Raw genomic sequence first — 97,675 nt, 5'->3', positions numbered from 1 at the left:
TGGTACTGCAGGGGGGACCCTGTGGGAGAGTAGGACACCGCCGAACAATTTTTGGGGAAACCCCCGCACCTTCGGGTGCGGGGGTTTTCTGCGTTATGGACGGGGTGCGGATATCTTGAGCCCATGACCCTCGTGAGCGGCAACGACTACGTCATACGCGCCATCCGTCCCGACGACTGGGAGCGGGTGAAGCAGCTGCGGCTGGACGCGCTGCGGGACCCGATCGCGCACCTCGCCTTTCTGGAGACGTACGAGGACGCCGCGAGGAAACCGGACTCCTTCTGGCAGGACCGGGCCGTCGGATCCGGTGAGGGGTCCACGACGGCCCGGCAGTTCATAGCGGAGGCCGCCGACGGCACCTGGGCCGGTTCGCTCACCGTGCTCCTGGAGGAACCCGGCACCGAGGACTGGGCCGGGAACCCGGTCGAGCGGCGGCAAGGACACGCGGCCGGCGTCTTCGTACGGCCGGAGCACCGGGGCAACGGACTCGTCGAGGCGCTCTTCGCGGCCGGCCTGGACTGGGCGTGGCAGCAGAAGGCCGAGCGGGTACGGCTGTTCGTCCACGAGGGCAACACCCGGGCCCGGACCGCCTACCGGAGGCTCGGGTTCGCGCCCAGCGGTGTCGTCGTGGCCTTCTCCAAGGACGAGACCACGAACGAGCTGGAGTTCGTCCTGGAGCGGCCGTCCTAGACGGGCAGCTCCCGGTGCGGCCAGCGGGTGCGGGCCTGCTCCCGGGACCGGAGCAGGGCGAGCGTCGGCAGGCCCTGGTCGGCGCCGGTGGCCAGCAGGTCCGGCAGCTCGGGAAGCGGGGCCACGGCCGCGACGTCGTCCAGGACCAGGGTGAATGGTGGGTCGAGCCGACCGGAGGATGACCGTTCGGCCATGCGCCGGCCGCGCTCGACCACGCTGGAGACGAGGGCCGTCAGGAGCGGCATCGCGCCCGGATCGCTCCGCGGGTCCTCGATGGATTCACCGACCACATACAGCGTGCCCCCTTCGTGGACGAAGGAATCCAGGGCGAGGGCATCGCCTCGGTTGGGGGTGCACGCCTCCCGGATGTTCACCGTGAACAGCGCCGACAGGGCCCGGCTGGTCAACTCCTGCGCGACGTCCCGGCGTTCCGGGTGCGCTGTGAGCGCCGCCTCCAGCTCGCCGGCGGCGCCGGGCGCGGCCTTCGGGTGGGTGCGCAGGGTGCGGACCGCGTCCTGGACCTGGGTGCCCTGCGCCCAGCGGTGCACGTGCCGGATGGTGCGATTCTCCAGCGCGGCGGCGTGCAGATAGCTGCGCAGCAGGATGGTCGCCGTGTCGGCCACCGCCTGGTCGATGCGCGCGGTGGGCCGTACGGGGGCGAGCAGTGCCGCCGCCCGGTGCAGGGCCGTCTGTCTGTCCTCGCAGCCCGTCGTGGGCGGCCAGTGCAGGCGGGCCGGGGTGTCGCACCGGTGCGTGGGGTCGTAGAGCAGGGTGGGGCCCAGCTTGGCCCGGGTGTCCTTGGTCTCCGCCCACAGGGCCGGGTTGGAGGTGACGAGGAGGACGGGGCCCTCCGCGTCGCGTACGGCCCGGGCCGCGGCCGGCTGCCGGTCCTCCCGCGGCGCGATGAAGACCGTCTCCCGGCCCCCGCCGCCCCCTCCGGCCGGCGGATTGGCCGGAGGCGCCGCTGCGGCCGTCTCCCCGGCCGGCGTCACGGGCAGCGGCTCAGCGGCCGGCACGGGCGGTGGCTCGGTGCGCGGCACCGGGACCTCGTGGCGCGGCTCCGGGACGGCCTGGTGCCGTTCCCGTGCCTCGTACCGGGGCTCGGCGGGCACCGGCACCGGCGGTGGGGCGGCGAGGGCGGCACCGGCCGCCGTGGCGCGTCGTAGCCGGCCCGCGCGCCAGCGGGCCACCGCGCCGATCGTGAACAGGGTGAGCACGAAGAGGATCATCAGCTGGCCGAGGAACAGGCCCCAGAACAGGCCCCACCCGGAGAGCTGGCCCGGCGGGGTGTCCGGCCAGGCACCGGGCAGGTCGTGCGGCCGGCCGACGAGGTGGCGCATGGCCGACGGAGTGCGGGTGAAGGTGACGCCGTCCGGCCAGGCGCCCTGGGCGAACCGGGCCGCGAGGCCGGTGGCCGCCCACACCAGGACGGTCATCCCGATGAGGAACGCGAGGACGCCGATCAGCAGTCCGTCGGGGATGCCGCCCTGGCGGTCCCGGCGGGGGTCATGGCGATCGTCCGGTCTCACGCTGCACTCCCTCTAGGCCACCGTCGACTCGGAGTCGCCGAGGTGCTGTTCCACGAAGGCCGCCGCCCGCTGCTCGGCCTCCAGCTCGGCCGCGCGCAGGGCGTCGTCGGCCGCCAGGTCGCTGGACGACTCGGTCATCGCGCGGTCGGTGAAGACCAGCGGCCGTTCCGTCTCCGTGACCAGGTGCTTGACCACCTGGACATTGCCGTTGACGTCCCAGACCGCGATACCCGGGGTGAGCGTGGGGATGATCTCCACGGCCCATCGGGGCAGGCCGAGGACCCGGCCGGTGGCCCGTGCCTCGTCCGCCTTCTGGGCGTAGATCGTCCTGGTCGAGGCCATCTTCAGGATGGCCGCGGCCTCCTTCGCCGCCGCGCCGTCGACCACGTCGGACAGGTGGTGGACGACCGCGACGAAGGACAGGCCGAGCCGGCGCCCGAACTTCAGCAGCCGCTGGAACAGCTGGGCCACGAACGGGCTGTTGATGATGTGCCAGGCCTCCTCGACCAGGAAGATGCGCTTCTTCCGGTCGGGGCGGATCCAGGTGTGCTCCAGCCACACGCCGACGATCGCCATGAGGATCGGCATGGCGATGGAGTTGCGGTCGATGTGGGACAGGTCGAACACGATCAGGGGCGCGTCGAGATCGATGCCGACCGTGGTCGGGCCGTCGAACATGCCCCTCAGGTCACCGTCGACGAGCCGGTCCAGGACCAGGGCGACGTCCAGGCCCCAGGCCCGTACGTCGTCTATGGCGACGTTCATCGCCTCCGCCGACTCCGGCTCGGGGTGGCGCAGCTGCTCCACGATGTCGGTGAGGACCGGCTGGCGGTCGACGATCGTCTCGTTGACGTAGGAGTGCGCGACCTTCAGGGCGAAGCCGGCGCGCTCGTCCAGTCCGTGGCCCATGGCGACCTCGATGATGGTCCGCAACAGGGCGAGCTGGCCGGTCGTGGTGATCGCCGGGTCCAGCGGGTTGAGCCGGATGCCGTGGTTGAGGGCGGCCGTCGGGTCGAGCCGGATGGGGGTTATCCCCAGCTCCTCGGCGATCAGGTTCCACTCGCCGACGCCGTCCTCGCCCTGCGCGTCCAGGACGACGACCTGGCGGTCCTTGAAGCGGAGCTGGCGCAGGACGTACGTCTTCTCCAGCGCCGACTTGCCGTTGCCGGACTCGCCGAGGACCAGCCAGTGCGGGGCCGGCAGCTGCTGGCCGTACAGCTGGAAGGGGTCGTAGATGTAGCCCTTCCCGGAGTACACCTCGCGGCCGATGATGACGCCGGAGTCGCCGAGGCCGGGCGCGGCCGTGGGCAGGTAGACCGCCTGGGCCTGGCCCGTGGAGGTGCGCACCGGCGGCCGGGTCGTCTCCACCTTCCCGAACAGGAAGGAGGTGAAGGCCTCGGTGAGGACGGACAGCGGATCCCGCATCGGAGAATCAGCCCCTACCTTCGGATGCCGGTGGCGAACGGGAGTGTGTTCACGAAGGCGCGGTGGTGCTCCCGGTCACACCACTCCAGCTTGAGGTACGACTTGCCGGCGGAGGCCCTTATCGTGCGCTTGTCGCGGTTGAGGGCTTCCGGGGAGCGGGCGGAGACGGTGATGTAGCCGACGAGGTTGACGCCCGCGGCGCCGCTGGCGAGGTCCTCGCCGCGCTGGTCGAGCCGGTTGTGCGCGGCGACGTCCCGGGGGTCGACGGTCCGGTTCATCTTGGCGGCGCGGGACGCCTCGGCCTCGTCGTTCGTCTTCTCGGTCAGCATCCGCTCGATGGCGACCTCGGTGGGTTCCAGGTCCATGGTCACGGCGACCGTGCGGATGACGTCCGGGGTGTGGACGAGGAGCGGGGCAAGGAAGTTGACGCCGACGGGGGTCAGCGGCCACTCCTTCACCCAGGCGGTGGCGTGGCACCAGGGGGCGCGGGTGCTGGACTCGCGGGTCTTGGCCTGGAGGTAGGTGGGCTCCACGGCGTCCAGCTCGGCCGGCCAGGCGTTGCGCTGGGTCATGGCCTGGATGTGGTCGATGGGGTGGTCGGGGTCGTACATGGAGTGGATCAGGGAGGCCAGCCGGCCCTGGCCGAGCGGCTGCCGGACCCGGATGTCGGCCTCCTGGAGCCGGGAGCAGATGTCGGTCAGCTCGCGGGCCATGACGACGGCGAGCCCGGCGTCCCGGTCGACCCGGTTGCCGCGGGTGCGGGCGGCGCGGGCCATGGCGTGCGCCTCGGCGGCCAGTTCCCGGCTGTAGTGCATGCAGGCGACGAGGTAGGCGCGGTGCTGCTCGCTGCTGGTGGAGACCATGGACTGGAGCTGGTCGTAGGAGCTCTGGAGCCAGTGGGGGGCGCGGTCGTCGCCGCGTACGGCGACGTCCTTGGCGTGCGCGTCCGGGTCGGCGGGCAGGGTGCGGGCCAGCATCTGCAGCCGGGTGACGAAGCCGTCTCCGTTGGCGACGTGCTTGAGCAGGGTGCCGAAGCGGTCGACCAGGGCCTCCTGGTCCTCGGAGTCGCGCAGGCCGACGCCGGGGCCCTCGATCTCGATGGCCGCGGTGACCGTCTTGCGGTCGGCGTGCAGCAGTACGGCGATCTCGTCGGGGCCGAAGGGGGCGGCGAGCCAGGTGATGCGACCGATGCCGGGCGGCGGACCGACCTCGATCTCGCGGCCGTCGATCCGGGTGCCGGCCTCCATGGCGGTGGACCGGTAGGCGGCGCCGCGCTTGACGGTCCGCTTGAACGAGCGGTTGATCTCGAACCACTTGTAGAAGGTGCGGCGCTTGTACGGGACGTAGACCGCGGCGAGCGCGAGCAGCGGGAAGCCCGTCAGCAGGGCGATCCGCAGGGGCAGGACGGGGACGAGGAGGCCGCACATCATGCCGAGGAACGCGCCGGCGATGATCAGGGCGATCTCGCCGGTCTCGCGGTTCCGGCCGATGATCGCGTTCGGCCGGGCGCGGCCGATGAGATACGTACGGCGGGGCGTGACCGGATGGGACAGGTGGGACTCGGTCGTCAACGCCCTTCACCTCCTGAGCGGTTGTTGCGGGTGTTGCCGGCGTGCGGGCTGTTGACCGGGCTGGGCGCGCGGGGCGCGGGCGCGGCTGAGGGGACGGTTCCGCCGCCGCTTCCGCCCGGGGTGCGGCTGCTGTGGGCGGCGACGCCGCCGGAGGCGGGGTTGGCCTGGCGGGGGGCGCTGCTCGACTGGCCGGCCGCCGCGTTGCTGTCGGCGCGGGTGCTGTGGGTCTTGATGCCCTGGGCGACGAGGGTGGCGGGGGAGCTGATGACGGCGGCGGCCTTGCCTTCGGCGCCCTGCATGATGCGGTTGTTGCGGCCGCTGGCGATCTCGTCGCCGAAGCCGGGGACGAAGCGGTAGATCATCGCGCTGGCGAAGATGGCGAGCAGGATGATGGCGAGGCCGGAGACGACGGCGGAGAAGGCGTCGGGGCCGTTGTCGCCGGCCAGGGCGCCGGCCAGGCCGAGGACGATCACGATGACGGGTTTGACGAGGATGACGGCGATCATGATGCCGGCCCAGCGGCGGACGTGGCCCCACAGGTTCTTGTCCACGAGGCCCGCGTAGACGACGGTGCCGAGGAGGGCGCCGACGTAGAGGAGGGCGGCGCGGATGACCAGTTCCAGCCAGAGGACGCCGGCGGCGAGGATGCTGACCAGGGAGACGACGATCAGCATGATGGGGCCGCCGCCGATGTCGTTGCCCTTCTTCAGGGCGCCGGAGAAGGTGCCGAAGAACGTGTCGGCCTGGTCGCCGGTGGCCTTGGCGAGGACGTCGGTGACGCTGTCCGTGGCCGAGACGACGGTGTACAGGATCAGCGGGGTGAAGGCGGAGGCCAGCACGGTGAGCCAGAGGAAGCCGACGGCTTCCGAGATGGCGGTGGTCAGCGGTACGCCGCGGACCGCTCGCTTGGCCACGGCGAGGAGCCACAGCAGGAGCGTGAGGATGGTGGAGGCGGCGAAGACGACGGCGTACTGCTTCAGGAACGCCTGATTCGTGAAGTCGACACCGGCGGTCTCCTTCACGGCCTTGCTGAGCTTGTCGACGGTCCAGGAAGCGGCGTCGGCGCAGCCTTTGGCCAGCGAGGAGAGGGGGTCGAGGGTGTCGGTGAGGGGGTTGCCGGGGGTGGAGGAGCCGCCGGAGGAGCCGTGGTCCTTCTCGCACCGGTCCCGGGCGGCACCGTGGATCAGGTCGCAGACGTCGGAGCTCTTCGTGGCCGTCGGAGTCGGCGACGGCGAGGTCGGCGAGGACGGGGCCGTCGGTGTCGGGGTGGGAGCGGCGAAGGCGCGCGTGGCCATGAGGATCGCGGTCGTCTGGCAGGTCGCGATCACGCCGGCCAGCGTGAGTACGCGGCGGTTAGCGGGCATACGTGAACCCTCCGTACTCATCGACGGCCTTCGACATCTCATCGGAGCTGGAGGCCCTGTCGTCGCCGGGGACGGGCGCCGGGCCCTCCTTCTGGGAATGCGTGACGATCTTCCAGTCGCCCGCGGCCCATCGGAGCTTCATCGTGATGGTGAACCAGCTGTTGGTGACCGGGTTCGTGGAATTCTCGCCCGCGAGACCCAGCAGGCCGCTGCACCACACCTCGACCGTGGCCGTGTCGCCGGCGGTCTCGGTGACCTTCGTTCCGATGGGGCTCGTGCGTGAGACGAAGGTGTAGCCCTTCGGGGCGGTGCCGTCGTCGTTCAGGCCGAGCGTCCTGGCGAAGGCGGGGGTGTACGCCTTGTCGAACGCCGCCTCGGAACCGGCCGCTCGGGACGGGACCATGACGGCCTGCAGCACGGCGTCCCGGCGGGACTTGGTGAACATGTCGGCCGATCCCAGCGCGACCGCGTAGTTCGCCGCTGCGCTTTCGGCGCCCTGGGGGGTGTGGGCGAAGCCGGAGGGGATGGTGCCGGGGGGTGAGGTGACCGGCTTGGTTCCGGTGGGGGCCGTGGCGGCGGACTCGGGCCGGTCGGCCTTCGTGGTCGCCTCCTCCTCACCCCCCCCACCCCCCCGGTTCGCGAAGGCGATGGCGGCGATGAGGAGGATGACGACGCCGACCACCGTGATCAGGCTTCTGGAGGAGGAGCGCTGGGGGCGGCGGGGGGCGCCGCCGTAGGGGTCGGGGTCGGGGAGGCGGGTCCGGGTCTGGCCGGGCTCCGGGTGGTCGCCGTAGCCCTGGTATTCGCGGTAGCCCTGCTCGTCTCCGGGACTCATGCCGCGTACGCCCCCTCCGCCTCGTAGACATACGACGGTAGCCGTGCTGGTTCCCGCGCGGGCGGGGTGTGGTGACTCGACATCAGGGAAACGCAACCTCAGCCGGTGGGCACGACGGACGGGTGGGGTGGAGGGGACAGCCGTGGCCGGGCGTGCCCGGTACGGGTGGGGCTATACCGCCATGCCGTACACGATGGTGAACAGGGTGCCGAGGGAACCGATGATGAAGACCCCGGTGAGGCCGGCGATGATCAGGCCCTTGCCCTGCTCGGCGCTGAAGGTGTCCCGCAGGGCCGTGGCGCCGATCCGTTGCTTGGCCGCGCCCCATACCGCGATGCCGAGGCAGAGCAGGATGGCGACGGCCATGACCACCTCGATCATCACCTTGGCTTCGTTGCCCAGGCTGCCGAAGGGGCCCCAGTCCGGAGCGATCCCGCCGATGATGGTGTTGATGTCTCCCTTGTCGGCCGCAAAGAGCATGTAAGTCACCGCCCCTGGTGGGTAGTTCCGCGAGCCCCTGCGGGCGCAGAGGTCAGGCCTCATTGTCGCCGACAACGTCGCCAACGTATGTCGACTTGGCGTCATTCACTGACGGGTTTCGTATGTGTGGCAGCTACCGTCACTCTGTGTATCACGGCAGGTCACCCCGGGCAATGAGGTCAGACCGGAACCTGTCCTGTGGTTCTGTCGTTGACCCCCTTTACGACCCGCGCCGTTTCTGACGGCCGGTCGGGTGGGAGGCCGCGTCGATGGTCTCACGGCGCCGCCCGCTGATTCACAGGGAGAATTCAGGGAAGCCGGGCTCCGTTGCTCACCTTTGACGGTCGGAGTGGGGCTTGATGAAGCGCATCTCACGCGGCCCGGTCACCTCGCGGCCCGCGCTGCTCGGCACGGTGGTGCTGCTCGCGCTGACCTCGGCCTCCGTGGCCGCCGTCGACGACGGGTGGGGGCCGTTCGGGGTCACCGCGGACGCCGTGGCGACCCCGCGCAGCGCGCGGGTGGGCGCGCTGTTCGCCGCGGACGGGGCGGGCCGGCCGGCCGGTGGTCACTTCTGCACCGCGGCGGTGGCGCACAGCCCGCGCGGCGATCTGATCGTCACCGCCGCGCACTGCCTGGACGGCGACGGCGACGGCCTGGTGTTCGTGCCGGGCTACCGCGACGGGCGGGCGCCGTACGGGGTGTGGAAGGTGACGCGGCGGTACCTGCCCGGGGCGTGGACCCGGGACCGGGACGAGGACGGCGATGTCGCCTTCGCCACCGTCGCCGAACGGGACGGCGAGCGGCTGGAGGACGTGACCGGGGCCGACCGGTTCACGACCGGGGCGGCCACCGGCGCGACCGGGGTCACCGTCACCGGTTACCCGGCCTCCCGCGAGGTCCCCGTCGTCTGCGCGAACAAGCCGGTCCCGTACGGCCGTACCCAGCAGCGCGTCCACTGCCCCGGCTTCACCGGAGGCACCAGCGGCAGCCCCTGGGTCAACGGCGACCACCGGATCGTCGGCGTCCTCGGCGGCCACGAGGAGGGCGGCAGCACGGCCGACACCTCGTACAGCGTGGTGCTGGGGCGGGCGGCGGCCGGACTGTACGAGCGGGCGGCGGGCGTCTCCTGACCCGGGCTCAGGACGGGAACGGACGCCTGATCCTCGTGTCGGTGTCCGTGGCCGTGGACGTGCTCGAGCCACCGCGATCGTCACGCCCGGCGACAATCGCGGCGTCATCCGCTGGGGACTCACCGTGAAATGACGCCACTTCACGCGAATGGGGTCTTGGAACGGCCTCGTATGGGGGAAGGTTGAACCGTGCGGAAGTCATGGGTGATCGGTGGGGCGGCCGTCGCGCTCGGCGTGAGCTTTGTGATGCTGCTGGTCGTCGGCGTGTACATCGTGGCCGGAAACCTGGTCAACGGAGTGACCACGGGGGGCCGGGGGCTGGCGAAGGGGGCCGTGCCGGCCGCTTACAAGGCGCTGGTGCAGAAATGGGGCAATCTGTGCCCCGCGCTCACGCCCGCGCTGCTCGCCGCGCAGCTCTACCAGGAAAGTGGCTGGAATCCGACGGTGGTCAGCCCGGCCGACGCGCGCGGCATCGCGCAGTTCATCCCCAGCACCTGGGCCACGCACGGCATCGACGGCGACGGTGACGGCAAGCGGGACATCTGGGACCCGGACGACGCCATTCCGTCGGCGGCCTCGTACGACTGCGAACTGGCGAAGTACGTCAAGGACGTGCCCGGTGACGTCTCCGACAACATGCTCGCCGCCTACAACGCGGGCGCGTACCGGGTGATCCGGGCGGGCGGGGTGCCGGCCATCAGCGAGACGCGGAACTACGTCCAGCGGATCCGCAGCCTGGAGAAGAGCTTCGCCGCGCCGGTCAGCCGGCTCGACCCCTCCCACCAGGCCGCCGGTGCCATCGCCTTCGCCCAGAGCCGGCTCGGCACGCCGTACCTGTGGGGCGGCGAGGGCACCGCGGCGCAGGGCGGGCGCTTCGACTGCTCGGGCCTGACCAAGGCCTCCTACGAGAAGGTCGGGATCAGGCTGCCCCGGGTGGCCAACGACCAGTACAACGCCGGTCCGCACCCCTCGCGGGACCAGCTGCTCCCCGGCGACCTGGTGTTCTTCTCCGACGACCTCACCGACTCGCGGGCCATCCGGCACGTGGGGATCTACGTCGGCGGCGGGTACATGATCGACGCCCCGCGCACCGGCGCGGTGATCCGTTTCGACCCGATCGACACCCCGGATTACTTCGGCGCCACGCGGGTAACAGAGGATGGCGCGAAAGCACTTCCCACACACGTATGAACCGTGCGTAAAGCTGCGCCCTGAACTGCGGAGACGAGTCTCTCTTCGATAACGTCTGCGTGATCATTCAGTGGAGAGTGGAACGTATTCATGGTGGCCGTGCGTTCCTGTTGACGTAGCCGAGCGGACGTAAGTGCGGCAGTGCAGCGGAAGCGGATCTACGAACCACGGGGGGCTGGAGCGACGCACACCCGGTGCGTCCGGACGAACGACGAAGGGGCCGCAGCACCATGGCTGTACTCGCCGAATCCGGATCGAACCCCGACGTCGACCTGCTGTACGACATCAACGGCCTGGCCAAGGACGCGCCGCACTGGTTCGACCGGGTCATGGAGTTCGTCGGCGAGTACGGACTGCTGCTCGCCATGGTGCTGCTGGTCCTGTGGTGCTGGTGGTCGGTGCGCCGCCGGGGCGGTGAGGACGCGGCGCCGTCGGTGGCCGCGCTGGTGTGGGCGCCGCTCGCGGCCGGCCTCGCGGTCCTCGTGAACGTCCCGATACGGGGCTTCGTGGAACGCCCCCGCCCCTTCCGGGACCATCAGGGCCTGGACGTCCTGGTCTCCGGCAAGGACGACTTCTCCTTCGTCAGCGACCACGCGACGCTGACCATGGCGCTCGGCGTGGGCCTGTTCGTCGCCAACCGCCGCTTCGGCCTCGCCGGCATCGGCCTGGCCCTGCTGGAGGGCTTCTGCCGGGTCTACATGGGCGTGCACTACCCGACGGACGTCGTGGGCGGTTTCGCGCTCGGCACGGCTGTCGTGCTGCTGCTGTCCCCGCCGGCCATGGCGCTGCTCACCCCGCTGATGCGGGCCGTGGAGCGCTCGCCGCGGGCGGGCCGGCTCATCCGGCGGCGGACGGCCCCGGACGTGCCGGTGCTGCCCGGCGCACGCCGGACGGCGCAGTCCGAGGAACGGGACCTGGCCGCGTAGCCGGACAGCGGCCGGCCCCCGGTGACCGGGGGCCGGTGCCGCACCGTCCCTACAGCCCCTGCGCGTACGAGAAGAACCGCTGGGGGTCGTACTCCTTCTTCACCTTGTCCAGCCGCGCCGCCGCGTCCCCGTAGTACGCCTTCTTCCAGTTCTTCAGCGTGGGGTCCGTGTAGTTCTGGTAGGCCGCGCCGGAGGCGTACGGCGCCATCGCCTTGTGCGCCGACGTGAGCCAGGACTGCGCCGTGGTGCCGGAACCGCCCGCGCCCCAGGAGGCGATGTACTGGGCGAGCATCCGGGAGCGGCGGTGGACGAACGCGGTCGCGGTCGGTGAGACCCGGTTGACCGCGCCGCCGAGCGCCGTGAACGCGATGCTGCCGCCCCCGCCGCGCACGGCGGCGATCTGCCTCAGCACGGTCTGGATGCCGGCCGCGGACAGCGAGCGGTCGAAGAAGTCGGAGCGGGCCGCGTACGTCTCCCGGCCGAGCCTGCCCTGCGGGGAGCGGCCCGGGGTGGGGCCCGGCAGGTGGCACTGGGCGTCGGTGGCGAAGGAGGAGCAGCCGGCGTAGACCTCCATGGCCTCCTCGTAGCCGCGGCGGCGCAGGGAGACCGAGCGGGCGCTCGCGCCGGCCAGGTGGGCGAGGCGGTCCACGGCGTTCTGCAGCTCGCGGTAGGTGCCGAGGGAGAAGCAGGAGACGGAGACGGTCGGGGTGCGGCCCGGCGAGCAGGCCAGGTGCAGGGAGGACCAGATCTCGTCGGGCTGGGACGGGCCCCACTCCTGCCAGGCCTTGAGCACCTTGGCGGCCTTGGACCAGGGCCAGGTCAGGTGGGCGGTGACGGCCTGGGGCGCGGTGTGGGTCCGGAAGTGCAGCTCGGTGACGACGCCGAAGTTGCCGTTGCCCGCGCCGCGCAGGGCCCAGAACAGGTCGGCGTGCCTGCGGGCGTCGGCGGTGACCTGAGTGCCGTCGGCGGTGATCAGGGTGGCCTGGATGAGGCTGTCGCAGGTCAGGCCGTAGGCGCGGGAGGCGACGCCGTGGCCGCCGCCGAGGACCAGCCCGGAGACGCCGACGCTGGGGCAGGAGCCGGCGGGTATGGTCACGCCCTTCGCGGCGAGCGCGCGGTAGACGTCGATCAGCTTGGCGCCGGCGCCGACGACGGCCTGGCCCCCGCCGGCCCGTACGCGGTTCAGCCGGGACACGTCGACGATCAGCCGCTGGTCGCCGGAGGAGTAGCCGGCGTAGGAGTGGCCGCCGTTGCGGATGGCGACCTTGACGCCGTGCGCGTGGGCGTAGGCCAGGGTGGTGCGGATGTCGGCGGTGTGCGCTACGTAGGCGACGGCGGCCGGTTTCAGGCCGTCGAAGCGGGTGTTGTAGAGCTGGTGGGCGGTCTTCCAGGAGGCGTCGCCGGGCCGCACCAGGGTGCCGTCCAGGTCCCGGGCGAGGGCCGTCCAGTTCGCGGCGGCCCTGGCCGAGGCGCCGGCCCGGGCCGAGGCGGTGGTCCGCAGGGCGGTGACGGAGGCCGGGCCCGCGAGCGACGCCGTGGGGGCGGAGGATCCCCCGCCCGCCCCGCACGCGGCCAGCGCGGTCGTCGCCAGGGCGGCCGTGCCGCCCGAGATGAACGTACGCCGTTCCATGTCCGTCGCCCTTTCCTCGGCTGTCGTGGAACGAGACGACGCCCCGCACCGCGGGGTTCCCCCGGACGGGTGAGGAACCCCGCACGGGCGTTCGTGCGGGGCGCCCGCCGGGACCTCCGTGTGGCCTCCCCGTGAGCATTCCGTGACCTAACCGGGCCGACGGCAGGGGTTCACTCTCCGTTCATTTCTGGCCATCGGCGGCTTCACCTGTTCTGCCTAATTTCGGCCGTACACGGTGCGGAGTGCGGCCAACGACGCGTTCGCACCCCCGCATCTCTCACTTCGCGCGCCGCCGATCGCGGCGGCTCCTGGAAGGAACTCCCGAAAGTGAAGCTTCAGCGCAAGAACCGGCTGCGCGCCCTCTCTCTCGGTGCTGTCGCCGTCTCCAGCGCCCTGGCCCTGACGGCGTGCGGCTCCGACGACAACGGCGACGGGGGCAAGGCCTCGGGCGGTTCGTCCAGCGCCGCGAGCACCGGCTCCATCAAGTGTGACGACGCCAAGGGCCAGCTGCTCGCGGACGGCTCCTCGGCGCAGAAGAACGCGATCGACGCCTGGACCAAGGCGTTCTCCCCGGCCTGCAACGTGCAGATCAACTACAAGGGCGCCGGCTCCGGTGCCGGTGTCACCTCCTTCACCCAGGGCCAGATCGCGTTCGCCGGTTCCGACTCCGCGCTGAAGCCCGAAGAGGTCGCCGCCTCCAAGAAGGTCTGCGACGGCGGCCAGGGCATCGACCTGCCGATGGTCGGCGGCCCGATCGCCCTCGGCTACAACGTCCCCGGTGTGGACAACCTCGTCCTGGACGCCCCGACGATCGCCAAGATCTTCGACAGCAAGATCAAGAACTGGAACGACGAGGCGATCAAGAAGCTGAACCCCGGCGCGAAGCTTCCCGACCTGAAGATCCAGGCTTTCCACCGCTCCGAGGACTCCGGCACCACGGACAACTTCACCAAGTACCTGCTCGCCACCACGCCCGACAACTGGAAGCACTCCGGTGGCAAGGCATGGCAGGCGCAGGGCGGCCAGGCCGCCTCCGGCTCCGCCGGTGTGGCCCAGGGCGTCAAGCAGAACTCCGGCGCGATCGGCTACTTCGAGCTGTCCTACGCCAAGGGCATCGACACCGTCGCCATCGACACCGGCGCCAAGGCCCCGGTGAAGCCGTCCACCGAGTCCGCCACCGCGGACATCGCCGCGGCCAAGGTCATCGGCACCGGCAAGGACCTGGCGCTCCAGCTCGACTACAAGACCAAGGCCGAGGGCGCCTACCCGATCACCCTGGTCACCTACGAGATCGTCTGCGACAAGGGCAACAAGGCCGACTCCCTGCCCGCCACCAAGGCGTTCCTGCGCTACATCGCCAGCGAGGACGGCCAGAAGGTGCTGGCGCAGAACGACTACGCCCCCATCCCCGCCGAGATCATCGCCAAGGTCCGCACCACCATCGAGGGCCTGAGCTGACCTGATCCGTGAGTGCGGCCCGCGCCCCGACGGGCCGGGCCGCCGTCCGGTGCACCGCCGCCATGAGCCGCGCCCACGGGAGCGCGGCTTAGCAGACCGGAGAACCCGATGGACATATCGACGACAACCGACGCTCCTCCCTCCGCCTCCCAGCCCCCGCTCGCCGAACGCAAGCGCGCGGCCCGCGGGGCCACCCGCCCCGGCGACCGGATCTTCCTGGGCCTGTCGCGCGGCTCCGGCATCCTGCTGCTGGTGATCATGGCCGCGATCGCGGTCTTCCTCACCTACCGCGCCTCCCTCGCGATCAGCAAGGACCACGGGAACTTCCTGACCACCTTCGAGTGGAACACCAACCTCACCCCGCCGGTCTTCGGCATCGCGGTGCTGGTCTTCGGCACGATCGTCTCCTCGGTGATCGCGATGGTCATCGCGGTCCCGATCGCCGTCGCGATCGCGCTGTTCCTCACCCACTACTCCCCGCGCCGGCTGAGCGGCCCGATCGCCTACGTGATCGACCTGCTCGCCGCCGTGCCGTCCATCGTCTACGGCCTGTGGGGCGCCCTCGTCCTCGTCCCGCACCTGCGCGGCCTGTACGGCTGGCTGGACACCTACCTCGGCTGGACCGGGATCTTCGCCTGGGAGGACGGCGCCCCGCGCACCATGCTCGCCGTCGGCATCCTGCTGGCGATCATGATCCTGCCGATCATCACCAACGTCAGCCGCGAGGTGTTCCGGCAGGTCCCGCGGATGCACGAGGAGGCCGCCCTGGCCCTCGGCGCCACCCGCTGGGAGGTCGTGCGGATGTCCGTGCTGCCCTTCGGCCGCTCCGGTGTGATCTCCGCGTCCATGCTCGGCCTCGGCCGCGCCCTCGGCGAGACGATGGCCGTGGCCACCGTGCTCTCCCCGGACTACGACATCCACGCCAGCCTGCTGAACCCCGGCGGCGGCACCTTCGCCCAGAACATCGCCAGCAAGTTCGGCGAGGCCACCGTGCAGGGCCGGGACGCGCTGATCGCCTCCGGTCTGGTCCTCTTCGTCATCACCCTGCTGGTCAACGGCGCGGCCCGCGCGATCATCGCCCGCCGCAAGGAGTACTCGGGGGCCAACGCATGAGCACCGCAGCCGTCACCGACAAGCGCCCCGGCTCGCTGCGCGGCGCCAGCCTGCCCCGGTGGTCCCCCTGGGCCATCGCCGCCGGGTCCGTCGCCGTCGCGGTGGGCATCGGCCTGGGCGCCGGCCTCGACAGCAAGATCCAGTGGGGCCTGATCGCCGCGATCCTGTTCGTCCTCGGCACCTACGGCATCGCCGCCCGCGTGGAGGGCCGCCGGCAGGCCAAGGACCGGGTCGCCACCTCGCTGGTCTGGGTCGCCTTCCTGCTCGCCGTCGTCCCGCTGGTCTCCCTGGTGTGGACGACCGTCTCGCGCGGCGTGCAGGTGCTCGACGTCCACTTCCTCACCCACTCCATGGGGATCGTCGGTGACGCGGAGCCCGGCGGCGGCATCTACCACGCCATCGTCGGCAGCCTGGAGCAGGTCGGCCTCGCGACCCTGATCGGCGCCCCGATCGGCGTGCTCACCGCCGTCTACCTGGTGGAGTACGGGCGCGGCCGGCTCGCGCAGGCGGTCACGTTCTTCGTCGACGTCATGACGGGCATCCCGTCGATCGTCGCGGGCCTGTTCATCCTCAGCCTGATGCTCATCCTGGAGCTGGACCCGTTCGGCTTCGCCGGTTCGCTGGCCCTGGCCATCCTGATGATGCCGGTCGTCGTCCGCTCCACCGAGGAGATGCTCAAGCTCGTCCCGAACGAGCTGCGCGAGGCGTCCCTGGCGCTCGGCGTGCCCAAGTGGCGGACCATCCTGAAGGTCGTCCTGCCGACGTCCATCGGCGGCATCACCACCGGCATCATGCTCGCCATCGCCCGGATCGCGGGCGAGACCGCGCCGGTGCTGCTGCTGGTGTGGGGCAACCCCTTCATCAACACCAACCCGTTCGACGGGGCGCAGGCGTCGCTGCCGCTGTACATCTACCAGCAGTACGCGGCGGGCAACGACGCGGCGTTCGACCGCGCCTGGGCGGCATCCCTCACGCTGATCGCCTTCGTGATGATCCTCAACCTGCTGTCCCGCGGCATCGCCCGCTGGAAGGCGCCCCAGACCGGTCGCTGACGCGGCCACACAGCGACCGAGCCCGAAGACCTGGAAGTGAAGCAGACATGGCCAAGCGAATCGACGTGAGCGGGCTCACCGCCTACTACGGCTCCCACAAGGCGATCGAGGACATCTCGATGACGGTCGAGCCGCGTTCGGTGACGGCGTTCATCGGCCCCTCCGGCTGCGGCAAGTCGACGTTCCTGCGCACCCTGAACCGGATGCACGAGGTGACCCCCGGCGGCCGCGTCGAGGGCAAGGTGATGCTCGACGACGAGGACCTGTACGGCACCGGGGTCGACCCGGTGTCGGTGCGCCGCGAGGTGGGCATGGTCTTCCAGCGCCCGAACCCGTTCCCCACGATGTCGATCTTCGACAACGTGGCGGCGGGCCTGCGGCTGAACGGCACCTACAAGAAGAGCGAGCTGAACGACGTCGTCGAGCGCTCGCTCAAGGGCGCGAACCTCTGGAACGAGGTCAAGGACCGCCTGAACAAGCCGGGCTCCGGGCTCTCCGGCGGCCAGCAGCAGCGGCTGTGCATCGCGCGGGCGATCGCGGTCGAGCCGAAGGTGCTGCTCATGGACGAGCCGTGCTCGGCGCTGGACCCGATCTCCACGCTCGCCATCGAGGACCTGATCGGCGAGCTGAAGGACCGGTTCACGATCGTCATCGTGACCCACAACATGCAGCAGGCGGCGCGGGTCTCGGACCGTACGGCGTTCTTCAACCTCTCCGCGGTGGGCCAGCCGGGCCGGCTCGTCGAGATCGACGACACCGAGCGGATCTTCTCCAACCCGTCGGTCCAGGCCACGGAGGACTACATCTCCGGCCGCTTCGGCTGACCGGCACCCCGCCCCGGCCCGGCCGGGGCGGCGATCGGACCCCTCGCGGTGCTGCATGGCGGTGCCACCGCGAGGACGCAGAAGGGCCCGCCCCTGGCTCCCGGGGGCGGGCCCGTCGCGTCCGGCCGTCTCGCGGTCCTACAGGGCCACCAGCTTCACGATGCCGAAGGCCAGGGCCGCGACCAGGGCGGCGGCCGGCATCGTGATGAACCAGCCGAGGACGATGTTCTTGGCCACGCCCCAGCGGACCGCGTTGACCCGCTTGGTCGCGCCGACGCCCATGATCGCCGAGGTGATGACGTGGGTGGTGGAGATCGGCGCCTTGAAGATGAACGCGGTCGTGAACATGATCGAGGCGCCGGTGGCCTCCGCCGCGAAGCCCTGCGGCGGGTCCAGCTCGATGATCTTGCGGCCGAGCGTGCGCATGATCCGCCAGCCGCCGGCGTACGTGCCCAGGGACAGCATCACCGCGCAGACGATCTTCACCCAGACCGGGATCGGGTCGCCGAACGTCTCGTGGCCGGAGATGACCAGGGCCAGCACCACGACACCCATCGTCTTCTGGGCGTCCTGGAGGCCGTGGCCGAGGGCCATGCCGGCGGCCGAGACGGTCTGGGCGATGCGGAAGCCGCGCTTGGCCTTGTGCGGGTTGGACCGCCGGAACAGCCACATGATCGCCGTCATGACCAGGTAACCGACGATCAGGCCGACGAACGGGGAGATGAACATCGGGATGACGACCTTCTCCAGCACCCCGCTCCAGAGCACGTCCGTGCCGCCCGCCAGGGCCGCCCCCACCATGCCGCCGAACAGGGCGTGCGAGGAGGACGACGGCAGGCCGAAGTACCAGGTGACCAGGTTCCAGACGATCGCGCCGACCAGGGCCGAGAAGAGGATGCCCATCCCCGTCGAGCCCTGTGGTGTCTCGATCAGGCCCTCGCTGACCGTCTTGGCGACGCCGGAGCCGAGGAAGGCGCCGGCGAGGTTCATCACGGCCGCCATGGCGAGGGCCGCCCGCGGGGTCAGCGCACGCGTCGACACCGAGGTGGCGATGGCGTTCGCGGAGTCGTGGAAGCCGTTCGTGTACGTGAAGAAGAGCGCGACCGCGACGGTCACGATCAGGGCGAAGGTGTCCATCGACGCCTCAGGACTCCTTGACGGCGATGGTCTCCACCGTGTTCGCCACGTGCTCGAAAGCGTCCGCCGCCTCTTCCAGGACGTCCACGATCTGCTTGAGCTTCAGCACCTCGATGGCGTCGTACTTGCCGTTGAAGAGGTGGGCGAGCAGCTTGCGGTGGATCTGGTCGGCCTGGTTCTCCAGCCGGTTGACCTCGATCCAGTACTCGGTGAGGTTGGCCATGGTGCGGAGGTTCGGCATGGCCTCGGCCGTCAGCTCCGCCGCGCGGGCCAGGACCTCGATCTGCTGCTCGACGCCCTTGGGCAGTTCCTCGACGTTGTAGAGGACGACCAGGTCGACGGCTTCCTCCATGAAGTCCATGATGTCGTCCAGGGAACCGGCGAGGGTGTAGATGTCCTCCCGGTCGAACGGCGTGATGAACGAGGAGTTCAGCTGGTGGAAGATCGCGTGCGTGGCGTCGTCACCTGCGTGTTCCGCGGCCCGCATACGCTCTGCGATCTCGGCCCGGGCGGAGGAGTCCGCCCCGAGCAGTTCCATCAGGAGTTTGGAGCCCGTGACGATGTTGTCCGCGGACGCGGCGAACATGTCGTAGAAGCTCGTCTCCCTGGGGGTCAGACGAAAGCGCACGTGGGGTCCTCGGGGTGCTTCGGTTTCGGTCAGGCTGATGCTAGGCGCATCATCCGGCCACGGCTAACGGGCCGCATCCCAGTGTCGCCCATCGGGCACTGTGATGAGCACGGGGGCGTACGAAGGCCCCCTTACCCCGCAAAGTTCGTTACCATATACCCAGTAGGGGTATCTGTCCCTTTTGTCCGAAGCTCGTCCCGAGACGGAGGCCCGCGATGACGACGACGACCGAGGCCGGCGCCACGCACGGCTACCACAAGCAGAAGGACGAGCACCTCAAGCGGCTGCGCCGCATCGAGGGGCAGATCCGCGGGTTGCAGCGGATGGTGGACGAGGACACCTACTGCATCGACATACTCACCCAGGTCTCCGCCTCCACCAAGGCCCTGCAGTCCTTCGCGCTCCAGCTGCTGGAGGAACACCTGCGGCACTGCGTGGCGGACGCGGCGCTCAAGGGCGGCGACGAGATCGACGCGAAGGTGGACGAGGCGACGAAGGCGATCGGCCGCCTGCTGCGCACCTGAGCGGTGCGGCGGCGCGGGCCGCGCTCAGCCGCGGTCGCGTTCCTCGGCGACGCGCAGGACCGCGTCGATGCGCTCCAGGCTGAGCCGGTCCTCGGCGGCCGAGGCCGCGATGATCAGCTCTCCGCAGAGTTCGATCTCGGCGAGGGCCACGTGGTCCTGAACCGCCGTGCCGCCGACCGGAGCCACCCGCCTCACCTCTTCCCTGCCGTCACCGCTTCCTAGGGTAGGCAGCGGTCCGCACGCCGCGCATGGCACGGACGGGCTACTTACAAAAGGGCCGTCTGGGACTAGTGACTGGCCGGAATCAACCGCTCTTCCCGGGCTCGTCCCCGGCGACCTTGCCCGTGTAGATGTCCGCCGGGGCCGGCAGCCGGATGTCCACGGGCACGCCGAAGCCGTACAGCAGCAGCGTGGAGGCGACCGCGACGGTGGCCTCGGTGTGGCCGTTGACGAAGCTGAAGCGCTGCCGGAGCTTGCGGACGCGGCCCTGGTCGTCCAGATAGGCGTCGAACGGCACGCGGGCCGTGGCGAACCCTTTCGCCGCCGCGGCCAGCGCCGCCCGGTTCCCGGCCGAGGCGTACCGGGCGGCGCTGGCCAGGTCGGCGGTGCCCCGGTAGTGGCGTACGGCCGTCCCGGCCACCTCGGTGCGGTCCACGAAGGCCGCCTCGCGGGTGCCGCGCAGCAGCTCGGCCGCCGCGTACGGGTCGGTGGCGCCGCCGGTCACCAGGTTGCCGTCGGACAGCGTGGCGGTGTCCAGCCGCACCCACTTGCCGGCGGGCACGCCCGCGCCCCGGTTCTTCATGTACAGCGCGCCCGGGGTGAGGAGTTCGGTGATGGGCCGGTGCCCGGAGGCGCCGGTGGGGCCGGCGGGGAGCATCACGGTGAGCCGGCCGTGGCGGCGGCGGTAGTCGTAGACCCCCCGGCCGCGGATGGTGACCCGGGTGCCGCCAGTGGCCATCTCCATGGCGGTGCCGGCCTTGGAGCTGCCCGCGGCCCGCAGCGCCTCGGCGGCCCGGTGCAGCGCGCTCACGGGGTCGGCCGCGCCCTTGACGTCCTCGGCGGCGGCCCCGCTGCCGGAACAGCCGGCGCCGCCGGCCCCGAGGAGGATGCCCAGCGCGGCGAGCGTGCCGCCCGCCCGCCTGTGCTGCCGCCGATCCATCGCCTGCCTACCCCCAGCCGGTGTGTCCGTCACGGGCCTCCCGTCGTCCGGATAACGACGGCCGGGGAGCACCGTCACGCGCCGCCGGGCACGCTCGGTACGGTGGTCGGCGTGGCACTCACCCCGGCGCGGCAGGACGGGCGGGAACACCGCACCTCGACGACCGAACAGGGCCGCTTCTGCGTGGCCCGCTGCACCTGCGGCTGGCGCGGCCCGGCCCGCCGTGCCCGCAGCCAGGCCCGCACGGACGCGGAGACCCACGCGCCGTCCGGCTGAACGGCCCCGCCCCGCACCCCTGCGGGCCGGCCCCCAGGGGGCGGGACAGGGCGCCGGGAGGCAGCGGGCTCAGGCCCGTCGGTCCCGGTGTCCGGTGGGCCGGTCCAGGGCGTCCACCAGGTCCCGGTCGCGGGGCTGGGTCAGGCGGGCCCGGGCGGCGGACGGGGCGAGCCAGAGGATGCGGTCCACCTCGGGGTTCGGGGTGAAGTGGCCGGAAACCGCCTCGGCGGTCCAGTACCGCACCCGCTTGAGGCGGCCGTCGGCCGCGTAGCAGACGGCGGGCAGCTCCTCGCCGGGCTCGGCGGTGTACCCGGTCTCCTCCGCGACCTCGCGCAGCGCCCCGGCGAGCGGGTCCTCGCCCCGCTTCAGCTTGCCCTTGGGGTGCGACCAGTCGTCGTACTTGGGCCGGTGCACCAGGCAGATCTCCAGGGCGCCGGTGAGCGGTGAGCGGCGCCACAGGACGCAGCCCGCCGCCTGGACCACGGTGTCGGTCACGCCGTCTCCTCCGGTTCAGGGCGCGTGGACGGCCTGCTTCTGCCAGGCCTGCTGGAACGTGAACCGGGCCGCCTCCACCTCGTGCCGCTGGTCGGCGTGGAGCACACCGAGGGCGTAGGCGGTGGCCGGGGTGATCCGGGGCGTACGGGCCGCCTGCGCCGCCGCCGCTGCCGCCTCCGAGGCGTCCCGGTGCCGGTTCAGCGCCTGCCCGGCCGTCAGCAGCCGCACGTCCAGCGGGGCGGTGCCGCCGTGCAGCACCTCGCGGGCGTACCGGTACAGCCGCAGCAGCAGCCGTACCTGGTGCCAGGGGCCGTCCTGGGGGTGCGGGGACGGCTCCGGGGACAGGCCGTGGACCAGCGCCTCCGCGTTGTAGGGGTGACCGGCGGTGACCAGGGGGAGCGCGGCGACGGCGTCCGTGAGGCGTTCCTCGGCGGCACCGGCCAGCGCGCCCAGCCCGGTGCCGGGCGCGGCCGGGGTGAGGGGGACCTCGCTGGCCAGGACGGCGACCTTGTCGGCCACCGCGTGGAAGCGGGACGAGCCGAGGGCCTGGAGCGCCGTGGAGTGGGCCCGGGTCCGGGCCAGGGTGAGCTGGCGTTCCAGCAGGGCCCCCGCCTTGGCCGCGCCGACGGTGAGGGTGCCGCGCTCCGGCGGTGCCGTGGCGTACGCCGGACCGCCGGGGTTCGCCGCCTTCCCGGTGAGGGACCGGCCGCCCACCGCCAGGGCGTCGACCGCCGGCACGGGCAGCGCCGTCACCCCGGACAGCCGGTGCAGCGCCAGCAACAGCCGCTCCAGCCGGGCCTGGTAGGCGTGCTCCAGGCCCAGCGTGCCGGACAGCCAGGCCAGTTCGGGCCGGATCTCCTCGGACCAGCCGGGGTCGAGGAGCGGGCGGAAGGTGTGCAGGCTGCCGCTGATGCGGCGGGCCGAGCGGCGCAGGGCGCGCGCCGCGTCCACGGACTCCTCCGCGCCGTCGCCCGCCACGCCCGTACCCGCGCGCAGGGGAGCGCTCCCGCCGTTGCCGCCGGTCTCCCGGTGCAGACGCAGGGCGCGGAGGAACTCCGTGGCCTGGGCGCGCAGGTAGCCCGCGAGGGCGTCCCCCGTCGCCTCCTCGGCCGTGGGGTCCGTCTGGTCAAGGTGTCGCTGTGCCACGCCGGCGCCTCCGGGCGTCTATGAGCATCTCCTGGACGTTGCGCAGGGGCCCGCCGTCCCCGTCGGTCGCGTGCCGTGTCCACTCGCCGTCCGGGCCGAGGTGCCAGGAGGCGGTGGTGTCGGACATGCCGGTGTCCAGCAGCCGGTTGAGGGCTGCGCGGTGACCGGGGTCGGCGACCCGGACCAGGGCCTCGATCCGGCGGTCGAGGTTGCGGTGCATCATGTCGGCGCTGCCGAACCACACCTCGGGTTCGCCGCCGTTGCCGAAGGCGAACACCCGGGAGTGTTCCAGGAAGCGGCCGAGGATGGAGCGGACCCGGATGTTCTCCGACAGGCCGGTGACGCCGGGGCGTATCGCGCAGATGCCGCGCACCCACACGTCCACCGGCACGCCCGCCTGGGACGCGCGGTACAGGGCGTCGATGACCACCTCGTCCACGAACGAGTTGACCTTGATCCGGACGAATGCGGGCCGGCCCGCGCGGTGGTGCTGGATCTCCTTGTGGATGCGGGAGACCAGGCCGTCGCGCAGCGACTTGGGCGCCACCAGCAGACGGCGGTAGGTCTCCCGGCGGGAGTAGCCGGACAGCCGGTTGAACAGGTCGGAGAGGTCCGCGCCGACCTGCGGGTCGGCGGTGAGCAGGCCGAGGTCCTCGTACAGGCGGGCCGTCTTCGGGTGGTAGTTGCCGGTGCCGACGTGGCTGTAGCGGCGCAGGGTCTCGCCCTCCTGGCGGACCACCAGGGACAGCTTGCAGTGGGTCTTCAGCCCGACCAGGCCGTAGACGACGTGACAGCCGGCCTCCTCCAGCTTGCGCGCCCACTTGATGTTGGCGTGCTCGTCGAAGCGGGCCTTGATCTCGACCAGGACGAGGACCTGCTTGCCGGACTCGGCGGCGTCTATCAACGCGTCCACGATGGGGGAGTCGCCGGAGGTCCGGTACAGGGTCTGCTTGATCGCGAGGACGTCCGGGTCGGCGGCCGCCTGCTCCAGGAAGGCCTGCACGGAGGTGGAGAAGCTGTCGTAGGGGTGGTGCAGGAGCACGTCCCGGGCGCGCAGGGCGGCGAAGACGTCGGGCGGGGACGCCGACTCGACCTCGGCGAGGTCGCGGTGGGTGCCGGCGACGAACTTCCGGTACTTCAGCTCCGGCCGGTCCAGCGAGTGGATGCGGAACAGCCCGGTGAGGTCCAGCGGGCCGGGCAGCGGGTACACCTCGGCCTCGGAGATCTTCAGCTCGCGCACCAGCAGGTCCAGCACCTCGCGGTCGATGGACTCCTCGACCTCCAGGCGCACCGGCGGGCCGAAGCGGCGCCGCAGGAGTTCCTTCTCCAGGGCCTGGAGCAGGTTCTCGGTGTCGTCCTCCTCGACCTCCAGGTCCTCGTTGCGGGTGATCCGGAAGGCGTGGTGCTCCAGGATCTCCATGCCCGGGAACAGCTCTTCGAGGTGGTTGGGGGCGGCGATGACGTCCTCGATGGGGACGTAGCGGCCCGGGGAGGCCTCCAGGAAGCGGGAGAGCAGCGGGGGCACCTTCACCCGGGCGAAGTGCTTGTGGCCGCTGACCGGGTTGCGCACGACGACGGCCAGGTTCAGCGAGAGGCCGGAGATGTACGGGAAGGGGTGCGCGGGGTCGACGGCCAGCGGGGTGAGGACGGGAAAGATCTGGTGCCGGAACAGGGTGAACAGGCGGGCCTGTTCCTTCTCGGTCAGTTCCGTCCAGCGGACCAGGTGGATGCCCTCCTCGGCGAGCGCGGGGGCGACGTCCTCGTGGTAGCAGGCGGCGTGCCGGGCCATCAGCTCGCGGGAGCGGGCCCAGATCATCTCCAGCACCTCGCGCGGCTGGAGGCCGGAGGCGGAGCGGGTGGCGACGCCGGTGGCGATGCGGCGCTTGAGGCCGGCCACCCGGACCATGAAGAACTCGTCCAGGTTGCTGGCGAAGATGGCGAGGAAGTTCGCGCGCTCCAGCAGGGGGGTGTCCGGGTCCTCGGCCAGCTCCAGGACCCGCTCGTTGAAGGCGAGCCAGCTGCGCTCGCGGTCGAGGAAGCGGCCCTGGGGCAGGGGGGCGCCGTCGGCCGGGGCCTCCTCGTACGCGTCGGGGTCCGCGTCGAGGTCGGGTGCCAGACCGGAGACAGCGGGGGACACGGCGCGCTGCCGGTGCGCGGCGATGGAGCCCACGGGGGGCTGCGGCGTGTGCTGGGCCTCGGCCTGGGCGTCTTGCTGACTCATGAACCCATTCTTCCCCGCTGCTGCTGACACGGGCGCGTCGGAACGCGCGGGCGGGAGCCGCACGGTTCCGCTCCCCGCGGCGGGCCCCTCGGGGGGCGGCGAAGGCTCTGGCACGACGGGTGTCATTGGCCGAGCGTCGCAAGCCCGGCTGAATCAATGGTTACGGCGACATGACGTGTGGGATAGCGGGGGGCGGCCCGAAGGGGTCCCGGCCGAGGTCGGAGGGCTGCCGTCGGGGCGGCGGCCGGGGAGGGGCCGCGGGGGCGGGGCGGTGATCCGGGAGGCGGCCGGGTGCGTGGCGAGGGGGCGGGCACGGTCCGGGTGGCGGTGGCGCGGCGGGTGCGGACGGGTGTAGGCGGTCCGGCGGCGGGTGCGGGTGTGAGCGTGGGCGGGTTCCGACGGACTCGCCGCAACCCACGGTTGCGAGGGGCGCGTACACCGTCCGGTGCCGCGGGCCGGCCCCCGCTCCTCGGCGCGGTCGGTGCCGCCGCGCGGGGGCGGGCGGTACGGGCCTTGGGGCCTGGCGTCCCCGCGGGCACGGTCCGGGTGGCGGTGGTGCGGCGGGTGCGGACGGGCGTAGGCGGTCCGGCGGCAGGTGCGGGTGCGAGTGTGGGCGGGTTCCGACGGACTCGCCGCAGCCCACGGTTGCGAGGGGCGCGTACACCGTCCGGTGCTGCGGGCCGGCCCCCGCTCCTCGGCGCGGTCGGTGCCGCCGTGCCCCGGCGGGCGCGGGCCGGGGTCCGTCTGCTCTGCTGGGAGGTCCGCGCGGGGCGGGAGGGGAGGCGGGGAGCCGGTCGCGACCGGCGTGAACCGTTCGGCGGGTCCCGTCCGATGAGGAGACGTGAGCGAGACGAGAAGCGACGCGGAGCTGCTGCGGGCCATCGCGGCGGACCGCGACCGGCACGCCTTCGAGGAGCTGTTCCGGCGGTACGCGCCCTGGCTGACCGCACGGCTGCGCGGGCGCTGCGCCGACGCCGGGGTCGTGGACGACGTCGTCCAGGAGACCTTCCTCGCGATCTGGCGGGGCAAGGCGCGCTACCGCGAGGAGGGCGAGGTGGCCGGCTGGCTGTGGCGCGTCGGCTCCCGTCGGCTCGTGGACGTCCGGCGCGGCGACGGGGCGCGCGGACGGCTGCGGCAGGCGCTGGCCCGGCTGCGCCACCGGGACGAGGCGTCCGCCGAGGACCGGGTGCTGGCGGGCGTGGAGCACGGGGACCTGGCGGGCGCGCTCGTCCGGCTCTCCCCGGAGCTGCGGGCGGTGCTCCAGGCCACGGTCGTCGACGGGCTGACCACCCGGGAGGCGGCCGTCCTGCTCGGGATTCCGCCCGGCACGGTCAAGACGCGGGCGATGCGGGCCCGCAAGCAACTGCGGGAGGCACTGGCATGACGGAACGAGGACCGGCGGGGGTGCCGGCATGAGCTGGCACGTCGCCGAGCAAGACCTGCGGGCCTACGCCCGCGGGGAGCTGGAACCGCCGCTGCTGTGGTCCGCCGACACGCACCTGGCCGGGTGTGCCGGGTGCCGGGCGGCGCTGGCCGCGGCCTGGGACGGCGGGGCGCTGGACGCGGCCTGGGCGCGGCTGGACGCCGAGCTGGACGCGCCCCGGCCCCGCCCGTTCGAGCGGCTGCTGCTGCGGCTCGGCGTGGCCGGCCACACCGCCCGGCTGCTGGCCGCGACCCCGGTGCTGCGCCGCTCGTGGCTGGCGGCCGTGACGCTGGTGCTGGCGATGTCCGTGCTGACCGCCCGGGCCGGCCACTCGGCCACCCTGTTCCTGGCGCTCGCCCCGCTGCTGCCGCTCGCCGGGGTCGCCCTGTCGTACGGGCCCGTGGCCGACCCGACGTACGAGATGACGGTCGTCTCCCCGCTGCACGGCTTCCGGCTGCTGATGATCCGCACGGTCGCGGTACTGACCGCCGCCCTCGCCCTGACCGGTCTGGCGGGCCTCGCCCTGCCGGGGTTCGGGCCGGGCGCGTTCGCCTGGCTGCTGCCCGCGCTCGCGCTCACCGCGACCGGGCTGGCGCTGACCCCCCGGCTCGGGCCGGTCGCCGCCCCCGCCCTGGCCGGCGGCGGCTGGATCGTGCTGCTGCTCCTCGCCGAGGCGGCCCGCGGCGGCGGCGACCGGATGCTCGCCCCGTTCACCGCCGCCGGGCAGGGCGTGGCCGCCGGGGTCGCCGCCCTCGCCGCCGGCCTGCTCTTCCTCACCCGGGACCGCTTCGACCAGTCCACCGGGGGCGTCCGATGAGCCTCCTGTCCACCCCCTCCCACAGGAGTCCCGCATGACCGTCACCGTCTCCGCCTCCGGGCTCGCCCTCCGCTACGGCGGCACCCGTGCCCTGGACGACGTGTCGCTGCGCCTCGCCCGGGGCGTGACCGGACTCCTCGGCCCGAACGGCGCCGGGAAGACCACGCTGCTGCGGGTGCTGGCCACCGCCGTGCCCGCCGACCACGGGGCCTTCACGGTGCTCGGACACGACCCGGCGACCGCGCGGGGCCGCCAGGAGCTGCGCCGGAACCTGGGCTATCTGCCGCAGACCCCCGGCTTCCACCCCGACTTCACGCCCTTCGAGTTCGTGGACTACGTCGCGATCCTCAAGGAGCTGACCGACCGCGCCGCCCGGCACCGGGAGGTGCGCCGCGTCCTCGCCGAGGCCGACCTCGACGACGTCCGCGGCAAGCGCGTCAAGAAGCTGTCCGGCGGCATGCGGCAACGCGTCGCGCTGGCCGCCGCCCTCGTCGGCGACCCCGGCTTCCTGGTGCTGGACGAGCCGACCGTCGGACTCGACCCCGAACAGCGCATGCGCTTCCGCGAGGTGATCGCCCGCGCCGGGGAGGACCGCACGGTGCTGCTGTCCACCCACCAGACCGAGGACGTGGCGATGCTCTGCAACCGCGTCCTGGTGATGGCGGGCGGCCGGATCCGGTTCGCCGGCACCCCCGCCGAGCTGACCGCGCGGGCCGCCGGCCGGGTGTGGAGCAGCGGCGGACGCGATCCCGGGGCGAAGGCGGGCTGGCGCACCGGTACGGGCACCTTCCGCAACGTGGGCGACCCGCCCCCCGGCGCCGAACTGCTCGAACCCACCCTGGAGGACGGCTACCTGCTCACCCTCGACGGCGAGCCGGCGGAGGTGACGGCATGACCGCGCCCGTACGGGAGAAGGGGGCGCGGACCGCCCCGGCCGCCCCCGGCGGCTCCTCGGCGGCCGTGCTCGCGCTCGCCCTCTTCGAGGCCCGCAGGCTGCTGCTGCGCCTGCCCGTCCTGCTCGCCCTCGCCGGTTACACGGCCTGGCTGGTGTGGCACAACCTCCAGCCCTGGGACGAGTTCCCGGTGCTCCAGGACGCCGACCGCGCCACCCAGGGCGGCCCGCTGTTCGTCGCTCTCGCCGCGCTGCTGTGCGCCAACCACGCCGTGCTGCGCTCCCGCCGCCGGGACACCGAGCGCCACTTCGAGGTGCTGGCGCTGTGCCGGGGGCGGCGCACGGCCGCGCACGCGCTGTCCGTCGTACCGCTCGCGCTGCTCGTCGCCGTCGGGGTGACCGCCCAGTTCACCTGGGAGGCGGTCAAGTCCGGCGCCGTCGGGCACGGTTCGCCGGCCGAGCTGCTGGCCGGGCCGCTGACGGTGCTGCTGTTCGGGGCGCTCGGCGTGCTGCTGGCCCGGCTGCTGCCGTCGGCCGTCGCGGCGCCGCTGCTGGTCGTGGTGTTCTTCCTGATGTTCGTGGGCGCCGCGTTCCCCTTCGGCGGCGAGAGCGGGGCCGCCTGGTTCGCGCCGGTGGTCGGCACGGCCAACAGCAACCCCTTCCCGTCCGGCCTGCTGGGCCGCCCCGCCGCCTGGCACGCCCTCTACCTCGCCGGGCTCGCCCTGACGGCCGCGCTGCTCGCCGTCCTGCTCTCCGGCTCCCGCGGCCGGAACGTCCGGGCGGCCGTCGCCGCCGCGCTGGCCGTGACCGTGCTGGGCGGCTTCGCGCAGACCCGTGACGTCCCGGAGGCGACGGTGGCGGCCCGGCAGCGGGCCTCGCTCACCCCGGAGAAGGAGCAGACGTGCCTGCGGCGGGACACCGCGGAGTACTGCGCGTTCCCCGAGTGGGCGCCGCGGACCGCCGACTGGGAGCGGGTCGTGCGCGAGGTGCGGGCGCTCGCGGGCGGCTCCGCGCAGGGGCGGCGGCTGCTCGTCCGGCAGCGGCTGGAGGCCCGCTACGGCCTCTTCGAGGACTCGGCGCTCCCGCCGGCCACCGCCCCGGGCCAGGTCACCGTGGGCACCGCCTGGGGCGGCAACCGGATCCCGGAGTTCTCCACGGCCGTGGCCGCCGTGCTGGTCGCGGGCGACGAGAAGGCGGCGGCCAGGCTGTGCGACGGCCGGATGGTGACCGTCATGTGGCTGTCCCTCGCCTGGCAGGACGACCCCGAGTCGCAGCTCCGGCACGTCCGCCTCGACGACAGCCTCAGCGGCGAGGCGGTCGTCCTCTCCCCGACCGACCCGCTCACCATGACGGCCGGCCAGACCGAGGTCGTCCGCGCCCTGCTGCACCGGCCGCTGCCCTCGGTCGTCGGCCGGGTCAAGGCGCACTGGGCCGAGCTGACCGCACCGAAGGTCACCACCGCCCGCGTGGCCGAGGTGCTGGGCGTGCGCGCCGACGTGGGTCCGGACCGGTGCGGGGCGTGATCCGGGCGCTGGCCGTCCCGGTCTGGCGCACGCTGCCGTGGCGCACCCTGGGCGCGGCCGGCGGGGTCGGGCTGCTGATCCCCGGACTGCCCCGGCTGTGCGGCGCCGAGCCGGCCGACTGGGTGACCCTCTTACTGCTGCGCGCCGCCGCCCTCGTCCTCGCGCTGGGCCTGGCCTTCCTGCTGGACGACCCCGCCCGGCACGGCACCGCCCCGGTGCCGACCGGGCGGGCGGTTCGGACCGCGCTGCGGGTGGCGCTGGTGGCGCCGGTCGCCGCGCTGTGGTGGACGGCGGTGCTGTTGCTGGTCCCCGGCGCGCACCGGCCGCCGGCCGGGGACGTCACCCTGGAGGCCGGGGCCGCCTGCGCGCTGGCCCTGGCCCTGGCCGCGCTCGCCGTGCGCCACTCGGACGACCCGCGGCCGGGGTGGCCGGCGGCCACCACCCTGCTGGGCGCCGCCCTGCTCGCTCCGCTGCTGCTGCCGGACGACTGGCCCCTGTTCGCGGCACCCCGGGACCCGCACTGGGACACGGCCCACGACCACTGGGCCTGGCTGCTGGCGGCGGCGGGGACGGTGTGGCTGGGGGCCCTCCACGAGCCGCTGCGTCGCCCTTTCAGGCGCCGGTCACCGGGGCCCGCGCACTCCGCCCGGAGCGCGCGGGCGCCCCGGCACCGGGGCTGAACCGTCCCTCACGTCTCCGTGCGGTACATCAGGTCCGTCTCGTGGACCGTGAAGCCCAGCCGCTCGTACACCGCCACCGCCGCCGTGTTGTCGGCGTCGACGTAGAGCATCGCGGTCGGCAGCTGCTGGGCGGCCAGGTGGCGCAGCCCGATCGTGGTGAGCGCCTTGCCGAGGCCGCCGCCCTGCTCGCCGGGCCGCACCCCGAGGACGTAGACCTCGCCGAGGCCCTCCTCCGCGTGCGTCTTGGTCCAGTGGAAGCCGATCAGCTCGCCGCGCCGCTCGGCGAGGAAGAACCCGGCCGGGTCGAACCACGGCTCGGCCTTGCGGTCGTCCAGGTCCCGCTGGGTCAGCGCGCCCTGTTCCGGGTGGTGGGCGAAGGCGGCGGCGTTCACCGCGAGCCAGGCCGCGTCGTCCTTGCCCGGCACGAACGCGCGCACGCTCACGCCCTGAGGCAGCACCGGCTCGGGCAGCTCCAGGTCGGTCAACGGCCGCCGCATCTGGCGCAGTTCCCGGAACAGGTTCAGGCCCAGCACCTGGGCCAGGTGCCGGGCGGCGGGGTGTCCGCCGTGCGCCCACACCCGCAGCCGCTTGCCGGAGGCGGCGAGCAGGGCCGAACCGAGTGCCCGCCCGTGCCCGTGCCCCCGGTGCCCGGGGTGCACGACCAGTTCGGCGGCCGGGGGCTCCACCGGGTCGGTGTCCTCCAGCTGGGCGTAGCCGACGAGTTCGCCGTCGACCGTCAGCAGCAGGTGCGAGACGCCCTCGCGGGAACCGCCGCGCAGGTGCAGCCGGCCCTGCTCGGACACCGGCTGCTGCCCGTCGGCCCCGGCGGCCTCGCCGAGCAGGCGCAGCACGGCCTCGCCCTGGTCCGGGGTGAGCGCGGAAAGGGTCTCGATGGAGCGGGCGGGAAAGCCCCGTACGGTGTCGTCGCTGCTCATGCGTACGAGAGTACGGGGCGCCCGGGGTGAAGTCCCGGCATACCGGCGGCAACGGCGCCGGGCGGGAGCGGCGGCGAAGGGAAACCAGGATGTGACCTGAACCCCCTGTCGCGCTACGCGCGTTGACTTTAGGCTGCGCCGAGCACCACAGCCGACCCACAGGGGGGTTCCCCATGCCATCCGTACCCCGGCGCACCAGACGCCGTACCTCCGCCTTCCTCGCCGCCACGGCCGGTCTCGCCACGGCGGCGGCGCTGGCCACCGCGCTCCCGGCGAACGCGCACGAGGACCACCACCCCCACCGTCCGGGCCGCTACCAGGACGTCCAGCTGCTGTCCTTCAACGACCTGCACGGCAACCTGGAGCCGCCGTCCGGCTCCTCCGGGCGGGTCGGCGAGCTCCAGCCGGACGGCACGACGAAGACGATCGACGCGGGCGGGGTCGAGTACCTCGCGACCCATCTCCGCGACGCCCGCAAGGGCCACCCGTACTCGGTGACGGCGGCCGGCGGCGACCTGGTCGGCGCCTCCCCGCTGCTGTCGGGTCTGTTCCACGACGAGCCCACCGTCGAGGCGCTGAACAAGCTGGACCTGGACGTCACCTCGGTCGGCAACCACGAGTTCGACGAGGGCGCGCGGGAACTGGCCCGCCTCCAGAACGGCGGCTGCCACCCGAAGGACGGCTGCTACACGGACCGAGAGTTCGAGGGCGCGGACTTCCCGTACCTGGCCGCGAACGTCCAGGACGACAAGATCGGCAAGCCGATCCTGAACCCCTACTGGGTGTGGAAGAAGGACGGCGTCAAGATCGGCTTCATCGGGGTGACGCTGGAAGGCACCCCGGGCATCGTCTCCGCCGACGGCGTCAATGGCCTCACCTTCAAGGACGAGACCGAGACCATCAACAAGTACGCCAAGGTGCTCCAGCGCCAGGGCGTGCAGTCCATCGTGGCCCTGATCCACGAGGGCGGGTTCCCGGCCTCTGGCTCCTACAACTACGACTGCGACTCCCCGGGCGCGGGCGACGGCATCTCCGGTCCCATCGTGGACATCGCCAAGAACGTGACCCCGGCGGTCGACGCGCTGGTCACCGGCCACACCCACCAGGCGTACGTGTGCACGGTCCCGGACCCGTCGGGCCGCCCCCGCATGGTCACCTCGGCGTCCTCCTTCGGCCGCCTGTACACCGACACCACGCTCACGTACGACCGCCGGACGGGCGACATCGTGCGGACGGCCGTGCGGTTCGCCAACCACGTGGTCACCCGGGACGTCCCCAAGGCGGCGGACATCACCGGTCTGATCGGCAGGTGGAACGCCCTGGCCGCCCCCATCGGCAACCGCCCCATCGGCTACATCTCGGCCGACATCGGCAACACCGGCACCGAGTCCCCGATGGGCGACCTGGTCGCCGACGCGCAGCTCGCCCACGGCCGTGAGCTGGACCCGAAGACCAGCGTGGCGCTGATGAACCCCGGCGGCGTCCGGGCCGGCCTCACCTACGCGGCCAAGGGCGCGGAGGGCGACGGCGTGGTCACCTACGCCGAGGGCTTCACGGTCCAGCCGTTCGCCAACACGGTCAATCTCGTGGACCTCACCGGCGCCCAGCTGATCCAGGCGCTCAAGGAGCAGGTCAGCGGCGTCAACGAGGCCGCCCCGAAGATCCTCCAGCCCTCGGCCGGCCTCACCTACACCCTGGACCTCACCAAGTCCGGCGCGGACCGCGTGGTCACGTCCTCCATCCGCCTGAACGGCACGCCCGTCGACCCGGCGGCCACCTACCGCGTCGCCATGAACGCCTTCCTCGCGGGCGGCGGCGACGGCTTCCCGAGCCTGGGCCAGGGCAGGAACCCCGTGGTCGGCTCGGACGACCTGGCGGCCCTGCGGAACTACCTGTCGGCGAACTCGACGCCGGCTTCCCCGCTCACGCCCCCGGCGGCGAACCGCATCACGATCATCAAGTAGGCCGTGTCGTTCCTCCTCCGACCTTGTCCACAGCTGTGGACAAGGTCGGAGGGCCGCGCCCGCTCCTCTACGCCGGGATGCGGGCGCCCCTGCTGTGGGCGATGCGGAGGACTTCCTCCAGGGACTCGCCGGCCCGCGTCAGCGCGAAGCGTACGGCGCGTTCGCCCGCGGCCCCGTCCGCGAGCACGGCCCGCGCCCCGGCCAGCACCTGTTCCCCCGACCGCAGCTGCGCCGCCTCCACGTCGTCAGCCAGGCGGGACAGACGGCTGTCGTCGTGGTCCGCGCTGAGGTAGCAGGGCTTGCCCTCGGGGCTCGTCCAGGGCAGCAGGCGCAACTCGGCCATGAGAAGTCTCCGTTGGTGGGTGGCGACGATTACGGTTCGTGCCCCGATCGTCACGGACGGCGAGTACGCTGCGGAAGAGCTGCTGTGTTGTCCGTGAGCAGGGACAACAGGGAGGGGTTACGTGGGCGAGAACGTTGACCCGGGGCCGGTGTCCGGACGGGCCATCCTCGGGCAGACCCTCAAGGTGCTGCGCGAGAAGGCCGGCAAGTCCCTGGGCCAGCTGGCCGAGGACACCGGCTACGACAAGAGCTACCTGAGCCGCCTGGAGTCCGGCGAGAGCCTGTTCAAGGTGACAATCATGGAGGACCTGGACAGCTACTACGGCACGGGTTCCCTGCTAGTCGGCCACTGGAGGGCGGCTCGACTGGATGCCTTCATGGACGAGTTCAAGCGGTTCATGGAGCTTGAGGCAACGGCGCGGATCATGTGGAAGTTCGCTCTGGGTGTGCCTGGGCTTCTACAGACCGAAGACTTCGCCAGGGAGGTGTTGTCCGGGCTTCAGACAACACCCGACACCGACTGGGTAGAGGAACAGGTCGCGGCTCGAATCGGACGTCAGTACTTGCTACAACACAAGCCGGAACCCAACGTGCGCATCGTCATGGACGAGTTCGCGTTCCGGCGCCCTGCTGCCTTGTCGAAGACTTGGGAGGAGCAACTGCTCCGGATAGAGACCGTTGCCCTGTGGCCCAACGTAACGCTCCAAGTGCTGCCCTTCAGTGTGGGAGTGCACCACCACATGCAGGGTTCACTGACGCTGCTGTGGCAGAAGGACGGCAGCGGCGTTGCCTACACGGAGGGCACTACGCGAGGTGAGTTGATCGAGGATCCAGACGGCGTTCTGCTGCATCGGTTGTCCTACGATCGGCTGCGGGATTTGGCGCTTTCCCCGTCAGACTCGCTTGCGTTCATCAGGGACCTACTGAAGGAGCACAGATCATGACGCACACCCCGGATCTCAGCGTGGCCATGTGGCGCAAGTCGAGCTACAGCGCGGGGGGAGACAACAACTGCGTCGAGGTTGCCGACGGCTACCCCGAGGTCGTCCCGGTCCGCGACAGCAAGGTCCCCGCAGGCACCGCCCTGATCTTCGGCACCGCGTCTTGGTCCGCGTTCGTAGCCGGTGTGAAGGAGTCCCTGTGACCCCCGACCTGTCCACCGCCACGTGGCGCAAGTCGAGTTACAGCGAGGGCGGGGACAACGACTGCGTAGAAGTCGCGGACGGTTACCCCCACCTCGTCCCTGTCCGCGACAGCAAAACCCCCGCCTCCCGACCCTTGGTCCTCTCGGCCGCTTCCTGGGCCGGATTCGTGGACGGGATCAAGCGTGGGAGCGGCGCGCACACGTTCGGGTGACGAGGGGCGGAAGCCCTGCGTGTCGGGTCGTGCGTCCCCGCATGGTTGGTCTCCCGGTCGAATGGACGGCCGGGCACGAACGACTCTTGCGGAAGATGCGAGGCGGCTATGGTCGTAGTCACGGCATGTAGAAGGAGGACAGCGAGCATGAGTGCCCACGCTGCGGAGCCTGGTTATGTCGTCCCCCCTATGCCCGAGCGGACGTCGAAGGCGCTGCGCCAGGCCATCGTCGAGCACGCCCCCAAGCTGCTTCCCGACTTTGACGCGCATTGGAAGCGGGCCATCGCCGACACGTTTGACCTCGGCCCTGCCCCGGCCTTCATGGCCTTCTGGTGGGGCGAGTACGCCCTGGCCCGGGATCCCGAGCTGGACGCACACGTGCAGGATCTCGAGCTGCGGGCCTCAGAGGCCACCGACAACGCCGAGGCGAAGGCGCTCCTCGAAGAGGCGGCGAGGATTCGTCACCGGGTGCAGCAGCTGGAGCCCGGCGAGTGACCGACGGTTTCATGGGGCCGCCGTGGCAGATGGACTGGCGGCTCGATGCTCTCGCTGTGCTCGAAGCGCTACCCGCGTATGCACGGGACACGGTCTACGCCGCGCGCGCCGAACTGGTCACGGCGAAGGATCCGTATTTCCGAGGTGTCGAGGCGGATGCCGATCTACCCGACGGCGTGTGGGCCCTGCCGGTCCGGTCCAGTGAGCCGCACGGCGCCCGCGCTCTCTTCTTCGATGACGGCCGTGGCTGGTTGAAGTACACCTTCGTCCCACGCTCCGAAGATCCTCAGATCACCGTGGAACAGCTCTTCTGGCAGGGATTCGAGCAGGACGAGGCGCCACCGGCAGAGGAGTAAGAGCCCCGTCAGCCGCCCCGTGTGACCGAGGCGGCTGACGGAGTCCCCCGCCTCAGGACGCCGAAGGAGTCCAGTCGCCCAGCCAGTCGCCGATCTCCTGGCCCGCGGCCTGCGCGTCGGTCAGCTGGGGGCGGTCCGTGCTTGCCGTTCCCGCTCCCGCGCCGGTGTTCTTGTATTCCGCGAAGCGGTCGTCCTTCCAGGAGAAGCCGCTCATGTCGGTCCAGGGAGCTGTCCTGATCGCCGCGCTCAGCGACGTGTTGCGGACCGTGGTCTGCGGGTCCAGCGTGGCGTCGCCGCCGGCGTGCCAGGGGCGGCCCAGGTAGAAGCTGCGGTCGGATACGTCACCGGACACCGTGGAGTTGGCGATCAGGATGCCCTTGCGGTTCGCGGCCGTGGACGGAGCTGTGACGTAGCCCGCCGACGTGCCGTTCCAGCGCTTCCTCAGGGTGATGACCGACTTGTCGATCACCGCCGTCGCCCGGCCGAAGATGAAGTCGACGTTGCCGATCACGTACGAGTTGGTCATGTAGACCCGGCCGAGGCGGTCCTTCGACGCCGTGTCCAGGAGCAGGGTGTCCTGGTCGCCGGTCACGATCACCCCGTCCAGGAACACCTTGTCGGACGCCGTGCGCAGGGCCACCGCCTGCTGGGCGATGTCCTGGTGGGCGGCCTCGTCGAAGTCGTTCGTGATGCTGAGGTTGCGCGCCTGGAAGTCGTCCGCCTCCACGGCCACGGTCGCGCTGCCGCCGGTGCCGTACGTGCCCGACCCGTCCGGCTTCGGCGTGCCGGACGCGTTGTTGTAGACGATCACCGTGTCCTTGCGGCTGGCACCCGTGCCCTGGAGGGTGACGTGCGGCTTGTTCGACGGCACCTTGACCGTCTCCCGGTACGTGCCGGGCTTGACCGCGATGACCACCCGGGAGGCGTTGTTCGCCGGGACCGCGTTCACGGCCGCCTGGACGGACGTGTACTGGCCCGAGCCGTCCTTGGCGACCGTGAGGGTGGTGGCCGCCGCCTTGACGGTCGTCGTGCTCGTGCCCAGGGAACTCCTCGGGCCCGCGCCCGACTTCACCACCGACGGCACGTCCGCCGCCTTGTCGGGCGTGTAGGCGTAGTAGCTCTTCGGGTCCCACGCCGGGCCCGTGCCGCCGCTCTCGTTGCGGCCGCTCGTGCCCGAGAAGACGTTGCCGCGCTGGACGAGGGTCGCGGTCGCGTCCTTGATCACCGGGTTGGCGACGCCCTGGAAGTAGGAGTTCTCCAGCAGCATGCTGGTGTTGCCGCGCGCGTAGTTGCCGTAGGACGACGTGATCGCGGTGCCCGGCTCGTCCACCAGGTAGTTGTTGTACAGGTGGGCGTGGGCCACGTTGTCCGTGGACGGGTTGCGCTGCTCGGTCTCGCGGATCCAGTTGTGGTGGATCGTGATGTCCGCCGTGGTGTTCTCGGTCCAGCCGATGCCGAACGCCTTGTTCTCCTGGCCGAGCCGGTTCCAGGACACGGTCAGGTACGTGGTGTCCTTGCGGCTGTCGATCAGCCCGTCCGCCATGTGCCGGATGTCGTTGTGGTCGATCCAGACGTGGTGGGCGCCGTCCATCTGGATGCCGTCGTAGTCGTGCTCCTTGTCGTTCCAGACGCCCTGGTACGCGTCCCGGATGGTCAGGTTCCGGATGATCACGTTGTGGACGCCCTGGCCGAGGAAGAAGCCGCCGCCGACGATCTGGCCCGAGGTGCCGGAGCCGATGATGGTCTTGTCGGACCGGACCTTGATCTCCTTGCCGACCGGGTCCATCGTGATCGCGGCGGCCACGACGATGATGTACGGCTGGTCGGCGGTGGCGTACTTCTCCAGGTCCGCGAGGGTCTTCACGGTGACGATCTCGCCGCCGCGCCCGCCGTACGTGCCGTTCTGCCCGAGCGCGTTCACCGAGGCGAAGCCGTCGGCGGCCTGCGTGGCCCACGCCGGTACGGCGGTCGCGGCCGAGGCGTGCGACGAGGCGCCGGGGCCGAGCAGGCCGTAGCCGAGTCCGCCCGCCGCCGCGAGCGCGAGCGGCAGCCCGGCCGCGAACGCGGCGCGGCTCCTGCGGTGACGGGGAGTGCGAGTGCTCATGAGCGACTCCAGGTGTGGTCCGTGTGGGGTGCTGCCCTGGAGTCGCCACCAAGCGGAAGAAGGTTGCCGGGTGCGGTCAGCCGGCCGCGTGGAGGCCGAAGCCCGTGCGGCCCGGCAGCTCCAGGCCCTCGCGCAGCCGCATCGACGGCATCTCGTAGTCGCCGTAGTTCTGGCGGCGGTACGGGACCGGGTCGGTGTCCTCCAGGGTCAGCAGCCGCTTCCTCCACTGCTCGGCCGCGTCCGCGAACACCTCGGGAGCCATCCGTACCGTCCGGTACAGGACGAACGGCGGCAGCACCTCCATGCCGGGGTGGAAGAGGATGCCGTGCTGGATCGGGAAGAGGACGTCCTCGATGGGGCCGTTGATGCCGCGGTCGGAGTACTGGGACTCCGGGCCGCCGACCGTCACCGACAGCATGGCCCGCCTGCCCTTGAGGGTGCCGTCGCCGAAGCGGTCGCCGTACCGCGTCTCGTTGTGCTCGCCGACGCCGTACCCGAAGCCGTAGGTGAACACCCGGTCCACCCAGCCCTTGAGGATCGCCGGCATCGAGTACCACCACAGCGGGAACTGGAGGATCACGGTGTCCGCCCACAGCAGCTTCTCCTGCTCGGCGCGGATGTCGGCGGACAGCGCGCCGGACTCGTAGGCCCGCCCGGAGTCGTGGACCACGTCCAGCGGGCCGGAGGCGGCGTCACCGAAGTCGTCCGCGTCCACCGCGGACTTCCAGCCCATCGCGTACAGATCGCTGACCCGCACCTCGTGCCCCGCCCCGGTCAGCGTCTCCACCGCGATGTCGGTGAGCGCGCCGTTCAGCGACCGCCGCTCGGGGTGGGCGTGCACGATGAAGACCTTCATGTCTGCTCCTGCTCCTTGAGTCGAGGTGCCTTCGATCCTGGCGGGGCCGGGGCCCGCGATTCAGGGGCGCCTCCTCCGTCGGACCGGACTTCCTGGTACTGGCGGGGCCACCCAGCCGGGCGGTCCGGCGCGGATACTGGAGCGATGGACGATCTGGCCGACTTCCTCCGCACACGGCGAGCCCGGGTCCGCCCCGAGAGCGCCGGCATCCGGCCCGACTCCCGCCGCCGCGTGACCGGGCTGCGGCGCGAGGAGGTCGCGCACCTGTCGGGGGTGAGCGTCGACTACTACGTCCGGCTGGAGCAGGGCCGGGCGCGGCAGCCCTCGGTGCAGGTGCTCGACGCGCTCGCCCGCGTCCTCGGCCTGGACGACGTGGAGCGCGAGCACCTGCACCGGCTCGCCCGCCGGGTGGTGGGCGAGCCGCGGCGGGCCACCTCGGCAGGGCCGCGTCCCGGGCTGCTGCGGGTCCTGGAACTGATCACCGACGCCCCCGCGTTCCTCATCGACCACCGGCTGACCGTGCTGGCCGCGAACCGCCTCGGCGACATGATCTACAGCCGGCCGGCCAAGGGCCTGAACATCGCCCGGCACCTCTTCCTGAGCGAGGAGGGGCGGGAGCTGTTCGCCGACTGGGAGAACTGCACCCTCGACGTCGTCGGCCATCTGCGGCTGGCGGCCGGCCGCTGCCCCGGCGACCGGGAGCTGGCCTCCCTCATCGGCGAACTCGCCATGCACAGCGAACGCTTCCGGCAGCTGTGGGCGCGCGCCGACGTCCGCACCCGCACCCACGGTCCCAAGGCGTACCACCACCCGGCGGTCGGCTACCTGGAACTGCACCAGGAGAACTTCGCCCTCCCGGACGTCACCGGAGCGGAGCTGATCATCCAGTCGGCCGCCCCCGGCACCGCCGCCCACGACAACCTGCGCCTCCTCGCCAGCCTCGGCGCGACCGCCCAGGAGACCCGGGGTGCCCCGGCCGTCGAGCGGCCGGAACAGGCGGCGGACGGCGCCTGACTCAGCCGGCCGCCCTCTCCGGGGTCTCCGGCGGCGGGGTCGGGGCGCCCGGCAGGCGGACCGTGGCGACCGTGCCGGTGCCCTCGGCGCGGGCCAGGGTGACCTCGCCGCCCGCCTGCCGGACCGTACGGGCCACGATGGACAGGCCGAGACCGGAGCCGGGCAGCGCGCGGGCGCCGGGGGAGCGCCAGAAGCGGTCGAAGACGTGCGGGAGTTCCTGCTCGGGGATGCCGGGGCCGTGGTCGCGGACCGTCAGCACTCCCTCGTGCAGGCCCACCTCGACCGTGCCGCCCTCGGGGCTGAACTTCACCGCGTTGTCCAGGATGTTGACCACGGCCCGCTCCAGCGCGGACGGCTCCGCCCGGACGTACCAGGGCTCCAGGTCGGCGGTGATCGACAGCTCCGGGCCGCGCAGCCGGGCCCGGCGCAGGGCGGCTTCCACGGTGTCCCGGAACGAGACCACCTGGACCCGCTCCCCGCGCTGCCCCTCCGAGCGGGACAGCTCCTGGAGGTCGCCGATCAGCGCGGCCAGCTCGGTCATCTGCGCCTTCACCGAGGCGAGCAGCGCCTTGCGGTCCTCGGGAGGCAGCGGCCGGCCCGTCTCCTCGCTGCGGGTCAGCAGCTCGATGTTGGTCCGCAGCGACGTCAGGGGCGTCCGCAGTTCATGGCCGGCGTCGGCGATCAGCTGCTGCTGGAGGTCCCGGGAGCTGGCCAGCGAGGCGGTCATCGAGTTGAACGACCGGGACAGCCGGGCCACCTCGTCCTCGCTGTCCTCCTCCACCGGGATGCGCACGCTCAGGTCCTCGGTCCGCGCGACGTGCTCCACGGCCTCGGTGAGCCGGTCCACCGGGCGCAGCCCGACCCGCGCCACCGCGAGCCCGGCCGCGCCGGCGCCGAGGACCCCGATGGCCGACACCAGCAGCAGGATCAGGGCGAGGTCGCTGAGGTTCTGCTGCGTGCTCTTGAGCGGGATGGCGACGAGCACCCCGACATTGGGCCCGCGCTCACCGGTCGTGGACGCGGTCGCGAGCAGCGGCCTCGTGAGCACCCGTACGTCGTTGCCCTCGCTGTCGGTGCCGTTGCGGAAGTAGAGCGTGTTGACGTCCAGGTGCCGGATCTCCGACTTGTCCGCCTCGGTGACGTTGATCTTCGCCGAGGCGCCCCCGAACAGGCAGACCTTGCCGTCCTCCGTCACCACCTGGGAGTACCGGTCCCGGAAGGGGTTGTCGGAGGGCGCGGTGTCCGTGCAGCGGGTGAGGGCCAGCAGCACCTGGTCGGACTGCGTCGTGTTCTTCAGCGACTTGCGCAGATCCTCGTCCACCTGGTCGTACAGCTTGCGTTCCACGATGAACCAGCAGGTCATCGACACCGCCGCCACCGCGAACGCCACCGCCGCCGCGACCAGCATCGCCAGCCGCGCCCGGATCGGCAGCGCCCGGTACCGGCGCACCAGACGCCTCACTCGGCGCCGCCCTGCCTCAGGACGTAGCCCACGCCCCGCACGGTGTGCACCAGGCGCGGCTCGCCGCCCGCCTCGGTCTTGCGGCGCAGGTACATCACGTACACGTCCAGCGAGTTGGAGGACGGCTCGAAGTCGAAGCCCCACACCGCCTTCAGGATCTGCTCCCGGGTGAGCACCTGGCGCGGGTGGGCCATGAACATCTCCAGCAGGGTGAACTCGGTGCGGGTCAGCTCCACCGGCCGGCCGCCCCGGGTCACCTCCCGGGTGGCCAGGTTCATGCGCAGGTCGGCGAAGGTCAGCGCCTCGTCCTGCCGGGCCTCGGCGGACACCGCCGCCGCGTAGGAGCTGCGGCGCAGCAGGGCGCGGATCCGGGCGAACAGCTCGTCCAGCTCGAACGGCTTGACCAGGTAGTCGTCGGCGCCCGCGTCCAGGCCGGTGACCCGGTCGCCGACCGTGTCGCGGGCGGTGAGCATCAGGATGGGGGTGGTGTCCCCGGTGCCCCGGATGCGGCGGGCCGCCGTCAGGCCGTCCATGCGGGGCATCTGGATGTCCAGCACCAGCAGGTCCGGCCGGCAGGCACCCGCCTTCTCCAGGGCGTCCGCCCCGTCGACGGCGACCTCGGTGTCGTACCCCTCGAAGGCCAGGCTGCGCTGCAGGGCCTCGCGCACGGCCGGCTCGTCGTCGACGATCAGGATGCGCTGGGGGTCACGGTCGCCATCGGCGGGGCTCATCGCTCGCGATTCCTCGGGGTGCGGTGGGGCGGGTGCGGACGTCTCTCAGCGTGCCACGTCCCGCGGGCCGCCGGGGGACGCGCGGGCCGGTCAGGTCCGGACCGTGCTCAGCCGGTGCAGCGGGACCTTGCGGCGGTGCCGGCGGACGGCGGAGGTGCGCAGGCCCATCAGCTGCGGGACCGGGGTCACGGCCGGGGGCGCCACCTCCGGGGCGCGGGGCGCCGGGACGGGCACGTGCAGCTCGGACACGATGGACAGGGCGAGGGTGAGGCCGGCGGGGCCGCGTTCGGCCATGCGGTGGGGAACGTGCTTGATCATGACCTGCTCCTTGCTGACTCGTGCGCCGGCTGGGCGCTTGAGTGGTCTAGCTGGTGCCGCCCGCCCGCAGTGCGGCCAGGTCGGACTTGACGGTGTTGACCGGGATGGCGAAGCCGAGACCGATGCTGCCCGCGTCCGAGGACGAGGACGCCTGCGAACCCGACGAGTACATCGCGGAGTTGATGCCGATGACCCGGCCGTTCGCGTCGAACAGCGCGCCGCCGGAGTTGCCCGGGTTCAGGGACGCGTCGGTCTGTATCGCCTTGTAGGTGGTCGTGGACGAGCCGGTGTCGCCGTTGAACTCACGGCCGCCGAACTGGAACGGCCACTGGCCGTCGCCGCCCTGTCCCTGTTGCTGGCCCTTGTTCTCGTCGGTGGAGACGGTGACGTCCCGGTCCAGGGCGGACACGATGCCGCTGGTCACGGTGCCGGTCAGGCCCTCGGGGGAGCCGATGGCGACGACCGGGTCACCGACCCGCACGGCGTCGGAGTCGCCGAGCGCCGCCGCCTTCAGGCCCTTGGCCCCCCGCACCTTGATCAGCGCGAGGTCCTTGGAGGCGTCGGTGCCGAGCACCTCGGCGGTGTGGCTCTCGCCGTCGCTGGTGCGCACCTTCACCGAGGTGGCGCCGGAGACGACGTGGTTGTTGGTGACGATCTCGCCGTCCGAGCCGATGATCACGCCGGAACCGGTGGAGGAGCCGCCCGCGAGGGTCGCGTTGATCTCGACCACGCTCGGGCCGGCCGCGGCGGCGATCGCGGCGACGTCGCCGCGCTTGGCGGTCGGCACCGCGGGGGCGCCGACGGCGGCGGTCGTGTCCTTGCCGGTCAGCTCCTGGACCGTGTAGGCCGTGGCGCCGCCGACCGCCGCCGCCACCAGCGCGACGGCCGAGAGCAGGGCCACCGGTCCGCGGGTCCGCTTCTTCCCCGGCCGGGGCTCCGGCGCCGGCGGGTGCGGCGGCGGGGGCGGCCATTCGGGGTTCACGGAGTAGGCGGGGGAAGAGTACGGCTGCTCGTAAGTGCCCTGGCTCTCGGTCATGTCACAAGAGTCCCCCGTGACCATGAGAGCTTCCTGAGTGCACGCTGAGAAGCCCGGCAGAACCGCGTTTGCCCGATATGAAGACGGGGAGGGAGGCGTGTCCCTCAGCCCTCGCACCCGCAGCTCTGGCGTACCACCAGGCGGGACGGGAACGTCTTCAGCCGCTCCCGGCGGGAGCCCGCCACGCGCAGACCGTCGTCCAGCACCAGGTCGACCGCCGCCCGGGCCATCGCCGACCGGTCGGAGGCCACCGTGGTCAGCGGCGGATCGGCGAGCGCGGCCTCCTTGATGTCGTCGAACCCGGCCACCCCCAGCTCGCCCGGCACGTCGATGCGCAGCTCGCGCGCGGCCCGCAGCAGACCGATGGCCTGGTCGTCAGTGGAGCAGAAGACCGCCGGCGGGCGCCGGGGCCCGGCGAGGATGTCCAGGGCGACGCGATAGGCGTCGTAGCGGTTGTACGGCGCCTCGAACAGCCGGCCCTCGATGGGCAGCCCCGCCTCCGCCATGGCCCGCTTCCAGCCCTCGACGTGGTCGGAGACCGGGTCGCCGACGGCCGGGGTCTGCGCGGTGCCGCCCATGCAGGCCACGTAGTCGTAGCCGTGTTCCAGCAGGTGCCTGACCGCGAGCTGGGCGCCGCCGAGGTCGTCCGTCACCACGGCCACGTCGTCGATGGCCTCCGGCCGCTCGTGCAGCAGCACGATCCGGGCGTCCCAGGCGTCGATCTCGGCGGCGGCGAGGTCGTTCAGCGCGTGGGAGACGAGGATCAGGCCCGAGACCCGCATCCCGAGGAAGGCGCGCAGATAGTGCACCTCGCGCTCGCCGATGTAGTCGGTGTTGCCGACCAGCACCATCTTCCCGCGCTCGGAGGCTGCCTGCTCGACCGCGTGCGCCATCTCGCCGAAGAACGGCTGGCGGGCGTCGGGGATGATCAGTCCTATGAGGTCGGTGCGGCGGGAGGCCATGGCCTGCGCCACCCGGTCGGGCCGGTACCCCAGTTCCTTGATCGCGGCGAGGACGCGCTCGCGCGTGGCCGGGGCGACCGGCCGGGGTCCGTTGTTGATGACATAACTGACGACGGCGGTGGAGGTCCCAGCCAGCCGTGCCACGTCATCCCGAGTCACCTTGGCCACGCGCGGAGTCTACGCGGATGGACCCCTTCTGGGCAGGGCGTATCACCAGGCGGCCAGGAGACCCGGCGGCGGCCGGGCCCCGCCCGGGCGGTGCCCGGGGACCGGTCAGGCCTCGGCGTGCACCTCGGCACCGGTGGGCACGGCGGTCGCGCCCGCCTGTTCCGCCTTCGCCCGCGCGGCCTTGCCCTTGGCCTCCTCGGCCGACCGGTCGGTCTTCTCGGGCGTGACGAACCGGTAACCGACGTTCCGGACGGTGCCGATCAGCGACTCGTGCTCCGGGCCGAGCTTGGCCCGCAGCCGCCGTACGTGCACGTCGACCGTCCGGGTGCCGCCGAAGTAGTCGTAGCCCCACACCTCCTGGAGCAGCTGGGCGCGGGTGAAGACCCGGCCCGGGTGCTGCGCGAGGTATTTGAGCAGCTCGAACTCCTTGAAGGTCAGGTCCAGGACCCGGCCCTTGAGCTTGGCGGAGTAGGTGGCCTCGTCCACGGACAGGTCGCCGTTGCGGATCTCCATGGGGGAGTCGTCGTTGACGATCTGCTGGCGGCCCATGGCGAGGCGCAGTCTGGCCTCGACCTCGGCGGGACCGGCGGTGTCGAGCAGGACGTCGTCGATGCCCCAGTCGGCGGTGACGGCGGCGAGGCCGCCCTCGGTGACGACGAGGACCAGCGGACAGCCGGGGCCGGTGGAGCGCAGCAGCTGGCACAGGCTGCGCACCTGGGGCAGGTCGCGGCGGCCGTCGACGAGGATGACGTCGGCACCCGGCGTGTCGACCAGCGCGGGGCCCTCCGCCGGGGCCACCCGCACGTTGTGCAGGAGCAGACCGAGGGCGGGCAGCACCTCTGTCGACGGTTGAAGGGCGTTGGTCAGGAGCAGCAGAGAACTCATACGTCTGGTTCCTCCTCGGTCCCTGCGAGGACGCTGTGCGGACGGGCACTGCTCTGCGATCCCGAAGGCCCCGTACACCCGCGGGACCCTGGGGAATCCCGCTCGTATACAACGCTTCCGAAAGCACAAAAGGACCCGGGGGCTACGCTGCCCGAGTCCTCTGCCCAGCAGAATAGCCCACATGAACAACCGACCGGCAGGTGATGCGGCCCGTCCCACCGATCGTCCGGATTACGGGACGGCCGGAAGTGGCCAGGTCCGGGTCTTTCTCCGCACGGCAGACGGCGTGCCGGTCGAATCCGTATACGATCCGGGCGCCGGTGCCGTATACGAAGGCTTTGCCGGCCCTTTGGCAGCCGCTGCTCCGGGCTCCCGCGATCTCGCGTTCGTGATCGCCCACGGCTTCACCGGGGACGTGGACCGGCCGCACGTGCGCCGGGTGGCCGGCGTGCTGCGCGGCCGCGGAGCGGTCGTCACCTTCTCCTTCCGGGGCCACGGACGCTCCGGCGGCCGGTCCACCGTCGGCGACAAGGAGGTGCTGGACCTCGCCGCCGCCGTGGAGTGGGCCCGCCGTCTCGGGCACGCGCGCGTGGTCACCGTCGGCTTCTCCATGGGCGGCTCGGTGGTCCTGCGGCACGCGGCGCTGCACCCCGGCACGATGGACGCCGTGGTCGCGGTGAGCGCGCCCGCCCGCTGGTACTACCGGGGCACCGCCCCCATGCGCCGGCTGCACTGGCTGGTCACCCGCCCCGAGGGCCGCCTGGTCGGGCGCTACGGCCTGCGCACCCGCATCCACCACCGCGACTGGGACCCGGTCCCGCTCTCCCCGGTGCAGGCCGTCCCCCGGATCGCCCCGACCCCGCTGCTCCTCGTGCACGGCGACCGCGACGGCTACTTCCCGCTGGACCACCCCCGGATGCTCGCCGAGGCGGCCGGCGACCACGGCGAACTGTGGATCGAGGCGGGCATGGGCCACGCCGAGCACGCGGCGGACGACGCCCTGGTGGCCCGGATCGGGGACTGGGCGGTGTCGGCGGCGGGCTAGCCTGACTCACACTGTCTTTGACTTTTCTCGTTCTTGCCGTCGATTGAGGATTCAGATGCCCAAGGTCACGGTCCGCTACTGGGCCGCCGCCAAGGCCGCCGCCGAGGTCGCCGAGGAGCCGTACGAGGCGGACACGCTGGCCGGTGCGCTGGCCGCCGTCCGCGCACGCCACCCCGGTGAACTCACCCGCGTGCTCCAGCGTTGCTCCTTCCTCGTCGACGGCGATCCCGTCGGGACCCGCGCGCATGAGACGGTACGGCTGGCCGACGGCGGCACGGTCGAGGTGCTCCCGCCGTTCGCAGGAGGGTGAGCATGACCGACCAGCCGTACGAGGGCGGCCCCTACCAGGGCCACGACCCCTATCAGCAGCAGCCCCCGCAGCAGTGGCCCGGACACGAGGAGCAGTACGGGCACGATCCCGAGACGACCCAGCAGTGGCAGGGCCAGACCTGGGAGACCCAGACGCACCCGGCGGTGCCGGCGGAACAGACGCCGTACCAGCAGCCGTACTACCAGGAGCCGCAGGCGCGGTACCAGGAGCCTCGGCCGCAGTACCAGGAACCGCAGTACCAGCAGCCCCAGCCGCAGTACCGGCAGCCGCAGCAGGCCCAGCAGTACGCGGACCCGTACGCGGGAGCGTATGAAGGGGCGCACGCCGGTATGCACACCGGGGCGCGCAACGATTCGTACGCCGAGGCGTACGCCCCTGCTCAGGGATCCGGACCGGCCCCGGCGGCGACTCCCGCCCCGGCCCCGGTGCCCGCACCGGCCGCCCCCGTCGCGGCCGAGGGCGCCGAGTCGGCCGACGAGCCCGCCTACGGCCCGGCCACCCTCGCCGGCAACGCCCGGATCACCGACGCGCAGCGGGCCCGCCTGGAGGGACGTTCGCCGATCATCGCGCCCGGCATGCAGCCGGCCGCGCTCACCGCGCTGCTGGGCCTGCTGCTGGCCGCGGCGGCGCCCGTCGCGTCGTACGCCCTGGTCGTGCCGCTCGTGGTGCTCCAGGCGGTGACGGCCGCGGGCTGGTTCCGGCTGAACGGCATGTGGCCCGCCCGGCAGGGCATCGCGCTGGCCTTCGCGGGCGCGCTGACGGCCGACGCGGCGGTCCTCGCGGCCGGGCGCGACCACGCCCTGGTGGCCATCCTCGGCTCGCTCGGCCTGTGGGTGCTGCTCTCCCTCGTCCTCCAGCTGCGCTCGCACGCCTCGCCCGACGAGCGGCTCAGCGGCCTGATGGCCACGATCGTCTCGGCGGCCCTCGCGGTGCTGGCCACCGGCTATCTGGCCGCGGGCGCGCACGAGGTGTCGGTGGGCGCGGCGGCCGTCGCGGCGGCGGTCGTGGCCCGCGCCCTGCCCCTGCCGGTCCCGGCCCGGGTCGTGGCCGCGCTGCTCGCGGCGGCGGGCGCGGGCGTCGTGGCGGGCGGCATGACCGGCCTCGGCTCCCAGGGCGCCGTCCTCGGCGCGGCGGCCGGGGTGTGCGCCCTGATCGGCCACCGGGTGGCGAGCTACGACTACCCGTCCCGGTTCGTGCACTTCACGGCGGGCGTCGCCCTGCCGCTGTCGGCGGCGGCCCCCGTGGTGTGGGCGCTGGGCCGCGCGCTGGGCTAGCCCGGCCCGCCCGTGCCGTGGGCATATGGGGCCGGTAGGCATCGGGCCAATCCACCCGGCCACACGGCCCCCTCCCGGCCCAGGGGTTGCCGCCCGTGCGGACCGGCCGGCGGTTCGGGGAATTCCCCCGGAGATCCAATTCCGCGCCGTCGGCCCGCCGGCCTGCGTTTTCCCTGATCGTCACGGTTCCGGCAGATGCTCTTGGCCGTAAAACGTGCCTTCCGGATCGGCAACCGTTGATCAGGCTCTGACCCCTATCTAGCCTCTTCAGGAGTCTTCACCGGGCCCAGACGCGCGTCGTCTTCGCCGAACACGTAATCCCCAGCCGAGCATGGGAGATCACCGTGAGCAGCAATGGGCAGGAAAGCACTGTCGTCAACCCCCTGGAGCCGAGCGCCATCCGCCGCCTGGCGCACCACTACCACCGGTACGGCATCGTCACCGTCACCGATCTGATCCGAGAAGAGACCCGCAAAAGCGTACGGGCCGAGGCGGACCGGCTGCTGGAGAAATACGCCGAGCGGCGCGACCTCCGCCTCCAGACCACCGGCTACACCCGCCGCTCGATGTCCGTGGTGCAGAGCGAGACGATCGCCGGAAACAGCGAACTGGTCACCTCGATCTACGCGAATCCGGAACTGCTCGGCGCGCTGGAGCGCATAGCCGGCGAGAAACTCCACCCCTGCCCCAAGGCCGACGAGGAATTCCTCATCACCCGGCAGGAACGGAGCGGGGACACGCACGGCTGGCACTGGGGCGATTTCAGCTTCGCCCTGATATGGGTCCTCCAAGCGCCGCCCATAGAAATCGGCGGCATGCTCCAGTGCGTGCCGCACACGGAATGGAACAAGGACGACCCGCAGATCCACCAGTACCTGGTCGACAACCCCATCCACACGTACCACTTCCTGTCGGGCGACGTGTATTTCCTGCGCACCGACACCACGCTCCACCGCACGATTCCGCTGCGCGAGGACACCACCCGCATCATCCTCAACATGACGTGGGCGGGCGAGCGGGACCTGCGGCGCGAGCTCCAGGGCGACGACCGCTGGTGGGAGGACGCCGACGTGCCGGCCGCCGCCGCCCTGGAGGAGTGACCGGCACCCGTTCCCCCGGCCCGGCCAGGACCTGACACACCTCTCCGCTTTCCCCTGCTTTGCCCAGCTTTCTCCCGCGACGAGGGACCACCATGACGGATCTGAACACCCCCGAAGCCAAGCCGCTGACGGACCACTTCGACCACGTGGAGCCGGGAATCCGCCGGCGGATCGCCGTGCAGGACCCGGAGGTCAAGGACTACCTGGACGGCGTGCTCGCGAAGATCGCCTCGCACCGGGGCGTCGAGCACCCGTACCTGAACGCGTACCGCACCACGGCGCTCACCCCCGAGCAGGAGCGCCTGATGTTCAGCGAGTGCTACTACTTCTTCCGCTACCTCCCCTTCTACATCACGGGAATGGCGGTCAAGACGCGCGACGAGATGATCCTGCGGGAGATCATCCTGAACGTGGCGGACGAGGTCGGCGGCGAGGTCACGCACTCCACGCTCTTCGCCGACTTCCTCGCCCGGATCGGCATCGACAAGGAGCACCTGGACGGCTACGAACCGCTGGACGTCACCAAGCGGCTCAACGACGGCATCCGGGTCCTGTACACCGAGTCGCCGATCCACAAGGCCCTCGGCGCGCTCTACGCCGACGAGACCATGTCGTCCATCATGGTCTCGAAGATCAACGACGGGCTGCGCAACCAGGGCTACGACGACGACCTGCGCCACTTCTGGCAGCTGCACATCGACGTCGAGGTCGGGCACAGCAACTCCGTCTTCAACGCCATCGCCCCCTACGTCCACTCGGCCGCCACCCGCGCCGAGTTCGAGTCGGGCGCCTACGAGTTCCTCGGGCTGGTGGAGGACTACTGGGACGGCGTGCAGCGGCTCGTGGGCCTCGACGCATGAGCCCAGCGGCATCCGGCACCACCGGGCCGGCCGACGGCCTGCGGCACATCGCCGCCGGCCGGCCCGTCCCCGGGTCCGTGCACTCGGTGTCCGTCTCCATCCCCGACGTGGCCTCGGTCATCGGCTACGAGTCGCACGACCCGGCCACCCTGAGCCGCATCTCCTGGGGCTACCCGCGCTTCAGGCCCCACCCGTACGTGGCCCGGGTGGCGGAGCTGGCCGCCCGGGAGGACGGGGAGCCGGGCGGGGCGCTGCTGCCGACCCGCTCGGCGCGCGCCGCGCGGGCCGCCGCGGCCTACGCGGGCCTGCCGCCCGACGCGGTGCGCGACCTCACCCTCGGCGGACACGTCCTGTCCGGGGTGCGGCTGCCCGCCCGGGGACCGGAGGCGGCGCGGGCGCGGGCCCACGTCATGCACACCGGCGGCCACCTGTCCTCCCGGCAGGCGGAGGACGTGCTGTGGGACGCGGGCCTGATCGACGGCCGGCAGCCCGAGGAGACGGCGGACGAGTCGCCCGGCGCGGCCGTCGCGGCGGCCCTCGCCGACGCCTACGGCGTGCCCGGCCCGCAGTACGTGGCGCTGCGCAACAGCGGCATGAACGCGGTGGCGGCGGCCATCGAGGCGGTCACGGAGATCCAGCGGGACAGCGGGCGGCGCCGCTGGCTCCAGCTCGGCTGGATCTTCTTCGACACCATGCACCTGTTCGAGAAGAAGGTCGTGGACGCCGAGCACACCACCGTCCCCGACCCCTTCGACCTGGCGGAGGTCGCCCGGGTCGCCGCCGCGCACGCGGGCGAACTGGCCGGCATCGTCGCGGAGATCCCGAGCAACCCCGGGCTGAGCGTCCCCGACCTGCCGGCGCTGCGCGAGATCGCCGACCGGGCCGGCTGCGCCCTCGTCGTCGACGCGACGATCGCCACCCCGCACAACGTCGACGTGGTGCCGTACGCCGACGTGGTCTGCGAGAGCCTGACCAAGTACGCCACCGGCTCCGCCGACGTGCTGATGGGCGCGGTGGTGGTCGCGCCCGGCTCCCCGTTCGCGCGGGACCTGCTGTCCGTGCTGCCGCGGTACGGCGACGAGCCCTACCGCCGGGACACGGCCCGGGTGGCCGCCCGTATCCGCGGCTACGCCGAGCGGATGGAACGGGTGAACGCGGGCGCCCTCGCCCTCGTCGAGTGCCTGGACCGCCACCCGGACGTGGTCCGCGGCACCGGCTGGCCGCTCGATGCCCGCTCCGCCGCCAACTACCGCAAGGTGGCCCGGGACGCCGGCGGTCCCGGCGGACTGCTCATGGTGGATCTCAAGGTCCCGCTGGAGCAGGTCTACGACCGGCTCGCGGTGGCCAAGGGGCCCAGCTTCGGCGCGGAGTTCACCATGGCGTCCCCGCAGGTCTTCATCGCCCACTACGACCTGCTCACCACCGCCCGGGGGCGGGCCGCGCTGCGCGAGCGCGGGCTGCACCGGGACATGCTGCGGGTCTCCGTCGGCACCGAGCCGCCCCAGGCGGTGGTGGAGACCTTCGAACGGGCCCTGCGGCCCGGCTGACCGGCGCGCCGGGGAAGGAGGCGGGGCGGGTCCCCGGGACCCGCCCCGCTCTCGGCCGGTCAGCCGGCGGCGGGGGCGAGCAGGACGGTCCGCGCGGCCTCGCTGTAGCGCTCGGCCGCCTCGAACGTGGGCGCCAGCGCGGTGAGTTCCACGAAACCGCACGTCTTCAGCGCGCCCAGGACGTGCAGCGCGACGCCCTCGCCCCGGTCCCGGCGGTACAGCAGGTCCTCGGCGCGCAACCGGGCCACGGCGCTCTCCGGGTCGAGACGGCCCAGCGCGCCGGGGTCGAGGATCCGGCCGTGGACGTAGCACATGGCCTGCCCGTCCGGCCGGCGCAGCCGCCCGTCCGCGTCCACCTCCCGGCCGACCAGGGCCTCCGCGTAGCGCAGGACGTGGCTGGGGCCGACCTTGCGCAGATTGATCTCCACGGCGAGCGGGCCGCGCTCCCCGGCGATCACGAAGTCCACGCCGAAGCTGCCCCGGTGGCCGAGCGAGGCGAGCACCTCGCCGGTCCGGGCCACCGCGTCCGTGATGGCGGCCTGCCACCGCTCCTCGGCCGGGTACCGGCAGCCCCAGTACTGGCCCCCGGAGAGCACCTGGTCGTGGCAGGCGAGCACCTTCACCGTGCCGTCGGCGCGGATGCGGCCCTGGCCGCTGGGGGAGGAGGCGACGTCCTCCAGGAACTCCTCCACGATCACGCCCTCGCCGGCCAGCTCCCGGTGGAACTCCTCGGCGGACATCCGGATCACCTCGGCCGAGCCGAGCAGGTCCCCGGTGCCGGCGTACTTCCGGCAGTCGATCAGCACATTGCCGACCGAGGCCGCCCAGGTGCTCGCGCTGACCTTGACCAGCACGTGCCGGGGCCGGTCCGGTCCGCCGGCCAGTCGCCGGATCGCGGCGTCCACCTCCGCCTCGCTGCGCAGCGCCTCGGCCCCGCCGCCGGGCACCGGCACACCGGCCCGCAGCAGGATCTCCTTGCTGCCCGCTTTGCCGCCCCAGCGGGTGACCAGGGAGGCGTGGCCCTCGTCCGGCTCGGCCCCGGTCCTGCGGGCCAGTTCGTCCAGCGCCTCGGACGCCATGAAGTGCACGATCCCGGCCCGCGCGGTCTTGCCGGCCGCGTCCCGCAAAGCGGCCACGAGGCCGTCGTCGCCGAGGACCAGGTCGTCCAGCGGGCGCGGCCGGCGGGCGTCGGGGGTGAGCAGGGTCAGCCGCTCGCGGGCGCTTACGATCATCCGGTCGTCAAAACCGAAAACATCACGGAAATGGTATTCGAGGGTGTAGGGGTCGACGGGTTCCGAGGTGACGACGACGGCTCTTTGCTCCGGGTCCTTCAGGCTCCACAGATAACCCAGGCTCCGCTCGGCGGAGTAACGCAGATACGGCACCTCTTCCAGCATGCGATCGGCGTAGTTGAGCGCGTAGATCAGGATCTGCGTGTCACCGGAATCTGCCATACGGGGAGATTAGGGGTGGCGTCCGGGGAATGGTAGTGGAATCGCCCGTTCCGGTGGCGCTCGGAATTCACTCCGTCATGCCCGTATTCCACATTCACGCTTTCGTGTGGCATATGCCGAAGGGCCGCATCCCCGCCGGCGTCCAACCCCGGGGATGCGGCCCTTCAGCCGTCACGGTGAGCCCTGTCGGTACGGGCCCGGTCCAGCGCGCTCAGACCGCGATGGCGACCTCCGCGAGCCCGCCCTTCTGGGCGACGACCGTACGGTCCGCGGTCGCGCCCGGCACCAGGGCGCGCACCGTCCACGTGCCCTCGGCCGCGTAGAAACGGAACTGGCCGGTCGCGGAGGTGGGGACCTCCGCGGTGAACTCGCCGGTCGAGTCCAGCAGCCGGACGTAACCGGTCACCGGCTCGCCGTCGCGGGTCACCTGACCCTGGATCGTGGTCTCACCGGGCTTGATCGCCGAGGCGTCCGGGCCGCCGGCCTTCGCTCCGCACATGTCGTACTCCTGAGGGGTTTGAGGGGGGCGGACTTACTTGTTGGCGCCGAGCTCGATCGGCACGCCGACCAGGGAGCCGTACTCGGTCCAGGAGCCGTCGTAGTTCTTGACGTTCTCCACGCCCAGCAGCTCGTGCAGCACGAACCAGGTCAGGGCCGAGCGCTCACCGATGCGGCAGTAGGCGATCGTGTCCTTGGCGAGGTCGACGTTCTCCTCGGTGTAGAGGGCCTTCAGCTCCTCGTCCGACTTGAAGGTGCCGTCATCGTTGGCGTTCTTCGACCACGGGATGTTCCGCGCGCTCGGCACGTGGCCCGGACGCTGCGACTGCTCCTGCGGCAGGTGGGCCGGGGCGAGCAGCTTGCCGGAGAACTCGTCGGGCGAGCGCACGTCGACCAGGTTCTGCGCGCCGATGGCCGCCACGACGTCGTCGCGGAAGGCACGGATCGAGGTGTCCTGCGGCTTGGCCTGGTACCGGGTCTTCGGGCGCTCCGGCACCTCGTCGCCGGCCACCAGCTCGCGGGCGTCCAGCTCCCACTTCTTGCGGCCGCCGTCGAGGAGCTTGACGTTCTCGTGGCCGTAGAGCTTGAAGTACCAGTAGGCGTAGGACGCGAACCAGTTGTTGTTGCCGCCGTAGAGGACCACCGTGTGGTCGTTGGCGATGCCCTTCTCCGACAGGAGCTTCTCGAAGCCCTCCTGGTCGACGAAGTCACGGCGGACCGGGTCCTGGAGGTCCTTGGTCCAGTCGATGCGGATCGCGTTCTTGATGTGGTTCTTCTCGTAGGCGGACGTGTCCTCGTCCACTTCCACGATGGCGATGGTCGGGTCGTCCAGGTGCTCCTGGAGCCAGTCGGCGTCGACCAGGACGTCGCTGCGGCTCATGCTCTTCTCCTCCGGGGCAGTCGCGGCGGGGCGTGCGTATAGAGAGGGGTGCGCTCGGTGCCCGAGCGGCACACGGATGCCCTGACGGCAGGGCGGATGAGGGACGCGGGAGCCGGGGCTTCCGCTCAGAAGGGGCGACAGAGCATGGCGGCCACGCGGCACAGGTCCACTGCCCGCCGCTTAGTGAGATCCGCTTGTCCCCGCGGCCGGAGGACGCTCGTCGAGTACCGCATGGGGCCGATCGTAGGGACGACGGGGCGGGCGTGTCACCGCCGTGTCACATGGCGAGACGCGATCGTCCGCATGGCGGTACGAGAAGAGCGCCCGGCCGACCCCGGGGGGCCCGCCGGACGCTCGCGCACGCGGGTGCGGCTACGGGGCGGACGCGGCCGTCTCGCCAGTCGGACGCCCGCTGTCCATCACGGGACGTCCGCTGTTCGTCCCGGGTCCCGGGCGCCTACCCCGCCAGCCGGACGTCCGAACCCTTCACGCTGATCTCGACGCCCTCCGGCGCCGCCTGTACCTTGTCCAGCTTGATCCCGCCGGGCAGCTGGTCGATGGCCTGCTGGAAGTCGGTGATCGTGCGGATGCGGTCCTCGGCGATCGCGGCGCCGGCCAGGCTGGGCAGCGAGTCCGCGTGCACCTCGACCTTGCCGTCCACCACGCCCACCGAGCTGAGCACGGACACCGTCTGCTTGATCCCGAGGGCCGGCGCGGACAGCTCCACGGCCACCTTGATCTTGCCGTTGCCTCCGTCGGAGAGCCCGGTGACCCGGGCGCTGGCCCCCGGCGTCACCTGGGTCGGCTCCGACTTGGCGGTCTTCAGCAGCTCGGCGTACGAGACCGTCCCCGTGCCGGTCGCGGTGGCCGCGGTGGCGGAGCTGTAGTCCCCGGAGAACTCCACGCCCTTCATGTGGGCCTTCAGGTCCTCGACCCGGATCGTCTGGCCGGCCTTGCCGGTGGCCGCGTCGTACTCGTCGATCCCGACCTCGACGTCGTCCAGGGAACCGCCCGCGAGCTGGGTGAGGAACGGAAAGCCCTTGATGTCCACGTCCGGGGTGGCGGTCAGCTGTTCGTTCGCCTTCAGCTTGTCCGCGGCCTCGCCCTCGGCGAAGTGCACGGCGACCCGGTCCGCGACCACGAACAGCGCGCCCAGGATCACGATGACGATCAGCAGTATGCGCAGGCCTCGCATGGGTTCCCTCGGATCGGTGGTGGCGGCGGTGGTGACGGGCGTCCGGTACGGATACGCCACGGTAACCCCGCCGGGCCGGCCGTCGGGGAATTGTGGATCAGTTGTGACAGGGCCGGCCGGCCCTACTCTGGAGCTATGTACGCCCGGCGACGGCATCTCTACTTCGCCATGATGGGGACGTGTATCGGCCTCTTCGTCCTGGCCTGGGGGGTCGTACGCATCTGGTCGGTGCCCGCGGCCGTGGGCCTGTGCGTGGTGGCCATGGTCATCCCGCCGGTCGCCGCGATGGTCGCCAACCGGCGCGGACCGGAGGACCGCTGGTGGGACGATCCCTCGGGCGACCCGGAGTCGGACGAGTGGTGGGACGAGCTGGACGGCAGGAAGCGCCCCCGCCCCTGAGGGCGGCCCGGCGCGTCAGTAGACGAGCGCCTGGGTGTCGTCGCCGAGGGCCTCCTGCACGAACACCTGCGCGCCCGCGATCCGCACGCCCTCGATGACGTCCTTCTCGGTGATCTCCCTGCGGGCGGCGCACTGCGTGCACAGCGTGATCCGCCCGGCCGCGAGGATTGAGTCGATCAGGTCGGGCAGCGGCGCGGCGTGCGGCAGCTCGAACTCGGCCGCCCGCCCCGGCAGCGCGAACCACGAGGACTCCCCGGTCAGCCACAGCGACACGTCGACCCCGCTGGCCACGGCCACGGCGGCGACCGTGAACGCCTGCGAGCACCGCTCGGGAGCGTCCGCCCCGGCCGTCACCTTGATAACGAGCTTCTTGGTCATGCCGGAAGCGTAGTCGCGGGGACGATCGCCACGACCGGCGTGGCGAGACACAGCAGGCAGAGCGCGCCGCTCACCCGGGCCCCGGCGACCCGGTGCCGCCCGCGCCGGTGCCGGGCACGGTGCCCGGGTGGAACGGCGTGACGGCGTAGGCGGGGTCGAGAGGCGCCCGGTGCCGGGGTACGTAAGGCAGCGCGTCGCGGTTCATGCGCCGTGCTCCTTCCGCAGGTGCCGGCGGAGCAGCACGTTCGCGTCGGTCTCCGCGCTCCGGTCGCACTCCGCCCGCGCCACGCCCCGCCGCTCGGCCAGCCCCAGGCAGACAGGGCAGCCGGGCACCGGCACGGGCGGCCGGCTGAGATCCCTGAGCGACGGGGGCAGGGTCGGCAGGGTTGGTGCGGGCCGACCCTCCCACTCCGGTTCGTCGTCATCACGACCTGCTCCTTTCCAGAACGCCCGTGCGCAGCGCACTTGTAGGGCTACGCTGCGTGTTCGGAGGCCTATGAGCATGGCGCGTGAAAACGGCGTTCGGGCTGTTGAGCGGCTCAACTTCCATGGGGGGCCGGGCAAATTCAGCAAATTCAACAGGAGTGCGATGCCACAGCGTTTGGCGGTGACCGGGCTACAGCAACACGGACGGCGGCGCGTGCGTAGAGGTCTCCGACGACTTCCTGAGCGCTGCCGCTTGGCGCAAGAGCAGCTACAGCAACTCGGACGGCGGTAACTGCGTAGAGGTCGCCGACAACGTCCCCTCCGTCGTCCCCGTCCGCGACAGCAAGGCCCCCGCTCGTGGCGCCCTCGTCTTCTGGGCGGACGCCTGGGCCGCCTTCGGGGACGGGATCAAGCCGGAGCGGTGACCGGCACGAAGGCGCCTGCTACCGGTTGAGGCGCAGGTGCCAGCCCTCCGCGCCTCGGATGAGGGCGGGGACGTAGGTCTCGGGCGCGGGACGGCCGGCGGCCTCCCAGGCGGTCAGCCAGTTGCGCAGGACGGCGAGGGACGGGGAATCGGGCCGGTCGGCGAGGATCGTGCCGTTCTGCTGCAGGACGGCGGCCGTTGTCCCGGTGGAGTGCCCGATGGCCCACAGGTCCGGGCTGAGGCCGGCCATGGTCAGCTGCGGGTCGGCCCGGGCGGCGGTGAAGGTCCGCCAGGACGGCCAGTCGAGCCCGCCTCCGTCGTACGGCTCGGTGTGGGCGTGCTTGAGCAGGCGGGCCAGCGCGGTGCGGGCGCCGGTGTGGAGGTGGTCGTCGCGCTCGCGCCAGGCGATGGAGATCCACGCGGGGGCCGGGGTGCGGTTCTCCCAGTCCACCCACCGGCCCGGCAGGTCGAGGTTGTCCTTCGGGGAACCGGTCGCCTCGATGTAGCCGCCGGTGAACACCGCCTCCACGGCCGGCTCGCCGCCGCTCACGCGGATTCTGGCGACCACGGTCATGTTGGGGACGGTCGCGATCGGGAGCGGGGCGACGATCAGGCCGCCGTCGATGACCTGGTCCACCCACGCCTCGGGCAGCAGCGGCGGGGTGCACCAGGCCACCATCCGGTCGTACGGCGCCCGCTCGGGGAAGCCGGCGGTGCCGTCGGCGACGTGGCAGCGGATGTGGTCGAGTCCGCGCTCGTGGTGGATGAGGTTCGCCCACTTCACGAGGTAGGCGTCGATGTCGAGGCTGGTCACGGCGCCGGTGGGGCCGACGAGTTCGGCGAGCAGGGCTCCGGAGTAGCCGGATCCGGTGCCGACCTCGGCGACGTTCATGCCGCCGTGGACGTCGAGGGTGGTGAGCTCGCGGTGGATCACGACCGGGTTGGAGCGGTGCGGGGTGGCGCCGCGACCGTCGTGGTGGGTGTAGTGGCGTTCGGGGACGGACTCGGCGGCGTCGGCGACGGCGGTCACTGCTCACTCCTTCGAGGGGCTACGGGCACTCGTATGCGACAACTGCTCCGGGCGGGTGAAGGACACGCGCCCGGCGGCTCGTCGGCGGGTCAGATCGTCAGGGCGGTGTGGTGGTGCCATCCGGCGTCCGTGTACTCGCCGACGGGGCCGTGGCCGGGCAGCCCGACCCAGGCGTGGTACTCGACCGGCGGTGGGGCGAACCGGGCCCCCAGGCACCAGTCGAGACGGCGGCCGAGCAGAGCGGCGGCGAGCACGGCGCCGAGGGAGGTCTCCATGCAGGCGGCCCGGCCCGGCCACCAGCGGGCGGTGTGCCGTACCGCGCCGACGACGGCCTCGGCCCGGGCCGCGTCCAGCTCGCGCCGGGCCAGGCGGCGGGCGAAACGGACGGCCCGGACGGTGTGCCGGAACGGCAGCCGGAGCAGGGCCAGGGCGATCGCGAACCCGGCCGCGGCGGCCAGGCGCTCGCCCAAGGTGCCGTTGCGGACGGTGGAGTACGCCTCCATGCTGGTCACGATCGCCACCCCTTCCACCAGCGGCGCGGCCGGGCTGCCGCTTCCCCGTCGTGGGCGAGGCCCTGGGCGGCCAGGGCCTCGGCGACCGTACGGACGTCGGTGGCGGCCTGCCCGGCGCCGATGCCGTACCGCTCGGCGTACTGGCCGGCGGCTTCCTCCTGGCTGGAGGAGAGCAGGAGCAGCACGGCGGCCGACGCGGTCGGCGTCAGGTAGGACCAGCGGCCGGTCCGTTCACTGAGGATCGCGCCGCCCTCGTCGGTGAGCACGGGGTGGGTGCCCTCACACAGCCGCCACACGTCCGCCCACCTCCTCCCACCACGTCGCCGGGCCGGCGGTGTGCTGCCGCAGCCACACCTCGGTGGCCACCACCAGGTGCAGGGCGCCCTGGGCGGTGGGTTGCCCGGCAGCGGCCCGGGCGAGCGCGTCGGCGACCGGCTGTTCGGTGACCAGGCCGAGTGCGGCCAGCTGCGACGACGGCCCCAGCAGGTCTCGCAGGACGGGCGCGTTGTCGCGCAGGCCCGCGTACGCGAGGGCGTTGAACCCGCCCTTCGTCGTACGGGCCAGCACGAAGCCAGGCAGCACCCGGCGGCCGGCGAACGCCGCGTCCAGCAGCGGCTTGTAGGCGCCGGGGGCGCCGCGTTGATCGGCGGGCACGGCGAGGCAGGCCCGGATCACCTCGTTGTCCAGGAACGGGGCGGCCAGCTCGATGCCGTGCCCGGTGAGCGCGAGCGCCCGCCACCCGGCAGTGTCCGCGCCGACCCGCGCGAGGTCCTGCCGGTCGGACCAGTCCGCGAGCCGGGCCGGCGCGTCGGTGAGGGTGCCCGCAGCCTCGTCCACGGCGGCCGCGAGCAGCCGCCGGGCACCCTGGGTCATCCAGTCCGCCGAGGCCAGCAGCGGCGTCCAGGCGAGGGGGCGCTGGGCCTGGGGAATCCAGTCCCGGGTGGGCCCGCGGAGATGGGCGGCCGTCTGCCGCCAGGCCCCGGCCAGGTCGGCCTTGGAGGCCGGGCGGACGCGGGCGAGGACGTGGAAGACGGAGGTGTGCCGCAGCCGGGCGTGGGCGAGGGCGTGCCGCAAGGCCCGGCGGTGCAGGCGCTCGCGCAGCAGGTCCGCGAGGTAGGAGGAGGGGGCGGACAGGACGGCGTCGCCGGCTGCGCCGGTGAAGTGCACCCCCGGGCCCGGGGTGTTCGCGGCGACCGTGTCCAGGACGGCCCGCTTGATGGACGCGGTCGCCGTGTACGCGTTCGGGGCGTCGGTGACCGGCAGAGCGGACGGGTCGTCAAGGCCCCCGTAGTACACCCTGTCCGGGGCGCCAGGGACCGTATGGTGGGTGAGCCCCGGCACGGTGGCCGCGGTGCGGACCGCGAACGCCAGGTCGTCGTCACGCAGGCGTTCGTCGGCGAACGTCACGGCGGCCACCGGCCCCCGTTGAGCGGCCAGGCACGCGAGCGTCGTGGAGTCCAGCCCCGCCAGGTCCGCGCTGACTGGCCGGCCGTCGATGCGGGCGGTGACCGCTTCGGCGAGCGCGGCCCGCACCAGCGGCGCCTGTTCGCGCAGGTCCACCCGCGGGTAGGAGACCGGCTCGTACCGCTCCACCGCCGCCCCGCCCGGGCCGAGCAGCAGCAGATGCCCGCCGGGCACCCGCTGCACATCGCGGAACAGGCCCCGGCCGGCGAGCACGTCGGGCTGCCCGAAGGCGAGATGGGCGGCGAGCGCGGTCACATCGATGGGGGCGCCGTCCAGCGCGGCGAGCGCGGACGCGGCCGTCGACCACCACGAGCCGGCCGCATCGGTCCGGTAGTACACCGGCTGCTGCCCGGCCAGGTCCCCGATCACCGCCAGGTTGTCGCCGCTGCGGGCGACGACGAGGTATGAGCCGGGCCACCGGGTCAGCGCCCGCCAGCCTTTCGCCCGTACGACCGGCAGCGCGTCCCGGAGCCGGGACTCGTCGGCACCGCACTCGCCGATCACCGCCAGCGCCGCCCGCCCGTCGCCCACCGCGCTGATCCGGTCGGCCGGCCACCCGCACGTCCACGTGCTGTCCAGCCCCGGCACCGCCCGGCCCCCGGCGGGCCGCCGGTCGCTACCGGCGGCCCCGTACCACCCCGCGCTCCACCTCATCGGTGCCTTCTCCCTTCTCCATACGTGTCGGAAGGCGAAGGCGCCGAGCCCGCCCGCCCCTGTGCCCCGGCACGGGAGCGAAGCAGGCCCGGCGCCTCCTTGCCGGGGTCAGGGCGTGGCACTCGACTCCTCACCGGGCCCCGGCCGTTCGCGGGTCAGGCGTTCTTGTACTGGGTGTCGTCGGCGGTGTCGAAGTTGTTGGTGCCCAGCGTCACCACGACGACGGCGCCGGCGTCGAGGACGACGGGGGCCTGGTAGTCCGGGGTGGTGTTCTCGTCCATGGCGGACTTCCTTCCGCTCGGTGCCCGGCCGCCTGTGCCGCCGGGCTGGTGACCGTCAGTCAACATCCGGACGCGGGCCGCGAGGAGCTGCCAGAATGTCTGCCAGCTGTAGGCCAGTTGTGAACCAGGACCGACGATCGGGCCGGACATGACCATCGGGGAACGCATCCGTGCCGCACGCGAGGCGCGGCGGCCCAGGTGCAGCCAGGAGAGGCTCGCGGACGAGCTGTCGGTGGCGCGCTGGGGGAAGGCGGGCTTTTGCGACCGGCAGCAGGTCTACCGGTGGGAGAAGGGCTTACGGGTTCCCCGGGTGTGGCTGCCGTTCATCGAACAGGTCCTCAAGGTCGATCTGTCCGAGGACAATGGAGACCGCCAGTTCGCCGATACCGTGACCTCGGTCATGCTCCTGGGAGGCAGCGACGTGGACCGACGACACTTCCTCGCGGCGTCCGCCGCTGTCGGCCTGGCCGCGCTCGACCTGCCCGACGCCGAGGCGGTCACCCGCCGCGCGAACCGGCCCGGCCCGGTCGCGGTCGGCATGGGCGAGGTGGCCGCGGTCCGCACGATGACCACCACCCTCGGCGATGCCGCCTCCGAGCTCGGCGGCGGTCACGCCCGCCACCTCGCGGTGCGCTACCTGACCGTGGACGTCAAGCGGTGGCTGGACGGCCGCTACACCGAGAAGACCGGGCGGGAACTGTTGGCCGCCACCAGCGAGCTGGTGCACCTGATCGGCTGGATGGCCCGTGACGAGGGCAACCAGGGCCTGAGCCAGAAGTACCACCTGCACAGCTACCGGCTCGCCGCCGAGGCCGGCGAGAACGAACTCGCCGCCACCGCCCTGCGCGGGCTCGCGGACCAGGCCATCGACCTCGGCCACATCCCCACCGCCGTACGGCTCGCCGAGGCCTGCGAGCAGCGCGGACGCAAACTGACCAACCCCAAGGCACTCGCGTACTACCGCAACACCCACGCCCGCGCGGCAGCCGCCGACGGTGACCGCACCGCCGCCGCCAAGCTCCTCGCCTCCGCCCAGGCCGCGATCGAGCACGCGCCCGCCCTGCCGGGGCAGTCCTGGGCGAGCCACTACAGCCACGGCAGGTGGGCCCACGAGTCCGGCATGATCCACGCCAAGCTCGGCGACCTCGCCGCCGCTGGGGAACACCTCCACCTCGCCCTCGACATCCACGGCCTCGACCGCAGGCGCACCCGGGCGATCGTGCTCGCCGATCTCGGTCACGTCCAGCTCAAGCGCGGCAACATCGAGACCGCCCTGGCCACTTGGACCGAGTTCCTCGACTGCGCCGACGGCGTGCAGTCCGTCCGGATCAACGACGGCCTGACCAACATCGCCGCCCGCCTGCCCTCGATCCCCGACAGCCCGGCCGCCGCCGAGCTCGGCGAGCGCATCGCCGCCCGCGCGTGAGGCGCCCCTGACCGACGCCGAGGTGACCTGCTACCGCACACCTCGCACAGAGGGCCGGGGCCCGGCCGCGTAAGCTGGGCTCCGGCTCTGTCGTATGCCCACCCTCGCTCAAGGAGCACCCGTGGAGATCTTCTTCGAAACCCTGCTGGTCCTGGTCTGCGTCGGCGTGCTCGCCTTCGCCGGTCTGACCGTGAAGAAGCTGTACCAGGGCCAGCGCTGACCCCCCTCTAGGAAAGCCTCCGTCATGATCGAGATCCCGTCCGACCTGCACAAGGACCTTGTCCCGCTCGCCTTCCTGCTCGGCAACTGGGCGGGCGCGGGCGTGCACGACTTCCCCGGCTCTGAGAAGTGCAACTTCGGGCAGGAGGTCAGCTTCACCCACGACGGCCGGGACTTCCTGGAGTACCGCTCCCACACCTGGGTGCTGGACAAGGACGGCAACAAGGTCCGCCCGCTGGAGTCGGAGTACGGCTTCTGGCGGATCGACGCCGACCGCAAGGTCGAGGTCACGATGACCCGCGACGACGGCGTCATCGAGATCTGGTACGGCGAGATGGCCGACAAGAAGCCGCAGATCGACCTGGTGACGGACGCCGTCGCCCGCACCCCGGGCTCGCCCGCGTACAGCGGCGGCAAGCGGCTGTACGGCTACGTGAAGAGCGACCTGATGTGGGTGGGCGAGAAGCAGACCCCCGAGGTCGCGCTGCGCCCCTACATGTCGGCCCAGCTCAAGAAGGTCGTCACCCCCGAGGACGTCGAGCGCTGGGCCAAGGCCCTCCCCGACGACATGCCGGACGACGGCATCGCTTTCTTCAAGTAGTCCTAGACTCGTCGGTGTGGTGAGCACCGACTGGAAGAGCGACCTCAGGCAGCGCGGTTACCGGCTGACGCCGCAGCGGCAGCTTGTCCTCGAAGCCGTCGACACCCTCGAGCACGCGACCCCCGACGACATCCTCGTGGAAGTGAGGAAGACGGCGTCGGGGGTCAACATTTCCACCGTCTACCGGACGCTGGAGCTGCTGGAGGAGCTGGGCCTCGTCAGCCACGCCCACCTCGGGCACGGCGCGCCCACCTACCACCTCGCCGACCGGCACCACCATCTGCACCTGGTGTGCCGGGACTGCGAGGACGTCATCGAGGCGGACGTGGGGGTGGCCGCCGAGTTCACGGCCAAGCTGCGGCAGCAGTTCGGGTTCGACACCGACATGAAGCACTTCGCGATCTTCGGCCGGTGTCAGGACTGCTCCCTGAAGGGTTCGAGTACCACGTCGTAGGCTTGCGTCATGAAGAGCCCCCTGCTGTCCCTGCCCGGCGCCGTCCCCGCCGAGGGTGTGGACGAAGGTGTCGCCGCCCACTACGGCGACCTGTTCCGCGAGCAGCGCGCCCTCGCCGACGGCACCGGTTTCGTCGACCTGTCCCATCGCGGCGTCGTCACCGTCAGCGGTGACGACCGGCTGAGCTGGCTGCATCTGCTGCTCACCCAGCACGTCAGCGACCTGCCCGCGGGCGAGGCCACCGAGGCCCTGATCCTCTCCGCGCACGGGCACATCGAACACGCGCTGTATCTGGTGGACGACGGGACGACCGTCTGGGCGCACGTCGAGCCCGGTACCCAGGACGCGCTGATCGCGTACCTGGAGTCGATGAAGTTCTTCTACCGGGTGGAGGTCGCCGACCGCACCGCCGACATCGCCGTGGTCCACCTGCCCGCCGGGTCCATCGCCGGCGTGCCGGACGGGGTCGTCGTGCGCGAGACGGCGTACGGCCGCGATCTGTTCCTGCCGCGCGCGGAGCTGGAGTCGTTCGCCGCCTCGCACGGCCCCGCCGCGGGGCTGCTCGCCTACGAGGCGCTGCGGGTCGAACAGCACCGGCCGCGGCTCGGGTTCGAGACCGACCACCGGACCATCCCGCACGAGCTGGGCTGGATCGGTACGGCCGTGCACCTGCAGAAGGGCTGCTACCGCGGGCAGGAGACGGTCGCCCGGGTGCAGAACCTGGGCAAGCCGCCGCGCCGGCTGGTCTTCCTGCACCTGGACGGCAGCGACGTGCACCTGCCGGTGCCGGGGACCGGGATCCGGGTCGCGGACGAGGGGCCGGAGGGCCGCAAGGTCGGCTTCGTGACGACGTCCGTACGCCACCACGAGCTGGGTCCGGTGGCGCTGGCGCTGGTGAAGCGGAACGTACCGGCCGACGCGCGGCTGCTGGCCGGGGAGACGGCGGCGGCCCAGGAGGTCGTGGTCGAGCCGTAGCCGCGGCCGACGGGCGCGGGGCCGTCGGCCGCGGCCTCGCGTCCCCTGCGGGCGTCGCCCCCGGCGGCGCTCACATCTCCAGCACCACCGTGAACGGACCGTCGTTCGTCAGGTTCACGCGCATCCGGGCGCCGAAGCGGCCCGTCGCCACCGTGGCGCCCAAGGCGCGGAGCTGCGCCACGACCTCGTCGACCAGGGGCTCGGCGACGTCGCCGGGGGCGGCCGCGTTCCAGGTCGGGCGGCGGCCCTTGCGGGCGTCGCCGTAGAGGGTGAACTGGCTGATCACCAGCAGCGGCGCCCCGGTGTCACCGCACGACCGCTCGCCCTGGAGCATCCGGATCGTCCACAGCTTGCGCGCCAGCCGGGCCGCCTTCTCCTTGGTGTCCTCGTGGGTCACCCCGACCAGGACGCACAGCCCCTCGCCCTCGATCGCGCCGACCGTCTCGCCGTCCACGACGACGCTCGCGCCGTCCACCCTCTGCACCACCGCACGCATGCAGGCCATGATGCCCGGTGTCCCGTACCCGCCCGCACGGGGCCCGGGCGGGAGCCGGTATGGATCCGTTACCGCCCATCTGGGGCCGTTCGGGGGCTCTCGGTCACATAGCGGCCGGTTGGGGTGGCACGATGCTTCCCACACGCCGGTCGAGGGGACGGTCACACGCAGATGAGCACACCGAGCACGAGCGGGCGGCTGGGGACACCGGGGACGCACCGGCCGCCCGCGCAGCGCACCGACGGCGCCCCGGACCCCGCGCCCGACGCACCCGGCCTGGCCCGGCTGAGCCTGCCCGAGCTGCGCACCCTGCGCCGCGACGCCCAGCGGGACGAGGCGGACCTCAGCTATGTGCGGCGGCTGCTCCAGGGCCGCATCGACATCCTGCGCGCCGAGCTGGGCCGGCGCGGCCGGGCGTCCGTGCCGGCGCCCGCCGACGGCTCCGTGGTCGACCGGCTCCCGGAGATCCTGCGCGACGCCCCGGCCCGGCAGCGCTCCTCGGCCCGCCATCTCACGCTCGGCACCCCGCACAACGAGGAGTACGGGCGGCTGGCCGCCGAGATGCTCGCCGAGGTGGAACTGTCGGACCTGACGGCGCGGACCGACCCGGAGCTGACCGCCGCCATGGGCCGCCTGGTCCGTTACGAGCAGGAGGTCTCGCGCTGCCGTCAGCGGCTCCAGCGCACCGCCGACGACTGCAGCGGGGAGATCACCCGCCGGTACCGGGAGGGCGAGGCGCAGGTGGACGACCTGCTGACGTGAGCGGGGCGCGGACCGGCTGCGTAGGCTCCCCCCATGGGTGAGATGGGCCTGCGCGAGCGCAAGAAGCGGCGGATGTACGAGGACGTGTCGGACATCGCCGTACGGCTGTTCCTGGAGCGCGGCTTCGACGCGGTGTCCGTGGCGGAGGTCGCCGCCGCGGCCGGGATCTCCAAGCCGACCCTCTTCCGGTACTTCCCGGCCAAGGAGGACCTGGTCCTGCACCGGATCGCCGACCACGAGACGGAGGCCGCGCGGGTGGTCGCCGGGGCGGCGGACCCGGTGGCCGCGCTGCGCCGGCACTTCCTGGCCGGGCTGGACCGGCGCGACCCGGTGACCGGCCTGAACGACCACCCCGAGGTGCTGGCCTTCCACCGGCTGCTCTACGGCACCCCGTCCCTGGTGGCGCGGGCGTACGCCCATCAGGAACGCGCGGAGGCGGCGCTCGCCGAGGCGCTCGGCGGCGATCTGGACGCGCGGCTGGCCGCCGGTCAGATCGTCGCCGTCCAGCGGGTCCTGGCCCTGGAGAACTGGCGGCGGATCGCGGCGGGGGAGCCGGCCGAGCGGGTCGCGCCGGACGCCGTACGGGCGGCGGAGCGGGCGTTCGGGCGGCTGGCGGAGGGACTGCCGGAGCTGAGGACCGGGCGCTGAGACTCGGTTAAAAATGTAACTCGGTAACGTTCTGGCGTAGGCTGGCGCCATGACGTCGACCGACCCCGCCCTCACGGAAGCCCTGCACACCGAACGCGCCTACCACGACGCCTGCCGCGCGGCCCTCGCCGCGATGGTCGACGGAGCCGCCGAACAGGTCGTCGTCGGCGAGGACGTCTCCGCCTCCGGAGCCGACGCCGAAGTCCTCGGCCACCGGTTGCGCAGCCAGGCCAAGGCGCTGCGCGAACTGCCCCCCGGACCGCTGTTCTTCGGCCGGCTCGACTTCGCCGCCGGCCACCCCGGGCACGGCGGGCAGAGCTACCACGTGGGCCGGCTGCGCATCACCGAGGACCCGGCCACCCCGCCCCTCGTCGTCGACTGGCGGGCCCCCGTCTCCCGCGCCTTCTACCAGGCGAGCGCCACCGACCCGCGGGGCGTGGAGGTGCGCCGCCGGTTCGGCTGGGCCCCGGGCAGCCGGGGCGACGCCGCCGACCTCACCGCGCTGGAGGACGAGCACCTGGGCCGGGGCGAGTCGCGGGCCAGCGACATCGTGGCCCGCGAGATCGAGCGGCCCCGCGTCGGACCCATGCGGGACATCGCCGCCACCATCCAGCCCGAGCAGGACGACCTGGTCCGCGCCGACCTCGCCGCATCGGTGTGCGTCCAGGGCGCGCCCGGCACCGGCAAGACCGCCGTCGGCCTGCACCGGGCCGCGTACCTGCTCTACACCCACCCCAAGCGGCTCCAGCGCTCCGGCCTGCTGATCCTCGGCCCCAACCCGACCTTTCTGCGGTACATCGCCGAGGTGCTGCCCTCGCTCGGCGAGACCGCCCGGCACGGCACGACCGACCGAGGCTACCGCCAGAGCACCCTGCTGGACGAGATCGCCCGGCACCCGGCCACCGGCACCGACCCGCTGCCCACGGCCGTCGTCAAACACGACCCGCGCATGGCCGAGGTGCTGCGCCGGGCGCTGTACGCGCGCGTGAGCACCGACGGCGTGCGCGACCTCGCCGTCCCGGACGGCTCCTACCGCTGGCGGGTGCCCGCCGCCGACCTGGCCGCCCTGGTGGCCGAGGTCCGCGCCGAGGAACCCCCCTACGCCACCGGCCGGGAGCGGGTGCGCACCCGGGTGGTACGACGGCTGCGCGAGCAGGCCGAACGGCGCTCCGGGGTGCTGCCCGCCGCCTGGGTCCGCCGCATCGAGCGGTGCCGGCCGCTGACCGCGCAGCTCGACGCGGTGTGGCCGAAGGTCCGCCCCGAGGAGGTCCTCGCCCACCTCCTCACCGACGCGCGGGCGCTGGCCCGGGCCGCCGACGGACTGCTGGACGCCGGGGAGCAGGCGGCGCTGCGGTGGCCGCGCCCGCCCCGCTCGTACAAGTCCGCCCGCTGGTCGGCCGCCGACCTGGTCCTGCTGGACGAGCTGGCCGGGCTGATCGAACACCCCGGGGGCTACGGCCACATCGTCGTGGACGAGGCGCAGGACCTCTCCCCGATGGAGTGCCGGGCCATCGCCCGCCGCGCCGTCTTCGGCTCGCTCACCGTCCTCGGCGACCTCGCCCAGGGCACCACCCCCTGGGCCGCCCGGGACTGGTCCGTCCAGCTGCGCCACCTCGGCCGGCCGGACGCGGCCGTGCTGCCGCTGACCCACGGCTTCCGGGTGCCGGCCGCCGTGCTGGAACCGGCCAACCGGCTGCTCGCCCGGCTCGGCGTCGCCGTGCCCCCGGCCACCTCGCTGCGCACGGACGGCGAGCTGACCCTGCGCCCGGCGGAGGACGTGCTCGCCACCACCGTGACCGCCGTCCGCGACGCCCTCGCCCGGGAGGGGTCGGTCGGGGTGATCACGGCGGACGCCGACGCCGGCCGGGTGCGGGCGGCCCTGGCCGGGGCCGGCCTCGGCCCCGCCGGACCGGACGCGCTCGGCGCCCGGCTGGCCGTCGTCCCCGCGAGCCTGGTCAAGGGCCTGGAGTACGACCACGTCGTCGCCGTGGAACCGGCCGCCGTGGTGGAGGCGGAGGAGCGGGGCGCGCACCGGCTGTACGTGGTGCTGACCCGGGCGGTCTCCCGCCTGGACGTGGTGCACGCCCGCCCGCTGCCGTTCTGAACAGGCAGGGCTCAGCCGCCGACGTACTCCGCCAGGTGCTCGCCCGTGACGGTCGAGCGGGCCGCGACCAGGTCGGCGGGGGTGCCCTCGAAGACGATCCGGCCGCCGTCGTGGCCGGCGCCCGGGCCGAGGTCGATGATCCAGTCCGCGTGCGCCATGACCGCCTGGTGGTGCTCGATGACGATCACCGACTTGCCCGCGTCGACCAGCCGGTCCAGCAGGCCGAGCAGTTGCTCCACATCGGCCGGGTGCAGCCCGGTGGTCGGCTCGTCCAGGACGTAGATCCCGCCCTTCTCGGACATGTGCGTGGCCAGCTTCAGCCGCTGCCGCTCGCCGCCGGACAGCGTGGTCAGCGGCTGGCCGAGGGCGAGGTAGCCGAGGCCCACGTCGGCCAGGTTCCGCAGGATCCGGTGCGCGGCCGGGGTACGGGCCTCACCGGTGCCGAAGAACTCCCCGGCCTGCTCCACCGTCATCGCCAGCACCTCGCTGATGTCCCGGCCGCCGAGCCGGTACTCCAGCACCGAGGCGTCGAACCGCCGGCCCTCGCACTCCTCGCAGGTGGTGGCGACCCCGGCCATGATCGCCAGGTCGGTGTAGACGACCCCGGCACCGTTGCAGGCCGGGCAGGCGCCCTCGGAGTTCGCGCTGAACAGTGCCGGCTTGACCCCGTTGGCCTTGGCGAACGCCTTGCGGACCGGCTCCAGCAGCCCGGTGTACGTGGCCGGGTTGCTGCGCCGCGAACCGCGGATCGGGGCCTGGTCGACGAAGACCACGCCCGCACCGGCCGGTATCGACCCGCGCACCAGCGAACTCTTGCCCGACCCGGCCACCCCGGTGACGACGGTCAGCACCCCGAGCGGCACGTCGACGTCGACGTCCTTCAGGTTGTGGGCGGTGGCACCGCGGATCTCCAGCGCGCCGGACGGCTCGCGCACCGTCTTCTTCGGCGCGGCCCGGTCGTCCAGATGGCGGCCGGTGAGCGTGCGGGCGGCGCGCAGCCCGGCGACGGTGCCCTCGAAGCAGACGGTGCCGCCGGCCGTGCCGGCGCCCGGCCCGAGGTCCACCACGTGGTCGGCGATCGCGATGACCTCCGGCTTGTGCTCCACGACGAGCACCGTGTTGCCCTTGTCCCGCAGGCGCAGCAGCAGGTCGTTCATCCGCCGGATGTCGTGCGGGTGCAGACCGGCGGTCGGCTCGTCGAAGACGTAGGTGACGTCGGTGAGCGAGGAGCCGAGGTGGCGGATCATCTTCGTACGCTGTGCCTCGCCGCCCGAGAGGGTGCCCGCGGGCCGGTCCAGGGAGAGGTAGCCGAGCCCGATCTCCACGAACGAGTCCAGGGTGTCGCGCAGCGAGGCGAGCAGCGGTGCCACGGACGGCTCGTCCAGCTCCCGCAGCCACGCGGCCAGGTCGCTGATCTGCATCGCGCAGGCGTCGGCGATGCTGATCCCCTTGATCTTCGAGGAGCGGGCGGCCTCGCCGAGCCGGGTGCCGTCGCAGCCGGGACAGGTGGTGAAGGTGACCGCGCGGTCCACGAACTCCCGGATGTGCGGCTGCATCGCCTCGCGGTCCTTGGCGAGCATGGACTTCTGGATGCGCGGGACGAGCCCCTCGTACGTCATGTTGATGCCCGCGATCTTCATGCGGGTCGGCTCGCGGTACAGGAAGTCGTCCAGCTCCCGCTTGCCGAAGTCGCGGATCGGCTTGTCCGGGTCGTAGAGGCCGGACTCGGTGTAGAGGCGGTGGTTCCAGCCGCCGGGCTTGTAGCCGGGGATGGTGAGCGCGCCCTCGTTGAGGGACTTGCCGGCGTCGTAGAGCTGCGTCAGGTCGATGTCGGTGACCGTGCCGCGGCCCTCGCAGCGCGGGCACATGCCGCCGGTGATGCTGAACTCGCGGCGCTCCTTCACCGTCTTCCCGCCGCGCTCCAGGGTGACCGCGCCAGCCCCGCTGATGGAGGCGACGTTGAAGGAGAACGCCTTGGGCGAGCCGATGTGCGGGGTGCCGAGCCGGCTGAAGAGGATGCGCAGCATCGCGTTGGCGTCGGTGGCGGTGCCGACCGTGGAGCGCGGGTCGGCGCCCATCCGCTGCTGGTCCACGATGATCGCGGTGGTCAGCCCGTCGAGCACGTCCACGTCGGGCCGCGCCAGCGTGGGCATGAAGCCCTGCACGAACGCGCTGTACGTCTCGTTGATCAGCCGCTGTGACTCCGCGGCGATGGTGTCGAACACCAGGGAGCTCTTGCCCGACCCGGAGACGCCCGTGAACACCGTCAGCCGGCGCTTGGGGATCCCGACGCTGACGTTCCTGAGGTTGTTCTCCCGCGCGCCCTGCACCCGGATCAGCTCGTGGCCGTCGGCGGCGTGCGGTGCCGTCACCGCGTCGTCCGTCCTCGTGGTCATGCTCATCGTCTCTCCCGTCCGTGAAGCCCCCGCCACGCTAGCGGCGCGACCCGCCCGCCCGCTTCTCCATTCCTGACGGAAGGGCCGGCCCCTTGCCCGGCCGGGGTTTGCGGCGCGGCTCGCGGCGGAAGGTTCCGGCATGCATCCGGACGGCTGGCGGCTCACCGAAGACATCCACGACTTCCTCGGCATGGCCGGGCGCTTCCTGCGCACGCGGCCGGATCTGCACACCATGGCCCTGACGGTGACCGAGACACTGCGCACCCGGGGCGCGGAGGCGTACGGCGGCCGGGCCCCGCTGCTGGGCTACCTGGTGGAGTCGGGGGAGGTCCGCGCCGCCTTCCACCGCAGGACGCCCGGCCTGCTGAGCCCCACCCCGCTCACCCCGGGGCAGGCCGGCGCCCTCGCCGCGCGGCTGGCCGGCCTCGGCCACGTCCTCGCCGGGGTCAGCGCCGAGCGGCACACCGCCGCCGCCTTCGCCGAGGCGTGGCAGCGGGCCACGGGCGCCACGCCGGCCCTGCGTGCGCAGCGGGTCCGCCTCTACCGGCTCGGCACCCCGACCCCGCCCGAGCCGCCTCCCGGGGGCCGGGCGCGGGCGGCCGGCGCCCGCGACCACGGCCGGGTCGTGCACTGGTGCCGCGCGTTCACGGCGGACGTCGGGGAGGACTTCCCCGCGGACGACGCCGCCTGGCCCGGCACCCGCTTCGCCGCCAAGCGCTTCACGTTCTGGGAGACCCCGGACGGCACCCCCGTCTCCCTGGCGGGAGCGACGCCGATGACCGCCGGCCACGTCCGGGTGGACCCCGTCTACACCCCGTCCGGCCTGCGCGGACGCGGCTACGCGGGCGCGGTGACGGCGGCGGTGAGCCGGGCCGCGCTGACCGCGGGCGCGCGGGCCGTCGTCCTGTTCGCCGACCCGGCCAACCCCACGAGCACGGCGCTCTACCGGCGCATCGGGTACGTCCCCGTCGCCGAGTTCACGGTGTACGACTTCTCGTGAGGGCGGCCGTACGCCGATGCTCCGGGGTGGTGTCGCGCCGCTGCCCCGGGCCGGTGCGCAGGCCGCTCGCCGGGCCGGTGCGGAGGAGGGGCGCTCAGCCGGTGCGCAGGACCCGGAAGCGGGCGGGGTCCGCCGGGTCGCGGTCGGCGACCTGGACGGGCGGGTGGGCCCACTGCCGGACGCCGGTGCCCGGTACGCGGGAGAAGCGGATCGGGCCGCGGGTGCCGTCGACCGCGACGTGCGGCCAGGACGCGGCGACGCGCGCCCGGTCCGTGCCGTGGGAGCGCAGCACGTGGGCGAGGACGGCGATCGTGTCGTAGCCCTCGAAGGCGACGAAGGAGGGCGCTTCGGCCGTCCGCCCGCGCAGGGCCGCCGCCACGCGGGTGCCGAGCGGGGTGAGGCGTTCGGGCAGGTAGCGCAGGAACGGGACCCCGGCGCCGTCGTCGCCCAGCAGCGCCGCCCACTCGGCGAACTCCGGCTGCCCGGCGGGGGCGCCGATCAGGACCCCGGCGAGGCGCGGGTCGCGGCGCACGGACCGGACGACCGGCACGGCCGGCTCCGGGTGGCCGACGAGGAGGAGAAGGGCCGTCGCGCCGTGGGCGGCGAGGGTGTCGCACAGGGCGGCGGGGCCGAGTGCGCTCATGTCGTGTTCCACGACGTCGCCGCCGTGCGGGGCGAGGTGGTCGCGCAGGATGCGGGTGCCGGACGCCCAGTAGACGCTCGGCTGGGTCGCCACGGCGATACGGCGGTGACCCGCGCCGAGCAGGAAGTCGGCGTAGATCCGCCAGCCGCGGGACTGCGCCGGAGCGATCCGCGCGACCCATTCCGTGGGCTGTTCGGTGAGCGCGTCGAGGACCGCGGACGAGCACAGGAAGGGCACGCCGAGGGTGTCGGCCCGGGCGGCGGCGGCCCGGGCGACGACGCTGTGGTACTCGCCCGCCACGGCGGACACGCCCAGCCGGGCCAGTTCGTCCACGGCCGCCGCGGCCCGCAGGGGATCGGCCGCGGTGTCCCGCACCACCAGCTCCAGCGGCCGACCGCCGATCCCGCCGGCCTCGTTGACGTCCCGCGCGCCCAGCTCCAGCCCGGCGAGCAGCTGCCGCCCCGCCCCGACCCAGCCGGGCCGGGTCAACGGCACGAGAACCCCGACCCGAACGGCCGCCCCGTCACGTGGTTCCGCCCCCGGCGACGCACTCATCCGCCGCCACCTCCGTCCGTCCCGTCCCGGCGGCCCCGTCCGGCCGGTCACGCGGGCCATTGCATCCACGCTCTTCGACGGCGGGCAACCGATTTACCCCCGGGGCCGGCTCGGCCACCGGTCCGGGCCGGTCGCGACACACTCTTGCAAGCGGATGCTTGCAAAAGTTAGCGGAGGTGGGGCAAGGTGGGGGTATGGCATCGCTGAACGTCGGCAATCTCGGTGAGTACCTGCGCGAGCAACGGCGCACCGCCCAGCTCTCGCTACGGCAGCTCGCCGACGCCGCCGGGGTGTCCAACCCGTACCTGAGCCAGATCGAGCGCGGGCTGCGCAAGCCCAGCGCGGAGGTGCTCCAGCAGGTCGCCAAGGCCCTGCGCATCTCCGCCGAGACGCTGTACGTCCGCGCCGGCATCCTCGACGCCGAGCGGGACCGCGACGAGGTCGGGACGCGCGCCGTCCTCCTCGCCGACCCCTCGCTCAACGAGCGCCAGAAACAGGTGCTGCTCCAGATCTACGAGTCCTTCCGCAAGGAGAACGGATTCGGGACCGGCGAGCCCGAGCGGCCCGGGGCGGACGGGGACGGCTCCGTGGACCAGGGGCCCGGTGGCGGCAGCGGTACGGCCGGCGGAGGCGATGCCGCCGGAAGCGACACCGACGACGCGGGTCGGCGACGGACGGCCGGATAACGCCGGACCAGGGCTCGGACGCCCGCCGCGGACCTCGTCAACCCAGCCGAACGCGAATTCGATCCGGGAGGATCCCCACCATGGCCATCACCGACGACCTGCGCAAGACCCTCAGCGACCCGACCCCGCTCTACTTCGCCGCCGGCACCGCCGATCTGGCGCTCCAGCAGGCCAAGAAGGTGCCGGCCCTGGTCGAGCAGCTGCGTGCCGAGGCCCCGGCCCGCATCGACGCCGTACGCAACACCGACCCCAAGGCCGTGCAGGAGAAGGCCGCCGCCCGGGCCAAGGAGGCGCAGGAGACCCTGCAGACCAAGGTCGGCGAGCTGATCGGCGCCCTCGACGTGAAGAAGCTCGGCGAGACCGCCCAGGACCTCGCCCTGCGCGGCGTCGGCGTCGCCGCCGAGTACGCCGTCAAGGCCCGCGAGACCTACGAGAAGGTCGCCGAACACGGCGAGCAGGCCGTGAAGACCTGGCGCGGCGAGGCCGCCGAGGAGATCGAGGACCTGGCGATCGCCGTCGAGGGCAAGCCCGAGCCGGCCGTGGCCAGGCCCGAGCCCGTCGAGGTGAAGGACGACGAGCCGAAGCCGGCCACGGCCGCCGAGGGGGAGCCCGTCACGAAGAAGACGCCGGCCGCCCGCAAGTCCACCACCGCGAAGAAGACCGCTCCGTCGGCCGACTGAGAACGGCCGGCGGGACGGGCACGGGCCGGGCACCCTGGGGGTGTCCGGCCCGTTCTATGGGTACGGTGGCGGCGTAGCAGGGACCGGGAATCAACGGACGGTGGACGACATGCTGATGCTGGGCTTCGCGGGGTTCATGGGCATCTTGAAGATCATCCTGATGGCCCTGGCCGCGTTCGGGCTGTTCGACGCCGCGTTCCGCCGCGAGGACGCCTTCCGCGCGGCCGACAAGCAGAACAAGGTCTTCTGGCTGATCATCCTCGCCATCGCGCTCGTGGTCAGCTATCTGTTCTCGATCCTGTCCATCCTGCCGATCGCCGGCGCGGTCGCCAGCATCGTCTACCTCGTCGACGTCCGCCCCGCCCTGCGGCAGGTGGGCGGCGGCCGGGGCTGGGGCGGGCGCCGGGGCAGCAGCAGCGACGGTCCGTACGGGCCGTGGAACGGCGGCCGGTAGCGGCCTCCCGGAGAGGGGCGCGCGGCTCCCCGCGCCCCTCGGAGGGGTGAGCCGGGGCCCGCTCCCAGGGGCGCGCGGGCCCCGCACCCGGCGACGCCGCGCCGGTTCCGCGGCACAACCCCCTACGCCGCCCGGTCCAGCAGCACCACGGCCACGTCGTCCGTCAGCTCGCCCCCGTTCAGCTCCCGCACCTCGTGCACCGCGGCCCGCAGCAGCTCCTCCCCGCGCAGGCCCTCGGCGAGCTGGCGGCGGATCATCTCCACCATGCCGTCCTCCCCGAGCCGCTCCCCGTCCACGCCGACCCGGCCCTCGATCAGGCCGTCGGTGTACAGCATCAGGCTCCACCGGGCGCCCAGCTCCACCTGCGTGCGGGGCCAGCGGGCGCCGGGCAGCAGACCCAGGGCGGGACCGTTGTTGTCGTAGGGCAGCAGCCGCGGCGGCCGGCCGGGGCGGGCGATCAGCGGGGCCGGGTGGCCCGCCAGGCACAGGCCCGCGCGGCGGCCGTCGGGGGCGATGTCCACCGTGCACAGCGTCGCGAAGATCTCCTCGTCGGCGCGCTCGTGCTCCAGCACCTGCTGGAGGGTGTTCAGCAGCTCGTCCCCGCACAGCCCGGCCAGGGTCAGCGCCCGCCAGGCGATGCGCAGCTCCACGCCGAGCGCGGCCTCGTCCGGGCCGTGGCCGCAGACGTCGCCGATCATGGCGTGCACGGTGCCGTCCGGGGTGCGGACGGCGTCGTAGAAGTCGCCGCCGAGCAGGGCCCGGGAGCGGCCCGGCCGGTAGCGGGCGGCGAACCGCAGCGCGGAGCCCTCCAGCAGCGGCGTGGGCAGCAGGCCGCGCTCCAGGCGGCGGTTCTCCTGCGCCCGCAAGCGGCCCTCGGCGAGCCGCCGCTCGGCCGTCTCGGACCGCTTGCGCTCCACGGCGTAGCGGATGGCGCGGCTGAGCAGCCGGCCGTCCAGCTCGTCCCGGAACAGATAGTCCTGGGCGCCCACGCGCACGGCCTCGGCACCGCGCTCGGCGTCGCCGGAGGCGGTCAGCGCGAGCACGGCGTGCCGGGGCGCGAGCCGCAGCACGTGGCGGAGCACGGCCAGCTCGTCGTCGGCGTCGTCGCCGCCCGGCGCCGGGAGCGCCAGGTCCAGCAGGATGCAGTGGACGTCGTCGGTGAGCAGCCGCTCGGCCTCGGTGAGGTTGCGGGCGGTGCGCACGCGGATCGGCTTGCCGGCCGGGTCCAGCAGGTCGGGCACGATCGGCGAGCCGGCCGGGTCGTCCTCGATCAGCAGCAGGGTGAGCGTGGCGCCGGTGCCGTGCGCGGGCGTGGTGTCGCGGTGCGCCTCTTCCTTGAGGGGGCCGCCGGCGGTGTGCGGGGCCTGCGCCTGACCACTCTCCACGGCCGGGATCGCTCTCTGCCGCGGTACGGGTACGGGCATCGTCTTGGGTTCCTTCCCTCCCCCCGAGGGCTCGGCGGCATCGAGGGTCTCGACCCACCGACGGGTGACCATAGCGGCTGGGACCGCCTCGACGGAATGGTGTGAGCCGCGTCGCTCCGCCGCCCGCCGCCGTCATATGCCGCGTTCCCTACCGCAGTTGGACACGCCGACGGCCCAGCCGGGATGACGAAGCTCACGTCCGGCGGGAGTTGGCCGTGCGGTGGGTCACGTGACGGAGGTCACCGGGCATGGGAGCGTTCCCGGGCGAGCCCGTCGCCCCGGGCGCGGAAGCGGGCCGCCACCCCGGGTGCGGGGCCGCGTCCGGGGTGCGGGGCCGCGTCCGGGTTCCGTCAGGCGTCCGGTCGTACGACGCCCAGGATCGGCATCGAGCCGGCGCCCGCCTCCGTCACCGTGCGCCCGGGGCGCGGGGCGTGGATGACCGTGCCGTCGCCGATGTACAGCGCCACGTGGCTGGCGTCGTCGAAGTAGATGACGAGGTCGCCGGGGCGCATGTCCTCGACGTCCACGTGCGGCAGCTGCCGCCACTGCTCCTGCGAGGTGCGCGGGACGGGGTGCCCGGCCGCCGCCCAGGCCCGCGAGGTCAGGCCCGAGCAGTCGAAGGAGTCCGGGCCCTCGGCGCCCCACACGTACGGCTTGCCGAGCTGCGCGGCGGCGTACTCCACGGCCTTCGCGCCCGGCGCGGACGCCTTGTCGTGGGCGTCCTCGAGGACACCGGTGTCCAGCCAGGCCGTCTGCGCCTTCTTCGCGGCCTCCCGCTCCAGCTGGGCGAGCCGCTCCTTCTCCTTCTTCTCCAGCCGCGACTCGAGCTTCTCGGCCGCGTCGATCTGCTCCTCGATCTTCTTCTTGGCGGCGGCCTTGGCCTTGCGGTTGCTCTCCAGCCGCTTCCCCTGCGCGGAGGCTTCGTCGGCGTAGGCCCGCAACTCCTCCTGGGCGCGGGACATGTCGGCCATCAGCCCGGTCGCCGCCCGCTGGCCCTGGAGCACCCGGCCGGCGCCGTCCAGGAACCGGCCCGGGTCGTCGGTGAGCAGGAACTGGGCGGTGGAGGACAGGCCGCCCGTGCGGTACTGGTCCCGGGCCGCCGCGCCCGCCCGCTCCTTCAGCCCGTCCAGCCGCCGCTGCCCCTGGTCGATCTTCCGGGACAGCTCCTCGATCTCGGCGGACTGCTTCTTCGCCTTCTCCTCGGCCGCGTTGTAGGCGTCGGTGGCCACGGCCGCGTCGTGGTAGAGCGCGTCCAGCCTGGTGCGGACCTCCTCGAGGTCCTTGTCCGGCGCGGGAGTCACCGCCGGCGTGGGCGTGGGTGTCGGCGTGGGTGCGGGTATGGGCGCCGGGGCCGCGAACGCCGTGCCCGGCGCCGCGAGAACGGTCACCGCGCAGACCACGGTCAGAGCGGCCGTGAGCAGGCCGCGCTTGCCCGAACCCATACCTGTTTCCCCCAAACTGATTTACCGTCAGTAACTTACGGTCGTCTGAGGGATCGTGCCACGGTCGCGCGCAAAGCGACAGAGGCCGTCGGGGGCGGGATGCCCCCCGGTCGGCCGCCGCGTGCGGCGATCACCTCGCCGGTGTGACGAACGGGACGCGGGAAGCGTTCCCCCCGCCCGGGTGCCCGAACCGGCGGGCGGTCAGCCCACCGGCGCCAACGCCCCCCAGGTCACGGTGACTTCGCCCTGCCGCCAGCGCGCCGGGGAGTCCGTCACCGGCCAGTCGGCGGTCAGGTCCCGCACCGCGCGCACCCAGCGCTGCCGGGCGCCGTAGGCGGCGTAGGGCGCGGCGGCGGCCCAGGCGCGGTCGAAGTCGCGCAGGAAGGCGTGCACCGGTTCGCCCGGGACGTTGCGGTGGATCAGCGCCTTCGGCAGGCGCTCGGCGAGGTCGGAGGGGCGCTCCAGCGAGCCCAGCCGGGTGGCGAAGGTGACCGTGCGGGGGCCCTCCGGGCCGAGCGCCACCCATACGTGCCGGCGGCCGATCTCGTCGCAGGTGCCCTCCACCAGCAGCCCGCCCGGCGCGAGCCGCGCGCACAGCCGCCGCCACACCGGGGCGACCTCGGCCTCGTCGTACTGCCGCAGCACGTTCGCCGCGCGGATCAGCACCGGGCGCCCGGGGACCGGCACCTCGAAGCCACCGTGCCGGAAGACCAGGCCCTCCCGCTCGTACGGCCGGGCCGCCGCGACCCGGGCCGGCTCGATCTCGATGCCGGCCACGTGGGTGCGGGGGGCCGCCGCGCGCAGCCGGGTCAGCAGCTCGACGGCGGTCCAGGGCGCGGCGCCGTACCCCAGGTCGACGGCCAGGGGGTCGCTCGCGCGGCGCAGCGCGGCGCCGTGCGTGGCGGCGATCCAGCGGTCCATGCGGCGCAGCCGGTTGGGATTGGTCGTCCCGCGCGTCACCGTGCCCACGACGGCGGCCCCTCCGCTCGGGCGCGGCCGAGCGTGGGGGAGGGGCGCCGCGGGGGTTCTCATGGCTACGAGGGTAAGGGGGCGCCACGCCCCAGCCGAGGCATGTCGAACAGTTGCCCGACTCAAGGTAATGATTCGGCAAAGCCGCTTGATCGGGAAATGGCAGGGCACTCGCCCGCTGTTGGATCCCCAGGAAGGGCACGCTGGGCCCTTCCCCGGCATGCCCGCATCAAGGAGGTCCGCCACGTGAGCCAGTACGTCAGCAGGCTCGGGCGACGCTCCCCGTCGGCCTCCCGGCTCCGGCTGTCCCGCAGGCCCCGGCGGGTCGCCATGCTCTCCGTGCACACCTCCCCGCTCCACCAGCCCGGCACCGGCGACGCGGGCGGCATGAACGTCTACATCGTGGAGCTGGCCCAGCGGCTCGCCGAGATCGACATCGAGGTCGAGATCTTCACCCGGGCCACGACCGGCGGCCTGCCCTCCGCCGTCGAACTGGCCCCCGGCGTCCTCGTCCGGCACGTCGACGCGGGCCCCTACGAGGGCCTGGCCAAGGAAGACCTCCCCGCCCAGCTGTGCGCCTTCACCCACGGCGTGATGCAGGCGTGGGCCGGCCACCGCCCCGGCCACTACGACCTCGTGCACTCCCACTACTGGCTCTCCGGGCACGTCGGCTGGCTCGCCGCCCAGCGCTGGGGCGTCCCCCTGGTGCACGCCATGCACACCATGGCCAAGGTCAAGAACGCCAACCTGGCCGAGGGCGACACCCCCGAGCCCGCCGCCCGCGTCATCGGCGAGACCCAGATCGTGTCCGCCGCCGACCGACTCATCGCCAACACCGCCGAGGAGGCCGGCGAACTGGTCCGGCACTACGCGGCCGACCCCGCGAAGGTCGCCGTGGTCCACCCCGGCGTCAACCTCGACCGCTTCCGCGCCGCCGACGGCCGCGCCGCCGCCCGCGCCCGCCTCGGACTGCCCCGGGACGCCCTGATCCCGCTCTTCGCCGGCCGCATACAGCCGCTGAAGGCGCCGGACGTCCTGCTGCGCGCCGTGGCCGTGCTGCTGGAGCGGCGCCCCGAGCTGCGCTCCCGCCTGGTCGTCCCGGTCGTCGGCGGCCCGAGCGGCAGCGGGCTCGCCAAGCCGGAGGGTCTGCAGAAGCTCGCGGCCCGGCTGGGCATCGCGGACGTGGTGCGGTTCAGGCCGCCGGTCGGGCAGGAGCAGCTTGCCGACTGGTTCCGGGCCGCGTCCGTGCTCGTCATGCCGTCGCACAGCGAGTCGTTCGGCCTGGTCGCCATCGAGGCGCAGGCGACCGGCACCCCGGTGCTCGCGGCCTCGGTCGGCGGTCTGCCGGTGGCCGTGCGCGACGGCGAGACCGGCTTCCTCGTCCAGGGCCACGACCCGGCCGACTACGCCCGCGTGCTGGGCCGCTTCGCCGACCACCCGGACCTCGCGGCCCGCATGGGCCGGGCCGCCGCCCGGCACGCCCAGTCCTTCGGCTGGGACACGGCCGCCGCCGCCACCGCCGACGTCTACACGGCCGCGACCCAGTCCCACCGCCGTCGCGTACGCTCCCACCATGGGTGATGTCGAGAAGGCCGGGCAGGTCCTGGAGGCCGTCTTCAAGGACGCGGAGCTGGAGTGGGAGCACCCCGCCCCCGGGAACTACGTGGTCAAGCTCCCCGGCACCCGCAAGCTCTCCACGACGGTCTCCTTCCTCGTCGGCCGCCACTCCCTGTCGCTGAACGCCTTCGTCATCCGCCACCCCGACGAGAACGAGCCGGGCGTCCACCGCTGGCTGCTGGAGCGCAACCTCAAGCTGTACGGCGTCGGTTACGCCGTGGACCGCCTCGGAGACGTCTACGTCACCGCCCGCCTCCCGCTCGCCTCGATCACCCCGGACGAGGTCGACCGCCTCCTCGGCCAGATCCTGGAGGCGGCCGACGGCGCCTTCAACACCCTGCTGGAGCTGGGCTTCGCCTCCTCGATCCGCAAGGAGTACGCCTGGCGGGTGGCGCGCGGCGAGTCCACCAGGAATCTGGAGGCGTTCACCCACCTGATCGAGCGCCCGGCGGACTGACGCGGGCCGGCGGGTCGGTCGAGGGCTCAGGAGGACGGCTCGGGCCGGGGCGTCGGGGTCGGGGTGGCGTGGTCGAGTTCGTCGGCGAACGCCCGCAGGGCATCGGCCAGTTCCTTCTTGGTCGGCAGCCGGTCGACCTTCCTGTCCAGCTCCGTGATGCGCCGGTTCAGCTCCTCCAGGCCCGCCGTCCCGGTGGGCTCGTCCGTGGGGCCCGGGTCGTCCGGCGTCGGCTCGGTGCCGCCGTCGACGCCCGCGTCGCCGCTTCCGTCACTGCTGCCGCCGTCCACGAGACCAACGGTGCTGCCGGAACCGGACACGGTGCCGTCCTCCGGGATGCCCTCGGACGCGTTCCCGCCGTCCGACGTGCCGCCGTAGAACAGGCCACCGTCGGACGCCGTGCCGCCGGTGGCCGTACCGTCGGACGAGCCGCCGGACGAGACGCCCCCGCCGGCCGTGCCCCCGGTGTCCGGGTCCGGCGGGACGCTGGCCGCGACCCCGCGCCCCTGACGGGGGGCCTCGTCCGAAGGGGCCGCGAGCGCCACGCCGACGCCGACGGCGACCAGGGCCGCGGCACCCGCGACCGCGAGGGAGAGGCGCCTGAGCGGCAACGCGCGGGCGGGGACGGGGGAGTCGCCGGAGGTCTCTGTGTCCTGTGCTTCAGGTGTGTCAGTCATGCGGGGAGGCTAACCAGCGGTGATCGGCGGACGGGCGGCTTCCGCCGATCCCCCCGCCCACCGCCGCGCGTCCCCGGAACCCCAGCGGGCGCCGTCGCGGTACCGGCCCGGGGTCACGCCGACCAACTTCCGGAAGTGCCGGGTGAGATGGGCCTGGTCGTAGAACCCGGTGGCCGACGCGACCTCGCCCGGCGGCACCCCGTCGAGCAGCAGCCGCCGGGCCATCCCGACCCGCCGGGACATCAGGTACTGGTGCGGTGCGATGCCGTACGCGCCGCTGAACGCCCGCACCAGGTGCGCCGGATGGGCGTGCAGCGACCGCGCGGCCTCCTCCAGGGAGAGACCGGCGACCACCCGGGCGTCCAGCAACTCCCGCAGCTCGCGGGCGAGCACCGGGTCCCGGAACCGGCGCGGCGCACCCTCGCGGGGCCGCAGGTGGAGGCGCAGCCGCTCCGCGACCAGCGTCAGCCTGCTCTCCGCCTCCAGCTCGTCACCGGGCCGGGCGAGGGCGGAGTGCAGCCGGGCGACGCGCGCCCGGAGCACGGGGTCCCGCAGGTCGGGGGAGTCCACGGCCGGGCCGATCAGCTCCTTGCCGAGCCGGCCGGCGTCGAGGTACACGACCCGCTTGCGGAAGCCCCCCGGCGTGGCGGGGGAGCCGTTGTGCGGCACGTGCGGCGGCAGCAGCGACACGGTGTCGTGCGGGGTGCCGTGCTCGTGCCGGTCGAGGTCGTACCGTACGGCCCCGTCGTCCACGATCAGCAGCGTCCACGCGTCGTGGACGTGCATCGGATAGGCGTACTCGGTGAAGCGGGCGTGGAAGACCTCGGTGACGCCCGGCACCACGGGGCGCCACGCGGTGACGAGTTCCTGCCCGGCGGCCATGCAAAAAACGTACAAGACCGGGCCGTGCGCCGGAGGGGAGTCTCGGTCCATGAACACCGAACCCGTCCGCTTCGATACGAAGATCGCCGTACTGCTGCGCGAGGACCTGGAGTCCTGGCAGCGTCTGAACGTCACCGCATTCCTGGTCAGCGGCCTGGGCACCGAGGTCCCCGAGGTGATCGGGGAGCCGTACGAGGACGCGGACGCCGTGCCGTACCTGCCGATGTTCCGCCAGCCCGTGCTGGTCTTCGAGGGCACCAAGGAGACCCTGAAGGCGGCCCACGGCAGGGCACTGGGCCGCGCCCTGCCGCGCGCGGTGTTCACCTCGGACCTGTTCGCCACGGGCAACGACCGCGACAACCGCGCGGCGGTCCGGGCCGTCCCCACGGACGGCCTGGACCTGGTGGGGCTGGCGGTGTACGGCCCGAAGAACGCCGTGGACAAGGTCCTCAAGGGGGCGCGGATGCACCCGTGAGCCCGGCGCGGGCATGCCGGAGCACGGTCAGCCGAACATGCCGGGCACGTAGTCGCCGGCCGGCTGCCGCACGATGACGTTCGCCCGGTTGTAGGCGTTGATCAGCGCGATGAGCGCCACCAGGGCGCCGAGCTGCTCCTCGTCGTAGTACCGGGCGGCGTTCGCCCAGACCTCGTCCGGCACCCCGCCGGCGCCGTCGGCGATCCGGGTGCCCTGCTCCGCCAGCTCCAGCGCGGCCCGCTCGGCATCGGTGAAGACGGTGGCCTCCCGCCAGGCCGCGACCAGGTGCAGCCGGGTGGCGCTCTCCCCGGCCGCCGCCGCGTCCTTGGTGTGCATGTCGGTGCAGAACCCGCAGCCGTTGATCTGGCTGGCGCGGAGCTTCACCAGCTCCTGTGTGGCGGCCGGCAGCGAGGACTGGGCGAGCGCCTGGCCGGCGGCGTTGAAGTGCCGGGCGACCTTGCCGATGACCGGGTTGGCGAGGAGGTCGAGGCGAGCGTCCATGGTGTGCTCCTGAGGGGTCGGGGCCGCTGACACCTCACTGACGGCCGGGGCCGCGGGGATGTGACACGGACGGCTGTGACCCGGGTCTCACCGGCGGACCGGCTCAGGCGGTACGGACCTCCGCCCCCGCGTCGGCGGGCGCCGGGGCCGGCGCCGGGACCGGCCGCTCGGGAGGCAGGCGGCGCATCAGCACGCCGTACCCGGCACCGGCCGCCGTCCCCACCACCGCGCACATGCCCCACAGCCAGCCCGCGCCGAGACGGTCGATGACCGCGCCCGACATCAGCGGGGCGACCAGCGCGGCGACGGACCAGGACAGGGTGTACACGCCCTGGTAACGCCCCCGGCCGTGCACCGGCGAGAGCCGGACCACCAGGCTGGTCTGGGTCGGGGCGTTGACGATCTCGGCCAGCGTCCACACGCACACGGTCAGCATGAAGACGCCGACCGACCCGGCGAAGGCGGTCAGCCCGAAGCCGTACCCGGCGAGCAGCGAGGAGACCACCAGCAGGGAGCGCGGGTCCCGGTGCTCGATGAACCGGGTGACGGGGATCTGCAGGGCGACGATCAGGACGCCGTTGACGGCGATGGCCAGGCCGTAGTCGACGGGGGAGAACCCGGCCCGCCCCATGGCCACGGGCAGCCCGACCGAGCCCTGCTGGAAGACCAGCGCGACGAGGAAGGACAGCCCGACCACGGCCATGTACCGCCCGTCGCGCAGCACCGAGCCGAGGCCGATCTCCGTCCCCGACTGCCGGGCGGCGGGCGCGGGCCTCGACTCGGGCACCTTCGCGAACACGACGACCGCGCAGGCCAGGGTCATCCCGGCCTCGATCAGGAACCCGGCGCGATAGCTGACCTCGGCGATGAACCCGGCGGCCGTGGAGGAGACGGCGAACCCGAGGTTGATCGCCCAGTAGTTGAGGGAGAAGGCGCGCACCCGGTCCTCGGGGCGCACGATGTCGGCCATCATCGCCTGGACGGCCGGCCGGGAGGCGTTGGAGGCCATGCCGACGAGGAAGGCGACGGCGGCGATGGCCACCGGGTCGGTCATGAACCCGAGCAGCGCCACGGAGCCGGCGGTGGCGCTCTGCGCGATCAGCAGCGTGGGCCGCCGCCCCAGCCGGTCGGCCATCACCCCGCCGCCCAGCGAGGACACCACCCCGCCGAGCCCGTGGAGAGAGGCGACGAGACCGGCGTACGAGGCGGAGTAGCCGCGGTCGAGCGTGAGGTAGAGCGCCATGAAGGTGGCCACGAAGCCGCCCAGCCGGTTGACGAGCGTGCTGGTCCACAGCCACCAGAACTCGCGCGGCAGCCCGGAGACGGACTCCCGGACGGCACGTCTGACACGGGCTGACGACATCGAGGATCCCCCACGGCGGTAAGCGGCTCAAGCTGTGGTCATACCTTACGAAGGGGATGCCGGGCGCCGCCAATCAATTAGCGGAACATGTCAATCGACGCGGGTCGCCGCCGCACGTCCGGCTCCCGTCCGCGTCCCATCCGGGATTTTCCTTAGGTAGGCTCAGGACCATGGCCGACGCACCGTACAAGCTGATCCTCCTCCGCCACGGCGAGAGCGAGTGGAACGCGAAGAACCTGTTCACCGGCTGGGTGGACGTCAACCTGAACGAGAAGGGCGAGAAGGAGGCAGTCCGCGGCGGCGAGCTCCTCAAGGACGCCGGTCTCCTGCCCGACGTGGTCCACACGTCCCTCCAGAAGCGCGCGATCCGCACGGCCCAGCTGGCGCTGGAGGCCGCGGACCGCCACTGGATCCCGGTCCACCGCTCCTGGCGCCTGAACGAGCGCCACTACGGCGCCCTCCAGGGCAAGGACAAGGCGGCGACGCTCGCCGAGTTCGGCGAGGAGCAGTTCATGCTCTGGCGCCGCTCCTACGACACCCCGCCCCCGCCGCTGTCCGACGACTCCGAGTTCTCCCAGGCCCACGACGCGCGCTACGCGACGATCCCGCCGGAGCTGCGCCCGCGCACGGAGTGCCTGAAGGACGTCGTCGTCCGGATGCTCCCCTACTGGTACGACGCCATCGTCCCCGACCTCCTGACCGGCCGCACGGTCCTGGTCGCCGCCCACGGCAACAGCCTGCGCGCCCTGGTCAAGCACCTGGACGGCATCTCCGACGCCGACATCGCGGGCCTGAACATCCCGACGGGCATCCCGCTGGCCTACGACCTGGACGCCGACTTCAACCCGGTCACCCCGGGCGGCACGTACCTGGACCCCGAGGCGGCCGCGGCGGCCATCGAGGCGGTCAAGAACCAGGGCAAGAAGAAGTAAGCAGAACTTCAGAGGGCCCTCTGCCTGCGGTTTCTCCGCGGGGAGGGGGCTTTCCGCTGCCTACCGAGCCACGATGATCTCCTCGACCGCGCCGAGCAACAGGTGCCACGGGTACTCCTCCGGCTTGCCCTCGCCCGGTTGGTTGGGGACGAATCCGTCGTCTCCGTCGTCGCCGTACAGGACCCGGACACCCATCCCACGCAGTTCCGCGATGCTCCGTCCGAACTGCCGGTGCCGCGCGTAGGCCGCGTTCACGCAGGGCATCGCGACCATGGGGATGCCCTTGCCGATCCCTTCGGCGGCGACGCCGACCACGAAGTCCCGCGTGATGCCGAGCGCCCATGCGTTGACGGTGTTGAACGTCGCCGGCGCGACCGCGATCACGTCCGCCTTCGGCCACACGTCCGGCTCGCCCGGCAGCTTGTACGCGCTGCGCACGGGGTGCCCGGTGACCCGCTCCAGTTCGGCCCTCTGCGGCTCCAGCCAGCGTGCCGCGGTCGGAGTCAGCCCGAGACACACGTCGAACCCCCGACCCCGTGCATCCGCGACGACTTCGCCCACGTCGAACACCGGTGGGGCGGCGGAGCCGAACAGGTAGAGGACAGGGCGAGTTGTCGTCATACGTTCATCCGATCACACGCGGCCGCCGCCATCACGGCCACCACTGCCCTCATGGGTGACGAGGAACAGAAACCCCGTACCCGTACGCCTCCCCCAGTACGGTTGCCGTGGGTGCTCAGAACGGAGGCGGCATGCCGACTCGGGACGACGACCACACGGGCGCACGCATCAGGGAACAGCGCAGACTGGCCAGGCTCACGCAACGGCAACTGGCGGAACGGCTCCCCTACTCCTACAGCTACCTCAACCAGGTCGAGTGCGGGGCCCGCCCGGCCACCGCCGCCTTCGTCGCCGCCTGCGCCAGGACCCTCGGCATCGACGTGACCGTCCTGACCGGGCAGCCCTACGTCACCGAACTCCAGCGCGACCGCCTCGCGGAACTGGTCCGGCCGATCCGTGAATCCCTGGACCTGTACGACCTCGGCCCCGACCCCGACCTGACGCCCCGGCCGGCGCGACAGCTCATCGCCGAGGCCGACCGCCTCTGCGCCGAGGTGCGGGCGACCCGCCTGCGCGGCGCGGCCCGCGATCTCCCGGGCCTCATCACGGAGCTGACCCACACGGCGTGGTCGACCCCGTCCACCGAGCTGTGGCAGGCGCTGTCCTCCGCTTACCGCACGGCGCACGACATCAGCGTGAAGCTCGGCTACTACGACCTGTCCACAGTCGCCCTGGACCGCATGGACTGGGCGGCACAGCGCGCGTCCGACCCGTGTCTGGCCGCCGTACGGCAGTACATGCGGGCCCTGGTCTACTTCCGCGAGGGCGAGTACCGGATCGGACAACGCCTCATCACCGCCGGGCACGACGTGATCGCACAGACCGGCGCTTCACGGGAAGCGCTCGCCGTCGCCGGGCAGTTGCACCTCGGCGGTGCCGTCATCGCCGCCCGCGCCGAGCAGCGGTCGTCCGTCGAGCGGCACGTCGGCGAGGCCCACCGGATCGCGCGGCACCTCGGCGACGCCTCCGACGTGCACTGGCTCAGCTTCGGTCCGGCCAACGTCGCCCTGCACAGGATGTCCGCCGCCGTGGAGATGTGCCAGTACGACGATGCCCTGAAGCAGGCGCGGGACATCCAACTGCCTTCCGGACTCCCCGCTTCCCGCCGAGCCCACTTCCTGATCGAACGGGCCCGTGCGGAGATGGAGACCGGGCGCACGGAAGCGGCGTTGAAGTCCCTCGTAGAGGCTCGCCGCCTGGCCCCCGAACAGACCCGCTACCACCCGGCCGCCCGGGAAGCGATCACCGGTCTGGTGCACCACTCCCGCCGCACACCGGAGACGCTCAACCACATGGCGGCCTGGGTCGGCCTGTAGCCCCGCTCACAAAACTGTGAGCGTTCCTCTCCCGGCGGCTTGTCACCCTTTACTCACCGCTCGTCACGGCAGCCGATGACGAGAGGGCGAGATGCGCCCCGGCGGCCGCGCCAACGACCCCGGGGCCGGCCAACGCTGCGAAGGAGCGTCGACATGACGAACGCTACATCCCTGCCCCAGGACGATCCGCCGACCGCCAAGATGACCATCACGGTCTACCGAGTGAACCGCTACGGCGCCGTGACCCAGGAATGCGGCACGGTGACCGTCCCACCGCTCGACGAACCACCCCCGTTCACCAACGCCTTTCCGCCCTGCGAGTGCCCGAGGTGCCGGTGCGGAGGGACGGTCGTCCGGTGACTCGCGCCGTACAGAACGGCATCCCGACGCCGATGAACGGGAAACGGTATGGCTTCTGGTGCGAGTGCTGGACGGAGAACCTGACCGAGGAGACCCCGCCGACGCTGGTGGCGTCGTTCGACGCCCACTCCGCCCCTCAGGCGGACCGTTGGGTAGCGGTCGCTCTCCAGACGATCTCCCCAGCACTGGACTCGGACGCGTCCACGGAAGCATGGGAGTGGATGTACAACGGCCGCATCGACACGAGACGAGCCCTACTGCGGGCCGAGCCGTGCACGGTGTCATTGACCCACGCCGGCACCCGCATCACCTGGACGATCCGCCCCGTACTCTTCCTGCCTCTCGCACACCGCGAGGGCGCTGAACTCCCGGCATGCGCGCACGATTTCACGCCCCGCTCGGGAGGGTGAGTTACAAGTTTCTCTACTGGTTCAAGGCGGCTCGCTCCGCTCACCGCGCGCGGCCCGGGCCCCGGCCGGGCCTGCGCTCCTGCATCCGCTCCGCTCCAGCCCGGCCGGCGCCCGTGCCGCGCACAGCAATCAGCCGCTTGCCGTCAGAGAGAGGGTACGCCGTGGCTGGGGTGGTCGACTCCACGGCCCTCGAACCCTGTTCGGCTACCTTCAACACTGCGAAAGCCAGCGACTGGCCGGCAACTCTAGGTACTCTGCGAGCACCTGAACCCTAGGGGGGACCTCGTGGGCAGCCCGATTGCCACTCAATTGATCAAGTCGGTCGTGATCACGGAGCTATTTGGTCAGTTCAACCACGTGATTGAGATGGGCAGTAAGCCCGAGGCGTCACCCAATCGACGCCTCACACTTCTATACGGTGACAACGGAACCGGAAAAACCACAATCCTAAATCTCCTCTGGAATACTCTTAGTGCATCGCGAGAAAGGCAGCACCGCTCCTATCTCGCGAATTGCCCATTCGGAACATTGTCGATTCAGCTCAACAATGGGCATTTGATCACTGTCACAAAAAAGCAGGAGCTTACTGGAGATTATGAAGTCACAGTAGAGGGAGAAGGCGTCGAAGTTCGACAGACGTACGTTCGACTCTCTGACGGGACCGCCGTTGCCGTCCAAGAAGGAGAAAACCGCAGTAAGTCACTGCGTCACGAGCTGGAAATTCACTACCAGCGAGAATTTCTGTCCCGTTCGCGTACCGCCGCGCGCTACACGATGGGATCAGACCAAATGCTTCTTTTCGGCGATGAAGGGGTGGACACTTACGTCGAGTACCTGACACATCTCAACGCAAATCCTTACTTCCTTGCAGATGATCGCCAAATCTATGGTGATGACATCGGAAACGTTCATGGAGTAAGAAAGCGTCGACCCGAGCCACAAGACGAGGGACCGAACGATACTAAATCCGCGTTGGGTAAAGAGCTCGATTCTGCCATGAAAAGATTTCACGCCCAGATGCAACAATGGGCATATGCCGGAAGTCAAACGGGGTCTCGTGACACAAATAAGATTTACCTTGACATCTTGAAAAGAGTTGCAAATAGGGATCTAGATGAGAATGACGAGGCTCCCGATACCGGGCAGCTGTTGGAACGGCTAAACAGGGTCGCGATAAGGACGCAGCGGTACAGCGAGTTCGAGTTGATGCCAGCGCTGCGGTCACAGCCATTCGTTAGCATTCTCAAAGGTATATCACCACAGAGAGCGGCTGTGGCAGAAGAGGTTATCTTTCCTTACCTCGAAGCCCAAGAGGCTAGGCTCGACGCCCTGGAAGACACAGAGAGAATGATTCGCACATTTGTCGAGCAAGCTAACGGTTTCCTGAAAACTAAAAGGCTATTCTTCGACATGTCTACAGGAATCCGAGTGACAGCCATGGGGTCGGACGGAGCGAAGCTATCTCCTTTCCAGCTGTCATCCGGCGAGCGCCAGATTCTCCTTTTGTTGACAAATACGACCTTGGCCAGGCAAAACACAAAGCTGTTCTTGATCGACGAACCTGAGCTCAGTCTCAATGTGAAATGGCAACGGAAGCTAATGTCCGCGCTGCTCGCGTGCACCGAGGGAAGCGGCATGCAGTTTGTGGTGGCCACTCACTCCGTCGAGGTCATCACTGAGAACCGCGAAGCGTTGGCCCGTTTGTCGTCGAACTGAGAAAACTGGGGGGAACCATGAGCCAGGAAATTGATGAAAATCGCCGCACTCCGGAAGAGTTGGCTGTCCTTTTTGACCTCGAGCCCGAAATTAAGGAGGTAATTGTAGAGGGGCGTGCCGACGCAGGCCTACTGCGCTGGTACTTCGCCATGACGAATCCTGATGTAGACGTGAAGTTCTACGCTGTTCAAGATAGAGTCCTCATTGAGAATGACCGTGTGCAGTCCATGGGGCATAATTCCGGTAATCGAGGCAGGGTAGTGGCAACCGCTCAGGTGGTCGCTTCCATGTTCCCAGAGCAGCAGTCCGGCGCTTTTGTTGCCGACCGAGACTACAGCGCGATCGGGTTGGATTCTTGTCCTGCAGTGAACGCATTGTTCTTCACGGACTTCACCTCAATGGAACTCTATTTCTTCAACGATAAGTCTCTGCGTAAAATACTCGCCGTTGCGTTGCGTGCGCCGCAATCCGTAATTGCCTCGGAAATTCTGGCAGACATAACCCCTATACTCACGGCACTTTTTCGCATTCGTGCCGTTCTTCGCGGTTTGCCAGAGCCGACGCCGAAGCTTGCTGCCAGCATAATTGACAAGCTAAAGGTCAAGGTCGGCGGTATCAGTACTTTTGACCCAAAAGATGCTTTGCAAAAATCTGTCCAAGGTAAAATAGATCACCTGCTGGAGGAGTACGAGTCCCTTCATCTTCTCCCTGATGTCGACGTGCGTCACTACATACATGGCCATGATTACTGTGCCGTCCTTGTCAGATATCTACATAGCAACCATCCCCAAATTTTCAGGGAAGAACGGCGCAACCTAGCATACGCACCCACTCTAGAACTGGCTCTTCTTGCAAGTGCTGAAATATCAGAGCTGGCCGACGCGGCATTGTTTCGAGACCTCACCGCGTTTCTCTGTGATAATCCCTGAAATCACGCTCTGCAAGGGCACGACGAACACCGCCGAACGCGGCGCATGGGTCGACGTCACGTGCTGGCCCATAGGTAAAATCTGATCCCGGAGTTCACTGCATGACCGGAGTCGTCACTCCCTACTCCGACGGGCTGCCCCGTCCGGCCAGATGACATCCACGGGGATGCCCGCGGCCCGCGCTTCCCTCACCGTGTCGGCGGTGCCGCCCCCCTTGCCGCCGGGCGGCGCCCCGTCCCAGACGGCCACCAGCCGGTCGGCGCGCTGGAGGAGTACGGCGTTGGCGGCCTCGTGCGCCCGTCGGTCGGCGGTGTCATGGGGGAGGACCAGCACCTCGTCGGCCGCTTCGGTGAGCCGGTCGAAGAGGGCTGCGTGGTCGGCCTTGACCTTCTTGAGGCGGTAGTCCTGTGAGGGGATGACGACGGCGAGTCGTCCGCCGGCGGCGAGGACTGCCTCGGCGAACAGGGAGTCGGCGCCCTTGGCGATGCAGGAGACCCCGACGAGATCACCGCTGGCGGTGTACGGCTTGAGCAGGTCGTCCAGTGCGGCACGGACCACGGGGACGGTGTCCTCGGCGAGATCCATGTGCCCGGTCACCGCGATGGTCGTCACGGTCGTGGCTCCCCTCTTCGGGATCGACAACTGTCGTTGTCAGGGCGTCAGTCGGGCCAAGCATCGGCCATTACGAACGGCACGACGGTACCGCCGTAGTGGCTCGTTCCTGAGCGCCATGAGTGGGTGATGGCCTCGACCAGGTGCAGGCCCCACCATGCGCCTCGTCCGCATCAGGGTGGCGGAGGCATACGTGCACGGGAAATGGGGTTGTGAACGTCGACTCGAAACATCACTCCCTCGCGGAACCACCCCACCCGGACCAGCCATGGGTCGTCCGAGCGGCCGTACAGGATCGGCATTGGTCATCAGCCCGGAGGCCATCAGTGCGCATGCGTCGGTCGAGCAGGTCGGTTCGTACGGAGCGGTGAATATCTGGAACCAGCGCCGGGCGCGGTGCACATTCCGGGACGGTGTGCGAGGCATCGCTCCGTTAGAAGGCGAACGTCGAACTCGTACGCTGGATAGCATGAAGCGGTTGATCATCGCGGCCGGGGGAGGGGGCGACGCGGTCGCAGCCGCCATGCTGCATGCCGCCCTGTACGGCGACGAGGTCCCCGCTCTGATCCTCACGTATGCCTGGGACCGCCTGCTCATCGATCCAGTGCCGGGTCCACGAGGTGCCGGCGACTTCACCGGCCTCCGCTCGATCACTCCGACCGTCACAGCGGTGCCGGCCGAGGCCTGCCCGGTCGCACCGGCGGGTTCCACTCTCCCGCACCTCGCTGCCGCGCTCCCGCACACCTTCGCCCTGCTCGACCCGCACAAGGGTGCCGAAGGCATCACGCGCCAGTTGGAGGAGTTGGTCAGTCACCTGGAACCGGAGTCGATCGACCTTCTGGACGTGGGCGGCGACATCCTCGCGCAAGGTGACGAGCCGACGCTGAAGAGCCCACTGGCCGACGCCCTCACCCTGGCCGCCACCTCCCAGGTCAACGCACCCGTCCGCCTCCTGATCGCGGGTCCCGGCCTGGACGGCGAACTGCCCCTGGACGACGTACACCCACTGCTCAGTCCCGTCGCACACACGCTCACGGCGAAGGACGTGGAACCGATCAGCGCGGTCCTGGAGTGGCACCCCTCCGAGGCCACGGCCATGCTCGCCGCGACTGCCCGAGGAGTGCGAGGCATCTGTGAGATCCGAGACGCCGGCCTCCCCGTGCCTCTCACCGACGAGGCACCGAGGGTTCACGAGGTCGACTTGGAAGAAGCCCTGAGCCGCAACAGGCTGGCGCGTGCCCTCATGGCAACCACCACGCTGGACCAGGCCGAGGCGCGCAGCCGCGAGATCTGCGGCTTTTCGGAGATCGACTACGAGCGCGACAAGACGACGCGACTGAACGACCAGCAACCGACAGAGCTCGACGCCAAATCCGTGCTTCATCGCCTCACCGTGTTCCAGGCCGAGGCCCGCCGCCGCGGAGCCACCCACACGACATTCCGCCGCATCACCGAGGTGCTGAACCTCGGCGGCTCTCAGAGCCTCGCCCTGCGCCAGTTGCTCGTCAGCAGTCACCCGGAGCAGTACGACGCGCCTCTTTGGCGCGTCGCGACTACCGCTTGAGCAACGGCCTCCTGCACGGAATGAAGGTGGCTCGCTCCGCCTCCCCGGGCCGCACGGCATATACACCGCCAGCCTCCGAGAAGACGTACGTGATCGTCCTGCCGCAGTCGGCTGCCCATTACCTGGTGGGTAATCGACCCGCCCCTTCCTCCCCTGGCAGGGTCAAGCCCATCGACGGAAACCCCGCCGAGAGCCGGCCCCGCAGTCGTGAGGAGAGCTTTATGTCCGACAGGTCCAGTGTCATCGCGGCGAGTTCAGATGCCGTCGGCGAGACCACCCGCGCCGTCGTGAACGAGTTCCTCGCGGCCCGCCTGGCCGGGGACACCAGGCGGCTCGTGGAGATCTTCGCCGATGAGGTCGACTGGATGCTCGCCGAGAACCCGGGCGTCCCCTGGATCCGGCCGAGGCGCACCGGCGCCGAGTGTGCCGCTCAGTTCGCGGAGTTGATGGAGCACACCGTGCCCGAGGATGCGCGTGCCTCGGTCGATGCCTTCCTTGTCGATGGTGCCGACGCGGTGCTGACGGGGCACGTGGCGGGGACCGTCCGCGCCACGGGCAAGTCCTTCGAGGGGCCCTTCGCGCTGCGGCTCACCGTGGAGGACGGGCGGATCGTCCGGCATCACCTCTACGAGAACAGCTTGTCCATCGCCGAGGCATGCGCCCCCTGAGCAGCGAAAACGTCGGGGTCAGATCTGTAGCGGGATCGGATGTACCTCGTCCGCCCGGTGCCCCGCGCGTTCGTGGACGCGTTGGACCGCCTCCGCCGACGGGGCCTCGGAGAAGCAGTAGACCGTGCCGGAGTCCGGGTCCGCCCAGGCGTGTTCGAAGTGGACCGACTCGTCCTGCTCGATCGCGAGGTCGGCCTGGTGCGCCGCCATCAGCTGGTCGGCCGTGATGCCCTGCATGCCGCGGTGGATGTCCATGAACCTGGCCATGGTCCCGCGCCTCCTTCCGGCTGGGCGCTTCCCCTACGTCCATGCTGCGCCCCGCCGGCGGGGAGGGCGCCCGGAGCGGCGGAGGGCCGGCGCGAAGCGTGTTCGCACCGGCCCCGGTCGTCGTTCAGCCGCACTGGCAGGGGTTGCCCGACTGGCACCCACAGCCGCAGCCCGAGCCGCAGCCGCACGCGCCGAACAGGGGAAGGCTCCTGATCTCGGCGGGCTGCTCGGTCTCGCGCTCCTGCGTGGGGTCGGGCGTGGTGCTGCCAAGGGATTCGGCCATGGGTCCCCTCCTAATACCTCGGGGCAGGGATGCCCTCGCCCATTTCATGCCCATTCGGCCGGGCGCATCAACGGCGCACGGAGGCGTTCGGCCACCGGGCATGGGCCGCCTGAGACGTCCGGCCGCTCCAGCCCTCCGGCCGCTCCAGCCCTCCGGCCGCTCCAGCCCTCCGGCCGCTCCAGCTCCGGCTGTCAGGGCCGGCCAGACAACGACCACGGTGACTCAACGCTACGGCGAACGACCCGCGAGCCCCCGGAGGGCTACGCCCCCTCCACCCCCGCCACCCCCTGGATGTCCGGCTGCAGCTCGTCCGCGTGCTCGCCGGTCACCAGGTACACCACCCGCTTGGCGACGGCCACCGCGTGATCCGCGTACCGCTCGTAGTAGCGGCCCAGCAGCGTGACGTCGACCGCCGTCTCGATGCCGTGCTTCCAGCGGTCGTCGATGAGGTGCTGGAAGAGGGTGCGGTGCAGCAGGTCCATCTCGTCGTCGTCCTGCTCCAGCTGGAGGGCGAGATCGACGTCCTTCGTGACGATGACCTCCGCCGCCTTCGCCATCAGGCGCTGGGCGAGCTGGCCCATCTCCAGGATGGTGGCGTGCAGGTCCTGCGGGACCGCGCGCTCCGGGAAGCGCAGGCGGGCCAGCTTCGCCACGTGCTGGGCGAGGTCGCCGGAGCGCTCCAGGTCGGCGGACATCCGCAGCGACGTGACGACTATCCGCAGATCCGTGGCCACCGGCTGCTGCCGGGCGAGCAGGGCTATCGCCCGGGCCTCCAGGTCGTGCTGGAGCTCGTCCACCTTCTTGTCGGCCTCGATCACGCTCTCGGCCAGCTTCAGGTCGGCGTCGAGCATGGCGGTCGTGGCGCGCCCGATGGCCGACCCGACCAGCCGGGCCATCTCCACCAGTCCGTCGCCGATCGAGTCCAGTTCCTCGTGGTACGCGTCCCGCATGGTGGGTTCCCTCTCGTGCGTCGTCGTCCGGGAGTGTCGGGGGCCGTCACATCACACGTGCGCCCCCTGGCGAAACCGGCGGTACGTGCCCCACGTTCCACGCTGTGCCCCGTACGCGTCTGTTTCCGCCACCCCAAATGAACCGGTGCTGGCTCCAAGGTGAACTCTGGGCGACGAGTGTTCGAGGTCGCACCTGGACGGCTGTGGGCATGTCGTACCCCATGCCTAACCTTGAGACATGGACGTGAACGCGGCGGTCGCCGCAGCGGCAGCGATCGCCGGGGTGCTCACCGGTGTCATCGCCATGCTGGCGTTCCGCTGGAGCGAACGCGACCAGAAGCGACCGACCAGGACTTCCTTGCACACCGATCCCGTACTCCCGCCCGGCGTGGACACCGTCTTGTCGGTGCTGCGCTCCTCCGCCGTGGTCCTCGACGAGGCCGACGCCGTCGTCAAGGCCAGCTCCGCCGCCTACGCCCTCGGGCTGGTGCGCGGCGGCAAGCTCTCCGTGGAGCCCATGCTCCAGATGGCCCGGGACACCCGCAGGGACGGGGAGATACGCCAGGTCGAACTGGATCTCCCCCGGCGCGGCACCGGACGCGGCGAGGCCCTCGCGGTCTCGGCGCGGGTGGCCCCGCTCGGCTCCCGCCTGGTCCTGCTGCTGGTCGAGGACCTGACGGAAGCCCGCAGAATCGAGGCGGTACGACGCGACTTCGTGGCGAACGTCAGCCATGAGCTGAAGACGCCCGTCGGCGCGCTCTCCCTCCTCTCGGAGGCTGTCATGGACGCCTCCGACGACCCCGAGGCCGTACAGCGCTTCGCCGGCCGGATGCAGATCGAGGCGACCCGCCTGACCAACCTGGTCCAGGAGCTGATCGACCTCTCCCGGGTGCAGAACGACGACCCGCTGGAGGACGCCGAGCCCGTCCGGGTGGACGAGCTGGTCGCCGAGGCCATCGACCGCTGCCGCCACCAGGCGGGCACCAAGCAGATCACCATGGCCACGAATATATGGGCGCCCGAAGGGCCCGATCAGGGTGGTGGCGGGCGACGGGAGGGCGGTACCGCCGACCTGCACGTGTGGGGCAACCGCGGACAGCTGGCCGCCGCCCTCGGCAACCTGGTCGAGAACGCCGTCAACTACTCCCCGGCCCGCACCCGCGTCGGCATCGCGGCCCGCCGGATCTCCGCGCCCGGCGGTGACATGATCGAACTGGCCGTCACCGACCAGGGCATCGGCATCTCCGACAAGGACAAGGAGCGCATCTTCGAGCGCTTCTACCGCGTGGACCCGGCCCGCTCCCGCGCCACCGGCGGCACCGGTCTCGGTCTCGCGATCGTCAAGCACGTGGTCGCCTCGCACGGCGGGGAGGTCACGGTCTGGAGCGCCGAGGGCCAGGGCTCCACCTTCACCCTCAGGCTGCCGGAGGCGGGCGCGGCCCGCGACCGCGCACAGCAGCACCCCGGCCTCGACGACGAGGCCGGAACCACCGACTCATCCCCGTACGCTTCGCTTCCCGCCCCGGAGGTCCTTCCGTGACCCGTGTGCTCGTCGTCGAGGACGAGGAGTCCTTCTCCGACGCCCTGTCGTACATGCTCCGCAAGGAGGGCTTCGAGGTCGCCGTCGCGGCGACCGGTCCCGACGGACTGGACGAGTTCGAGCGCAACGGCGCCGATCTGGTCCTCCTCGACCTGATGCTGCCGGGCCTGCCCGGCACCGAGGTCTGCCGCCAGCTGCGCGGCCGCTCCAACGTCCCCGTGATCATGGTGACCGCGAAGGACAGCGAGATCGACAAGGTCGTCGGTCTTGAAATAGGAGCCGACGACTACGTCACCAAGCCGTTCTCCTCCCGGGAGCTGGTCGCCCGCATCCGCGCGGTGCTGCGCCGGCGCGGCGAGCCGGAGGAGGTCGCCCCGGCCGCGCTGGAGGCGGGCCCGGTCCGCATGGACGTCGACCGCCACGTGGTCACCGTCGCCGGCTCCAAGGTCGACCTCCCGCTGAAGGAGTTCGACCTGCTGGAGATGCTGCTGCGCAACGCGGGCCGGGTGCTCACCCGCATGCAGCTCATCGACCGTGTCTGGGGCGCCGACTACGTGGGCGACACCAAGACCCTGGACGTCCACGTCAAGCGCCTGCGCGCCAAGATCGAGCCGGACCCGGGCGCGCCGCGCTACCTGGTGACGGTGCGCGGGCTGGGCTACAAGTTCGAGCCGTAGGCCGCGGCCGGTCCGCACGTGTGACGGAGGGCGGCACCCCGCGCGGGGTGCC

104 protein-coding genes and 1 pseudogene are annotated in these 97,675 nt (G+C 72.0%); 54 read left to right on the top strand and 51 right to left on the bottom strand.

Annotated elements, in window-relative coordinates; genetic code table 11:
• The first annotated feature begins 123 nt into the window (after positions 1 to 123).
• A complete protein-coding gene (locus ACZ4W9_RS12850) occupies positions 124 to 690 on the top strand; it encodes a GNAT family N-acetyltransferase (protein WP_467935179.1) in 567 nt (188 codons plus the stop codon).
• On the opposite strand, the gene ACZ4W9_RS12845 is transcribed toward ACZ4W9_RS12850, so the two are convergent.
• The 6 genes from ACZ4W9_RS12845 to ACZ4W9_RS12820 form a co-directional block, all read right to left on the bottom strand.
• Positions 687 to 2,219: a type IV secretory system conjugative DNA transfer family protein gene (locus tag ACZ4W9_RS12845; protein WP_467935178.1), complete on the bottom strand. Its 1,533-nt coding sequence runs from the start codon at positions 2,217 to 2,219 to the stop codon at positions 687 to 689. The genes ACZ4W9_RS12850 and ACZ4W9_RS12845 overlap by 4 nt on opposite strands.
• A gap of 12 nt (positions 2,220 to 2,231) precedes the next feature.
• Entirely contained in the window at positions 2,232 to 3,644 is a 1,413-nt protein-coding gene (locus ACZ4W9_RS12840; RefSeq protein WP_467935177.1) for an ATP-binding protein, read from the bottom strand.
• 14 nt (positions 3,645 to 3,658) lie between these two features.
• Positions 3,659 to 5,215, bottom strand: a complete 1,557-nt coding sequence (locus ACZ4W9_RS12835) for an SCO6880 family protein (protein ID WP_467935175.1) — start codon at positions 5,213 to 5,215, stop codon at positions 3,659 to 3,661.
• Complete coding sequence (locus ACZ4W9_RS12830; protein ID WP_467935174.1) at positions 5,212 to 6,579, bottom strand: hypothetical protein; 1,368 nt, start codon at positions 6,577 to 6,579, stop codon at positions 5,212 to 5,214. The genes ACZ4W9_RS12835 and ACZ4W9_RS12830 overlap by 4 nt, the downstream gene beginning before the upstream one ends.
• On the bottom strand, positions 6,569 to 7,414 hold the full coding sequence (locus ACZ4W9_RS12825; protein WP_467935173.1) for a DUF8175 domain-containg protein: 846 nt from the start codon (positions 7,412 to 7,414) through the stop codon (positions 6,569 to 6,571). The genes ACZ4W9_RS12830 and ACZ4W9_RS12825 overlap by 11 nt, the downstream gene beginning before the upstream one ends.
• 171 nt (positions 7,415 to 7,585) lie before the next feature.
• A complete protein-coding gene (locus ACZ4W9_RS12820) occupies positions 7,586 to 7,894 on the bottom strand; it encodes a hypothetical protein (protein WP_014673544.1) in 309 nt (102 codons plus the stop codon).
• Positions 7,895 to 8,253: 359 nt separating this feature from the next.
• Between ACZ4W9_RS12820 and ACZ4W9_RS12815 the strand changes: the two genes are divergently transcribed.
• From ACZ4W9_RS12815 to ACZ4W9_RS12805, 3 genes are all read left to right on the top strand, one after another.
• Positions 8,254 to 9,024, top strand: coding sequence for a trypsin-like serine peptidase (locus tag ACZ4W9_RS12815; RefSeq protein ID WP_467935172.1), 771 nt, complete (start codon positions 8,254 to 8,256; stop codon positions 9,022 to 9,024).
• Positions 9,025 to 9,270: 246 nt separating this feature from the next.
• Entirely contained in the window at positions 9,271 to 10,215 is a 945-nt protein-coding gene (locus tag ACZ4W9_RS12810) for a C40 family peptidase (RefSeq protein ID WP_467935192.1), read from the top strand.
• Positions 10,216 to 10,445: 230 nt separating this feature from the next.
• Positions 10,446 to 11,141, top strand: coding sequence for a phosphatase PAP2 family protein (locus ACZ4W9_RS12805; RefSeq protein ID WP_467935170.1), 696 nt, complete (start codon positions 10,446 to 10,448; stop codon positions 11,139 to 11,141).
• Between the two features lie 49 nt (positions 11,142 to 11,190).
• Here ACZ4W9_RS12805 and ACZ4W9_RS12800 read toward each other — a convergent pair whose 3' ends face one another.
• Complete coding sequence (locus tag ACZ4W9_RS12800) at positions 11,191 to 12,771, bottom strand: FAD-binding oxidoreductase (RefSeq protein WP_467935169.1); 1,581 nt, start codon at positions 12,769 to 12,771, stop codon at positions 11,191 to 11,193.
• Between the two features lie 327 nt (positions 12,772 to 13,098).
• On the opposite strand from ACZ4W9_RS12800, the gene pstS reads away from it, so the two are divergent.
• From pstS to pstB, 4 genes are all read left to right on the top strand, one after another.
• Positions 13,099 to 14,229 carry a phosphate ABC transporter substrate-binding protein PstS gene (gene pstS / locus ACZ4W9_RS12795; protein WP_467935168.1) on the top strand — a complete coding sequence of 377 codons (1,131 nt, stop codon included), beginning with the start codon at positions 13,099 to 13,101 and terminating at the stop codon, positions 14,227 to 14,229.
• A 108-nt stretch (positions 14,230 to 14,337) separates the two neighbouring features.
• Positions 14,338 to 15,342, top strand: a complete 1,005-nt coding sequence (pstC, locus tag ACZ4W9_RS12790) for a phosphate ABC transporter permease subunit PstC (protein ID WP_467935166.1) — start codon at positions 14,338 to 14,340, stop codon at positions 15,340 to 15,342.
• Complete coding sequence (pstA, locus tag ACZ4W9_RS12785) at positions 15,339 to 16,394, top strand: phosphate ABC transporter permease PstA (RefSeq protein ID WP_467935165.1); 1,056 nt, start codon at positions 15,339 to 15,341, stop codon at positions 16,392 to 16,394. Before pstC ends, pstA begins: the two co-directional genes overlap by 4 nt.
• A gap of 47 nt (positions 16,395 to 16,441) precedes the next feature.
• Positions 16,442 to 17,218 carry a phosphate ABC transporter ATP-binding protein PstB gene (gene pstB, locus ACZ4W9_RS12780; protein ID WP_467935164.1) on the top strand — a complete coding sequence of 259 codons (777 nt, stop codon included), beginning with the start codon at positions 16,442 to 16,444 and terminating at the stop codon, positions 17,216 to 17,218.
• 138 nt (positions 17,219 to 17,356) lie between these two features.
• On the opposite strand, the gene ACZ4W9_RS12775 is transcribed toward pstB, so the two are convergent.
• Together ACZ4W9_RS12775 and ACZ4W9_RS12770 are read right to left on the bottom strand one after the other, a co-directional pair.
• Positions 17,357 to 18,355: an inorganic phosphate transporter gene (locus ACZ4W9_RS12775; protein ID WP_467935163.1), complete on the bottom strand. Its 999-nt coding sequence runs from the start codon at positions 18,353 to 18,355 to the stop codon at positions 17,357 to 17,359.
• A gap of 7 nt (positions 18,356 to 18,362) precedes the next feature.
• Positions 18,363 to 18,983 (bottom strand): DUF47 domain-containing protein, encoded by a 621-nt coding sequence (locus ACZ4W9_RS12770; protein ID WP_397942455.1) that lies wholly within the window; start codon positions 18,981 to 18,983, stop codon positions 18,363 to 18,365.
• Between the two features lie 215 nt (positions 18,984 to 19,198).
• Between ACZ4W9_RS12770 and ACZ4W9_RS12765 the strand changes: the two genes are divergently transcribed.
• Positions 19,199 to 19,507 carry a metal-sensitive transcriptional regulator gene (locus ACZ4W9_RS12765; protein ID WP_181795224.1) on the top strand — a complete coding sequence of 103 codons (309 nt, stop codon included), beginning with the start codon at positions 19,199 to 19,201 and terminating at the stop codon, positions 19,505 to 19,507.
• Positions 19,508 to 19,531: 24 nt separating this feature from the next.
• On the opposite strand, the gene ACZ4W9_RS12760 is transcribed toward ACZ4W9_RS12765, so the two are convergent.
• Together ACZ4W9_RS12760 and ACZ4W9_RS12755 are read right to left on the bottom strand one after the other, a co-directional pair.
• Entirely contained in the window at positions 19,532 to 19,693 is a 162-nt protein-coding gene (locus ACZ4W9_RS12760) for a hypothetical protein (RefSeq protein ID WP_467935194.1), read from the bottom strand.
• Positions 19,694 to 19,811: 118 nt separating this feature from the next.
• The gene (locus tag ACZ4W9_RS12755; RefSeq protein WP_467935161.1) at positions 19,812 to 20,666 is read right to left on the bottom strand and encodes an SCO4651 family lipoprotein; all 855 of its coding nucleotides are present in this window, start codon (positions 20,664 to 20,666) and stop codon (positions 19,812 to 19,814) included.
• Positions 20,667 to 20,777: 111 nt separating this feature from the next.
• On the opposite strand from ACZ4W9_RS12755, the gene ACZ4W9_RS12750 reads away from it, so the two are divergent.
• Positions 20,778 to 20,942: a hypothetical protein gene (locus tag ACZ4W9_RS12750; protein ID WP_467935160.1), complete on the top strand. Its 165-nt coding sequence runs from the start codon at positions 20,778 to 20,780 to the stop codon at positions 20,940 to 20,942.
• Between the two features lie 69 nt (positions 20,943 to 21,011).
• Here the strand turns inward: ACZ4W9_RS12750 and ACZ4W9_RS12745 are convergent, their stop codons facing one another.
• The 3 genes from ACZ4W9_RS12745 to ACZ4W9_RS12735 are packed head-to-tail and all read right to left on the bottom strand — an operon-like array spanning position 21,012 to position 24,930.
• On the bottom strand, positions 21,012 to 21,437 hold the full coding sequence (locus ACZ4W9_RS12745) for an NUDIX hydrolase (protein WP_467935158.1): 426 nt from the start codon (positions 21,435 to 21,437) through the stop codon (positions 21,012 to 21,014).
• 15 nt (positions 21,438 to 21,452) lie between these two features.
• Entirely contained in the window at positions 21,453 to 22,583 is a 1,131-nt protein-coding gene (locus ACZ4W9_RS12740) for a CHAD domain-containing protein (protein WP_467935157.1), read from the bottom strand.
• Positions 22,564 to 24,930, bottom strand: coding sequence for an RNA degradosome polyphosphate kinase (locus ACZ4W9_RS12735; protein ID WP_467935156.1), 2,367 nt, complete (start codon positions 24,928 to 24,930; stop codon positions 22,564 to 22,566). The genes ACZ4W9_RS12740 and ACZ4W9_RS12735 overlap by 20 nt, the downstream gene beginning before the upstream one ends.
• 715 nt (positions 24,931 to 25,645) lie before the next feature.
• Between ACZ4W9_RS12735 and ACZ4W9_RS12730 the strand changes: the two genes are divergently transcribed.
• The 5 genes from ACZ4W9_RS12730 to ACZ4W9_RS12710 are packed head-to-tail and all read left to right on the top strand — an operon-like array spanning position 25,646 to position 30,139.
• Positions 25,646 to 26,188, top strand: a complete 543-nt coding sequence (locus ACZ4W9_RS12730; protein WP_467935154.1) for an RNA polymerase sigma factor — start codon at positions 25,646 to 25,648, stop codon at positions 26,186 to 26,188.
• 28 nt (positions 26,189 to 26,216) lie between these two features.
• On the top strand, positions 26,217 to 27,044 hold the full coding sequence (locus ACZ4W9_RS12725; protein WP_467935153.1) for a zf-HC2 domain-containing protein: 828 nt from the start codon (positions 26,217 to 26,219) through the stop codon (positions 27,042 to 27,044).
• 34 nt (positions 27,045 to 27,078) lie between these two features.
• Complete coding sequence (locus ACZ4W9_RS12720; RefSeq protein WP_467935152.1) at positions 27,079 to 27,939, top strand: ABC transporter ATP-binding protein; 861 nt, start codon at positions 27,079 to 27,081, stop codon at positions 27,937 to 27,939.
• Positions 27,936 to 29,459 carry an ABC transporter permease gene (locus ACZ4W9_RS12715; RefSeq protein WP_467935150.1) on the top strand — a complete coding sequence of 508 codons (1,524 nt, stop codon included), beginning with the start codon at positions 27,936 to 27,938 and terminating at the stop codon, positions 29,457 to 29,459. The genes ACZ4W9_RS12720 and ACZ4W9_RS12715 overlap by 4 nt, the downstream gene beginning before the upstream one ends.
• Positions 29,447 to 30,139: an ABC transporter gene (locus ACZ4W9_RS12710; protein WP_467935149.1), complete on the top strand. Its 693-nt coding sequence runs from the start codon at positions 29,447 to 29,449 to the stop codon at positions 30,137 to 30,139. The genes ACZ4W9_RS12715 and ACZ4W9_RS12710 overlap by 13 nt, the downstream gene beginning before the upstream one ends.
• Positions 30,140 to 30,147: 8 nt before the next feature.
• On the opposite strand, the gene mshD is transcribed toward ACZ4W9_RS12710, so the two are convergent.
• A complete protein-coding gene (mshD, locus tag ACZ4W9_RS12705) occupies positions 30,148 to 31,074 on the bottom strand; it encodes a mycothiol synthase (protein WP_467935148.1) in 927 nt (308 codons plus the stop codon).
• A gap of 173 nt (positions 31,075 to 31,247) precedes the next feature.
• On the opposite strand from mshD, the gene ACZ4W9_RS12700 reads away from it, so the two are divergent.
• Positions 31,248 to 33,038: a bifunctional metallophosphatase/5'-nucleotidase gene (locus tag ACZ4W9_RS12700; RefSeq protein WP_467935146.1), complete on the top strand. Its 1,791-nt coding sequence runs from the start codon at positions 31,248 to 31,250 to the stop codon at positions 33,036 to 33,038.
• 67 nt (positions 33,039 to 33,105) lie between these two features.
• On the opposite strand, the gene ACZ4W9_RS12695 is transcribed toward ACZ4W9_RS12700, so the two are convergent.
• Positions 33,106 to 33,381, bottom strand: a complete 276-nt coding sequence (locus ACZ4W9_RS12695; RefSeq protein ID WP_467935145.1) for a hypothetical protein — start codon at positions 33,379 to 33,381, stop codon at positions 33,106 to 33,108.
• 121 nt (positions 33,382 to 33,502) lie between these two features.
• On the opposite strand from ACZ4W9_RS12695, the gene ACZ4W9_RS12690 reads away from it, so the two are divergent.
• The 5 genes from ACZ4W9_RS12690 (at position 33,503) to ACZ4W9_RS12670 (ending at position 35,587) form a co-directional block, all read left to right on the top strand.
• Positions 33,503 to 34,324, top strand: coding sequence for a helix-turn-helix domain-containing protein (locus ACZ4W9_RS12690; protein ID WP_467935144.1), 822 nt, complete (start codon positions 33,503 to 33,505; stop codon positions 34,322 to 34,324).
• Complete coding sequence (locus ACZ4W9_RS12685; RefSeq protein ID WP_467935143.1) at positions 34,321 to 34,524, top strand: DUF397 domain-containing protein; 204 nt, start codon at positions 34,321 to 34,323, stop codon at positions 34,522 to 34,524. The genes ACZ4W9_RS12690 and ACZ4W9_RS12685 overlap by 4 nt, the downstream gene beginning before the upstream one ends.
• Positions 34,521 to 34,736, top strand: coding sequence for a DUF397 domain-containing protein (locus ACZ4W9_RS12680; protein ID WP_467935141.1), 216 nt, complete (start codon positions 34,521 to 34,523; stop codon positions 34,734 to 34,736). The genes ACZ4W9_RS12685 and ACZ4W9_RS12680 overlap by 4 nt, the downstream gene beginning before the upstream one ends.
• A gap of 147 nt (positions 34,737 to 34,883) precedes the next feature.
• Complete coding sequence (locus tag ACZ4W9_RS12675) at positions 34,884 to 35,231, top strand: hypothetical protein (protein WP_467935140.1); 348 nt, start codon at positions 34,884 to 34,886, stop codon at positions 35,229 to 35,231.
• The gene (locus tag ACZ4W9_RS12670) at positions 35,228 to 35,587 is read left to right on the top strand and encodes a hypothetical protein (protein WP_467935139.1); all 360 of its coding nucleotides are present in this window, start codon (positions 35,228 to 35,230) and stop codon (positions 35,585 to 35,587) included. The genes ACZ4W9_RS12675 and ACZ4W9_RS12670 overlap by 4 nt, the downstream gene beginning before the upstream one ends.
• A gap of 52 nt (positions 35,588 to 35,639) precedes the next feature.
• On the opposite strand, the gene ACZ4W9_RS12665 is transcribed toward ACZ4W9_RS12670, so the two are convergent.
• A complete protein-coding gene (locus ACZ4W9_RS12665; protein WP_467935138.1) occupies positions 35,640 to 37,691 on the bottom strand; it encodes a pectinesterase family protein in 2,052 nt (683 codons plus the stop codon).
• 76 nt (positions 37,692 to 37,767) lie between these two features.
• Positions 37,768 to 38,547, bottom strand: coding sequence for an NAD(P)H-dependent oxidoreductase (locus ACZ4W9_RS12660; protein WP_467935136.1), 780 nt, complete (start codon positions 38,545 to 38,547; stop codon positions 37,768 to 37,770).
• 144 nt (positions 38,548 to 38,691) lie between these two features.
• Here ACZ4W9_RS12660 and ACZ4W9_RS12655 point away from each other — a divergent pair, with 144 nt between their 5' ends.
• Entirely contained in the window at positions 38,692 to 39,561 is an 870-nt protein-coding gene (locus tag ACZ4W9_RS12655) for a helix-turn-helix transcriptional regulator (protein ID WP_467935135.1), read from the top strand.
• Between the two features lies 1 nt (position 39,562).
• Here ACZ4W9_RS12655 and ACZ4W9_RS12650 read toward each other — a convergent pair whose 3' ends face one another.
• The 6 genes from ACZ4W9_RS12650 to ACZ4W9_RS12625 all read right to left on the bottom strand — a co-directional run bounded on the left by ACZ4W9_RS12650 (position 39,563) and on the right by ACZ4W9_RS12625 (position 45,123).
• On the bottom strand, positions 39,563 to 41,023 hold the full coding sequence (locus ACZ4W9_RS12650; protein ID WP_467935134.1) for a HAMP domain-containing sensor histidine kinase: 1,461 nt from the start codon (positions 41,021 to 41,023) through the stop codon (positions 39,563 to 39,565).
• On the bottom strand, positions 41,020 to 41,754 hold the full coding sequence (locus ACZ4W9_RS12645) for a response regulator transcription factor (RefSeq protein ID WP_467935132.1): 735 nt from the start codon (positions 41,752 to 41,754) through the stop codon (positions 41,020 to 41,022). Before ACZ4W9_RS12645 ends, ACZ4W9_RS12650 begins: the two co-directional genes overlap by 4 nt.
• A 90-nt stretch (positions 41,755 to 41,844) precedes the next feature.
• Positions 41,845 to 42,072 carry a hypothetical protein gene (locus tag ACZ4W9_RS12640; protein WP_467935131.1) on the bottom strand — a complete coding sequence of 76 codons (228 nt, stop codon included), beginning with the start codon at positions 42,070 to 42,072 and terminating at the stop codon, positions 41,845 to 41,847.
• Between the two features lie 46 nt (positions 42,073 to 42,118).
• Positions 42,119 to 43,108 carry a S1C family serine protease gene (locus tag ACZ4W9_RS12635; protein ID WP_467935130.1) on the bottom strand — a complete coding sequence of 330 codons (990 nt, stop codon included), beginning with the start codon at positions 43,106 to 43,108 and terminating at the stop codon, positions 42,119 to 42,121.
• A 104-nt stretch (positions 43,109 to 43,212) separates the two neighbouring features.
• Positions 43,213 to 44,238, bottom strand: a complete 1,026-nt coding sequence (locus tag ACZ4W9_RS12630) for a LacI family DNA-binding transcriptional regulator (RefSeq protein WP_467935128.1) — start codon at positions 44,236 to 44,238, stop codon at positions 43,213 to 43,215.
• A gap of 105 nt (positions 44,239 to 44,343) precedes the next feature.
• Positions 44,344 to 45,123, bottom strand: coding sequence for a response regulator transcription factor (locus tag ACZ4W9_RS12625; protein WP_467935127.1), 780 nt, complete (start codon positions 45,121 to 45,123; stop codon positions 44,344 to 44,346).
• 181 nt (positions 45,124 to 45,304) lie between these two features.
• Between ACZ4W9_RS12625 and ACZ4W9_RS12620 the strand changes: the two genes are divergently transcribed.
• The 6 genes from ACZ4W9_RS12620 to besB all read left to right on the top strand — a co-directional run bounded on the left by ACZ4W9_RS12620 (position 45,305) and on the right by besB (position 51,280).
• Positions 45,305 to 46,168 (top strand): alpha/beta hydrolase, encoded by an 864-nt coding sequence (locus ACZ4W9_RS12620; protein ID WP_467935125.1) that lies wholly within the window; start codon positions 45,305 to 45,307, stop codon positions 46,166 to 46,168.
• A gap of 55 nt (positions 46,169 to 46,223) precedes the next feature.
• Complete coding sequence (locus ACZ4W9_RS12615) at positions 46,224 to 46,478, top strand: MoaD/ThiS family protein (RefSeq protein ID WP_318202714.1); 255 nt, start codon at positions 46,224 to 46,226, stop codon at positions 46,476 to 46,478.
• Positions 46,479 to 46,480: 2 nt separating this feature from the next.
• Positions 46,481 to 47,773, top strand: coding sequence for a hypothetical protein (locus ACZ4W9_RS12610; RefSeq protein ID WP_467935124.1), 1,293 nt, complete (start codon positions 46,481 to 46,483; stop codon positions 47,771 to 47,773).
• Positions 47,774 to 48,117: 344 nt separating this feature from the next.
• A complete protein-coding gene (gene besD / locus ACZ4W9_RS12605; RefSeq protein ID WP_467935123.1) occupies positions 48,118 to 48,873 on the top strand; it encodes an L-lysine 4-chlorinase BesD in 756 nt (251 codons plus the stop codon).
• A gap of 92 nt (positions 48,874 to 48,965) precedes the next feature.
• Positions 48,966 to 49,733, top strand: coding sequence for a 4-chloro-allylglycine synthase BesC (gene besC / locus ACZ4W9_RS12600; protein WP_467935121.1), 768 nt, complete (start codon positions 48,966 to 48,968; stop codon positions 49,731 to 49,733).
• Positions 49,730 to 51,280 carry an L-2-amino-4-chloropent-4-enoate dechlorinase/desaturase BesB gene (gene besB / locus ACZ4W9_RS12595; protein ID WP_467935120.1) on the top strand — a complete coding sequence of 517 codons (1,551 nt, stop codon included), beginning with the start codon at positions 49,730 to 49,732 and terminating at the stop codon, positions 51,278 to 51,280. Before besC ends, besB begins: the two co-directional genes overlap by 4 nt.
• A gap of 59 nt (positions 51,281 to 51,339) precedes the next feature.
• Here besB and besA read toward each other — a convergent pair whose 3' ends face one another.
• The 5 genes from besA to ACZ4W9_RS12570 form a co-directional block, all read right to left on the bottom strand.
• The gene (besA, locus tag ACZ4W9_RS12590; protein ID WP_467935119.1) at positions 51,340 to 52,734 is read right to left on the bottom strand and encodes an L-propargylglycine--L-glutamate ligase BesA; all 1,395 of its coding nucleotides are present in this window, start codon (positions 52,732 to 52,734) and stop codon (positions 51,340 to 51,342) included.
• Between the two features lie 211 nt (positions 52,735 to 52,945).
• A complete protein-coding gene (locus tag ACZ4W9_RS12585; RefSeq protein ID WP_030792004.1) occupies positions 52,946 to 53,233 on the bottom strand; it encodes a DUF1416 domain-containing protein in 288 nt (95 codons plus the stop codon).
• A 33-nt stretch (positions 53,234 to 53,266) separates the two neighbouring features.
• Positions 53,267 to 54,112 (bottom strand): sulfurtransferase, encoded by an 846-nt coding sequence (locus tag ACZ4W9_RS12580; protein WP_467935117.1) that lies wholly within the window; start codon positions 54,110 to 54,112, stop codon positions 53,267 to 53,269.
• Between the two features lie 125 nt (positions 54,113 to 54,237).
• Positions 54,238 to 54,345 carry an Ms5788A family Cys-rich leader peptide gene (locus tag ACZ4W9_RS12575; RefSeq protein ID WP_351326910.1) on the bottom strand — a complete coding sequence of 36 codons (108 nt, stop codon included), beginning with the start codon at positions 54,343 to 54,345 and terminating at the stop codon, positions 54,238 to 54,240.
• 224 nt (positions 54,346 to 54,569) lie between these two features.
• Positions 54,570 to 55,307 carry an LmeA family phospholipid-binding protein gene (locus tag ACZ4W9_RS12570; protein ID WP_467935116.1) on the bottom strand — a complete coding sequence of 246 codons (738 nt, stop codon included), beginning with the start codon at positions 55,305 to 55,307 and terminating at the stop codon, positions 54,570 to 54,572.
• 135 nt (positions 55,308 to 55,442) lie between these two features.
• Between ACZ4W9_RS12570 and ACZ4W9_RS12565 the strand changes: the two genes are divergently transcribed.
• Complete coding sequence (locus ACZ4W9_RS12565; protein WP_467935115.1) at positions 55,443 to 55,706, top strand: DUF3099 domain-containing protein; 264 nt, start codon at positions 55,443 to 55,445, stop codon at positions 55,704 to 55,706.
• Positions 55,707 to 55,721: 15 nt separating this feature from the next.
• Here the strand turns inward: ACZ4W9_RS12565 and ACZ4W9_RS12560 are convergent, their stop codons facing one another.
• Together ACZ4W9_RS12560 and ACZ4W9_RS12555 are read right to left on the bottom strand one after the other, a co-directional pair.
• Positions 55,722 to 56,084 carry a DsrE family protein gene (locus ACZ4W9_RS12560; RefSeq protein WP_467935113.1) on the bottom strand — a complete coding sequence of 121 codons (363 nt, stop codon included), beginning with the start codon at positions 56,082 to 56,084 and terminating at the stop codon, positions 55,722 to 55,724.
• Between the two features lie 70 nt (positions 56,085 to 56,154).
• Positions 56,155 to 56,289: a hypothetical protein gene (locus ACZ4W9_RS12555; RefSeq protein ID WP_467935112.1), complete on the bottom strand. Its 135-nt coding sequence runs from the start codon at positions 56,287 to 56,289 to the stop codon at positions 56,155 to 56,157.
• A gap of 412 nt (positions 56,290 to 56,701) precedes the next feature.
• Between ACZ4W9_RS12555 and ACZ4W9_RS12550 the strand changes: the two are divergent.
• Positions 56,702 to 56,935 (top strand): annotated as a pseudogene (locus ACZ4W9_RS12550) (DUF397 domain-containing protein); the annotation flags it as partial.
• 18 nt (positions 56,936 to 56,953) lie between these two features.
• Here ACZ4W9_RS12550 and ACZ4W9_RS12545 read toward each other — a convergent pair.
• The 5 genes from ACZ4W9_RS12545 to ACZ4W9_RS12525 form a co-directional block, all read right to left on the bottom strand.
• Positions 56,954 to 57,964, bottom strand: coding sequence for a protein-L-isoaspartate O-methyltransferase family protein (locus ACZ4W9_RS12545; protein ID WP_467935111.1), 1,011 nt, complete (start codon positions 57,962 to 57,964; stop codon positions 56,954 to 56,956).
• An 89-nt stretch (positions 57,965 to 58,053) separates the two neighbouring features.
• On the bottom strand, positions 58,054 to 58,467 hold the full coding sequence (locus ACZ4W9_RS12540; protein WP_467935191.1) for a lasso peptide biosynthesis B2 protein: 414 nt from the start codon (positions 58,465 to 58,467) through the stop codon (positions 58,054 to 58,056).
• 5 nt (positions 58,468 to 58,472) lie between these two features.
• Positions 58,473 to 58,772, bottom strand: coding sequence for a PqqD family protein (locus tag ACZ4W9_RS12535; RefSeq protein ID WP_467935109.1), 300 nt, complete (start codon positions 58,770 to 58,772; stop codon positions 58,473 to 58,475).
• Positions 58,756 to 60,594 carry an albusnodin/ikarugamycin family macrolactam cyclase gene (locus ACZ4W9_RS12530; RefSeq protein ID WP_467935108.1) on the bottom strand — a complete coding sequence of 613 codons (1,839 nt, stop codon included), beginning with the start codon at positions 60,592 to 60,594 and terminating at the stop codon, positions 58,756 to 58,758. Before ACZ4W9_RS12530 ends, ACZ4W9_RS12535 begins: the two co-directional genes overlap by 17 nt.
• A 155-nt stretch (positions 60,595 to 60,749) precedes the next feature.
• Complete coding sequence (locus ACZ4W9_RS12525; RefSeq protein WP_467935107.1) at positions 60,750 to 60,875, bottom strand: hypothetical protein; 126 nt, start codon at positions 60,873 to 60,875, stop codon at positions 60,750 to 60,752.
• Between the two features lie 310 nt (positions 60,876 to 61,185).
• Here ACZ4W9_RS12525 and ACZ4W9_RS12520 point away from each other — a divergent pair, with 310 nt between their 5' ends.
• The 4 genes from ACZ4W9_RS12520 (at position 61,186) to ygfZ (ending at position 64,550) form a co-directional block, all read left to right on the top strand.
• The gene (locus ACZ4W9_RS12520) at positions 61,186 to 62,301 is read left to right on the top strand and encodes a tetratricopeptide repeat protein (protein ID WP_467935190.1); all 1,116 of its coding nucleotides are present in this window, start codon (positions 61,186 to 61,188) and stop codon (positions 62,299 to 62,301) included.
• A 244-nt stretch (positions 62,302 to 62,545) separates the two neighbouring features.
• Positions 62,546 to 63,121, top strand: coding sequence for a heme-binding beta-barrel domain-containing protein (locus tag ACZ4W9_RS12515; protein WP_467935106.1), 576 nt, complete (start codon positions 62,546 to 62,548; stop codon positions 63,119 to 63,121).
• A 16-nt stretch (positions 63,122 to 63,137) separates the two neighbouring features.
• Entirely contained in the window at positions 63,138 to 63,575 is a 438-nt protein-coding gene (locus ACZ4W9_RS12510) for a Fur family transcriptional regulator (protein WP_467935104.1), read from the top strand.
• 9 nt (positions 63,576 to 63,584) lie between these two features.
• Positions 63,585 to 64,550: a CAF17-like 4Fe-4S cluster assembly/insertion protein YgfZ gene (ygfZ, locus tag ACZ4W9_RS12505; RefSeq protein ID WP_467935103.1), complete on the top strand. Its 966-nt coding sequence runs from the start codon at positions 63,585 to 63,587 to the stop codon at positions 64,548 to 64,550.
• 70 nt (positions 64,551 to 64,620) lie between these two features.
• Here ygfZ and dtd read toward each other — a convergent pair whose 3' ends face one another.
• Positions 64,621 to 65,046, bottom strand: a complete 426-nt coding sequence (gene dtd, locus ACZ4W9_RS12500; RefSeq protein ID WP_467935102.1) for a D-aminoacyl-tRNA deacylase — start codon at positions 65,044 to 65,046, stop codon at positions 64,621 to 64,623.
• A gap of 171 nt (positions 65,047 to 65,217) precedes the next feature.
• On the opposite strand from dtd, the gene ACZ4W9_RS12495 reads away from it, so the two are divergent.
• Genes ACZ4W9_RS12495 through ACZ4W9_RS12485 form a run of 3 tightly spaced genes read left to right on the top strand, consistent with a single transcriptional unit; the run spans position 65,218 to position 68,560 of the window.
• Positions 65,218 to 65,808 carry an RsiG family protein gene (locus ACZ4W9_RS12495; RefSeq protein WP_467935100.1) on the top strand — a complete coding sequence of 197 codons (591 nt, stop codon included), beginning with the start codon at positions 65,218 to 65,220 and terminating at the stop codon, positions 65,806 to 65,808.
• Positions 65,809 to 65,841: 33 nt separating this feature from the next.
• On the top strand, positions 65,842 to 66,456 hold the full coding sequence (locus tag ACZ4W9_RS12490) for a TetR family transcriptional regulator (protein WP_467935099.1): 615 nt from the start codon (positions 65,842 to 65,844) through the stop codon (positions 66,454 to 66,456).
• A gap of 49 nt (positions 66,457 to 66,505) precedes the next feature.
• Complete coding sequence (locus ACZ4W9_RS12485) at positions 66,506 to 68,560, top strand: HelD family protein (protein ID WP_467935098.1); 2,055 nt, start codon at positions 66,506 to 66,508, stop codon at positions 68,558 to 68,560.
• Between the two features lie 11 nt (positions 68,561 to 68,571).
• Here the strand turns inward: ACZ4W9_RS12485 and ACZ4W9_RS12480 are convergent, their stop codons facing one another.
• Entirely contained in the window at positions 68,572 to 70,962 is a 2,391-nt protein-coding gene (locus tag ACZ4W9_RS12480) for an ATP-binding cassette domain-containing protein (protein WP_467935097.1), read from the bottom strand.
• Between the two features lie 133 nt (positions 70,963 to 71,095).
• On the opposite strand from ACZ4W9_RS12480, the gene ACZ4W9_RS12475 reads away from it, so the two are divergent.
• Positions 71,096 to 71,956: a GNAT family N-acetyltransferase gene (locus ACZ4W9_RS12475; protein WP_467935095.1), complete on the top strand. Its 861-nt coding sequence runs from the start codon at positions 71,096 to 71,098 to the stop codon at positions 71,954 to 71,956.
• Between the two features lie 94 nt (positions 71,957 to 72,050).
• Here ACZ4W9_RS12475 and ACZ4W9_RS12470 read toward each other — a convergent pair whose 3' ends face one another.
• Positions 72,051 to 73,154, bottom strand: a complete 1,104-nt coding sequence (locus ACZ4W9_RS12470) for an ABC transporter substrate-binding protein (protein WP_467935094.1) — start codon at positions 73,152 to 73,154, stop codon at positions 72,051 to 72,053.
• Positions 73,155 to 73,348: 194 nt separating this feature from the next.
• Between ACZ4W9_RS12470 and ACZ4W9_RS12465 the strand changes: the two genes are divergently transcribed.
• From ACZ4W9_RS12465 to ACZ4W9_RS12455, 3 genes are all read left to right on the top strand, one after another.
• The gene (locus ACZ4W9_RS12465) at positions 73,349 to 73,840 is read left to right on the top strand and encodes a helix-turn-helix domain-containing protein (RefSeq protein ID WP_467935093.1); all 492 of its coding nucleotides are present in this window, start codon (positions 73,349 to 73,351) and stop codon (positions 73,838 to 73,840) included.
• A gap of 80 nt (positions 73,841 to 73,920) precedes the next feature.
• Positions 73,921 to 74,520, top strand: a complete 600-nt coding sequence (locus ACZ4W9_RS12460) for a hypothetical protein (RefSeq protein WP_467935091.1) — start codon at positions 73,921 to 73,923, stop codon at positions 74,518 to 74,520.
• A gap of 109 nt (positions 74,521 to 74,629) precedes the next feature.
• The gene (locus tag ACZ4W9_RS12455; RefSeq protein ID WP_467935188.1) at positions 74,630 to 74,974 is read left to right on the top strand and encodes a DUF2516 family protein; all 345 of its coding nucleotides are present in this window, start codon (positions 74,630 to 74,632) and stop codon (positions 74,972 to 74,974) included.
• Between the two features lie 122 nt (positions 74,975 to 75,096).
• Here ACZ4W9_RS12455 and ACZ4W9_RS12450 read toward each other — a convergent pair whose 3' ends face one another.
• From ACZ4W9_RS12450 to ACZ4W9_RS12440, 3 genes are all read right to left on the bottom strand, one after another.
• Positions 75,097 to 76,398: a PP2C family protein-serine/threonine phosphatase gene (locus tag ACZ4W9_RS12450; protein WP_467935090.1), complete on the bottom strand. Its 1,302-nt coding sequence runs from the start codon at positions 76,396 to 76,398 to the stop codon at positions 75,097 to 75,099.
• Positions 76,399 to 76,748: 350 nt separating this feature from the next.
• The gene (locus ACZ4W9_RS12445; RefSeq protein ID WP_467935089.1) at positions 76,749 to 77,840 is read right to left on the bottom strand and encodes a C40 family peptidase; all 1,092 of its coding nucleotides are present in this window, start codon (positions 77,838 to 77,840) and stop codon (positions 76,749 to 76,751) included.
• Positions 77,841 to 78,041: 201 nt separating this feature from the next.
• Entirely contained in the window at positions 78,042 to 78,809 is a 768-nt protein-coding gene (locus ACZ4W9_RS12440; protein WP_467935087.1) for a class I SAM-dependent methyltransferase, read from the bottom strand.
• Positions 78,810 to 79,055: 246 nt separating this feature from the next.
• On the opposite strand from ACZ4W9_RS12440, the gene mshA reads away from it, so the two are divergent.
• Together mshA and ACZ4W9_RS12430 are read left to right on the top strand one after the other, a co-directional pair.
• Positions 79,056 to 80,390: a D-inositol-3-phosphate glycosyltransferase gene (gene mshA, locus ACZ4W9_RS12435; protein WP_467935086.1), complete on the top strand. Its 1,335-nt coding sequence runs from the start codon at positions 79,056 to 79,058 to the stop codon at positions 80,388 to 80,390.
• Positions 80,383 to 80,883, top strand: coding sequence for a type III secretion system chaperone family protein (locus ACZ4W9_RS12430; protein ID WP_467935085.1), 501 nt, complete (start codon positions 80,383 to 80,385; stop codon positions 80,881 to 80,883). Before mshA ends, ACZ4W9_RS12430 begins: the two co-directional genes overlap by 8 nt.
• Before the next feature lie 26 nt (positions 80,884 to 80,909).
• Here ACZ4W9_RS12430 and ACZ4W9_RS12425 read toward each other — a convergent pair whose 3' ends face one another.
• Together ACZ4W9_RS12425 and ACZ4W9_RS12420 are read right to left on the bottom strand one after the other, a co-directional pair.
• Positions 80,910 to 81,557, bottom strand: coding sequence for a hypothetical protein (locus tag ACZ4W9_RS12425; protein ID WP_467935083.1), 648 nt, complete (start codon positions 81,555 to 81,557; stop codon positions 80,910 to 80,912).
• Between the two features lie 9 nt (positions 81,558 to 81,566).
• Positions 81,567 to 82,439, bottom strand: coding sequence for a helix-turn-helix transcriptional regulator (locus ACZ4W9_RS12420; protein ID WP_467935082.1), 873 nt, complete (start codon positions 82,437 to 82,439; stop codon positions 81,567 to 81,569).
• A 49-nt stretch (positions 82,440 to 82,488) separates the two neighbouring features.
• Here ACZ4W9_RS12420 and ACZ4W9_RS12415 point away from each other — a divergent pair, with 49 nt between their 5' ends.
• The gene (locus ACZ4W9_RS12415) at positions 82,489 to 82,914 is read left to right on the top strand and encodes a DUF2000 family protein (protein ID WP_467935081.1); all 426 of its coding nucleotides are present in this window, start codon (positions 82,489 to 82,491) and stop codon (positions 82,912 to 82,914) included.
• 27 nt (positions 82,915 to 82,941) lie between these two features.
• On the opposite strand, the gene ACZ4W9_RS12410 is transcribed toward ACZ4W9_RS12415, so the two are convergent.
• Complete coding sequence (locus tag ACZ4W9_RS12410; protein WP_467935079.1) at positions 82,942 to 83,415, bottom strand: carboxymuconolactone decarboxylase family protein; 474 nt, start codon at positions 83,413 to 83,415, stop codon at positions 82,942 to 82,944.
• Between the two features lie 103 nt (positions 83,416 to 83,518).
• Positions 83,519 to 84,778, bottom strand: coding sequence for an MDR family MFS transporter (locus ACZ4W9_RS12405; RefSeq protein WP_467935078.1), 1,260 nt, complete (start codon positions 84,776 to 84,778; stop codon positions 83,519 to 83,521).
• 170 nt (positions 84,779 to 84,948) lie between these two features.
• On the opposite strand from ACZ4W9_RS12405, the gene ACZ4W9_RS12400 reads away from it, so the two are divergent.
• Positions 84,949 to 85,710, top strand: a complete 762-nt coding sequence (locus tag ACZ4W9_RS12400; RefSeq protein ID WP_467935077.1) for a phosphoglyceromutase — start codon at positions 84,949 to 84,951, stop codon at positions 85,708 to 85,710.
• A 60-nt stretch (positions 85,711 to 85,770) separates the two neighbouring features.
• Here the strand turns inward: ACZ4W9_RS12400 and ACZ4W9_RS12395 are convergent, their stop codons facing one another.
• On the bottom strand, positions 85,771 to 86,331 hold the full coding sequence (locus tag ACZ4W9_RS12395) for a flavoprotein (RefSeq protein ID WP_467935076.1): 561 nt from the start codon (positions 86,329 to 86,331) through the stop codon (positions 85,771 to 85,773).
• A gap of 131 nt (positions 86,332 to 86,462) precedes the next feature.
• Between ACZ4W9_RS12395 and ACZ4W9_RS12390 the strand changes: the two genes are divergently transcribed.
• The 5 genes from ACZ4W9_RS12390 to ACZ4W9_RS12370 all read left to right on the top strand — a co-directional run bounded on the left by ACZ4W9_RS12390 (position 86,463) and on the right by ACZ4W9_RS12370 (position 91,062).
• Positions 86,463 to 87,647 carry a helix-turn-helix domain-containing protein gene (locus ACZ4W9_RS12390; protein ID WP_467935074.1) on the top strand — a complete coding sequence of 395 codons (1,185 nt, stop codon included), beginning with the start codon at positions 86,463 to 86,465 and terminating at the stop codon, positions 87,645 to 87,647.
• A gap of 153 nt (positions 87,648 to 87,800) precedes the next feature.
• Positions 87,801 to 88,007 carry a hypothetical protein gene (locus ACZ4W9_RS12385; protein ID WP_467935073.1) on the top strand — a complete coding sequence of 69 codons (207 nt, stop codon included), beginning with the start codon at positions 87,801 to 87,803 and terminating at the stop codon, positions 88,005 to 88,007.
• A 32-nt stretch (positions 88,008 to 88,039) separates the two neighbouring features.
• Complete coding sequence (locus ACZ4W9_RS12380) at positions 88,040 to 88,417, top strand: hypothetical protein (protein WP_467935187.1); 378 nt, start codon at positions 88,040 to 88,042, stop codon at positions 88,415 to 88,417.
• A 285-nt stretch (positions 88,418 to 88,702) separates the two neighbouring features.
• Positions 88,703 to 90,133 (top strand): AAA family ATPase, encoded by a 1,431-nt coding sequence (locus ACZ4W9_RS12375; protein ID WP_467935072.1) that lies wholly within the window; start codon positions 88,703 to 88,705, stop codon positions 90,131 to 90,133.
• Between the two features lie 17 nt (positions 90,134 to 90,150).
• On the top strand, positions 90,151 to 91,062 hold the full coding sequence (locus ACZ4W9_RS12370) for a hypothetical protein (RefSeq protein WP_467935071.1): 912 nt from the start codon (positions 90,151 to 90,153) through the stop codon (positions 91,060 to 91,062).
• Between the two features lie 114 nt (positions 91,063 to 91,176).
• On the opposite strand, the gene ACZ4W9_RS12365 is transcribed toward ACZ4W9_RS12370, so the two are convergent.
• Complete coding sequence (locus ACZ4W9_RS12365; protein WP_467935069.1) at positions 91,177 to 91,674, bottom strand: hypothetical protein; 498 nt, start codon at positions 91,672 to 91,674, stop codon at positions 91,177 to 91,179.
• Positions 91,675 to 92,143: 469 nt separating this feature from the next.
• On the opposite strand from ACZ4W9_RS12365, the gene ACZ4W9_RS12360 reads away from it, so the two are divergent.
• Positions 92,144 to 93,238, top strand: coding sequence for a DUF1152 domain-containing protein (locus tag ACZ4W9_RS12360; RefSeq protein ID WP_467935068.1), 1,095 nt, complete (start codon positions 92,144 to 92,146; stop codon positions 93,236 to 93,238).
• Between the two features lie 221 nt (positions 93,239 to 93,459).
• A complete protein-coding gene (locus ACZ4W9_RS12355) occupies positions 93,460 to 93,906 on the top strand; it encodes a nuclear transport factor 2 family protein (RefSeq protein WP_467935067.1) in 447 nt (148 codons plus the stop codon).
• Positions 93,907 to 93,924: 18 nt separating this feature from the next.
• On the opposite strand, the gene ACZ4W9_RS12350 is transcribed toward ACZ4W9_RS12355, so the two are convergent.
• The 3 genes from ACZ4W9_RS12350 to phoU form a co-directional block, all read right to left on the bottom strand.
• The gene (locus ACZ4W9_RS12350; protein ID WP_467935066.1) at positions 93,925 to 94,173 is read right to left on the bottom strand and encodes an SCO4226 family nickel-binding protein; all 249 of its coding nucleotides are present in this window, start codon (positions 94,171 to 94,173) and stop codon (positions 93,925 to 93,927) included.
• A 124-nt stretch (positions 94,174 to 94,297) separates the two neighbouring features.
• On the bottom strand, positions 94,298 to 94,456 hold the full coding sequence (locus ACZ4W9_RS12345) for a hypothetical protein (RefSeq protein WP_467935064.1): 159 nt from the start codon (positions 94,454 to 94,456) through the stop codon (positions 94,298 to 94,300).
• 260 nt (positions 94,457 to 94,716) lie between these two features.
• Entirely contained in the window at positions 94,717 to 95,406 is a 690-nt protein-coding gene (gene phoU / locus ACZ4W9_RS12340; protein ID WP_467935063.1) for a phosphate signaling complex protein PhoU, read from the bottom strand.
• Positions 95,407 to 95,644: 238 nt separating this feature from the next.
• Here phoU and phoR point away from each other — a divergent pair, with 238 nt between their 5' ends.
• Both phoR and phoP read left to right on the top strand, forming a co-directional pair.
• The gene (gene phoR / locus ACZ4W9_RS12335; RefSeq protein WP_467935062.1) at positions 95,645 to 96,946 is read left to right on the top strand and encodes a two-component system sensor histidine kinase PhoR; all 1,302 of its coding nucleotides are present in this window, start codon (positions 95,645 to 95,647) and stop codon (positions 96,944 to 96,946) included.
• A 5-nt stretch (positions 96,947 to 96,951) separates the two neighbouring features.
• Positions 96,952 to 97,623, top strand: a complete 672-nt coding sequence (gene phoP, locus ACZ4W9_RS12330) for a two-component system response regulator PhoP (protein ID WP_465195177.1) — start codon at positions 96,952 to 96,954, stop codon at positions 97,621 to 97,623.
• Positions 97,624 to 97,675 lie beyond the last annotated feature (52 nt).

Source organism: Streptomyces sp. NPDC029296, assembly GCF_055569255.1.
The sequence above is the reverse complement of the archived record's forward strand: the minus strand, read 5'-3'. Positions and strand labels throughout refer to the sequence as shown.

Excerpts from the sequence above, each read along its gene's own strand:
- ACZ4W9_RS12850 (WP_467935179.1), top strand. The coding sequence starts at position 124 with ATGACCCTCGTGAGCGGCAACGACTACGTCATACGCGCCATCCGTCCC.
- ACZ4W9_RS12840 (WP_467935177.1), bottom strand. The coding sequence starts at position 3,644 with ATGCGGGATCCGCTGTCCGTCCTCACCGAGGCCTTCACCTCCTTCCTG.
- ACZ4W9_RS12830 (WP_467935174.1), bottom strand. The coding sequence starts at position 6,579 with ATGCCCGCTAACCGCCGCGTACTCACGCTGGCCGGCGTGATCGCGACC.
- ACZ4W9_RS12825 (WP_467935173.1), bottom strand. The coding sequence starts at position 7,414 with ATGAGTCCCGGAGACGAGCAGGGCTACCGCGAATACCAGGGCTACGGC.
- ACZ4W9_RS12820 (WP_014673544.1), bottom strand. The coding sequence starts at position 7,894 with ATGCTCTTTGCGGCCGACAAGGGAGACATCAACACCATCATCGGCGGG.
- ACZ4W9_RS12815 (WP_467935172.1), top strand. The coding sequence starts at position 8,254 with ATGAAGCGCATCTCACGCGGCCCGGTCACCTCGCGGCCCGCGCTGCTC.
- ACZ4W9_RS12810 (WP_467935192.1), top strand. The coding sequence starts at position 9,271 with ATGCTGCTGGTCGTCGGCGTGTACATCGTGGCCGGAAACCTGGTCAAC.
- ACZ4W9_RS12805 (WP_467935170.1), top strand. The coding sequence starts at position 10,446 with ATGGCTGTACTCGCCGAATCCGGATCGAACCCCGACGTCGACCTGCTG.
- ACZ4W9_RS12800 (WP_467935169.1), bottom strand. The coding sequence starts at position 12,771 with ATGGAACGGCGTACGTTCATCTCGGGCGGCACGGCCGCCCTGGCGACG.
- pstC (WP_467935166.1), top strand. The coding sequence starts at position 14,338 with ATGGACATATCGACGACAACCGACGCTCCTCCCTCCGCCTCCCAGCCC.
- pstA (WP_467935165.1), top strand. The coding sequence starts at position 15,339 with ATGAGCACCGCAGCCGTCACCGACAAGCGCCCCGGCTCGCTGCGCGGC.
- pstB (WP_467935164.1), top strand. The coding sequence starts at position 16,442 with ATGGCCAAGCGAATCGACGTGAGCGGGCTCACCGCCTACTACGGCTCC.
- ACZ4W9_RS12775 (WP_467935163.1), bottom strand. The coding sequence starts at position 18,355 with ATGGACACCTTCGCCCTGATCGTGACCGTCGCGGTCGCGCTCTTCTTC.
- ACZ4W9_RS12765 (WP_181795224.1), top strand. The coding sequence starts at position 19,199 with ATGACGACGACGACCGAGGCCGGCGCCACGCACGGCTACCACAAGCAG.
- ACZ4W9_RS12755 (WP_467935161.1), bottom strand. The coding sequence starts at position 20,666 with ATGGATCGGCGGCAGCACAGGCGGGCGGGCGGCACGCTCGCCGCGCTG.
- ACZ4W9_RS12735 (WP_467935156.1), bottom strand. The coding sequence starts at position 24,930 with ATGACACCCGTCGTGCCAGAGCCTTCGCCGCCCCCCGAGGGGCCCGCC.
- ACZ4W9_RS12725 (WP_467935153.1), top strand. The coding sequence starts at position 26,217 with ATGAGCTGGCACGTCGCCGAGCAAGACCTGCGGGCCTACGCCCGCGGG.
- ACZ4W9_RS12720 (WP_467935152.1), top strand. The coding sequence starts at position 27,079 with ATGACCGTCACCGTCTCCGCCTCCGGGCTCGCCCTCCGCTACGGCGGC.
- ACZ4W9_RS12715 (WP_467935150.1), top strand. The coding sequence starts at position 27,936 with ATGACCGCGCCCGTACGGGAGAAGGGGGCGCGGACCGCCCCGGCCGCC.
- mshD (WP_467935148.1), bottom strand. The coding sequence starts at position 31,074 with ATGAGCAGCGACGACACCGTACGGGGCTTTCCCGCCCGCTCCATCGAG.
- ACZ4W9_RS12700 (WP_467935146.1), top strand. The coding sequence starts at position 31,248 with ATGCCATCCGTACCCCGGCGCACCAGACGCCGTACCTCCGCCTTCCTC.
- ACZ4W9_RS12695 (WP_467935145.1), bottom strand. The coding sequence starts at position 33,381 with ATGGCCGAGTTGCGCCTGCTGCCCTGGACGAGCCCCGAGGGCAAGCCC.
- ACZ4W9_RS12685 (WP_467935143.1), top strand. The coding sequence starts at position 34,321 with ATGACGCACACCCCGGATCTCAGCGTGGCCATGTGGCGCAAGTCGAGC.
- ACZ4W9_RS12675 (WP_467935140.1), top strand. The coding sequence starts at position 34,884 with ATGAGTGCCCACGCTGCGGAGCCTGGTTATGTCGTCCCCCCTATGCCC.
- ACZ4W9_RS12665 (WP_467935138.1), bottom strand. The coding sequence starts at position 37,691 with ATGAGCACTCGCACTCCCCGTCACCGCAGGAGCCGCGCCGCGTTCGCG.
- ACZ4W9_RS12660 (WP_467935136.1), bottom strand. The coding sequence starts at position 38,547 with ATGAAGGTCTTCATCGTGCACGCCCACCCCGAGCGGCGGTCGCTGAAC.
- ACZ4W9_RS12655 (WP_467935135.1), top strand. The coding sequence starts at position 38,692 with ATGGACGATCTGGCCGACTTCCTCCGCACACGGCGAGCCCGGGTCCGC.
- ACZ4W9_RS12645 (WP_467935132.1), bottom strand. The coding sequence starts at position 41,754 with ATGAGCCCCGCCGATGGCGACCGTGACCCCCAGCGCATCCTGATCGTC.
- ACZ4W9_RS12640 (WP_467935131.1), bottom strand. The coding sequence starts at position 42,072 with ATGATCAAGCACGTTCCCCACCGCATGGCCGAACGCGGCCCCGCCGGC.
- ACZ4W9_RS12635 (WP_467935130.1), bottom strand. The coding sequence starts at position 43,108 with ATGACCGAGAGCCAGGGCACTTACGAGCAGCCGTACTCTTCCCCCGCC.
- ACZ4W9_RS12625 (WP_467935127.1), bottom strand. The coding sequence starts at position 45,123 with ATGAGTTCTCTGCTGCTCCTGACCAACGCCCTTCAACCGTCGACAGAG.
- ACZ4W9_RS12620 (WP_467935125.1), top strand. The coding sequence starts at position 45,305 with ATGAACAACCGACCGGCAGGTGATGCGGCCCGTCCCACCGATCGTCCG.
- ACZ4W9_RS12615 (WP_318202714.1), top strand. The coding sequence starts at position 46,224 with ATGCCCAAGGTCACGGTCCGCTACTGGGCCGCCGCCAAGGCCGCCGCC.
- ACZ4W9_RS12610 (WP_467935124.1), top strand. The coding sequence starts at position 46,481 with ATGACCGACCAGCCGTACGAGGGCGGCCCCTACCAGGGCCACGACCCC.
- besC (WP_467935121.1), top strand. The coding sequence starts at position 48,966 with ATGACGGATCTGAACACCCCCGAAGCCAAGCCGCTGACGGACCACTTC.
- besB (WP_467935120.1), top strand. The coding sequence starts at position 49,730 with ATGAGCCCAGCGGCATCCGGCACCACCGGGCCGGCCGACGGCCTGCGG.
- besA (WP_467935119.1), bottom strand. The coding sequence starts at position 52,734 with ATGGCAGATTCCGGTGACACGCAGATCCTGATCTACGCGCTCAACTAC.
- ACZ4W9_RS12585 (WP_030792004.1), bottom strand. The coding sequence starts at position 53,233 with ATGTGCGGAGCGAAGGCCGGCGGCCCGGACGCCTCGGCGATCAAGCCC.
- ACZ4W9_RS12580 (WP_467935117.1), bottom strand. The coding sequence starts at position 54,112 with ATGAGCCGCAGCGACGTCCTGGTCGACGCCGACTGGCTCCAGGAGCAC.
- ACZ4W9_RS12575 (WP_351326910.1), bottom strand. The coding sequence starts at position 54,345 with ATGCGGTACTCGACGAGCGTCCTCCGGCCGCGGGGACAAGCGGATCTC.
- ACZ4W9_RS12570 (WP_467935116.1), bottom strand. The coding sequence starts at position 55,307 with ATGCGAGGCCTGCGCATACTGCTGATCGTCATCGTGATCCTGGGCGCG.
- ACZ4W9_RS12565 (WP_467935115.1), top strand. The coding sequence starts at position 55,443 with ATGTACGCCCGGCGACGGCATCTCTACTTCGCCATGATGGGGACGTGT.
- ACZ4W9_RS12560 (WP_467935113.1), bottom strand. The coding sequence starts at position 56,084 with ATGACCAAGAAGCTCGTTATCAAGGTGACGGCCGGGGCGGACGCTCCC.
- ACZ4W9_RS12555 (WP_467935112.1), bottom strand. The coding sequence starts at position 56,289 with ATGAACCGCGACGCGCTGCCTTACGTACCCCGGCACCGGGCGCCTCTC.
- ACZ4W9_RS12540 (WP_467935191.1), bottom strand. The coding sequence starts at position 58,467 with ATGGAGGCGTACTCCACCGTCCGCAACGGCACCTTGGGCGAGCGCCTG.
- ACZ4W9_RS12530 (WP_467935108.1), bottom strand. The coding sequence starts at position 60,594 with ATGAGGTGGAGCGCGGGGTGGTACGGGGCCGCCGGTAGCGACCGGCGG.
- ACZ4W9_RS12525 (WP_467935107.1), bottom strand. The coding sequence starts at position 60,875 with ATGGACGAGAACACCACCCCGGACTACCAGGCCCCCGTCGTCCTCGAC.
- ACZ4W9_RS12515 (WP_467935106.1), top strand. The coding sequence starts at position 62,546 with ATGATCGAGATCCCGTCCGACCTGCACAAGGACCTTGTCCCGCTCGCC.
- ygfZ (WP_467935103.1), top strand. The coding sequence starts at position 63,585 with ATGAAGAGCCCCCTGCTGTCCCTGCCCGGCGCCGTCCCCGCCGAGGGT.
- dtd (WP_467935102.1), bottom strand. The coding sequence starts at position 65,046 with ATGCGTGCGGTGGTGCAGAGGGTGGACGGCGCGAGCGTCGTCGTGGAC.
- ACZ4W9_RS12495 (WP_467935100.1), top strand. The coding sequence starts at position 65,218 with ATGAGCACACCGAGCACGAGCGGGCGGCTGGGGACACCGGGGACGCAC.
- ACZ4W9_RS12490 (WP_467935099.1), top strand. The coding sequence starts at position 65,842 with ATGGGTGAGATGGGCCTGCGCGAGCGCAAGAAGCGGCGGATGTACGAG.
- ACZ4W9_RS12485 (WP_467935098.1), top strand. The coding sequence starts at position 66,506 with ATGACGTCGACCGACCCCGCCCTCACGGAAGCCCTGCACACCGAACGC.
- ACZ4W9_RS12480 (WP_467935097.1), bottom strand. The coding sequence starts at position 70,962 with ATGAGCATGACCACGAGGACGGACGACGCGGTGACGGCACCGCACGCC.
- ACZ4W9_RS12475 (WP_467935095.1), top strand. The coding sequence starts at position 71,096 with ATGCATCCGGACGGCTGGCGGCTCACCGAAGACATCCACGACTTCCTC.
- ACZ4W9_RS12470 (WP_467935094.1), bottom strand. The coding sequence starts at position 73,154 with ATGAGTGCGTCGCCGGGGGCGGAACCACGTGACGGGGCGGCCGTTCGG.
- ACZ4W9_RS12465 (WP_467935093.1), top strand. The coding sequence starts at position 73,349 with ATGGCATCGCTGAACGTCGGCAATCTCGGTGAGTACCTGCGCGAGCAA.
- ACZ4W9_RS12460 (WP_467935091.1), top strand. The coding sequence starts at position 73,921 with ATGGCCATCACCGACGACCTGCGCAAGACCCTCAGCGACCCGACCCCG.
- ACZ4W9_RS12455 (WP_467935188.1), top strand. The coding sequence starts at position 74,630 with ATGCTGATGCTGGGCTTCGCGGGGTTCATGGGCATCTTGAAGATCATC.
- ACZ4W9_RS12450 (WP_467935090.1), bottom strand. The coding sequence starts at position 76,398 with ATGCCCGTACCCGTACCGCGGCAGAGAGCGATCCCGGCCGTGGAGAGT.
- ACZ4W9_RS12445 (WP_467935089.1), bottom strand. The coding sequence starts at position 77,840 with ATGGGTTCGGGCAAGCGCGGCCTGCTCACGGCCGCTCTGACCGTGGTC.
- ACZ4W9_RS12430 (WP_467935085.1), top strand. The coding sequence starts at position 80,383 with ATGGGTGATGTCGAGAAGGCCGGGCAGGTCCTGGAGGCCGTCTTCAAG.
- ACZ4W9_RS12425 (WP_467935083.1), bottom strand. The coding sequence starts at position 81,557 with ATGACTGACACACCTGAAGCACAGGACACAGAGACCTCCGGCGACTCC.
- ACZ4W9_RS12420 (WP_467935082.1), bottom strand. The coding sequence starts at position 82,439 with ATGGCCGCCGGGCAGGAACTCGTCACCGCGTGGCGCCCCGTGGTGCCG.
- ACZ4W9_RS12415 (WP_467935081.1), top strand. The coding sequence starts at position 82,489 with ATGAACACCGAACCCGTCCGCTTCGATACGAAGATCGCCGTACTGCTG.
- ACZ4W9_RS12410 (WP_467935079.1), bottom strand. The coding sequence starts at position 83,415 with ATGGACGCTCGCCTCGACCTCCTCGCCAACCCGGTCATCGGCAAGGTC.
- ACZ4W9_RS12405 (WP_467935078.1), bottom strand. The coding sequence starts at position 84,778 with ATGTCGTCAGCCCGTGTCAGACGTGCCGTCCGGGAGTCCGTCTCCGGG.
- ACZ4W9_RS12400 (WP_467935077.1), top strand. The coding sequence starts at position 84,949 with ATGGCCGACGCACCGTACAAGCTGATCCTCCTCCGCCACGGCGAGAGC.
- ACZ4W9_RS12395 (WP_467935076.1), bottom strand. The coding sequence starts at position 86,331 with ATGACGACAACTCGCCCTGTCCTCTACCTGTTCGGCTCCGCCGCCCCA.
- ACZ4W9_RS12390 (WP_467935074.1), top strand. The coding sequence starts at position 86,463 with ATGCCGACTCGGGACGACGACCACACGGGCGCACGCATCAGGGAACAG.
- ACZ4W9_RS12385 (WP_467935073.1), top strand. The coding sequence starts at position 87,801 with ATGACGAACGCTACATCCCTGCCCCAGGACGATCCGCCGACCGCCAAG.
- ACZ4W9_RS12380 (WP_467935187.1), top strand. The coding sequence starts at position 88,040 with ATGAACGGGAAACGGTATGGCTTCTGGTGCGAGTGCTGGACGGAGAAC.
- ACZ4W9_RS12370 (WP_467935071.1), top strand. The coding sequence starts at position 90,151 with ATGAGCCAGGAAATTGATGAAAATCGCCGCACTCCGGAAGAGTTGGCT.
- ACZ4W9_RS12360 (WP_467935068.1), top strand. The coding sequence starts at position 92,144 with ATGAAGCGGTTGATCATCGCGGCCGGGGGAGGGGGCGACGCGGTCGCA.
- ACZ4W9_RS12355 (WP_467935067.1), top strand. The coding sequence starts at position 93,460 with ATGTCCGACAGGTCCAGTGTCATCGCGGCGAGTTCAGATGCCGTCGGC.
- ACZ4W9_RS12350 (WP_467935066.1), bottom strand. The coding sequence starts at position 94,173 with ATGGCCAGGTTCATGGACATCCACCGCGGCATGCAGGGCATCACGGCC.
- ACZ4W9_RS12345 (WP_467935064.1), bottom strand. The coding sequence starts at position 94,456 with ATGGCCGAATCCCTTGGCAGCACCACGCCCGACCCCACGCAGGAGCGC.
- phoU (WP_467935063.1), bottom strand. The coding sequence starts at position 95,406 with ATGCGGGACGCGTACCACGAGGAACTGGACTCGATCGGCGACGGACTG.
- phoR (WP_467935062.1), top strand. The coding sequence starts at position 95,645 with ATGGACGTGAACGCGGCGGTCGCCGCAGCGGCAGCGATCGCCGGGGTG.